This is a genomic window from Pseudomonas sp. GW821-FHT03A09 (assembly GCF_059421065.1).
The window spans coordinates 57444-172786 of sequence record NZ_JBWKUX010000012.1; the positions used below are offsets into that span (position 1 = coordinate 57444).

At 61.4% G+C, this 115343-nt stretch carries 88 protein-coding genes, 1 tRNA gene and 1 riboswitch (2 of these 90 cut by a window edge); of the genes, 49 read left to right on the forward strand and 40 right to left on the reverse strand.

Features of this window, described 5'->3' with window-relative positions:
- The 6 genes from pgsA to AC07V4_RS20805 form a co-directional block, all read left to right on the forward strand.
- Window positions 1-90, forward strand: the 3' end of a protein-coding gene (gene pgsA / locus AC07V4_RS20780) for a CDP-diacylglycerol--glycerol-3-phosphate 3-phosphatidyltransferase (protein WP_431752075.1). Its footprint begins 471 nt before the window's first position; only the last 90 of its 561 coding nucleotides appear in the window; the start codon falls outside the window, past its left edge; the stop codon is at window positions 88-90.
- Window positions 91-150: 60 nt separating this feature from the next.
- Window positions 151-226: transfer RNA gene (locus AC07V4_RS20785), tRNA-Gly, on the forward strand.
- Between the two features lie 293 nt (window positions 227-519).
- On the forward strand, window positions 520-2241 hold the full coding sequence (locus tag AC07V4_RS20790) for a ShlB/FhaC/HecB family hemolysin secretion/activation protein (protein ID WP_492638070.1): 1722 nt from the start codon (window positions 520-522) through the stop codon (window positions 2239-2241).
- A 33-nt stretch (window positions 2242-2274) separates the two neighbouring features.
- Complete coding sequence (locus AC07V4_RS20795; protein WP_492638069.1) at window positions 2275-18810, forward strand: two-partner secretion domain-containing protein; 16536 nt, start codon at window positions 2275-2277, stop codon at window positions 18808-18810.
- Window positions 18810-19334: a hypothetical protein gene (locus AC07V4_RS20800; protein ID WP_492638068.1), complete on the forward strand. Its 525-nt coding sequence runs from the start codon at window positions 18810-18812 to the stop codon at window positions 19332-19334. The genes AC07V4_RS20795 and AC07V4_RS20800 overlap by 1 nt, the downstream gene beginning before the upstream one ends.
- A 180-nt stretch (window positions 19335-19514) precedes the next feature.
- The gene (locus AC07V4_RS20805; protein WP_492638067.1) at window positions 19515-19961 is read left to right on the forward strand and encodes a hypothetical protein; all 447 of its coding nucleotides are present in this window, start codon (window positions 19515-19517) and stop codon (window positions 19959-19961) included.
- A gap of 154 nt (window positions 19962-20115) precedes the next feature.
- Here the strand turns inward: AC07V4_RS20805 and AC07V4_RS20810 are convergent, their stop codons facing one another.
- Window positions 20116-20547: a GNAT family N-acetyltransferase gene (locus tag AC07V4_RS20810; RefSeq protein ID WP_492638066.1), complete on the reverse strand. Its 432-nt coding sequence runs from the start codon at window positions 20545-20547 to the stop codon at window positions 20116-20118.
- Window positions 20548-20746: 199 nt separating this feature from the next.
- Here AC07V4_RS20810 and AC07V4_RS20815 point away from each other — a divergent pair, with 199 nt between their 5' ends.
- On the forward strand, window positions 20747-22111 hold the full coding sequence (locus AC07V4_RS20815) for a hypothetical protein (protein ID WP_492638065.1): 1365 nt from the start codon (window positions 20747-20749) through the stop codon (window positions 22109-22111).
- A 157-nt stretch (window positions 22112-22268) separates the two neighbouring features.
- Window positions 22269-23672, forward strand: coding sequence for a GABA permease (gabP, locus tag AC07V4_RS20820; protein WP_492638064.1), 1404 nt, complete (start codon window positions 22269-22271; stop codon window positions 23670-23672).
- Window positions 23673-23691: 19 nt separating this feature from the next.
- Here the strand turns inward: gabP and AC07V4_RS20825 are convergent, their stop codons facing one another.
- Window positions 23692-25386 carry an AMP-binding protein gene (locus AC07V4_RS20825; protein ID WP_492638063.1) on the reverse strand — a complete coding sequence of 565 codons (1695 nt, stop codon included), beginning with the start codon at window positions 25384-25386 and terminating at the stop codon, window positions 23692-23694.
- 260 nt (window positions 25387-25646) lie between these two features.
- On the opposite strand from AC07V4_RS20825, the gene AC07V4_RS20830 reads away from it, so the two are divergent.
- Window positions 25647-26423 (forward strand): ABC transporter substrate-binding protein, encoded by a 777-nt coding sequence (locus AC07V4_RS20830; RefSeq protein ID WP_492638062.1) that lies wholly within the window; start codon window positions 25647-25649, stop codon window positions 26421-26423.
- A gap of 348 nt (window positions 26424-26771) precedes the next feature.
- Here the strand turns inward: AC07V4_RS20830 and AC07V4_RS20835 are convergent, their stop codons facing one another.
- The 12 genes from AC07V4_RS20835 to AC07V4_RS20890 all read right to left on the reverse strand — a co-directional run bounded on the left by AC07V4_RS20835 (window position 26772) and on the right by AC07V4_RS20890 (window position 38951).
- Complete coding sequence (locus AC07V4_RS20835; RefSeq protein WP_492638061.1) at window positions 26772-27365, reverse strand: helix-turn-helix transcriptional regulator; 594 nt, start codon at window positions 27363-27365, stop codon at window positions 26772-26774.
- Window positions 27365-28498, reverse strand: coding sequence for an NAD(P)/FAD-dependent oxidoreductase (locus AC07V4_RS20840; RefSeq protein WP_492638060.1), 1134 nt, complete (start codon window positions 28496-28498; stop codon window positions 27365-27367). The genes AC07V4_RS20835 and AC07V4_RS20840 overlap by 1 nt, the downstream gene beginning before the upstream one ends.
- A gap of 21 nt (window positions 28499-28519) precedes the next feature.
- Entirely contained in the window at window positions 28520-29467 is a 948-nt protein-coding gene (locus tag AC07V4_RS20845; protein ID WP_492638059.1) for an ornithine cyclodeaminase family protein, read from the reverse strand.
- Window positions 29468-29556: 89 nt separating this feature from the next.
- Entirely contained in the window at window positions 29557-30903 is a 1347-nt protein-coding gene (locus AC07V4_RS20850) for an ATP-binding protein (protein ID WP_431753339.1), read from the reverse strand.
- Entirely contained in the window at window positions 30879-31544 is a 666-nt protein-coding gene (locus AC07V4_RS20855) for a response regulator transcription factor (protein ID WP_431753340.1), read from the reverse strand. The genes AC07V4_RS20850 and AC07V4_RS20855 overlap by 25 nt, the downstream gene beginning before the upstream one ends.
- Window positions 31545-31617: 73 nt before the next feature.
- A complete protein-coding gene (locus AC07V4_RS20860; RefSeq protein WP_492638058.1) occupies window positions 31618-32046 on the reverse strand; it encodes a hypothetical protein in 429 nt (142 codons plus the stop codon).
- A 23-nt stretch (window positions 32047-32069) separates the two neighbouring features.
- On the reverse strand, window positions 32070-32834 hold the full coding sequence (locus AC07V4_RS20865) for a COG4705 family protein (protein ID WP_492638057.1): 765 nt from the start codon (window positions 32832-32834) through the stop codon (window positions 32070-32072).
- A 59-nt stretch (window positions 32835-32893) separates the two neighbouring features.
- Window positions 32894-33961 carry an ABC transporter ATP-binding protein gene (locus AC07V4_RS20870; protein WP_492638056.1) on the reverse strand — a complete coding sequence of 356 codons (1068 nt, stop codon included), beginning with the start codon at window positions 33959-33961 and terminating at the stop codon, window positions 32894-32896.
- The gene (locus tag AC07V4_RS20875) at window positions 33958-35523 is read right to left on the reverse strand and encodes an ABC transporter permease (protein ID WP_492638111.1); all 1566 of its coding nucleotides are present in this window, start codon (window positions 35521-35523) and stop codon (window positions 33958-33960) included. Before AC07V4_RS20875 ends, AC07V4_RS20870 begins: the two co-directional genes overlap by 4 nt.
- A 27-nt stretch (window positions 35524-35550) precedes the next feature.
- Entirely contained in the window at window positions 35551-36567 is a 1017-nt protein-coding gene (locus AC07V4_RS20880) for an iron ABC transporter substrate-binding protein (protein WP_492638055.1), read from the reverse strand.
- Window positions 36568-36919: 352 nt separating this feature from the next.
- Window positions 36920-38281, reverse strand: coding sequence for a sensor histidine kinase (locus tag AC07V4_RS20885; RefSeq protein WP_492638054.1), 1362 nt, complete (start codon window positions 38279-38281; stop codon window positions 36920-36922).
- Window positions 38259-38951, reverse strand: coding sequence for a response regulator transcription factor (locus AC07V4_RS20890; RefSeq protein ID WP_431749068.1), 693 nt, complete (start codon window positions 38949-38951; stop codon window positions 38259-38261). Before AC07V4_RS20890 ends, AC07V4_RS20885 begins: the two co-directional genes overlap by 23 nt.
- A gap of 116 nt (window positions 38952-39067) precedes the next feature.
- Here AC07V4_RS20890 and AC07V4_RS20895 point away from each other — a divergent pair, with 116 nt between their 5' ends.
- The 5 genes from AC07V4_RS20895 to AC07V4_RS20915 all read left to right on the forward strand — a co-directional run bounded on the left by AC07V4_RS20895 (window position 39068) and on the right by AC07V4_RS20915 (window position 46728).
- Window positions 39068-39736, forward strand: coding sequence for a response regulator transcription factor (locus tag AC07V4_RS20895; RefSeq protein WP_492638053.1), 669 nt, complete (start codon window positions 39068-39070; stop codon window positions 39734-39736).
- An 83-nt stretch (window positions 39737-39819) separates the two neighbouring features.
- Complete coding sequence (locus AC07V4_RS20900; RefSeq protein WP_492638052.1) at window positions 39820-41196, forward strand: efflux transporter outer membrane subunit; 1377 nt, start codon at window positions 39820-39822, stop codon at window positions 41194-41196.
- Window positions 41193-42356 (forward strand): efflux RND transporter periplasmic adaptor subunit, encoded by a 1164-nt coding sequence (locus AC07V4_RS20905; RefSeq protein WP_492638051.1) that lies wholly within the window; start codon window positions 41193-41195, stop codon window positions 42354-42356. The genes AC07V4_RS20900 and AC07V4_RS20905 overlap by 4 nt, the downstream gene beginning before the upstream one ends.
- On the forward strand, window positions 42353-45430 hold the full coding sequence (locus AC07V4_RS20910) for an efflux RND transporter permease subunit (RefSeq protein ID WP_492638050.1): 3078 nt from the start codon (window positions 42353-42355) through the stop codon (window positions 45428-45430). The genes AC07V4_RS20905 and AC07V4_RS20910 overlap by 4 nt, the downstream gene beginning before the upstream one ends.
- 26 nt (window positions 45431-45456) lie before the next feature.
- Window positions 45457-46728 (forward strand): sensor histidine kinase, encoded by a 1272-nt coding sequence (locus AC07V4_RS20915; protein WP_492638049.1) that lies wholly within the window; start codon window positions 45457-45459, stop codon window positions 46726-46728.
- 138 nt (window positions 46729-46866) lie between these two features.
- On the opposite strand, the gene AC07V4_RS20920 is transcribed toward AC07V4_RS20915, so the two are convergent.
- From AC07V4_RS20920 to AC07V4_RS20950, 7 genes are all read right to left on the reverse strand, one after another.
- Window positions 46867-48198 (reverse strand): c-type cytochrome, encoded by a 1332-nt coding sequence (locus tag AC07V4_RS20920; RefSeq protein WP_492638048.1) that lies wholly within the window; start codon window positions 48196-48198, stop codon window positions 46867-46869.
- Between the two features lie 16 nt (window positions 48199-48214).
- Window positions 48215-50452, reverse strand: coding sequence for a xanthine dehydrogenase family protein molybdopterin-binding subunit (locus AC07V4_RS20925; protein WP_492638047.1), 2238 nt, complete (start codon window positions 50450-50452; stop codon window positions 48215-48217).
- Window positions 50452-50904, reverse strand: coding sequence for a (2Fe-2S)-binding protein (locus tag AC07V4_RS20930; RefSeq protein ID WP_431753001.1), 453 nt, complete (start codon window positions 50902-50904; stop codon window positions 50452-50454). The genes AC07V4_RS20925 and AC07V4_RS20930 overlap by 1 nt, the downstream gene beginning before the upstream one ends.
- Before the next feature lie 220 nt (window positions 50905-51124).
- Window positions 51125-51457 carry an isochorismate lyase gene (locus AC07V4_RS20935; protein WP_492638046.1) on the reverse strand — a complete coding sequence of 111 codons (333 nt, stop codon included), beginning with the start codon at window positions 51455-51457 and terminating at the stop codon, window positions 51125-51127.
- A 29-nt stretch (window positions 51458-51486) separates the two neighbouring features.
- Window positions 51487-52710 (reverse strand): histidine decarboxylase, encoded by a 1224-nt coding sequence (locus AC07V4_RS20940; RefSeq protein WP_492638045.1) that lies wholly within the window; start codon window positions 52708-52710, stop codon window positions 51487-51489.
- Between the two features lie 39 nt (window positions 52711-52749).
- Complete coding sequence (locus AC07V4_RS20945; RefSeq protein WP_492638044.1) at window positions 52750-54585, reverse strand: (2,3-dihydroxybenzoyl)adenylate synthase; 1836 nt, start codon at window positions 54583-54585, stop codon at window positions 52750-52752.
- A 26-nt stretch (window positions 54586-54611) separates the two neighbouring features.
- Complete coding sequence (locus tag AC07V4_RS20950) at window positions 54612-55787, reverse strand: isochorismate synthase (protein WP_492638043.1); 1176 nt, start codon at window positions 55785-55787, stop codon at window positions 54612-54614.
- A 113-nt stretch (window positions 55788-55900) separates the two neighbouring features.
- Here AC07V4_RS20950 and AC07V4_RS20955 point away from each other — a divergent pair, with 113 nt between their 5' ends.
- Together AC07V4_RS20955 and basC are read left to right on the forward strand one after the other, a co-directional pair.
- Window positions 55901-60241, forward strand: coding sequence for an amino acid adenylation domain-containing protein (locus AC07V4_RS20955; protein ID WP_492638042.1), 4341 nt, complete (start codon window positions 55901-55903; stop codon window positions 60239-60241).
- A 31-nt stretch (window positions 60242-60272) separates the two neighbouring features.
- Window positions 60273-61592, forward strand: a complete 1320-nt coding sequence (gene basC / locus AC07V4_RS20960) for a putative histamine N-monooxygenase (RefSeq protein WP_492638041.1) — start codon at window positions 60273-60275, stop codon at window positions 61590-61592.
- 43 nt (window positions 61593-61635) lie between these two features.
- Here the strand turns inward: basC and AC07V4_RS20965 are convergent, their stop codons facing one another.
- Window positions 61636-63747 (reverse strand): condensation domain-containing protein, encoded by a 2112-nt coding sequence (locus AC07V4_RS20965; RefSeq protein WP_492638040.1) that lies wholly within the window; start codon window positions 63745-63747, stop codon window positions 61636-61638.
- A gap of 229 nt (window positions 63748-63976) precedes the next feature.
- Here AC07V4_RS20965 and AC07V4_RS20970 point away from each other — a divergent pair, with 229 nt between their 5' ends.
- The 8 genes from AC07V4_RS20970 (at window position 63977) to AC07V4_RS21005 (ending at window position 74236) form a co-directional block, all read left to right on the forward strand.
- The gene (locus AC07V4_RS20970; protein ID WP_492638039.1) at window positions 63977-64495 is read left to right on the forward strand and encodes a sigma-70 family RNA polymerase sigma factor; all 519 of its coding nucleotides are present in this window, start codon (window positions 63977-63979) and stop codon (window positions 64493-64495) included.
- Window positions 64496-64631: 136 nt separating this feature from the next.
- On the forward strand, window positions 64632-66410 hold the full coding sequence (locus AC07V4_RS20975; protein ID WP_492638038.1) for an ABC transporter ATP-binding protein: 1779 nt from the start codon (window positions 64632-64634) through the stop codon (window positions 66408-66410).
- The gene (locus AC07V4_RS20980; RefSeq protein WP_492638037.1) at window positions 66404-68161 is read left to right on the forward strand and encodes an ABC transporter ATP-binding protein; all 1758 of its coding nucleotides are present in this window, start codon (window positions 66404-66406) and stop codon (window positions 68159-68161) included. The genes AC07V4_RS20975 and AC07V4_RS20980 overlap by 7 nt, the downstream gene beginning before the upstream one ends.
- Complete coding sequence (locus tag AC07V4_RS20985; protein WP_431752624.1) at window positions 68158-69102, forward strand: ABC transporter permease; 945 nt, start codon at window positions 68158-68160, stop codon at window positions 69100-69102. Before AC07V4_RS20980 ends, AC07V4_RS20985 begins: the two co-directional genes overlap by 4 nt.
- Window positions 69099-70049 (forward strand): iron chelate uptake ABC transporter family permease subunit, encoded by a 951-nt coding sequence (locus tag AC07V4_RS20990; protein ID WP_431752625.1) that lies wholly within the window; start codon window positions 69099-69101, stop codon window positions 70047-70049. The genes AC07V4_RS20985 and AC07V4_RS20990 overlap by 4 nt, the downstream gene beginning before the upstream one ends.
- Window positions 70046-70828, forward strand: a complete 783-nt coding sequence (locus AC07V4_RS20995) for an iron ABC transporter ATP-binding protein (protein ID WP_492638036.1) — start codon at window positions 70046-70048, stop codon at window positions 70826-70828. The genes AC07V4_RS20990 and AC07V4_RS20995 overlap by 4 nt, the downstream gene beginning before the upstream one ends.
- Window positions 70825-71808: a siderophore ABC transporter substrate-binding protein gene (locus AC07V4_RS21000; protein WP_492638035.1), complete on the forward strand. Its 984-nt coding sequence runs from the start codon at window positions 70825-70827 to the stop codon at window positions 71806-71808. The genes AC07V4_RS20995 and AC07V4_RS21000 overlap by 4 nt, the downstream gene beginning before the upstream one ends.
- Window positions 71809-71959: 151 nt before the next feature.
- Window positions 71960-74236 carry a TonB-dependent receptor gene (locus tag AC07V4_RS21005; RefSeq protein ID WP_492638034.1) on the forward strand — a complete coding sequence of 759 codons (2277 nt, stop codon included), beginning with the start codon at window positions 71960-71962 and terminating at the stop codon, window positions 74234-74236.
- A 51-nt stretch (window positions 74237-74287) separates the two neighbouring features.
- Here AC07V4_RS21005 and AC07V4_RS21010 read toward each other — a convergent pair whose 3' ends face one another.
- The gene (locus tag AC07V4_RS21010) at window positions 74288-75214 is read right to left on the reverse strand and encodes a LysR family transcriptional regulator (RefSeq protein WP_492638033.1); all 927 of its coding nucleotides are present in this window, start codon (window positions 75212-75214) and stop codon (window positions 74288-74290) included.
- 110 nt (window positions 75215-75324) lie between these two features.
- Here AC07V4_RS21010 and AC07V4_RS21015 point away from each other — a divergent pair, with 110 nt between their 5' ends.
- Window positions 75325-76824, forward strand: coding sequence for a CoA-acylating methylmalonate-semialdehyde dehydrogenase (locus AC07V4_RS21015; RefSeq protein WP_492638032.1), 1500 nt, complete (start codon window positions 75325-75327; stop codon window positions 76822-76824).
- 84 nt (window positions 76825-76908) lie between these two features.
- Here the strand turns inward: AC07V4_RS21015 and AC07V4_RS21020 are convergent, their stop codons facing one another.
- Both AC07V4_RS21020 and AC07V4_RS21025 read right to left on the reverse strand, forming a co-directional pair.
- Window positions 76909-78174: a carbohydrate porin gene (locus tag AC07V4_RS21020; protein WP_492638031.1), complete on the reverse strand. Its 1266-nt coding sequence runs from the start codon at window positions 78172-78174 to the stop codon at window positions 76909-76911.
- A gap of 54 nt (window positions 78175-78228) precedes the next feature.
- Entirely contained in the window at window positions 78229-80637 is a 2409-nt protein-coding gene (locus AC07V4_RS21025; protein ID WP_492638030.1) for a glucose/quinate/shikimate family membrane-bound PQQ-dependent dehydrogenase, read from the reverse strand.
- A 487-nt stretch (window positions 80638-81124) separates the two neighbouring features.
- Between AC07V4_RS21025 and AC07V4_RS21030 the strand changes: the two genes are divergently transcribed.
- Both AC07V4_RS21030 and AC07V4_RS21035 read left to right on the forward strand, forming a co-directional pair.
- A complete protein-coding gene (locus AC07V4_RS21030) occupies window positions 81125-81976 on the forward strand; it encodes a P-loop NTPase family protein (RefSeq protein WP_431752633.1) in 852 nt (283 codons plus the stop codon).
- Between the two features lie 2 nt (window positions 81977-81978).
- Window positions 81979-83019, forward strand: coding sequence for a GGDEF domain-containing protein (locus AC07V4_RS21035; protein WP_492638029.1), 1041 nt, complete (start codon window positions 81979-81981; stop codon window positions 83017-83019).
- A 2-nt stretch (window positions 83020-83021) separates the two neighbouring features.
- Here the strand turns inward: AC07V4_RS21035 and AC07V4_RS21040 are convergent, their stop codons facing one another.
- The 3 genes from AC07V4_RS21040 to AC07V4_RS21050 are packed head-to-tail and all read right to left on the reverse strand — an operon-like array spanning window position 83022 to window position 85051.
- The gene (locus AC07V4_RS21040) at window positions 83022-83624 is read right to left on the reverse strand and encodes a glutathione S-transferase family protein (RefSeq protein ID WP_492638028.1); all 603 of its coding nucleotides are present in this window, start codon (window positions 83622-83624) and stop codon (window positions 83022-83024) included.
- A 30-nt stretch (window positions 83625-83654) separates the two neighbouring features.
- The gene (gene mug / locus AC07V4_RS21045) at window positions 83655-84188 is read right to left on the reverse strand and encodes a G/U mismatch-specific DNA glycosylase (protein WP_492638027.1); all 534 of its coding nucleotides are present in this window, start codon (window positions 84186-84188) and stop codon (window positions 83655-83657) included.
- On the reverse strand, window positions 84185-85051 hold the full coding sequence (locus AC07V4_RS21050; protein ID WP_492638026.1) for a LysR substrate-binding domain-containing protein: 867 nt from the start codon (window positions 85049-85051) through the stop codon (window positions 84185-84187). Before AC07V4_RS21050 ends, mug begins: the two co-directional genes overlap by 4 nt.
- A gap of 134 nt (window positions 85052-85185) precedes the next feature.
- On the opposite strand from AC07V4_RS21050, the gene AC07V4_RS21055 reads away from it, so the two are divergent.
- From AC07V4_RS21055 to AC07V4_RS21080, 6 genes are all read left to right on the forward strand, one after another.
- The gene (locus AC07V4_RS21055; RefSeq protein ID WP_492638025.1) at window positions 85186-86235 is read left to right on the forward strand and encodes an agmatine deiminase family protein; all 1050 of its coding nucleotides are present in this window, start codon (window positions 85186-85188) and stop codon (window positions 86233-86235) included.
- On the forward strand, window positions 86232-87113 hold the full coding sequence (gene aguB, locus AC07V4_RS21060) for an N-carbamoylputrescine amidase (protein WP_492638024.1): 882 nt from the start codon (window positions 86232-86234) through the stop codon (window positions 87111-87113). The genes AC07V4_RS21055 and aguB overlap by 4 nt, the downstream gene beginning before the upstream one ends.
- Complete coding sequence (locus AC07V4_RS21065) at window positions 87110-88192, forward strand: extracellular solute-binding protein (protein ID WP_492638023.1); 1083 nt, start codon at window positions 87110-87112, stop codon at window positions 88190-88192. The genes aguB and AC07V4_RS21065 overlap by 4 nt, the downstream gene beginning before the upstream one ends.
- Before the next feature lie 66 nt (window positions 88193-88258).
- Window positions 88259-89359, forward strand: coding sequence for an agmatine deiminase family protein (locus AC07V4_RS21070; RefSeq protein ID WP_492638022.1), 1101 nt, complete (start codon window positions 88259-88261; stop codon window positions 89357-89359).
- A gap of 44 nt (window positions 89360-89403) precedes the next feature.
- Entirely contained in the window at window positions 89404-90237 is an 834-nt protein-coding gene (yghU, locus tag AC07V4_RS21075; protein ID WP_431751690.1) for a glutathione-dependent disulfide-bond oxidoreductase, read from the forward strand.
- A 63-nt stretch (window positions 90238-90300) separates the two neighbouring features.
- A complete protein-coding gene (locus tag AC07V4_RS21080) occupies window positions 90301-91263 on the forward strand; it encodes a Dyp-type peroxidase (protein WP_492638021.1) in 963 nt (320 codons plus the stop codon).
- A gap of 56 nt (window positions 91264-91319) precedes the next feature.
- On the opposite strand, the gene AC07V4_RS21085 is transcribed toward AC07V4_RS21080, so the two are convergent.
- Window positions 91320-92192, reverse strand: a complete 873-nt coding sequence (locus AC07V4_RS21085) for an undecaprenyl-diphosphate phosphatase (protein WP_431751687.1) — start codon at window positions 92190-92192, stop codon at window positions 91320-91322.
- A 180-nt stretch (window positions 92193-92372) separates the two neighbouring features.
- On the opposite strand from AC07V4_RS21085, the gene AC07V4_RS21090 reads away from it, so the two are divergent.
- From AC07V4_RS21090 to AC07V4_RS21100, 3 genes are all read left to right on the forward strand, one after another.
- Complete coding sequence (locus tag AC07V4_RS21090; RefSeq protein ID WP_492638020.1) at window positions 92373-92879, forward strand: GNAT family N-acetyltransferase; 507 nt, start codon at window positions 92373-92375, stop codon at window positions 92877-92879.
- A gap of 186 nt (window positions 92880-93065) precedes the next feature.
- Complete coding sequence (locus AC07V4_RS21095) at window positions 93066-93338, forward strand: CopG family ribbon-helix-helix protein (protein WP_492638019.1); 273 nt, start codon at window positions 93066-93068, stop codon at window positions 93336-93338.
- The gene (locus tag AC07V4_RS21100; protein ID WP_492638018.1) at window positions 93326-93619 is read left to right on the forward strand and encodes a type II toxin-antitoxin system RelE/ParE family toxin; all 294 of its coding nucleotides are present in this window, start codon (window positions 93326-93328) and stop codon (window positions 93617-93619) included. The genes AC07V4_RS21095 and AC07V4_RS21100 overlap by 13 nt, the downstream gene beginning before the upstream one ends.
- 4 nt (window positions 93620-93623) lie before the next feature.
- Here the strand turns inward: AC07V4_RS21100 and AC07V4_RS21105 are convergent, their stop codons facing one another.
- Window positions 93624-94622 carry an NAD(P)H-quinone oxidoreductase gene (locus AC07V4_RS21105; RefSeq protein WP_492638017.1) on the reverse strand — a complete coding sequence of 333 codons (999 nt, stop codon included), beginning with the start codon at window positions 94620-94622 and terminating at the stop codon, window positions 93624-93626.
- Window positions 94623-94795: 173 nt separating this feature from the next.
- Between AC07V4_RS21105 and AC07V4_RS21110 the strand changes: the two genes are divergently transcribed.
- Complete coding sequence (locus tag AC07V4_RS21110) at window positions 94796-95863, forward strand: NAD(P)-dependent alcohol dehydrogenase (RefSeq protein WP_492638016.1); 1068 nt, start codon at window positions 94796-94798, stop codon at window positions 95861-95863.
- A 107-nt stretch (window positions 95864-95970) separates the two neighbouring features.
- On the opposite strand, the gene mntP is transcribed toward AC07V4_RS21110, so the two are convergent.
- From mntP to AC07V4_RS21130, 4 genes are all read right to left on the reverse strand, one after another.
- Window positions 95971-96534 (reverse strand): manganese efflux pump MntP, encoded by a 564-nt coding sequence (mntP, locus tag AC07V4_RS21115; protein ID WP_492638015.1) that lies wholly within the window; start codon window positions 96532-96534, stop codon window positions 95971-95973.
- A 10-nt stretch (window positions 96535-96544) separates the two neighbouring features.
- Window positions 96545-96714, reverse strand: a riboswitch (yybP-ykoY riboswitch).
- A 30-nt stretch (window positions 96715-96744) separates the two neighbouring features.
- The gene (scpB, locus tag AC07V4_RS21120) at window positions 96745-97527 is read right to left on the reverse strand and encodes a methylmalonyl-CoA decarboxylase (protein ID WP_492638014.1); all 783 of its coding nucleotides are present in this window, start codon (window positions 97525-97527) and stop codon (window positions 96745-96747) included.
- Window positions 97524-98747: a CaiB/BaiF CoA transferase family protein gene (locus tag AC07V4_RS21125; RefSeq protein WP_492638013.1), complete on the reverse strand. Its 1224-nt coding sequence runs from the start codon at window positions 98745-98747 to the stop codon at window positions 97524-97526. Before AC07V4_RS21125 ends, scpB begins: the two co-directional genes overlap by 4 nt.
- A gap of 17 nt (window positions 98748-98764) precedes the next feature.
- Window positions 98765-100060, reverse strand: a complete 1296-nt coding sequence (locus AC07V4_RS21130) for an MFS transporter (RefSeq protein ID WP_492638012.1) — start codon at window positions 100058-100060, stop codon at window positions 98765-98767.
- 138 nt (window positions 100061-100198) lie between these two features.
- Here AC07V4_RS21130 and AC07V4_RS21135 point away from each other — a divergent pair, with 138 nt between their 5' ends.
- The gene (locus tag AC07V4_RS21135) at window positions 100199-101116 is read left to right on the forward strand and encodes a LysR substrate-binding domain-containing protein (protein WP_492638011.1); all 918 of its coding nucleotides are present in this window, start codon (window positions 100199-100201) and stop codon (window positions 101114-101116) included.
- A gap of 14 nt (window positions 101117-101130) precedes the next feature.
- Here AC07V4_RS21135 and AC07V4_RS21140 read toward each other — a convergent pair whose 3' ends face one another.
- Window positions 101131-102558 carry a phophatidylserine decarboxylase associated domain-containing protein gene (locus AC07V4_RS21140; protein WP_492638010.1) on the reverse strand — a complete coding sequence of 476 codons (1428 nt, stop codon included), beginning with the start codon at window positions 102556-102558 and terminating at the stop codon, window positions 101131-101133.
- Window positions 102559-102650: 92 nt separating this feature from the next.
- The gene (locus AC07V4_RS21145) at window positions 102651-103238 is read right to left on the reverse strand and encodes a LuxR C-terminal-related transcriptional regulator (protein ID WP_492638009.1); all 588 of its coding nucleotides are present in this window, start codon (window positions 103236-103238) and stop codon (window positions 102651-102653) included.
- Between the two features lie 129 nt (window positions 103239-103367).
- Between AC07V4_RS21145 and AC07V4_RS21150 the strand changes: the two genes are divergently transcribed.
- From AC07V4_RS21150 to AC07V4_RS21160, 3 genes are read left to right on the forward strand one after another with little or no spacing between them, the layout of a single operon-like run.
- The gene (locus tag AC07V4_RS21150) at window positions 103368-104546 is read left to right on the forward strand and encodes an acetyl-CoA acetyltransferase (RefSeq protein ID WP_492638008.1); all 1179 of its coding nucleotides are present in this window, start codon (window positions 103368-103370) and stop codon (window positions 104544-104546) included.
- Between the two features lie 3 nt (window positions 104547-104549).
- Complete coding sequence (locus AC07V4_RS21155) at window positions 104550-106082, forward strand: class I adenylate-forming enzyme family protein (RefSeq protein WP_492638007.1); 1533 nt, start codon at window positions 104550-104552, stop codon at window positions 106080-106082.
- Between the two features lie 45 nt (window positions 106083-106127).
- Window positions 106128-107447 (forward strand): MFS transporter, encoded by a 1320-nt coding sequence (locus tag AC07V4_RS21160; RefSeq protein WP_492638006.1) that lies wholly within the window; start codon window positions 106128-106130, stop codon window positions 107445-107447.
- Window positions 107448-107636: 189 nt separating this feature from the next.
- Here AC07V4_RS21160 and AC07V4_RS21165 read toward each other — a convergent pair whose 3' ends face one another.
- Window positions 107637-107948: a hypothetical protein gene (locus AC07V4_RS21165; protein WP_492638005.1), complete on the reverse strand. Its 312-nt coding sequence runs from the start codon at window positions 107946-107948 to the stop codon at window positions 107637-107639.
- A 217-nt stretch (window positions 107949-108165) separates the two neighbouring features.
- Between AC07V4_RS21165 and AC07V4_RS21170 the strand changes: the two genes are divergently transcribed.
- The 3 genes from AC07V4_RS21170 to AC07V4_RS21180 are packed head-to-tail and all read left to right on the forward strand — an operon-like array spanning window position 108166 to window position 110316.
- Window positions 108166-108810 (forward strand): secretin and TonB N-terminal domain-containing protein, encoded by a 645-nt coding sequence (locus tag AC07V4_RS21170; RefSeq protein WP_492638110.1) that lies wholly within the window; start codon window positions 108166-108168, stop codon window positions 108808-108810.
- Window positions 108807-109352 (forward strand): RNA polymerase sigma factor, encoded by a 546-nt coding sequence (locus AC07V4_RS21175; protein WP_492638004.1) that lies wholly within the window; start codon window positions 108807-108809, stop codon window positions 109350-109352. The genes AC07V4_RS21170 and AC07V4_RS21175 overlap by 4 nt, the downstream gene beginning before the upstream one ends.
- A gap of 37 nt (window positions 109353-109389) precedes the next feature.
- Window positions 109390-110316, forward strand: a complete 927-nt coding sequence (locus AC07V4_RS21180) for a FecR family protein (protein ID WP_492638003.1) — start codon at window positions 109390-109392, stop codon at window positions 110314-110316.
- Window positions 110317-110340: 24 nt separating this feature from the next.
- On the opposite strand, the gene AC07V4_RS21185 is transcribed toward AC07V4_RS21180, so the two are convergent.
- Both AC07V4_RS21185 and gspH read right to left on the reverse strand, forming a co-directional pair.
- The gene (locus AC07V4_RS21185; protein ID WP_492638002.1) at window positions 110341-110952 is read right to left on the reverse strand and encodes a type II secretion system protein GspJ; all 612 of its coding nucleotides are present in this window, start codon (window positions 110950-110952) and stop codon (window positions 110341-110343) included.
- 39 nt (window positions 110953-110991) lie between these two features.
- On the reverse strand, window positions 110992-111444 hold the full coding sequence (gspH, locus tag AC07V4_RS21190; protein WP_492638001.1) for a type II secretion system minor pseudopilin GspH: 453 nt from the start codon (window positions 111442-111444) through the stop codon (window positions 110992-110994).
- A 93-nt stretch (window positions 111445-111537) separates the two neighbouring features.
- Between gspH and AC07V4_RS21195 the strand changes: the two genes are divergently transcribed.
- Window positions 111538-111969, forward strand: a complete 432-nt coding sequence (locus AC07V4_RS21195; protein WP_492638000.1) for a type II secretion system protein N — start codon at window positions 111538-111540, stop codon at window positions 111967-111969.
- Here AC07V4_RS21195 and gspI read toward each other — a convergent pair.
- The gene (gene gspI, locus AC07V4_RS21200; RefSeq protein WP_492637999.1) at window positions 111956-112321 is read right to left on the reverse strand and encodes a type II secretion system minor pseudopilin GspI; all 366 of its coding nucleotides are present in this window, start codon (window positions 112319-112321) and stop codon (window positions 111956-111958) included. The genes AC07V4_RS21195 and gspI overlap by 14 nt on opposite strands.
- A 148-nt stretch (window positions 112322-112469) precedes the next feature.
- Here gspI and gspG point away from each other — a divergent pair, with 148 nt between their 5' ends.
- The 4 genes in view from gspG to AC07V4_RS21220 are tightly spaced (at most 8 nt apart) and all read left to right on the forward strand, a layout consistent with a single transcriptional unit that may run on beyond the window.
- Window positions 112470-112919 carry a type II secretion system major pseudopilin GspG gene (gspG, locus tag AC07V4_RS21205; RefSeq protein ID WP_431752937.1) on the forward strand — a complete coding sequence of 150 codons (450 nt, stop codon included), beginning with the start codon at window positions 112470-112472 and terminating at the stop codon, window positions 112917-112919.
- Window positions 112920-112927: 8 nt separating this feature from the next.
- Complete coding sequence (gene gspK / locus AC07V4_RS21210; protein ID WP_492637998.1) at window positions 112928-113806, forward strand: type II secretion system minor pseudopilin GspK; 879 nt, start codon at window positions 112928-112930, stop codon at window positions 113804-113806.
- The gene (gspL, locus tag AC07V4_RS21215) at window positions 113803-114876 is read left to right on the forward strand and encodes a type II secretion system protein GspL (RefSeq protein WP_492637997.1); all 1074 of its coding nucleotides are present in this window, start codon (window positions 113803-113805) and stop codon (window positions 114874-114876) included. The genes gspK and gspL overlap by 4 nt, the downstream gene beginning before the upstream one ends.
- Window positions 114869-115343, forward strand: the 5' portion of a protein-coding gene (locus tag AC07V4_RS21220) for a type II secretion system protein M (protein ID WP_492637996.1). 38 nt of this gene lie beyond the right edge of the window; 475 of the gene's 513 nt are visible here — the first part of the coding sequence; it begins with the start codon at window positions 114869-114871; its stop codon lies off the right edge, out of view. The genes gspL and AC07V4_RS21220 overlap by 8 nt, the downstream gene beginning before the upstream one ends.

Below are 115343 nucleotides of genomic sequence, written 5' to 3' on the forward strand. Positions count from 1 at the left end.
CTGATTGCGGCCGGCCTGACGTTGTGGTCCATGCTCCAGTATTTGCGTGCAGCCTGGCCTCATCTGCGCACCACCGTTGAAAAGAAATAAAACTTTTTTGAATCAAGAGGTTGACGGACTCTGAGATTTCTATAGAATGCGCATCACCAAGCGGGAATAGCTCAGTTGGTAGAGCACGACCTTGCCAAGGTCGGGGTCGCGAGTTCGAGTCTCGTTTCCCGCTCCAAGATTCAGAAAAAAGCCACTCAATGAGTGGCTTTTTTTTGTGCCTGAAATTTATGTTCCGCACTGGAGGCACAGGCTTCAGCACCTTCTATCATTCCGCTAGAAACTATGCACTCGGCTGCTGTAATAGCCTGTCACTTATGATGATCGCCATTGCAGCGGCGGTGGCTGCGCATGCTATTCCTACATGTATCAATGGTGACACAAAGTTGTACATTTAATTGACGCCATCATTTCGCCATCTTATCATCGCCGCCGATTAGTGGCTCGGTGCCATGATAGAGGGATCTTGAAATGTGGCGTTTGGAACGTCGGACCAGGCTAGCCCTGCTGTCCGCTTTTTTTTGCCTGAGCACAGGCGGATTGGCGCAAGCCGCTCCCCCGCAAAATGCCCCCGGCATCACCGATCTGATCCGCGACCGCCAGGACCGCCTGCTTGAAGAGCAGCAACGCCGCCTCGAAGAGCTCAAAGACCTGCCCGGGAAATCTGCAGCGCCCACAGCGCCGACCACGCCTGTTGACACGCGCTGCTTCCCGATCAAAACCATCGAACTTTCCGGCGCCGATGCCCTGTCCGAAGACGAGCGCGCCGAGCTGATCAAGCCCTACCTCGGCCAATGCCTGGGTGTGCCGCAGCTCAATGAAGTGCTCAAGGTCATCACCGACCGCTATCTCGCCAAGGGTCTGGTCACCAGTCGCGCCTACCTGCCGCAGCAGGATCTCTCCAGCGGCAATCTCAAGATCCAGGTAGTGGAAGGCAAGCTCGAAAGTTTAAAAGGCGCCGAGGGCAGTGGCATCACCGACCGTCAACTGGCAATGAGTTTTCCAGGCACACCGGGCGAGTTGCTCAACCTGCGGGAAATCGAGCAGATGGTGGACCAGTTAAACCGCCTGCCGTCGAACCAGGCGCAGATGGAACTGGCGCCGGGCAAAGCCGTGGGTGGCAGCGATGTGCTGGTCAAAAACACCCCGCAAAAACCTTGGCGTGTGGGGTTGTCACGGCATAACGGCGGCCAACGCAGTACAGGTGAGCAGCAGTGGGGCGCGAGCCTTGATTGGGATAACCCGCTGGGCCTGGCCGACCAATTGTCGTTGCGTGGTGGCCACGATGCAGTGAGCGATCACCAGAAAACCTCGCGCAACTCGGCGCTCAATTACAGCCTGCCGTTTGGCTGGTGGAACCTTACTTACAGCTACAGCGAAAGTGAATATCGGTCCCAGGCCGAGGCGAACAATTTCAAATTCAAGCAGACCGGGGATAGCCAGAATCATCAACTGCGCCTGGAGCGCGTGATTCACCGCGACGCCCTGAGCAAAACCTCCCTGAACACTGGTGTGGCTTACCTGCGCACCAACAATTTCATCGAAGACAGCAAGCTGGCCCTGAGCAGCAACCGCCTCAGCGAAGCCCAGTTCGGCATCAACCACGGTCGGCGCATCGGCAGTTCATTTCTCAACATTGACCTGGGCATGCAGGACGGCATCGGCGCCTTCGACGCCCAGTCCAATCGCCGCGCAGGCCCCGGCCAGCCGGATGCGCGCTACCGCAAATACACCGCCACGGTGAGCTACCTGTACCCGTTCAAACTGTGGGGCGAGTCGTTCAGCTTCAACAGTTTGATGACCGGCCAGCACAGTGAAGACGTGCTGTTCAGTCCGCAGCGCATGAGCCTCGGCGGGCAATCGTCGATCCGTGGCTACAAGGATCAAATGCTCGCCGGCGACAGCGGCGGCTACTGGCGCAACGACCTGCGCTGGAGCCGCCCGGTGACCTGGGCCTGGCTGCAACCGGTGCTGTCCGAATACGGCACCAGCCTCGGCTACGACCAGGGCGTGATCAGTCGCGACCGCTACAACGGCGAGCAGCACGGGCGCATGAGCAGCAACGCGGTGGAGCTGTTTGCCCGTGGCAAAAACGTCGCCGCCAGCGTGACCTTTGCCCACTCTTTGGAACGACCGGCCGCCATCACGGAACGTGAAGCGCCGATCTATTTCCGCCTGGATTTTTTCCTTTAAATTTTTTACCGCCTTCGGGCATCGAGACATGACATGGACGTTCGCCAGTACGCCTTTCTCGCGCGCCAGCCTTCTGCTGCCGTAAAAAGCCGTTCCCATTTCCTGGGGCTGCCTAAACGTGGGTTGGCGTTGATCCTGGCCAATGCCATGTTCTGGCAACCGCTGTTGGCCCAGGCCGAAGGCATTGTGGTGAATGCGCCGGGCACCACGCTCGGCCAGGCGGGCAATGGCGTGCCGATCGTCAACATTGCCGCGCCGAATGCCAATGGGCTGTCGCACAACCAGTTTCATGATTACAACGTTGGCGCCAATGGGGTCATCCTCAACAACGCCACCAGCCGCACACAGTCCACGCAGCTTGGCGGCATCATCGTCGGTAACCCGAATTTCAACGGTACCGCCGCCAATATCATTCTCAACGAAGTCAACGGTGGCACCCCCAGCCAATTGCGTGGCTACACCGAGGTGGTGGGGCAGTCGGCTCACGTCATCGTCGCCAACCCGTATGGCATCAGCTGCAATGGCTGCGGTTTTATCAACACGCCTCAAGCCACGCTGACCACCGGTAAAGCGGTGGTCGAGAACGGTCAGATCAGTCGTTATCAAGTTGATAAGGGTAGCGTCGCCATCGAAGGTGCGGGCTTGAATGCCAGCAACGTCGACCAGTTCGAAATCATCACCCGCGCCACCACGATTAATGCGCAGATTCAGGCGAAAAAACTCACCATCGTCGCTGGGCGTAACGACGTGGATGCACGCACCCTGAATGCCACGGCACGGGCGGCAGATGGCAGTGCGGTGCCAGACTTGGCGATTGACTCGTCGGCGTTGGGCGGCATGTATGTGGGCGCGGTGAAGCTGGTCGGCACCGAAGCGGGCGTCGGCGTGAAGCTGTCTGGCGACATGGTAGCCGGTGGTGATATCCAGATCGATGCTGCGGGCAATGTGGTCATGGGCCAGACCTCGGCCGGTACGGCGGTGGCGGTCAAGGCTGCCAGCCTGGAAGCCAAGGGCGCGGTCTACGCCGGTACTGACCTGTCGCTGAAAACCCAAGGCACGCTGACCAATCAGCAAACCCTGGCCGCCAAGGACAGCATCACGCTGGACGCCGCTGGGCGGTTGATCAATAACGGGATTATCGAGGCGGGCGTCAACGCCGATAACAGCCGTAATGCCCAGGGTGATGTGCGCTTAAAGGCACAAGCGATCGACAACACCGGCAAGACCGTCATTGCCAGTCGCGACCTCACCGTCAATGCCGGCGAGCTGGCCAACCAAGGCGGCACCTTGAGCGCGCAACGGGATGCCCAACTCACGGCAACACGCGTAGATAACCAAAATCAAGGCCGCATCCTCAGCGCGGGTAGCCTCGGGGTTACCGCCGACCAATTGCTGAACAGCCAAGGTGGCCTGGTCACCAGCACTGGCAACCTGACGGCGGGTATCGGGCAATTGATCAACCGCCAGGGCGAGTTGTCGAGCCAGACGCAGGTGACGCTGCAACTGGCGGCGCTGGATAACGTGGCGGGGCTGGTATCGGCCGGTCAGGCGTTGAGTCTCAACGCGTCAGGCCTGATCAACAACCAGGGCGGTCGGATCGCAGCGGCCCAGGCCGTTCAGGTCAGTGCGGGCGCCCTCGACAACAGCCAGAAGGGTTCGCTCACCAGCCAAGGCAGCCTGGGCCTGACCGCTGGTGCGGTGGACAACAGTGCCGCGGGCCAGATCACCAGCGCCCAACGCCTGACTGCCAATCTGCGCAGCCTCGATCAACACGACGGCGGCCGTTTTTACAGCAACACCGACTTGAGCCTGAACCTCAACCAGGGGCATCTGGATAACCGCAGCGGACTGATCAACGCGACAGGGCAATTGACCCTCGACAACCTCAACAGCGTGGATAATCGCCAGGGCGAAATTTCCAGTGCGCGGGCGTTTACCGTTGCGGCACGCACTGTCGATAACACGGCCGGCAAGTTGCTCAGTGATCAGGGGCTGACCCTACGGATTGTCGAGACCCTGAATAACAATGTGGGGCTGATTGCGGCCACCGGCTTGCAGATCGATGTTGCCAGCCTGAACAACGCCGGTGGTCGTCTCTCCAGCCGTGCGAACTTGAACCTTAACCTCAATCGCGGGCATCTGGACAACCAGGGCGGCGTGATCAGTGCCCCCGGCCAATTTCTGCTGAGCAACCTCAATACCGTCGATAACCGCAACGGGGAAGTCTCCAGCGCTACCGGTTTCACGCTGCAAGCTGACAGCCTGGATAACCGCAGCGGCAAGGTCGTGAGTGAGCAAGCGCTGACCCTGGCCGTCGACGCCACGCTGGCCAACCACAGCGGTGAAATCCTGGGCCGTGATGTGCGGCTCACGGCGGGTTCGCTGGACAACGCCCAAGGTCGGGTGCAGGGCGACAGTCTGCTGAAGATCAACAGTGGCACCCTGAGCAACCGCAATGGCACCCTGGCAAGCGGGCAGGCTCTGGAACTGAGCAGCGCCGACCTGAACAATCAGGGCGGTCAGCTAAGCGCCGGAGGCACCCTGCAACTGCGCGCCGGGCAAGTGGGTAACAGCGCGGGCGGGCGCATCAATGGCAAGACCCTCAGCGCCAACGTAACCGGCCTGGACCAGCACAACGACGGTCGGCTCTACAGTCAGGGCGACTTGAGCCTGGACCTCAATCGTGGCCATCTGAATAACCAGGGCGGGTTGATCAACGCACCGGGGTCGCTGCTGTTGAGTAACCTCAATAGCGTCGCCAACCAAGGCGGGGAAATCTCCAGCGCCCTGGGCTACAGCCTGCAAGCGGACAGCCTGGATAACACCCATGGCAAGGTCTTGAGCGAGCAAGCGCTGACACTGCGTATCGCCCATGCACTGGAAAACGCCAAGGGTCTGGTTTCGGCCACAAGCCTGGAGGCCCGTGCCGGTCGCTTCAGCAATCAGAGCGGCACGCTGAGTGCGCGCGATGGTTTGAACTTGAGCGTGGACGGCCTGCTGGACAACCGCAGCGGCAAGCTGGTGGCCAACGAACTTTCATTGACCGCTGGTGCACTGGACAACAGCAGCGGTCAGGCTCAAGGCGACCGCTCCCTGACCATTCGCAGCGGCGCCCTGATCAACCAGAACGGCACCCTGGCAGCGGGTAATACGTTTGCGCTCACTGCCGCGAATGTGGACAACACCGACGGCAAGCTCACCAGCAACGGTGCCTTGACCGCCGCAATCGCCGGGAACCTGCTCAATCAGGCCGGTGTGCTGGCTGCTACCGGCAATCTCAGCCTGAGCCTGGGCAGCCTCGACAACCAGCGCCAGGGACGAATCAGTAGCAAAGCCGACCTGACCCTGGCCGGCGGCGCCCTTGATAACCGCAACGGCAACCTCGGGGCGGTAGGCGTGTTGAAACTCAACGCGGCCACCCTGGATAACCGTCAGGGCAGCGTATACACGAACAATCATCTCGACCTGTTGCTGGGCGGTGGCCTGAACAACCAGCAAGGGACCTTGCGCGGTGACGTCAAACTGGACCTCAAGGCCGGCCAGGTAGACAACAGCGACGGTGGGCGTATCAGCAGTGGCCAGTCGCTGAACGCCAGCGTGACCGGGTTGGACCAGCACAATGACGGCCGGCTGTTCGGCCAGGGCGATGTCAGCCTCGACCTCAATCGCGGCCACCTGGACAACCAGGGCGGTGCGATCACCGCGCCGGGCCAATTGCTGCTGAGCAACCTCAACAGCGTCGCCAACCAAGGTGGCGAAATCTCCAGCAGCAAGGCGTTCATCCTGGCCGCCGAGACGCTGGATAACAGCAACGCCAAGGTCCTCAGTGAACAAGCACTGACTCTGCGCATCGTCCGCGCTCTGGATAACACCAAGGGCCTGGTGTCCGCCAAGGCGCTGGAACTGCGTGCCGGCAGCCTGAATAACCTGGGAGGCACACTCAGTGCCTCCGAAGGCGTAGTGTTGCAGGTCGATGATGCGCTGGATAACCGCAACGGTAAGCTGCTTGCGCGCACCGCCTCGGTCACTGTGGGTACCCTGGACAATCGCCAGGGCCTGCTCCAAGGTGATGCCACGCTGAACCTCAACAGCCTGGGCGCCGTGGATAACCGTCAGGGCACGTTGTTTGGTGCCCAAGCGTTCGACATCACCGCTGCGAGCCTGGATAACAGCGGCGGCAAGCTGACCAGTGATGGTCGGTTGACGGCACGTATTGCCGGGCAGTTGCTCAACCAGACCGGCCTGTTCACGGCTGTCGGCAACCTGCAACTGAGCGCCGCCAGCCTCGACAATAGCGCCAAGGGCAACCTCTACAGCCAGGCGGGCGTGAGCCTGGACCTGAACCACGGTCATCTGAACAACCAGGGCGGCTTGATCCATGCCCCGGGCGCGTTACTGCTGAACAACCTTGCCAGCGTGGATAACCAGGGCGGGGAAATCTCCAGCACCCAGGCGCTGACATTCACCGCCGACAGCCTGGATAACCGCGGCGGCAAGTTGCTCAGTGAGCAAGGGCTGGTGGTACGTATCGCCAAGGCCCTGGACAATACCAAGGGGCTGGTTTCTGCCACTGGGCTGGACCTGCGGGCCAATAGCCTGGTGAACGCCGACGGCGCGCTCAAAGTCCGCGATGGCCTGACGGCTCACGTCGACGCGACACTGGACAACCATCAGGGCGAAATCCTTGGCGCCAGCACCACTCTGAGCGGCGCGTCGCTGGATAACAGCCATGGCCTGGTCCAGGGCGACAAGCTGCTCACCCTCAATCATTCACAGGCGGTGTCCAACCGCAATGGCCGCCTGGTCACGGGCCAAGCCCTGAACCTGAGCGCCGCCAGCCTCGACAATACCCAGGGCAAACTCACCAGCGACGGCACGCTGAACGCCCTGATCAGCGGCCAACTGCTCAACCAGGCCGGACTGTTTGCCGCCAGCGCGCAACTGCAATTGACCGCCGCCAGCCTGGATAACCAGGCCAAGGGGCGTATCACCGGCAAGAGCGATCTGAACCTGACCGTCGGCCAATTCGACAACCGTGGCGGTAGCGTCACGGCGGTAGATCAGTTGCAGGCCAACGGCACTACCCTGGATAACCGCGACGGTGGCCTGCTCAACTCGGGCAAGGCCATGACCCTGGCGGTCGACGTGCTGGATAACCGCAGTGGCGAAGTCTCCAGCGTCACCGGCCTGACGCTCACCGGCAGTCAATTCGATAACAGCAACGGCGGGCGCCTGCTGGCCAATGGCGACATGCAACTGACCTTGCAGCGCCTGAACAACCAGCTCAAAGGCATCATTTCCGGGCAGCAATCGATCAACCTCAACACCGCGCAATTGGACAACAGCGGCCAGGGCAGCGTGTTCGCCAAGCGCGAGCTAGCCATGACCTTGAGTGATCAGTTGAACAACCAGCACGGCGCGCTACGCAGCGATGGCGGCCTGAACGTACACGCGGCCAGTCTCAACAATGACGGCGGGCGTATCAGCAGCGCCGCGCCGTGGGTATTGAGCACCGCCGGGGCGATCAGCAACCAGCAAGGCGAGCTGCTCAGTGCCGTTGCCTTGACCTTGAACAGTGCCAGCCTCGACAACCGTGGCGGGAAAATCATCGGTGACGGTGCGGTGCAGGTCATCACTGGCGACCTCAACAACCAGCAAAGCGGACGCCTCACCAGTGCCGATCGCCTTAACCTTGTGGCGGGGCAGGTGGACAACCGTGGAGACGGTCGCATCGCCAGTACCAAGACCCTCACGGCCAGCCTCACCGGCCTCGACCAGCGAGGCGGCGGCCAGTTGTACAGCACCAACGCCCTGACCCTGGACATGAACAAGGGCCATTTGAACAACGCTGGCGGCTTGATCAACGCGCCGGGCCCACTGGTGCTCAAGAACCTGTCGGACGTCGTCAACCAAGGCGGTGAGATTTCCAGCAAGCAAGCCTTCACCCTGGCGGCGCAAAGCCTGGATAACACCGGCGGCAAACTGCTGAGTGACCAGGCGCTGAGCCTCAAAATCGATCAGGCGTTGACCAACCTCAAAGGCCAGATTTCAGCGGCCGGGCTCACGGCCCAAGCGGCGAGCCTGGATAACGGCGATGGGGTGTTCAGCAGTTCGAAAGACCTTACCCTGACCTTGGCCGGTGACCTGCTGAACGCCGACGGTGAAGTCTCCAGTGCCGGCGCCAGCGTGGTCAACGCCATGACCTTGAACAACCGCAATGGCCAGGTCATGGGCGACGTCAGTCTCGACCTGGCGATTCAGGGCGCACTGAATAACCAGGCTGGCACCGTGGGTGCCGGCCAGCGCTTGCAAGTGACGGCCGCGAGCCTGGACAACAGCCAGGCCGGCAGCCTGGTCAGCGATGGCAGCCTGACGGCGAAGGTCGCCGGTTTGCTGGACAACCAGGCCAAAGGCAGTGTGTTGGCCAAGGGGTTGATCGATATCCAGGCCGGGAGCCTGGATAACCGTGGAGGGCGCCTGTCCGGGCAAAACCTGCTGACCGTGCGCGGTGACAGCCTGGACAACCGTTCTGGCGTGATCCGCGCCAATCAGGACTTGAACCTGCACCTCGGCCAGTTGGGCAACCGCGAGGGCGTGCTTAACAGCAAACGGGCCCTGGGCATTACGGGCCAGTCGCTGAACAACCAAGGCGGCTTGGTCAGCGCCGTAGGGCCGGTGCGTTTGACACTGGATACCGTCAATAACGGTAAAGGTCGTATCGCCAGCCAAGCGGATATGGACGCGACTGTCGGTGTCTTGAAGCAACAAGGTGGCGAGCTGGTTGCCCAAGGCAACCTGAACCTCACCGGCACTGCCCTCGATAACCGCGATGGCGGTCTGGTCGCGGCCACAAAAGCGCTGAAACTCAAGGTCGGCAGCGTCGATAACCGCGCCGGTGAAATTTCCAGCCAGGTAGACGCCGAACTCAGTGGCCAGCAACTGGACAACAGCGGCGGCAAGCTGCTGGCCGGGACTGCCCTGCAGTTGGCCGTGGCCCAGGTGATCAACCAAGCCAAAGGGCTGGTGTTCGCCCAGGATGCGCGCCTTGTCGGCACTCGCCTGGACAACGCCCAAGGCACCTTTGCCGGTCAGCACTCGCTGGCGATTCAACTGTCGGCGGGGCTGGACAACAGCCAAGGCAAGCTCAGCAGTGAAGGCACCTTGCAGTTGCTCGGCCAACGTCTCGACAACACCGCTGGCAGCGTTTCCAGCGCCGGCAAACTGGACATCACCAGCGCCAGTGAGCTGCTTAACCAGGGCGGCATCATCGAGACCGGCCAAACGCTCACCCTGACCAGCATCAGCCTCGACAACAGCCAGCAGGGCCTGCTCAAAAGCCAGGGTGCCGCGACCCTGAACACGGGCTTGTTCAACAACATGCTGGGCGGCCGTGTGATCAGTGCCGACAGCCTCGACCTCAAGGCCACCCAGCTCAACAACGGTGGCCGCATCGCCAGTGCGGGCAGCCTGAACGCCAGCCTCACCGGCCTCACCCAGCAGGGCGGCGAGCTGTTCAGTAATACGCAACTGAACGTGGACTTGAACAACGGTGATGTGAACAACGCAGGTTTGATCAACGCGCCGATCCTGGTGCTGAAAAACCTTGGCAACGTCAACAACCAGGGCGGCGAGATTTCCAGCCAGAACGCCTTTACCCTGGCCGCCCGTAACCTCGATAACAGCAACGGCAAACTGATCAGCAACCAGGCATTGACCCTGCGCGTCGACCAGGCCCTGGCCAACCTCAAAGGTCGTATCAGCGGCGCCAGCCTCAACAGCCGCAGTGCAAGCCTGGACAACACCGACGGCTTGATCAGCAGCCGTGGCGGCCTGGAAGTCAGCGCCAGCGACTTGATCGATAACCAGCGCGGCACCTTGATCGGCGATGGCGCCTTGTTGCTGACCACCGCGAACCTGGACAACCGTGGCGGCGAGATCGCCGGCAAGGCCGAACTGACCGTCAACGCAAACCGCCTCGACAACCAGAAAGGCCAGTTGATCGGCACGGAGACCCTGCACGTCAGCGGCGCCAGCCTGGATAACCGTGGCGGTCTGGTAGGCGCCACAAAAGCGCTGAAACTCGACGTGGGGGCCATCGACAACCGCGCCGGTGAACTGACCAGCAACGCTGACGTCAGCATCACCGGCCAGCGCCTGGATAACAGCGACAGTGGTCAGGTATTCGCGGCGCATGGCCTGAACCTGACTGTCGAGCAACTGCTCAACCGCAACGGCGGCCAACTGAGTGGCCAGCGTCTCATGCTGGTGGGCACCGGCCTGGATAACACGGGCGGCAAGATCCTCAGCCAACAACCGTTGCAGCTGGAGTTGGCGGGTGACTTGGACAACAGCCAGGGTCTGCTGAGCAGCGAAGGCACCCTCGGCATCAAGGCACGTAACCTCGATAACACCCAGGGCAGCCTCTCCAGCGCCCAGGGCATGAACCTCGGCGTCGCTGGCCAGTTGAACAACCAGAAAGGTGAACTGGTCACCGACGGCGCCTTGGTGCTGAGCAGCGCCAGTTTGGGCAACCAGCAAGGCAGCATCAGCGGCAAGGGGGCAGTGGCAGTCAACACTGGCGAGCTGAATAACCAGGGCGGGCGCCTCAATAGCGGCGACACCCTGAACCTGAGCGCTGGCCAGGTGAACAACGGCGGCAGTATAGGTAGCGCCAAGGCCCTCACCGCCAGCGTCACTGGCCTTGATCAGCAGGGCGGCAAGCTCTTCAGCAACAGCGATCTGAGCCTCGACCTGAACAGCGGGCAGTTGAACAACCAGGGTGGTTTGATCAACGCCACTGGCCCAATGGTCCTCAAGAACCTCACTGACGTCAGCAACCAGAATGGCGAAATCTCCAGCGTCCAAGCCTTTACCCTGGCCGCGCAAAGCCTGGACAACAGCAACGGCAAACTCCTGAGCAACCAGGGCCTGACCCTGCGTCTCAACCAGGCCCTGGCCAACGTCAAAGGCCTGATCGGTGCCGTCAGCCTCAACGCGCACGTCGGCTCCGTGGACAACCGGGGCGGCACCCTGACCAGTCGCGGCGACCTGCAACTGACCAGCGACGGCTTGCTCAACAACCAGGACCAGGGCTTGATCAGCGCTGCCCAGGCGTTGACGGTGCACAGTGCCAACCTGAATAACCAGAACGGCAGCCTGCTCGGCACAGCAGGCGTCGCCCTCAGCGCCATGGCCCTGGACAACAGCGCCGCCGGCCTGATCAACAGCCAGGGCCGCCTCAGCCTGAATGCCGCGAGCCTCAACACCGGCAACCGCGGTGAAGTCTCCGCCAAGGGCGCGATGGACCTGAGCCTGAGCGCGCTGACGGTGGCAGGCGGTCGCGTGGTGGGCGAAGAAGGCGTCACCCTGGACTTGAACAACAGCGACCTGGACAACCGCAACGGTCTGATCCTGGCCAAAGGCCCGCTGACCCTCAACCGTCTGCGCACCTTCAACAACCAGAACGGCGAGCTTTCCAGCCAGCAAAACCTGTCCCTGAACAGCGGGACCCTGGACAACAGCGGCGGCAAGTTGATCAGCAGCCAAGTGCTGACGCTCAACGCTACCAACCTGATCAACCAGAACGGTCTGGTCTCCGGCTGGCAGGGCCTGAGCGTAGGCGGTGGCCGCCTCGATAACCGTAACAACGGCACCGTGTCCAGCCGCAGTGGTGCGGTCGACGTACGCCTTTCCGGCGAGCTGCTCAATGGCGGTGCCGGTGCGCTGGTCAGCCAAGGCCGGTTGAACGTCAGTGCTGCCAGCCTCAACAACAGCGGCGGCATTCTTTCCAGTGGTGCGGGACAAAGTCTCATCGTCACTGGCGTGCTGAACAACGCCAGCGGTGGCCTGATCGACAGTGGCGCGGACCTCGACGTACAAGCCGCAACCCTGGACAACCAGGCAGGCACCGTCAATGCGCAACAAGCCTTGGCCGTCACCGGCACCGACCTGCACAACCAAGGCGGCACGCTCGCCAGCAATGGTCGCTTGACCCTCAACCTGCTGGGCACCCTCGACAACACCCGCGGCAAATTGGCCAGCGCCGGCCCGCTACTGTTACAGCGCGCGATGCAGGTCAACAACCAGGGCGGCCAGATGGCCAGCCAAAGCCTGCTGACCCTGCTAGCCGGTGGTATCGACAACCGTCAGGGCGGCACCATCGCCGCCAAGGATCGCGTGGCAATCACCAGCACCGGGGTCCTGCAAAACGACGTCGACGGCTTGATCTACAGCCAAGCTGGCGACCTGCAAGTGAAGGCTGTCGGCCTGAGTAACCGGGCGGGTGTGGTACAGGGCCAAAGTGGCCTGAACCTGGACATCAGCGGCGACCTCGATAACGAAGGCGGCAAGCTTCTGGCACAAACCGGTGACGTGACCGCCAAGGCCACCACCTTGAATAACCAAGACGGCACACTGGCCAGTCTCAAAGGCCTGCTGGACGCCAACGTTGGCGACAGGCTGCTCAATGGTTATGGCCAGAGCAACAAAGGTGGCGTGATTCAAGGCCAGCGTTTGAACCTGGTGGCCGGCAGCGTCGATAACCAGCACGGCCGTATCGCTGCACAAACCGGCGATGCGGTGGTCAACGCCAATTATTTCGCAAACGCCTATGGCGGCTTGTATGCCAAGGACCTGTTGCGGGTCGGCGGCGTGTGGCTGGATAACAGTTCCGGGCAAGTGGCGGCGAACCGCATTGACCTGGGCCTCAGCGGCCAACTCAGCAACCGTTCGGGGATTATCGAAAGCGACACCGTCCTGAACGTGCGTGCCAACAGCCTGGATAACCAGGGCGGTCAATTGCGTGCCATGGGCAACAGTGGCAAGACCGACTTCCAAGTGGGCGGCGTGTTTGATAACCGCAATGGCCGCCTGGAGGCGCGCAACAGCGACCTGACGGTGAATGCCGGTGGTTTCCAGAACCAGGGCGGCAGCCTGTTGCACAGCGGCACCGGGACCTTTGATATCGCCACCGCGAACCTCACCAATGCCGGTGGCAACGTGGTGACTCAAGGTGGCCTGACGTTGGCGGCGGACAGCTGGACCAACAGCAGCGTGATCCAGGCCGGGCGTCTGACGGTGAACGTCAATAACCTCAACCAGACCGAAACGGGCCAACTCCTGGCCTCGACGCATCTGGAAGGCAACGGTGGCAACTGGGCGAACAACGGCTCGATCAACAGTGACGGCAGCATGGCGCTGCATTTGGCCGGTGGTTACAGCGGTCGCGGCCGGCTCAGCAGCGTAGGGGACATGAGCCTCACCAGCGCCAGCCTGGACTTGAACGAGGGTGCTCGTATTGCCGGGCGCGCAACCACTCGGATCAGCAGCGCCGTGGTGAACAACCGCGGGCGGGTGAGCGCCATCGGTGACCTGACGATCGACGCCACCACCTTGAACAACTACGGCTCTCTAGGCGGCTCGGAAAAGGTTCGCCTGAACGCCACCCACCTGCTGAATGACAAAGGGCTGCTCTTCAGCGGCAGCGACATGACCTTGCGGGTCAATGATTTCAGCAACCGCTTTGGCGACGTCTACAGCCTCGGTGGCCTGGACATCGCACGGGATGACGCGGGGAACCGTAGCGCCTTGATCGAGAACGTCTCCGGTACCATGGAAAGCGCCGGCAACATGCGCTTGCTCACGGACAACCTGAGCAACCGTCGGGACCAATTCAGCACCGAGAAAAAAGTGGTCTCGGGCAACATCAGTATCTTCTCCAACGACAACTGCAAAGGCAAAGGCTGCGAGCTGTACTTCAACGCGGTCGAGAAGTCCGAGGACGTCATCACCGGCAGCTCCGCCACCGCGTTCATCAATGCCGGTGGAGACCTGACGGTTGGCAGCCAGACGTTCAATAACCTGTACAGCTCGGTCTCCGCTGCGGGCAACATCCTGGTCAACACCGATGTGCTGAATAACACCGGTGCAGCCGGGGGTGAAGAGCGCCACATGACATCGGGCTTCTACACCCGTAATCGTGGCTTCTATAGCACCTTCATCAACCGTATGGGCCAGTTCAACGACACCAATAACCCAGCCTCGGCCAACTATCGCCCGGGTGAAATGACCCTCGACAAGGTCATGGCCGGGATCGGTAACTTCTTCAATACCAGCAGTTATGTCGTACCGACCTCGGGCAGTGTCATTGCCCAGGCAGTCATCCAGGCCGCCGGTTCGGTCACGGTCAATGCGACCCGTAAAATCGACAACAGCGTCATTCGCGCGTATGCCACGGACATTAAGATCCCGGCGCAAAACCACAACACCAACTCCGATGTATTCGCCTCGACCGTCAAGCCGGTGATCACCTCGCAACTGCCACCCGACCTGGCCCAGCGTCAGGTCAACCCGGTGACATTGCCAGGCTTCAGCTTGCCCACCGGGCAAAACGGTTTGTTCCGCTTGAGCGGGCAGGGCGCCAGTGACGGCCAGGCCGCCCAAGGCACTGCCGGCCCTCAGAGCTGGACCCTGGGTGGAACCAGTGTCGGTCTGGCGCAACGCCAACAAAACCTGCCTGGCACCCAAGGGCGCCAGATCCAGTTGGAAGACGTCACGCAACTGTCCGCCAGTGCCCGCCAGGTTTCGGTGGCTGCGCGTGAGGCCAGTGGGATTGGTGCCAGCGCCACGGCGATCAACATTGCCGGCGTCGGCAATGCAGACACTGGCACCTGGCAAGCGGGGCATACCCGCGTGGGTGACATCACCCGTGTCGATGGGATCGGCATCCAGAACCCGGCAGGTGGTACCCAGCCCACGGTCGAAGTATCGCGGCCGAACCTTGACCTGCCCGGACTGACTCCCGCCGAGCGTGACGCACACATCGTGGTCACCGCGCCTACTGGCGCAGGCACTGCTCAGCCGGATCTGAAGGTGCCGAGCCTGACCACCGCGGACCGTGACGTCAAAGTCAACGCCAACCAGCCGCAGACCACTCGTCCCGATTTGACCGTGCCAAACCTGGCCACGGCAGAGCGCGACGTCATCGCCACCGGCAGCCAGGCCGCGACACCTCGTCCTGACATCCAGCCCTTGGTGCTGACGCCAACACCCGGCGCTGTCAACCCGGCCCCTTCGGTTACCCAGCCGATTGCCGCTGTCGAACCGTCGACCCCGGTAGCGAGCCAGACCCTTCACCGCGTGCAAGGCGTGCCGACCAGCAGCGCCGTCTCGCAACCCCACAAATACCTGATCGAAACCAACCCGGTGCTCACCGAGCTCAAGCAGTTCATGAGTTCGGACTACCTGCTGGCGGGCCTTGGTTACAACCCCGACGAAAGCGCCAAGCGCCTGGGCGACGGCCTGTATGAACAGCGCCTGATCCAGCAGGCGGTGGTCGAGCGCACCGGCCAGCGCTTCATCGACGGCCAGAACACCAACGAAAAACTGTTCAAGTACCTGATGGACAATGCCCTGGCCAGCCGGCAACAGCTCAACCTAGCCGTGGGCGTCACCTTGACCTCGCAACAGGTCGCCGCGCTGACCCATGACATCGTCTGGCTGGAAGAGCATGAGGTGAATGGTGAGAAAGTCCTGGTGCCGGTGCTGTACCTGGCCCAGGCCGACAATCGCCTGGCACCGAATGGTGCGTTGATCGCCGGTAACGACCTGAACCTGATCGCCGGGGAAAACCTGCTCAACGCCGGCACCCTACGCGCCACCAACAACCTGTCGGCGAAGGCCGGCTACGACCTGACCAACAGCGGCCTGATCGAAGCCGGCAACCGCCTGGACCTGCTGGCCGGCAACAACATCATCAACAAATCCAGCGGCATCATCCACGGTCGCGACGTCACCCTGACGGCCATCAAGGGCGACGTGATCAACGAACGCACCGTGACCACTATCGATAACAGCACCGGCAAGTCGTTGACCCGTGACTTCGCCGACAGTGCCGCGCGCATCGAAGCGGCCAACGACATGAGCCTCAAGGCCGGACGCGACGTCAGCAACATCGGCGGTGTGCTCAAAAGCGGGCGAGACACCACCATCGCCGCTGGGCGTGACGTACACATCGACTCGGCGGAGCAGCGTACCAACATCGATGTGGGCAAGTTCCTGCGTTCGCAAACCACCACGCAAAACGGCTCCAGCGTCGAAGCCGGGCGTGACCTGAATGTGGCGGCCGGCCGCGACTTCACCGCCATCGCCAGCCTGATCGACGCCAAGCGCGACCTCTCCATCTCGGCTACCGAGAACCTGAGCGTGTCGTCGGCAGCCGATGAAGAGCACTCCACCAGCAAGACCCGCACCGTCAAACGCCAGGAAGACCACGTTAGCCAAGTGTCCTCAGTGCTCAACGCTGGCGGCGACGTCACCCTCAGCGCCGGCAAAGACCTGGCCATGATCGCCAGCCGCATCAGCGCCGGGGACGACGCTTACCTGGTGGCGGGTGATCGCCTTGGCTTGCTGGCGGCGGAAGACAGTGATTACTCGCTGTATGACATGAAGAAGAAGGGGAGCTGGGGCAGCAAGAAGACCCAGCGTGATGAAGTGACCAAGGTTGTCAATGTCGGGAGCGAGATCAAGACGGGGGGGGATCTCACACTTAAGAGTGGCAGTGATCAGCTGTATCAGGCTGCCAAACTCGACAGCGGTGAGGATATCGCGATTGTCAGTGGTGGGGCGGTGACGTTTGAGGGAGTGAAAGACCTCGATCAGGAAAGCCATGCTAAGAGCAAAAGCAGTCTTGCTTGGAACAGCATGAGTGGTAAGGGCAATACCGATGAAACCCTTCGACAGACCCAGATGATTGCCAAGGGTGACATCGCCATCAAGGCTGTTGATGGTCTGCATATTGATGTCAAACAGGTCAATCAGCAGACCGTTAGCCAGGCAATTGATGCGATGGTTAAGGCCGATCCGCAGATGGCATGGTTGAAGGAAGCCGAAAAGCGTGGCGATGTTGATTGGAAGCTGATCAAGGAAACGCACGACTCATATAAGTACAGCAGCTCCAGCCTTGGGCAGGGGGCGATGCTGGCGATCATTATCATTGTCACCGTATTGACCGCAGGTGCTGCAAGCGCCGGGGTTGGCTCGCTCGCAGGTGCAACGGCTGGATCTGGTTCCGCGATGGCGGCGGGAACTGCTGCTACCGCAGCAACAGCAGCGACGGCAACAACGGCGGCTACTGCCGCAACTGCTGCAACTGCTGCGGGTTGGGCCAACGTCGCCATTACTTCAGTTATCACTTCTGCGGCTAGTGGGGCAGCGATAAGCACAATCAACAACAAAGGAAACCTGGGTGCTGTTCTGAAGGATGTGACATCCACCGACAGCTTGAAAGGATATGTGGTCGCAGGTGTCAGTGGTGGCATGGGCGGTTTTGATCTCAATATGGGCTCACGACTCGCTGTGAGTGCAGCGCTTAAAACCGTATCGAGCGGTGGGAATTTCGTTGACAACCTTGGGCAAGCGGCAATTGGTTTGGCATCTGACGCTCTCACCGGCGCCATTTATGACAAGGTTGGTGATCGCCTGCTTGGCACCGGCTTGCCTACTAAGGTTGCTGTTCATGCCATTGTTGGTGGGCTGATTGGCGAAGCAGCAGGAGGTGATTTCGCGACATCAGCGCTGGCTGCGGGTGCGAACAAGGCGTTGATTGAGCAATATGGTGACGTGATTTTCCCTGGCATCGCCCACGATCAAGTTTTGGCAATGACTTCTCAGTTGTTGGGCATGACTGTTGCGGCGGTAGCAGGGGGAAATGAAAAGGATCAAAACGTTGCAGGCTGGGTTGCGCAACAAGCGACAGTATTCAACCACCTTGGACACCAAGAGGTAGAGGCTTTAATCAAGGAGGCAAGAACTTGTACTGAGAATAACAACTGCGATGAAGTGAGGGATAAGTTTGCATCCTTGAGCGATGCCAATGACAAGGCATTAAAAGCATTTTGTGAACGCAGCCCCAAGGATTGCTTTGCGGCATCACAAGAGTACGTAGCGAACTACAGCAAGACCCACGAACTCATCTCTCAAGCCCGCGTCGACACCACCATCCCGGATGATATGAAACGGGTGCTCACCGTGGTTCAGCTGACCAATATGACGGCCCAGCTTCAGATTGTGGAGGCTGGGATTGCGTCTGGGGTGGTGCAGGCAGCGGGTGATTTTGCGGCAGGGTTGGGTTTCAATATTGAGCCTGATAAGGTAAGCGACGTTGCTAAGTGGGCTGCGATTGTATTTGGAGCGGGCAAGGCTGGTGTAAAGGGAACTACTAACGCTCCCAATATGCCCAGATTCATTGCGGACTCTGCCGGTAACACTATTGATTTAGATTATACCAAGGGGCTTAGGGAAACGAATGTGACGGTCACGGGAGCGCGTGGTGGTGTTCAGTATCCGTTGCAAGGGCAAACACCCAATTCTTACGCCAATCTTGGAAATGGGCATGTTGTAGTCTATGGTCCTGAGGGGCGTGCACTATATGATGTGTCTAGTTCTCGGATTAAGGTGGTCGAGTGGAACCAGGCACCTAATGGAGCATACTTCCCCAAGAAGGGAAATGACACAAAAGCCTTTGAGGGAAATGTTCCTCAGTCGGTTCTTGACAGTTTAGGGTTGAAATGATGAAAAGTTATCAAGGTAGTATTTCTAAGGAGTCGTTGAATCTGTTTGTTTCGGATATTGGCTCTGGAGAGTTTTTTTCATATGTAGGGCACTTGGTTTCATTGGAGCAAGCAATTTCTGTTCTAGGTTTGCTTTCTCCCGATTTTATTGAGTTTGATGGCCATGTTTTCTGGCTGCCTAATGCTCAACAATACGAGCCGCAAAAAGATTATTTGAAGGGGCTGGTAGAGACTGAAGCTGGTTTGTTGGAGAAAAGTGCATTACGAAGAGACGTTGAGCGGTACAGAAATATTTTTTCAATAAATCAGTTTTTTTCAAAATGGGAAGATGCACCAAACCGACCCGTATTTAAGGTTGGTCTGTCGGAAGAGGATTATCGACTTTGTCATTTATTTGCCGAACAGATCATTAGATATTGGAAGCTCGCGTTATCAGACTGCTTTCCAAGGAAGGTATTTCAGTTTGAGGTTTCTGATGATCTTCTCGATGAATATGGGGTTTGCCTTACATTCTGGCAGCTTTAGTTGTAATCTTCGAGTTCGGAAAAAGTGGGCAGATTTATTAGGTTTGAGATAAGCGGTAAAAAGTGTTGGGGGTAGTGTTGATGCTGGAAGTGAGATGGATTTATTTTTTATAATCTTGTCAAAATGGATGTATTGATTTTTGCTCGAAATAAATTTGTCCACTTTTTCTAGGTATGCAGCATGAATGATAAACAGATATATGAATTAGCCATTGATGACCTTGCTCGTTTTGGTGTTTGGTACTTTCCTATGGATGAGTCTGCGGAAGATGAGCTAACAGTCCGTCCTCTCCTTGATAAGGAAACTTGTACTGACGCTCAAATAATCGTTCGCGCTAGTTTGTTGGGGGGGGATGGTTCTAGTTACTTAGGCTATCTGTACTGGGATGGTGATGGGGAAGTTGAGTACCTAAAACCTGTCATTCTTCTTGAGGATGGCTCCTTTGTTACATTTTGGAATGGAATGGTTGAGCCTTCTTGGGCCGACTACTCTGCAAGAGCTCAAGAACTAAGGGGCGGACTTCCTTTGTCATATGTTTCAGAGCCTCTTCTCGAGCTGCCTAAAATTTCAGGAAGGCTTGAGGGACTATATTATTTAGAAGGGGATCACATTTCATGTGTAAGTTGATGATTTAAAAAGAGAAAATTGGCAGTTTTATTTAAGTTGATTGTGAAAAAGTCCTGGTCCTGGTGCCGTACCTGGCCCAGGCCGACAATCACCCGACGCACCACCAACAACCTGCCGCTCCCAAGTCGAAGCACCATGAAAGTCCCTTCTTCAATCAGCGAATGAATTTGACATACACAAGCTCGGAATCATCTTCATCCAGGTTTTCGATCCTCCCACTTGGCACAAACCCCGCCTTGGCAAGCATCGCCTGCGAAGCCATGTTGGACACATTGGTCGAAGCAAACAGCTTGGCTGTTCTACACGCCGCTTCGGCCGCTGCCAGCAGACGCAGCGCGATGCCCTGACGCTGGTGTTTCGCTGATACCACTACCAACGCGACAAAGCCTTGATTGAAAAAGTCATGGGTGAGGACCAGGTAACCCGCGCACTGTCCCGCTTCTGTGGCTACCAGGCACTGCTGGCGAATCACGGCGTCATTGATGAAGACGCGACGACTGGGGTGGGCCGTTGCGTAGCTGTCGAGTTCGATCAGTGCATGCACATCGTCGGGTGTGGCCTGGCGGATGAGTCCGTTCGTGTTCATTGGGTGGCTTTGTCTTTGGTCATCTGAGGCATTCCCAGCACTCGATTCAATTTGGCACCAGTCTAAGGCATAGCGCTTTCTACGAAACCCGGGGCGATTCACATCGAGCTACGGTTTTTAACAACTCTTCACTTTTAGCGTGTGGATGTTCCAAAAAACAAAGTGCTAATTTGCGCATTTTTCGGGGCGATGGAACGGTGTGAACATGTTGAAGGAAGTGGCCGTAAAACGGCCGTGCTCATTTATTTTCATCATGGCTTTTATTGCGTTGGCGGTACTGCAATACAAACCTGCGGTACTCAATTACACCACGCGCTTTGTCGACTTTGCCCAGAACATGCTCCAGCATGGGGTGACGCTGTTTCCCATCGCTGATGACCTGCAGCCTTATCCCGATTATACGGTGATGAATACAATCATCGTTTATCTGGTGTCCCTGCCATTTGGCCGTATTTCCATCCTCTCGATGGGTTTCCCTTTTTGCGTCGCCGCCGCCTTGATGCTGGTGTTCATTTATAAGCTAGGTGCGTTGCATGACAAAAAATGGGGCGCGTATGGCGTCGTATTCGCGTTGTTCACCTGGTCATTCCTGGACGGCGTAAATTCCCTGGCGCTGGATGTCTACCCTGCGCTGTTTACGGTAATGTGCTTTTATCTGGCCTATGCGGGAGAAGTGCACAAACAACGTTTCCGCTTGGTGCTTGTATTGGCGGGGCTCGCCCTCGGTTTTGCATTTCGTGGACCGATTGGCCTGATTGGCCCCGCCAGTGTCGTTGCCTCTTACTATCTGTTGAGTCGGCAGTGGCGCATGTTGGTGGTGTTCAGCTTGCTGGCGGGGCTGGTCCTGGCTACCGGTGTTGCCGTGCTGGCATGGGCTGCCTACTTGCAGGGTGGCGAGGCTTTTCTACACGAGGTATTGGTGATGCAAGGGCTGGGGCGGTTTGGCAGTGACCATGCACCCCGGTATTACTTTTACTTCTCGGCAGGTTTGCTGACCTATGGTGTAACGGCTTTCATTGCGGTGAGCGTTATCCTCAGGAAGGGCAAGCACTTCTTTGAGAGTACGCCTCATCCGGCCACGAGCATGCTCCTGTATCTCACTGGATGGCTCGTTGTCGTGATCGTACTGTTCACGATCCCGAGTTCGAAGAAGGCGCGTTACATACTTTCAATCACGCCGGCTATTTCGTTGTTGGCGGCCTACATTTTCGTAGATCGCAGCCAACTCTTCGCCAGAACCAGAGAAAGGTTGCTGAAGTTTTGCTTGAACCTGCCCGTTGTAGGCTTGGGGATGCTGCTGTTTGCCTTTGTTCATGGTCTTTATGCCGAGACGCCACTTCAGCCGAATTATCTAGGTGTGTTCACCGGCTTGATGGCTTTGGTTGCGATACGGCCTTGGATGGAGTCACGTCTCTGCACGCACCGACATCGTGAGTTCACGATCTGTGTTTTCGGGGCTATCGCCTTCCTGACCCTGGATATGTTTTTCTTCAACCCGATTACTTACCACCTGGAGCTGGCCGCCGAGCCCACACCCAAGTTCCTGCCTTATTGGTTCTGGTGAGGCGTTACTCCATGTCGATATCAGGCATCGAGGCGCCGTTATGAGGCTATTTTCGCGGCTTCCATGCCGCGTACTGTGACCTGTCATTAGGAAATGATGATCGCCTGACCCATGAGTCAGTACGTCTCAATGCCGATCACAGAGAACAAGAAAAACAATGAATAGCCTGAGTTCAAAGGATTCGAACAGCCAGTTGGCGCAGGGCTTCAAGCCTCGTCATGTGACCATGCTCTCCATCGCCGGCATTATCGGCGCGGGGTTGTTTGTCGGTTCGGGGCATGCGATTGCAGCGGCGGGGCCTGCGGTGATGCTGGCCTACCTGTTTTCCGGGCTGCTGGTGGTGCTGGTCATGCGCATGCTGGGGGAGATGGCGGTGGCCAACCCGGACACCGGGTCGTTTTCAACCTACGCCGACCAGGCCATCGGGCGCTGGGCCGGGTTCACCATCGGTTGGTTGTACTGGTGGTTCTGGGTATTGGTGATTCCCATCGAGGCCCTGGCCGCCGGGCATATCCTGAACCAGTGGTTCCCACAGATCGACGCTTGGCTGTATGCCTTGCTGTCGATCTTTTTGTTGGTGGTCACCAATTTGTTCAGTGTCTCCAAGTACGGAGAATTCGAGTTCTGGTTCGCCATGGCCAAGGTCGTCGCGATCATCGGTTTTATCGGCGTGGGGTTCGCCGTGTTGATGGGGTGGGTTCCCGAGCGTGAGGCCAGCGGGTTGAGCACGCTGATGGCGCAGCACGGCGGTTTTGCGCCGAATGGTTTGTCGGCGGTGGTCGGCGCTTTCATCACCATCATGTTCAGTTTTATCGGCACGGAAGCGGTCACCATCGCGGCGGCCGAATCCAGCAACCCGGCACAGAATATCGCCCGGGCCACGCGTTCGGTGATGTGGCGTATCGGTGTGTTCTACCTGTTGTCGATCTTCGTGGTCATTTCCGTGGTGCCGTGGAATGACCCGTTGCTGGCGTCGGTCGGCTCCTATCAGCGAGCCCTGGAGTTGATGAACATCCCCCATGCCAAGCTGATGGTGGATATGGTGGTGTTGATCGCCGTGGCCAGTTGCATGAATTCGTCGATCTACATTGCGTCGCGCATGCTGTTTTCCCTGGGCAAGCGCGGAGATGCGCCTGCCCTGATGAAAAAGACTTCGACGGCCAGTGTGCCCAGGGCGGCGGTGATCGCCAGTACGATCCTGGGGGCAGGGGTGACCTTGTTCAGCTACTTCATGCCGGCCGGGCTGTTCCAGTTTCTGCTCGCCAGTTCAGGCGCGATTGCGTTGCTGGTGTACCTGGTTATCGCCGTCTCACAGCTGCGCATGCGCAAGGTGCTGCGCCGCCGTAATGTCACGCTGACGTTTGAGATGTGGCTGTTCCCTTGGCTGACCTGGCTGGTCATCGCGTTTATCTGCGCCGCGCTGGCGACGATGATAGCGACCCCCGAACATCGTTTCGAAGTGTCGTCGACCATTGGCTTGGCCCTGATGGTTGCCTTGGTCGGGCTGATCACGGCCAAGCACCCCGAGCCGACGCGAGTGCCTGCTCCCTCACGGCCCTGAATGCCCGACCGGCATTGTGTCAGCCCTGGGGCTGCACAAAATCTTCCTCGAAGTGTTCGTGCTCGCCGCGTGTTTCACCCTGGCGGCGTAGCACTTCCATTTGGCGCAGTTCCACGCGGCGGATTTTGCCGGAAATGGTCTTGGGCAGTTCGCTGACGAACTCGATCCGCCGCACCCGTTTATAGGGCGCCAATTGCTCACGGGCGAAGGCCAGGATGTGCTGGGCCAGTTCGGCGTCGCCGGCGGCATCATGGGCCAGGATCAGGAACGCCTTGGGGACGGCCAGGCGCAAAGGGTCGGGGCTCGGTACCACGGCGACTTCCATTACCGCTGGGTGTTCGATCAATGCGCTTTCCAACTCGAACGGGCTGATGCGGTAGTCGGAGGCTTTGAACACATCGTCGGCGCGCCCCACAAAGGTGATGTAACCGTCGGCGTCGATCTGTGCGGTGTCGCCGGTGCGGTAGTAGCCGTCGCGCATCACTTCTGCGGTTTTCTCCGGGCTGTCTTCGTAGCACAGCATCAAGCCGAGCGGGCGGACCGTCAGGGGCAGGGCGACTTCTCCCTCGGTGCCGGGCTGGCCGTCAGGATCAAGCAACGCCACCTGGTAACCCGGCAACGGGCGCCCCATGGACCCTGGCTTGAGTACCTGGCCCGGCGTATTGCCCACCAGGGCGGTGGTTTCCGATTGGCCGAAACCATCACGCAGCGGCAAGCCCCACGCCTGTTGGATCTGTTCGATGATCTCCGGGTTCAGCGGCTCACCGGCGCCCACCAGTTCGCGCAGGTTCAGGCGCGGTTGGTAGCTGGCCAGGTCTTCCTGGATCAGCATGCGCCATACCGTGGGCGGCGCGCATAAGCTGGTGACGCCGTAGCGTTCCAGCGCGCGGAGCAGGGCCGGCGCGCTGAACCGTGCGACGTTATGGATAAAGATGCACGCCCCGGCATTCCACGGTGCGAAGAGGCAGCTCCAGGCATGTTTGGCCCAGCCAGGTGACGAGATATTCAGGTGCAGGTCGCCCGGTTGCAGGCCGATCCAGTACATGGTGGACAGATGGCCCACCGGATAACTCTGGTGACTGTGCAGCACCATTTTCGGTTTTGAGGTGGTGCCTGAGGTGAAGTACAGCAGCATCGGGTCAGTGGCTCGGGTTTGGCCTTCGGCCTCGAACGCCTCGGGGTATTCGAAAGCCGCACTGTGCGCGACCCAACCTGAAGGCGGCGAGCCCACGCAGATACGGCTGCAGCCGTCAGCCAGCCCCGCGAACTTGCCGATGTGGGCTTCGCCGACCACCAGGTGGCGAACCTGCCCACGCTCGATACGGTCACGCAAGTCATCGGGGTTCAGCAGCGCAGTGGCGGGGATGACCACGGCGCCGAGCTTGAAGGCGGCGAGCATGGTTTCCCACAGCGCCACATCGTTGCCGAGCATCAATAGGATGCGCTCACCACGACGCACCCCAAGGGCGCGCAAGTGGTTGGCGACTTGATTGGACCGTACCGCCAGTTGCGCAAAGCTGTAGCGCTGCTCGCTGCCGTCTTCTTCGACGATCCACAACGCATTGGCCGAATTGCCCTCGGCCATGGCATCGAAGTAATCCAAGGCCCAGTTGAATACGTCCAGCTGTGGCCAGCGGAAATCCCGGGCAGCGGTAGCGTAGTCAGTGCGGTGAGCGAGTAGAAAGTCCCGAGCGGCCAGGAAGGGCTGGGTCATGGTGGCTGTCCTTAATTATTGTTGTGGGGACTGGCCTCGGCTGAACCGAGAGGCTGGACCGAGTATAGGCACGCATAAATCAGAGCAGAACGCTCAAAAACACCACTGCGTTGTGCAAAAAAGTCATGGGTGGCGACAGCACCGAGGTGTGATTGACGATTAATACATAAAAGTCCAATATGGAATTATAAGTACAAAAAAGTTGCTTCACTTCGTTCTTCACTCTTGCCAAACCAACAACAACTTGCGAGAACACGACCATGAAGAAACGCTCCCTCGTCGCAGCCCTGGCCTTGGGCCTGATCGCTTCCAGCCACCTGCTGGCCGCCGAGAAAACCCTGCGCATCGGCATTGAAGCGGCTTATCCGCCGTTCGCCTCCAAAACCGAGGAGGGCAAGATCGTCGGGTTCGACTACGACATCGGCAACGCGTTGTGCGCGCAGATGAAAGCCAAATGCGTGTGGGTGGACGGTGAGTTTGACGGTCTGATTCCTTCCCTCAAGGTGAAGAAAATCGACATGGCCTTGTCGTCCATGACCATCAATGATGACCGCAAGAAGTCGGTGGACTTCACCCACAAGTATTACTTCACCTCGTCGCGCCTAGTGATGAAAGACGGCGCAGTGGTGGACGACCAGTACGCCAGCCTCAAGGGCAAGACCGTCGGCGTACAACGCGCCACCACCACCGACCGCTACGCCACCGAGGTGTTCGAGCCCAAGGGTATCAACGTCAAGCGCTACAGCAATAACGAAGAGATCTACATGGACTTGGCCGCAGGGCGCCTGGATGCGATCTTCGCCGACACCATCCCCCTCAACGACTTCCTGTCGATGCCGCGCGGCAAGGGCTACGCATTTGTCGGCCCGGAACTCAAAGACCCGAAATACGTGGGCGAGGGTGCCGGGATCGCGGTGCGCAAGGGCAACACGGCGTTGGTCAGCGAGCTGAACGCCGCCATTGACGGCATCCGCGCGAATGGCGAGTACCAGAAGATCTCGCAGCAGTACTTCAAGTCCGACATCTACGGCGACTGAATACAGGCCTGAAAACGGCATAGATCGATGTGGGAGCTGTCGAGCCCTAGCGAGGCTGCGATACAGGCGCTGCGGTGTAGCAGGTGGACCGAGGTGATCCTATCGCAGCCTCGCTAAGGCTCGACAGCTCCCACAGTTATTCGTGGGGGCCGTCAGCTCTTCAATTCTTTCAGGCGCCATGGCCCGGACATTTAAGTACAGGCCTGATAACGGCATAGATCGATGTGGGAGCTGTCGAGCCCTGGCGAGGCTGCGATGCAGGCGCTGCGGTGTAGCAGGTGGACCGAGGTGATCCTATCGCAGCCTCGCTAGGGCTCGACAGCTTCCACAGTTATTCGGGGTGTCTCGTCAGCCCTTCAATTCTTTGAGGTGCTTGTAGACCGTCGCCCGCCCCATGCCCAGCACATTGGCCACATAGTTCGAGGCGCTCTTGCCTTTGAACGCGCCTTCGGCGTGCAGGGCCAGTACCAGTTCGCGTTTGTGGTCGCGGGTCAGCAGGTTCAGGCTCAGTTGGCGCTCGCGCATCCAGGCGTGCAGGAACGTGTTGATGCGTTCCTGCCAGTCATCGCGAAACAGCGAGTCTGGCTGGGGAATCAGTTTGCTCGGCGACAGGAACAGGTCCAGCGCTGCCTTGGCGTTTTCGAACAGTGAAATATTCAGGTTGATGCACAGTACCGCGAGGCGACGGCCTTTATGGTCGTGCAACACGGTGCTCAGGCTGCGAATCTTCTGGCCGTCCCAATTGAGCTTTTCGTAGGGGCCGATATTCACGTCGCTGACGTCGCCGATGTCGCGCTTCGACAGGTTGTTGGCGATGTAGTCGACGGTCTGCGTGCGCAAGTCATGCAGCACCACTTCCGCGTGGGGAAAGAACAGCGTGGCGATTGCGTCGGCAATCGCACGGAAGTTCTGCATGACCTTGTCGTGTTCAGCGGTGTTCATCAATGGGGCTCCAGGCGGACGGGGGAGAGCATACCAGCGTCCAGGCCGAATCGCGTCAGCGGCTCGGGCAGTGGCGCGCCGCGTACCAGGGCGGCGCTGGCCTGGCCCATGGCGGGTGAGGTCTGGATACCATAGCCGCCTTGCGCCGCCACCCAGAACAGCCCGGGCACCTGGGCATCAAAGCCCGACAGCAAATCACCATCATGCACAAAGCTGCGCAGGCCGGCCCAGGTTCGGGTCGGGCGGCGGATGCTCAGGGTGGTGGCTTCTTCGATCTGGTAGATACCCATGGCGATGTCCAGTTCTTCGGGTTGCACATCCTGGGGTTCCACCGGGTCGGCGTTGGCCGGTGAACCAAGGAACATGCCGGCATCGGGCTTGATGTAGAACGCTTCGTCCAGGGCCACCAGCATCGGCCAGGCATGGCTGTCGACGCCCTCGGGCCCGGCGAAGATAAACGCCGATCGGCGCTTGGGTTGCAGACCGATGGACGCAGCGCCCGCCAGCCCGCCGATATGATCGGCCCAGGCCCCGGCAGCGTTGATGATAATCGGCGCGGTGAAGGTCGCGTCCTCGGTGCGCACCTGCCACAGGCCGTCGGCATCGCGGTTCAGGCCCAGGACGTGGCTGTCGGTACGGACTTCGCCCTGGTTGCGACGGATGCCACGCAAATAGCCTTGGTGCAGGGCGTCGGTGTCGATGTCGCTGGCGGTCGGGTCGTAGATAGCACCGTGGACTTTGTCACGACGCAGGATGGGCAAGCGTGCGCAGGCCTCGTCGGCATTCAGTTGTTCGACTTGCGGCACCGTGGCTTTGGCGCTGAGGTATTGGGCGTTCAGTTCGGCGGGGTCGTTGTTGAAGTCGACGGTCAGCTCGCCCCGTGGCGTGAGCAACGGGTGCTCGCAGAAACCCGCTGGCGGGTTGTCGAAGAACTCACGGCTGGCCAGGGTCAGCGCACGCACCTGCGACGTGCCATAGGCTGCGGTATAGAGCGCCGCCGAACGCCCGGTGGAGTGATAGCCCGGGTGGCTTTCCCGTTCCAGCACCAGCACTTTGCCGTGCTGCGACAGCCAGAAACCCGTGGACGCACCGGCAATGCCGCCGCCGATGATGATGAAGTCTGCATGGCTCATGAACATCTCCTTGAAAGGGATTCAGCGCTGGATCTGGTAAAGCGCGTTGGCCAGTGCCACGTCTTCCAGTCCCAGCCCGATGGAGCGGAAAAATACGTGGCGGTCGTAGTCCGGGCGCTGTGCCATGTCACTGAGCAACTCGGGCAGGTCGCCGACCACGGCGCGTTTATCCCAACCGTGCTGCTCGGCGGCCATCAGCATTTCGCCGGCCGCGCCCGGCGTGGTCTGACGATAGTCGCAGAACACATGCATGGCGTTGAGGCAATGGGGCGGTACTTCGTGGGCACGGGGGGCGTTGGTGCTGATGGAGGTAATCAGCGCCGGTTTGTCCAGGCGTGACGGGTCGATCACCGGGCCGGCCGACGAGGTGCACAGCAGGATGACGTCAGCATCTTGCAGGGCCGCCTCGCAGGATTGGGCGATAACCAGACGCGGGTCCAGCGCCTTGAGTTGGGCGTGGGTTTCAACGCTGGCATTGCCAAGGCTTGGCGAATACAGTCGGATGGTCTGCCAGTCCCGCAGGTTCTGTACGTAGCGCAGGTGCGCCTGGGCGACCTTGCCGCTGCCGATGATCGCCAGGCGCCGGGCGGCGGCAGGTGCCAGGGCATCCACCGCCAATGCCGTCGTGGCGGCGGTGCGGGCGGTGGTCAGTTCAGCCGCATCGCACAACAACAGCGGCTGGCCGGTGTGCATCGACATCAGCAGGGTCCAGGCCGTCACCAAGGGCCCTTGTTCGCGCACGATGTATGGCGAAGTCTTGACGCCGTACACCTCGTCAGCGGCCAGTACGCCCAGGTAGTTGATGAAGTCACCCGCTCCGTGCGGGAACTCCACCAACTGTTGCGCAGGCTGCACCGCTTGCCCGGCAGCCAGGTCGCGGAACAGCTTGTGCAGGATGTGAGGCACATCGATGTGCGCGAGCAATTCACGGGCCTGGGTCTGATTGATCACTTGAGGCGTGCTGGACATGGCTATCTCCGCATATAAACTAATTTGTCCATTATGGACTTTTAGTTCTGCCGAGCAATATCCGCACGAAAAAAAGCTACGGGCGTGTGTTACCTCACCAGCCACACCGTGACACACAACCCACGCTGCTCCACCTCATCGGTAAACCCCAACTGCACCCGCGCCCCGGTGCGTTCGGCAATCGCCTTGACGATCGACAACCCCAGCCCGGAGCCCGCCTCGTCGGTGCCCAGGCTGCGATAGAACGGGTCGAACACCCGCGCCTGTTCCTCCAGGCTGATACCCGGCCCCGAATCCTTGATTTGCAACTGGACCGCGTCAGGCATCGCCACCACCGACAGGTCGATTCGACCGCCCGGCGGGGTATAGCGGATGGCGTTATCCACCAGGTTCTTCACCAGGGTGAACAGGTCCATCGAGTTGAACAGCACTGGCACATCCACGGCACTGTCGACGCCGATGTCGATCTGCTTGGCGTCGGCCAATGGCAGCAGGTCTTCCAGCACTTGCCGATACACGGCATGCACCGACAGTTGGGTGGGTGCCCGATCCGCCGCCGATTGCGCCGCCGCCAAACTCAGCAGTTGGTCGATCAGCTTGCGACCACGCTCGATGCCCCGGGACAGCGGCAGGAAACGTTCGCGGGTCATCGGCGACATGTCGGTGGCGGCCAGTCGGTCGGCTTGCAGCGACAGGGCCGTCATGGGCGAGCGCAGTTCATGGGCGGCATCGGCCACAAAGCGCCGTTGGCTGTCCATGGACTGTGCGACGCGGGCCAGCAAACGGTTGATCGCCACCACAAACGGGCGCACTTCGGTGGGTAGATGCTGTTCATCAATCGGGTGCAGTTCCTGCTCGGCCCGCTGGTCGATCTCCGCTGCCAACGTACCAATCGGGCGGAACAGCTTGCGCACCAGGTCGCCCACCACCAGCAACAGCACCGGGAACAGAATCAGGAACGGCAGCAAACTGCGCCACGCGCTCTCGCGGGCGTCCTTGTCGCGGGCATCCTGTTCCTGGGCCACGGCAATGCGCTGGCCCTTGGACGTGGTGTGCACCAGCACCCGGAAGGCTTCGCCGGCCACTTCCACCGTGGACAAACCATCGGCGAGCGTGGTGGGAAAGGGCAGGGGCAACACCTCATCGGTGGTGCCGGTTGCATGCTGGCTGTCGCCCAGGTACTGGATGATCACCCGGGACTCCTCGTCATCACCCTCGATGGCCGGGCCTTGCGGGTAGTTCAAACTCATCTGCTGACGGTCGAACAACATGGCGACCTGGCGCAGGGTGTCGTCCTGTTGTTCATGGGTTTCTTCAAAGGCGGAGACGAAGGCAAACACACTGGCCACCAGCGCCACCAACAGAATTGCCAGGGACAAGGTCACCGACAGCCGCAGTTGTACTGATTCACTCAAACGCTTTTTGAAACCATCCATCCCATGCCCCTGACGTTCTTGATCACATGAGTGCCCAACTTGCGCCGCAAGGCGTGAATCAAGAACTCGATGGCGTTGCTTTCCACCTCATTGCCCCAGCCATACAGGCGGTCTTCCAATTCGCTGCGCGACAGGATCGCCCCCGGGCGGATCAACAAGGCTTGCAGCAACGCGAACTCGCGGCTGGAGAGTGCCACGCCAGGCTGTTCTTCGGTGCTGGCTTCTTTGGAGAGCAGGTCCAGCGAGACCACGCCGTTGCTCAGCGAGGAAGAGGCGCTGCCCCCTTTACGGCGCAGTACGGCGCGCATGCGGGCCAGCAGTTCGGGCATGTCGAAAGGCTTGAGCAGATAGTCGTCGGCGCCGCCGTCGAGCCCGCGCAGGCGGTCATCGAGGCTGTCGCGGGCGGTGATGATCAGCAGCGGCACCGGGTTGTTGCGCCCGCGAATGGTTTCCAGCACTTGCAGACCGTCCTTGCCGGGCAGGCCGAGGTCCAGCAGCACCAGGTCGTAGGGATGGGTGTCGAGGGCGGCCAGCGCCGTGAGGCCATTCTTGACCCAGTCGGCGGCGTAGCTCGCATCGCTGAGCGCGCGCTGGATGGCATCGCCAATCATGGGGTCGTCCTCGACCAGCAGTATCCGCATGTCTCTCTCCACACAAAAAAAACGCGGCGAAAGGATCGCCGCGTGTGTATTGAAGCACCTGTGCCGGCCAGCGTCAGCCTTTCATCAAATCGAAGGTCTTGAGCAGGTCATCCATCGAGGACGTGCAATCGGCCTGGTTCGGGTTGCCGTCACGCAAGGACGAGAGGGCACGGTCGATGGCTTTGTCCAACACATGCCAGTCGTTCGCGGCCCGTGGCTTGATACCGGCTTCGGCGGCGTCCCAGCTGGTTTCCAGGTCCTTGATACGGGCCTTGGCGCCGGCCAGGTCGTTCTTGGCGACCAGCGCGGAAACGTCCACCGCGATGCTGCGGAATTCGGACAGGTCACCCAGCTTCGACGCATGGGCCTGGCTGCTGGTCGGGCTGGCGTTGGTGGCGTCCTTGGGCTTGTCGGCCGGTTTCGAACAGCCGGTGGCAATGGTCAGCATGAAGATGGCCGAGGCGATGGCGGCACGGCGAATCAGGTTTTGAGCGATGCGCATGGGGATTTCCTTGGTGTCAGTGATTATTGAGTGATGGCTTTGCGGTTGCCGACGCTGATTTGCGCGACGGCCACCAGCAGCACGATGACGCAGAGGAACAGCGCGCTGGTCCAGCTGGCACCCATGCCCAGGCCGCCGTAGGTCTTGGCTTGGGTGAGCAGGTCGCCTAGCGAGGCGCCGAACGGTCGGGTGAGGATGTAGGCGATCCAGAAGGTCAGCACGCTGTTGACGCCCAGGCGCCAGGCCACCAAGGCCATTGCGATCAAACCGGCAAAGATCACCGCACCGAGGGTGAAGCCCAGGCCCAGCGCTTCGGTGGCCAGGTCACCGGCGGCGGTACCCAGGGCAAAGGTGCACAGCACCGTGGTCCAGTAGAACCACTCGCGCCGTGGGGTCACGATGTCGCGGATCGACAGGCTGCGTTCCGTGCGGAACCAAACCATGAAATTGAGTGCAAGCAGCACAGAGAAAATCGCCGTGCTGGCGTACAGACTCACGTCGAGTTTGTCGGTGAGGATATCGGTGATCTGGGTGCCGACGATGCTTACCAGCACCACGGTCAGCCAGTAGATCCACGGGGTGTAGGCCTTGGTGCGCATTTGGTAGAACAACGCCACCGCCAGCAGCGCGGCCATGCCGATGCTGGTCCAGCCGGCGCCGAAACCGGCATTGACGGCGAGGTAGTCCGCGCCGGTTTCGCCCACGGTGGTGGACAAGATCTTGATCACCCAGAATGACAGCGTCACCTCGGGTACTTTGTTCAGCCAGCGGGCTGCTGTGGCATTCATGGGGTGGTTCTCCTTGACTGCGCGGTGGTTGGCGCAGGGGAGAAGGTAAGCCCCGAAACTTAGCTGAGACTGAGCGCGACGTCTTTTTTCAGAATATGCGCCAGGCCAACCGTGGTGAGGTGCACCACGCTGCCGGTGGGCGGCGCCTGCAAGCCCGAACTGCGCACCAGGATCGCCTGGCCCGGTTCGCCCTCATGGGCTTGCAGCACCACTGTCAGCGTGCAGGTATTGCCGCCGAATTCGCGCTCGGTCACCACTCCACGGCAACCATCACCCTCGGTGACGCTCAGTTGCAGTTGCTCCGGGCGCAGCATGATTCGCGTGGCGTCGTGGTGGCGCTGGCTGTCGACGGGTACGCGCCCCAAGCCGCAGTGGGCCCAACCGGCCTCGACCCGGGCGGGCAGCACCACGGCTTCACCGAGAAACAACGCGGTTTGCTCATCGATCGGGTATTGATACAGGTCCATCGGGTGGCCCGACTGCACCAGCCGACCCTGGCGCATCACCGCCAACTGATCGGCGAACGACAGCGCCTCACTCTGATCGTGGGTCACCAGAATGGTGGTGATGCCCGCGTCGCTGAGCAGCCGCGCGACCATCTTGCGCATGGCCGAGCGCAAGCCGGTATCCAGTGCGGAGAACGGTTCATCCAGCAGCATCAGGCGTGGCTGTTGCGCCAATGCGCGGGCCAGCGCCACCCGTTGTTGCTGGCCGCCAGACAACTCATGGGGCCAGCGCCGGGCCATGTTGGCGTCCAGGGCCACGCTGTCCATCAGCTCGGCTATACGGTTGTCGCGGGCCTCACCTTTGGTTGCGAGGCCGAAGCCGATGTTGTCGGCCACGGTCATGTGCGGGAACAGCGCGCCATCTTGCGGCACATAACCGATCTGGCGTTGGTGCGCGGGCACGGCGCGGCTGGCGTCCACCAGCACCTGGCCGTTGAGTGTCAGGCTGCCGGTGTCGGGGAATTCAAAGCCGGCGATCATCCGTAGCAAGGTGGTCTTGCCTGAGCCGGACGGTCCGACGATCACCGTGCGGCTGCCCGTGGGCACCGACAGGCTGACGTCGGCCAGGGCGCGCTGGGTGCCGAAGGTCTTGCAGAGGGCGTGGAGTTCGAGGGCGTTCATCGGCCTGCCGTGCGTTTGGATTGGTGATAGAGAAGGCCGGTCAACGGCAGTGAAAGCAGGATCATGATCAAGGCATAGGGCGCTGCAGCGGCGTAGTCGATCTCGCTGGTCATCGCCCAGAAACCAGTGGCCAGGGTGCGCGTGCCGTTGGGCGCCAACAGCAAGGTGGCCGTCAGTTCATTGGTGATCGCCAGGAACACCAGGGCCGCTCCCGCCGCGGCGGCAGGGGCGGCCAGACGCATAGTGATCAGCCACAACGCGCGGCCCGGTGAACGGCCGAGGCTGCGTGCCATGTTTTCCAGCTCTACCGGTGCCTGGGCGATACCGGCGCGCAGGCTCACCAGCGCCCGGGGCAGGAACATCAGCAAGTACGCGAGCAGCACGGTGAGGGTGGTTTGGTAGATGGGCCGGGCGAAATGGATGGTCACCGTGACCAAGGCCAACGCGACGACGATGCCCGGTAGCGAACTGGTGATGTAGTTGCAGCTTTCCAGCACGCGCTGCAAACGCCCCGGCGCGCGGATCGACAGCCACGCAATCGGCACCGCCGCGCAGGTGGTCAACACTGCCCCGGCAATCCCCAGCAGCACGGTTTGTTCCAGTGCCGGCAACAGTTCGCCGAGCTGCCAGACCTCGCTGCCACCGGCGATCAGCCATTTGCCCAAGGTAACCAGGGGGACGCCCAGGGCCAGTGCGCAGGTTGCGATTTGCAAGCTCAGGGCGAGCAGGGTAGTGCCCTTGCCCAGCGTGACGGTGCGCTGTTCCCGGGCGCTGCCGGAACCCACTCGCGCATAACGCGCATGGCCACGTGCCGAGGCTTCGGCCGTGAGCATCGCCAGGCAGCACAGCGCCAACACGGCCGCGAGCATATTGGCGGCGGGGCCGTTAAAGGTGGATTTGAATTGATCGAAGATCGCCGTGGTGAAAGTGTCGAAGCGGATCATCGCGTACAGACCATATTCGGCCAGCAAGTGCAGGCCCACCAGCAGCGCACCGCCGCAGATCGCCAGGCGCAGTTGCGGCAGCACCACTCGCCAGAACACCGCCCAGGGCTTGAGGCCCAGGGACTCGGCCACGTCTTCGATGGCAGGATCAAGCCGGCGCAATGTCGCCGCCACCGGCAGGTACAGAAAGGGGAAATAGGCAATCACCGACACCAGCACACCGGCCGGCAAGCCGTGAATCGACGGCACCAGGCTGACCCAGGCGTAACTGTGCACAAACGCCGGCACCGCCAGCGGCGCTACCGCCAACAACGACCAGGCGCGACGCCCAGGCAGGTTACTGCGTTCGGTCAGCCACGCCAGCGCAGTGCCCAGCGCGATGCATAACGGCAAGGTAAACACCACCAGCAGCACAGTGTTGAGCAACAGCTCGCCGACGCGCGGGCGCCACACCAGCGCCTCGATCTGGGCCCAGCCGATTTGCCAGGACACGCCGATCACAAACGCGATTGGCAACAGCGCCAGCAGTGAAACCAGTACCGACAAACTGGTGACCCACGTGCCCCCACGGCTCTTGAATAAACCGTGGGGGCGTTTGCGGGGCGACGCGTGGGCGATGCCGGGTAGGGAGGGTTCAGGCAGCAATCAGAGCAGTCCGGCCTGGGTCATCAACTCAACGGCTTTTTTGCTGTTGAGCTTGGACGCGTCGACCTTTGGTGCATCCAGTTGCGCCAGCGGGGTCAGCTTGGGGTTGGACTGGGCGTTCTGGCCCACCGCGTATTCGAACGAGTTGCCGTCCTTGAGGATGGCCTGACCGTCTTTGCCGGTGATCCACTTCAAGAAGGCCTGGGCCTGTTCCTTATGTTTGCTGGAGGCCAACACACCGCCACCGGAAATGCTCACAAACGCGCCCGGGTCCTGGTGCTTGAAGTAGTGCAGTTGGGTGTTCTTGCTGTTCTCGCCGGTCTTGGACTGATCGACGAAGCTGTAATAGTGATAGATCACGCCACTGTCGACCTGGCCCGCGTTGACCGCTTTGAGCACCGCGCTGTTGCCACGGTAGATGCTCGCGTTGGCTTTCATTGCCTTGAGCCAGTCAAGGGTGGCGGCTTCGCCCTTCAGCTCCAGCACGGCGGCGACAATGGCCTGGAAGTCGGCACCGGCCGGCGAGGCAGCCCAGCGGCCTTTCCAGCTTGGCGAGGCGAGGTCCATCAGCGACTTGGGCAGGTCGCCTTCTTTCAATTTGCTTGGGTTGTACACAAACACCGTGGAGCGTGCGGCAATGCCGATCCACTTGCCATGGGCTGGGCGGTAGGCGCCATCAACCTGTTCCAGCGTGGTGGGCGCGACCGGTGCGAACAACCCCGCGTTGTCTACCAGCACCATGGCCGGGGAGTTTTCGGTGAGGAACACGTCAGCCGGGGAAGCGGCACCTTCCTGCACGAGCTGGTTGCCCATCTCGGTGTCGTCGCCATTGCGGATGGTCACCGGGATGCCGGTTTCCTGGGTGAACCCTTCAACCCACGCCTTGGTGAGGCTTTCGTGCTGGGCGTTGTACACCACGATACCGACCGGCTCGCTGGCGGCATACACATGGCCGGCGCTGACCAGGGCAGTGGCGAGCAGGGCTTTTTTGACAAACGAAGGAAGACGGGTGGTCATGCGGTGAGCGCTCCGGGTTTTTATGGCTGCACGGGAAATCCGCGAGAGGTCGATTGAGACTAGACCAATAGGAATCATTTGCATGTTGAAGCGCGGCGAATGTAGAGCTGGGAATGAGAAAAAAACGTCAAAAAAACGTGATAAATACCGTCGGTCGACGATCTTGAAAACAACGCACATTAACGGAGGAAGGGAGCAAGCCCCCACCTACCGCTTGAACATTGAAATGCGGTCGAAGTGGGAGGGGGCTTGCCCCCGATGACGGAGTGTCAGCCGACATCTACTTAGCTGGCCTACCGCTATCGGGGGCAAGCCCCCTCCCACATTGGATCCCCTGTGTCCTTGGAGATGATTACGCCTTGTTGGCCACCAATTCCACCCGGCATCCAGGCCCAGCATCGCTGACCGTCAGTTGCAGGTCATGCAACCGTGCCACTGCCGCCACCATGCTCAAACCCAACCCATTGCCTGGCGTATGCCGGCTTGCTTCGGCGCGGTACAAGCGACGTAGCACCGCCTGGCGTTCGGCTTCGGGAATGCCGGGACCGTTGTCCGTGACGTGAATGCCGACACCGGACGCATCGGCAATCACGCTCAGCCGCACCTGGCTATGGTCCGGTGAGAACTTGATGGCGTTGTCCAGCAGGTTGCACAGCGCATCGAACAGCAACTGCGCGTCACCCGCGATGATCGCTGGGGCTTGGCTGTTGTCGACGGTGAGCGTCGTGCCACGCTCTTCCGCCAGCGGTTCGTAAAGTTCGGCGGCATCGGCGGCGATCAGGTTGAGGTCTATTGGGGCAAAGTGGCTGCGGCGCGCGCTGTTTTCGATTTCGGAGATGCGCAGCAACGCCTTGAACGTCAACAGCAAACCCTTGGCTTCGCTCAGCGCGGCATCGACGCTGGCGGCGTAGTCGGTGGAGGCCATGTCGCGGCGTTGGGCGCGCTCAAGGCCGGCGATCAGGCGGGTAAGCGGGGTGCGCAGGTCGTGGGCGATGTCGTCGCACACGCCTTTGACTTCACTCATCAAGCGCTCCAGTTCATCGAGCATGCCGTTGACCACCAGGGCCAGGCGGTCGATGTCGTCGTTGTTGCCGCGCACCGGCAGGCGGCCGCTCAGGTCGCCTTCGATGATGCCCTTGATCGAACGGTTGACCTTGTCCAGGCGCCGGTGCGCCAGAAAACCCAGCCCCACCGCGCCCACCAGGCCGACCAGCAGCAACAGCAGACCGCCGGAGATCAGCGCGTTGATCAGCAGTTCGTCGAATTCGCGGATGTCGTGCACATCCTGGGCCACCAGCAGCAGCTTGCCGTCGTCCAGCCGGTGCACGATAAACCGTATCGGCCGGTGATGACCGTTGGCCCGCAGCCAGCGAAATTCCTGGGGTTTGTCCAAGGCCGTGTATGCCGGCAACTCACGAATCGCACCGGCAATGTACTGTCCTTGGGCATCGAACAGGCTGTGAGGCAGGCGGGCTTCGGTGTCTTGGGCGACGTGTTTGCGGATTTCATGCAGGCGCAGTTCGGGGTCTTGCGCGCTGCGGTTTTCCACCTGGCGATACAACGCGGTATCGGCCTCGGTCTTGAGATAGAACGCGGTCTGCCAATAGATGTAGCCGAACAGCGCCAGGAACGAGCAACCGAACAGGCCCAGGAACAGCAGCCCGGTACGGAAGCTGATGGTGCGCGGGATTTCACTCAGGCGTGCGAAGGACATAGCCGGCTCCCCGCACGGTGTGGATCATCTGGCCTTCGCCGTCGCCATCGATTTTGCGGCGCAGGCGGCCGATGTGCACTTCGATGACGTTGGTGCGCTCGTCGTAGCTGTAGTTCCATACCGCCTCGAACAGCATGGTACGGGTGATGACTTGGCCTGCGTTGCGCATCAGGTGTTCAAGCAGGGCGTATTCGCGGGGCACCAGGTCGATGGCGCGGTCACCACGGCGCACGGTGCGACGCAGCAGGTCGACCTCCAGGTTGGCCACGCGCAGATGGGTTTCCTGGGCCGGGGTCGACGGTTCGGCGCGGCGGCGGTTGAGTGCGTCCAGGCGCGCGGTCAACTCGATGAACTCGAAAGGTTTGGTCAGGTAGTCATCGCCACCGGCCCGTAGCCCACGCACGCGCTCATCCAGGGCGCTCAAGGCGCTGAGGATCAGCACCGGCGTGGTGGTGCCCGCCGCGCGTAATGCGGTGAGCACGCCCAGGCCATCGACGCCGCCAGGCAACATGCGGTCGAGCACGATCAGGTCGAAGGGCTCGCTCAAGGCTTTGAGCAGGCCGTCGCGGCCGTTCAGCACAGTGGTGACGGTGAAGCCGTAGTCGCTGAGGGCCAGTTCGATTTCGCGGGCGGTGGTTAAGTCGTCTTCAACGACCAGAACATGAGTCATGGCAAGAGAACCGGTCACGTCTTCAGGGCAGAGGTGGCATAGTGTGGCAAAGCCTGGGGCGGCGCCACGTTCCCGCCAGATAAATTAAAGTTTAGATTCGAGCCGGAGACGCAACCGTGCGCATTCTTGTGGTTGAAGACGATGAACAGACCGCCACCTATCTGCTGCGGGGTCTGAGCGAAAGCGGGCACGTGGTGGATGTGGCCGCGGACGGCACCAGCGGCCTGGGCCTGGCGCTGGAAGGCATCCACGATGTGCTTATCGTGGACCGCCGCCTGCCGGGCCTGGATGGTATTGCCTTGGTCAAGGCGCTGCGCGCGCGCCAGTCGCGGGTGCCGGTGTTGATGCTCAGCGCCCAGTCATCGACCCAGGACAAGGTCGAGGGCCTGCAGGCCGGTTGCGACGATTACCTGGCCAAGCCCTATGCATTTGCCGAAGTGCTGGCGCGGCTCGACGCATTGCTGCGTGGCCACGAACAATCGGGGCGCACCTTGAACGTGGGCGAGCTGCAACTCGATTGTGCCACCCGCACGGCCGTGCGCCAGGGCCGCAGCATTACCTTGCAGCACCGCGAAGCTCTGTTGCTGGAAAAACTCATGCGCCACAGCGGCCAGGTGGTGACCCGCGACATGCTGCTCGACAGCGCCTGGGACTATGATTTCGACCCCAACGACAACGTGATCGACAAACACATCCACCGCTTGCGGCGCAAATTGGATGAAGGCTTCGAGTACTCGCTGATCAAGACCATTCCGGGCGCCGGCTACAGCTTCCAGGCTTCCTAAACAAAAGTTTATCTACCGACGAACGCCCTGGCAGGCACCTCTCGCTATCTTCGCCGCATTCTTTAGCGGGGGATCGCGTGCCCATGTCAGTTGCAAGAAATTCTTTTTGGCTCGTCGGCCTGCTATTGCTCGGCGGCTGTTCGATGGTGCCCGCGTATCAAACGCCCAGCTTGCCCCTGGCGTCTCAATGGGACGCGGGCAAGTCGGCAGCGGCGCAGGGCGGCAACTGGTGGCGGGAGTTCCACAGTGCTGAACTGGAGCAACTGATTACCCGTGGCCTGTCCGGCAATTACACGCTCCAGGCCGCTGCCAGCCGCATCGATCAGGCGCGCGCCTCGGCTCAGGTAGCGGGTGCTGCGCAGTACCCGGCGTTCAACCTGGGCGGTAATTACCAGCGCCAGAATAACTACGGCACCACAGCCAAGCGCAGTGTGTTTGCCCAAGCTTCCTATGAGGTGGACTTCTGGGGCAAACAGCGCGCAGCGGCGGATTCGGCCGACGCACTGGCCAAGGCCACGGTGTTCGACGCCGCCACCTTGCGCATGACCCTGAGTGCGAGCATCGCCGACAGTTACTTCCAAGTGCTGTCCCTGCAAGAGCGTCTGCGCCTGGCCCAGTCCATCGCCGACGACGCGCGCCAAGTGCTCGACCTGGTGGAGGTACAGGCCAGCCAGGGCGCCGTGTCCAACCTGGAGGTGGCCCAACAGCGCAACGCCATGCAAACCTTCGAGGCCGCCATGCCGCCGCTGCGCCAGCAACGCGATCAGGCGCTGTATCAGCTGGCGGTACTGGTGGGGGCACCGCCTGAGGGTTTCCATCTGCAAGGTGAGGGGCTCAAGGGCCTGCAAGTGCCGCAGCCGGCCACGGGCCTGCCGATTGGCCTATTGCGTCAGCGCCCGGACATTCAGGCCGCCGAAGCGCGTCTGGTGTCGGCCAACTTCGACGTGGGCGTGGCGCGCGCAGCGTTTCTGCCCAACCTGTCCCTGGACCTGCTGGGCGGCATCGACACCCTGGCCGGTGGGCAAATCTGGAGCGCCATCGGCACCCTCAGCCAGCCGTTGTTCCAGGGCGGCCAGCTCAAGGGCCAACTGCATTTCGATCAGGCCCATGTGCAGGAGCTGACCGCCAGCTACCGCGAGTCGATCATCGAGGCCTTACAAGACGTCGAGACCCAACTGAGCGCCGCTCGCGAGCTGGACAAGAGCTACACGCTCAACCAGGCCGCTGTCGATTCGGCCCGCGAAGCCGCGCGCCTGGCCCAGGTGCGTTATCGCCTGGGCTCCACTGACTTCCAGACGCTGTTGATCGTTGAACGCACCCAATACCAGGCCGAAGACAGCCTGCTCCAGGTGCGCCTGCAACATCTGCAGGCCGCCGTCGGCTTGTTTCGCGCCTTGGGCGGGGATTTTGCCGCCGCCCGCACAGTTTCCCAATCTCTTGTACAGGTGACTCAGCCATGAGTGTCTTGAATTCCCGTCATCGTCTGGTGCTGGGCGCCCTGATTGTGCTGTCGCTGGCCGCCGTGGCCGGTGGCGTCCAATGGATTCGCCGCGCCCAGGCCGCACCGTTGCCGGTGGAGGTGAGCGCCGTGCCGGTGCGTCTGTCACCGGTCAGCCGCCAGGACCTGCCGATCTGGATCAGCGCCATCGGCAACGTGCAGGCGCTCAACAGCGTGAATGTGCGGGTGCGGGTCGACGGTGAAGTGCAAAAGATTCTGTTCAACGAGGGCCAGATGGTTACGGCGGGCAGCTTGCTCGCGGTGATCGACCCGCGTGTGTATCAGGCGCAAGCCGCCCAGGCCCAGGCGCTGGTGGCCAAGGATCAGGCGCAACTGGCCAACTTGCGGGTCAACCTCGACCGTGCAAGCAAACTGGCCGCCGCCAAGGCCGGGCCGACCCAGGACGTGGACACCTTCCGTGCCCAACTCGCCGCGCAACAGGCGACGGTGCAGGCCGACCAGGCGGCGTTGGACAGCGCACGCCTGCAATTGGAGTTCACCCAAGTCAAGGCACCGTTCACTGGACGTACCGGCCAGCGCCTGCTGGACGTCGGCGCCATTGCCCACGGCGCCGAGGCCACGGGGTTGGTGACGATCACCCAGATGAACCCGATTTCGGTGGCGTTTGCCGTGTCCCAGGATGACTTGGCACAGATACTTGAAGAGAACGCCAAAGGCGCGTTGCAAGTGGTGGCGATGACCCGCGACGGTCGCCAGGCCATTGCCGAAGGGCGTTTGAGTTTTATCGACAGTCAGGTCGCGGCTGCCAGCGGCCAGGTGCAGCTCAAGGCACAATTCGACAACGCCGCCGGCAAGCTGTGGCCGGGTGAACTGGTCAGCGCACGCTTGCTGGTGCAAACCCGCCAGGACGTCACCGTGGTGCCCGCCGAGGCCGTGCAGTTCGGTCGCCAAGGCAATTTTGTGTACGTGGTGGGCGACGATCAGCGTGTGCAGCCCCGCCCAGTCGACGCCGGCACCGTGGTCGACGGCAAACAGTGGATTCGCCAAGGTCTGAGCGCTGGTGAAACCGTGGTGGTACAGGGCCAATCCCGCATCGCGCCGGGCGTCAAGGTGATGCCGGCCAACACCGACAATGCTGCGCTGGCGGAGGCCAAACCATGAAAGGCCTCGCCGGTTTGATTCAACGCCGCGTCGGCCTCAGCCTGTTGGCGGTGGGCGTGATGCTGCTGGGCGCGTTTGCCTACTTCCAACTGCCGGTGGCGCCGTTGCCGACCGTGGATTTTCCGACGATTCAGGTCACTGCCAAACTCTCCGGTGCCAGTGCCGAGACCATGGCCTCCTCGGTGGCAACGCCATTGGAGCGGGCGTTTGCCGCGGTGCCGCAAGTCACTTCGATGACGTCCTCCAGTGCGGCCGGCAAGACCCAGATCGTCCTGCAATTCGACCTTAACCGCGACATCGACGGCGCCGCCCAGGACGTACAGACCGCGATCAACACGGCCACGCCGAACCTGCCGAAAACCATGTCCAGCGCGCCGACCTTCAACAAGGTCAACCCGGCCGAAGGCACCGTGTTGTCCCTGGCGGTGACATCGCCCACGCGCACTTTGCCGGAGTTGGATCGCTACGCCGACAACTACATTGCCCAGCGTCTGTCGCAAATGCCGGGCGTGGGCCTGGTGGACTTCCACGGCGAGCAGAAGCCTGCCGTGCGCGTACAGATCGACCCCGACGCCCTGGCCGCCCGTGGCCTGACGCTGGAAGATGTGCGCAGCGTGATCGGCGTCAGCACCCTCGACCAGCCCAAAGGCAGCCTCGATGGGCCGAGCCGCTCTGTCACCCTCGGTGCCACCGACCAGATGCTCGACCCGCAGCATTACCGTGATCAGGTCATCGCCTACAAAAACGGCATGCCGATCAAGCTGGGCGACCTCGGCCGGGTGATCGCCGGGGCAGAAGACACCCAGCAAGCCGCGCAACTGGGGCGTGAACCCACGGTGATCGTGGATATTCACAAGCAGCCGGGTTTCAACCTGCTGTCGACCATCGCCACGCTCAAGGCCAAGCTGCCGGAGCTCACCGCTTCGTTGCCACGTGATGTGCAGGTACAGGTGGTCGGTGACCGTACGCAAACCATCGAAGCCTCGGTCAACGACATGCAATTCACTTTGCTGCTGTCCATCGCGCTGGTGGTGGTGGTGATCTTTATCTTCCTGCGCAAGGCCACGGCCACCCTGATTCCCAGCTTGACCATCCCGCTGTCCCTGGTGGCGACGTTTGGCGTGATGTACCTGTTGGGCTACAGCCTCGATAACCTGTCGATCATGGGCCTGGCGATCGCCGTGGGCTTTGTGGTGGACGACGCCATCGTGGTCATGGAAAACATCGTGCGCCACCTGGAGATGGGCAAGTCACGCTTGCAGTCGGCAGTGGATGGCTTGCGCGAAGTGGCGTTCACCATTGTGTCGATGACGGTGTCGTTGATCGCGGTGTTCCTGCCGATCCTGCTGATGTCGGGGATCGTCGGGCGTTTGATGCGCGAGTTTGCGGTGACGGTCAGCGTGGCGATCATCATGTCGTGCATCGTCTCGCTGACCATCACACCGATGCTCTGCGCCTGGCTGCTCAAACCCCATGCCGAGCAAGCAGAAGGGCGCTTCGCCCAGGCCTGCGAGCGGGCGTTCACACGCTTGCACGATGGCTATCGGCGCAGCCTGGATTGGGTGCTCGACCACCAGCGCATCACGTTGGCGGTAGCGATTGCCACTCTGGCGGCCACGGCGGTGCTGTATGTGGGCATTCCCAAGGGCTTCTTCCCGCAGCAGGACAACGGCTTGATCCAGGGGGTGGCGGAAGCTGCGCCGGACATCTCGCCGCTGGCCATGCGTGCCCAGGTCAACCGCGCTGCCGAAGTCATCGGCCAGGACCCGGCGGTGGCACGGGTGTACTTCTGGATCGGCCCCAACCCGACCGTGAGCCAGGGCAAGGTGATGATCAACCTCAAGCCTTTCAGCGAGCGCACCGCCAGTGCCGCTGAAGTGATCCGGCGCCTGCAACCGGCGCTGGATCGCCTGGATGGGGTGAAGGTATTCATGCAGGCCAACCAGGACATTCAGATCGGTGGCCGCGCCAGCAAGACCCAATACCAATACACCCTGCAAGACCCGGACAGCGTCGAGCTGGACCATTGGAGTGGCGTGCTGCTGGCCAAGCTCAAGACCTTGCCGCAGTTGCAGCACGTGACCTCGGACCAACAGCAGGCCATCGCGCAATCGACCCTGGTCATTGACCGCCCGACCGCAGCGCGCCTGGGCGTGACGGTGCAGGCGATTGACGATGTGTTGTACGACGCGTTCGGCCAGCGTCAAGTCGCGACGATGTTTACCCAGCTGGACCAGAACCATGTGATTCTCGAACTCGACCCGAGTTGGCAAACCTCCACCGCCACCCTGGAACACCTGTTTGTGCGCGCCAGTTCTGGCGCACTGGTGCCGCTCAACTTGCTGGCGAACGTGCAGACCGAGCAGGTGCCGATCATCATCAACCACCAGGGCGTGTTCCCGGCGATCACCTTGTCTTTCGACTTGGCGCCCGGCCAGGCCTTGAGCAACGCGGTGGATGCGATCAACCAGGCGAGCCTGGCGGTGGCGATGCCCGACACGGTGGTCGGCAGTTTCCAAGGCACCGCCCAGGCCTTCCAGGATTCGCTGAAGTCGCAGCCGTGGCTGATTCTGGCGGCGATCCTCACGGTGTACATCGTGCTCGGTGTGCTTTACGAGAATGCGATCCACCCGCTGACGATCATCTCGACCTTACCGTCCGCCGGGTTCGGCGCGTTGCTGGCGCTGATGCTGTGCGGCCAGGACTTGTCGGTGCTGGGTATGATCGGCATCATCCTGTTGATCGGCATCGTGAAGAAAAACGCGATCATGATCGTCGACTTCACCTTGCAGGCCCAGCAGCAGGGGTTGTCGCCCCGCGAGGCGGTGCGTGAAGGCTGTCTACTGCGCTTGCGGCCGATCCTGATGACCTCGTTGGCGGCGTTGTTGGGGGCGGTGCCGCTGGCGTTCGGGCATGGGGCCGGCTCTGAATTGCGTCAGCCACTGGGTATCGCGATTGTCGGCGGGTTGGCGGTTTCGCAGATTCTTACGCTTTACACTACGCCTGTAGTCTATCTTTGGTTCGAACGTCGGCGTCGCAAGGCACTACCCGACACCTCTGGTATTGCAGTTTGAACGCGGCAGTGGAACCTCGTATGGGCATGGATTTCAGGCAAAGCCTGACGAAGCGGATCGTGATTGTGTTCGCGCTGATGAGCGCGTTTGTGGCGGGCGTCTTTGCCGCTGGCATTGTGGCGACCGTGCATGTGGTTGAGTACAAGCTCACCAGTGCCGACTTGGGCGGCGGCTTGAACCGTCTGTTGCGCCAGGACGATGCGGACACGTGGAGCCATCGCCCCGAAAAAGACGAATTGTTTTTTGCCCAGGGCGAGTCGGGCGATATGGCCCTCGACCCGGCGCTGGCCACCCTGGCACCGGGGTTCCAGGAAATCGAGTATCAGGGGCAGTCTTACTACGCGGTTGCCCAGGTGGTGGATGGTCGCCAATACGTGCTGCTGCGTAACCAGGAAAGCTTCGAGCAACGCGAGCGTGTGCTGTTCGCCGCGGTGGCGGTGGGGTTTGTGCTGAGCATTCTGCTGGCGGTCCTGCTGGGCCGCTTGTTGGCGCGCCGGGTCATGGCGCCGGTGATCCGCCTGGCGCGGCAGGTGCGCCATCGTGACCAATTGCTGGACATGGCACCGCCCCTGCACCCGGATTACGCGGTGGATGAAGTGGGGGAACTGGCCTTGTCCTTCGATAAGACGCTGGGTCGACTGCGCGATGCGTTGAGCCGGGAAAAACTCTTCACCAGCGACGTCAGCCACGAATTGCGTACGCCGCTGATGGTATTGGCCAGTTCCTGTGAGTTATTGCTCAGCGACCCGTCCCTGGATCAGCGCTCGGCGGCGCAGGTCGGCCGTATTGCCCGGGCCAGCGATGAAATGCGCCAGTTGGTGGATACCTTCCTCATGCTGGCGCGGGCTGCGGATGCCCGAGGGAATGGCGTACAGGCCAGCTTGAAAGAAGTGGCGGATGGTTTGGTGGAGATCTGGGGGCGGCTGATTCGCGAAAAAGGCCTGGAGTTTGTCTATGACAGCGAGCATGCCTCTTCGCAGCCGTACAACCTGACGTTCCTGCAATCGGTCATGGGTAACCTGCTGCGCAATGCCTGGCACTACACCGATCACGGGTTTATTCGCCTGACCTTGAGTGAGCACGGCTTCAGCGTGGAAGACAGTGGCATCGGCATACCCGACGACAAGCGCGAGGCGATGTTCCAGCCGTTCGTGCGGGGCGAACAAAGCCGTGGCGAAGGGCTTGGACTGGGCTTGTCGCTGGTGCAGCGGATTTGCGGCATTCAGCAATGGCGGGTCGAACTGACGGCGAGGGAGCCGAATGGGTGTTGTTTTTCGGTGGACCTGGCGACTCACTGATAGTTAACGGATGCAGCTCGACCCAAATGTGGGAGCGGGCTTGCCCGCGAATACGGTGGATCAGCCAGTAAATCTGTTGGCTGACACACTGCATTCGCGGGCAAGCCCGCTCCCACATTTAACCGAGTACGACCTCGGTTAGCGCATGTGCAGGATGATTGGGCTACTGCTCGCCGGATCGGTATGCCCGCGTAGCTTGCCCACTGCTGCGGCGTCGACCGCACCGCCATGATTGCCCCACGTGCTGCGCACGTAAGTCAGCACCTCGGCGATATCCTGATCCGACAACTGCTCACGAAACGCCGGCATGCGGTAAGCGTCTGGTACACCAGCCGCCACCACCCGTTGCGAGCCGTTGAGGGTGATGTTGATCGCCGACGCACTTTCCGACGCCAATGCCGACGTGGCACCGGCCAGGGGCGGCATCCACTCGGGCTGGCCTTTGCCGTCCGGGCCGTGGCAAGACGCGCAACGGGTGGCGTAGGTATGGGCACCGGGACGGGTATCGACGGCAGCGTTCTGGTATTGCCATGGCGTGCCGTCACGCTGCGGGTCGCCGGGCAGGGACTTGAGGTAATGGGCGATGGCGGCCAGGTCGTCGTCGTTCATGAACTGGGTGGAGTTGTTGAACGCCTCGGTCATCGAGCCATACACCACCGCATGCTGGTTGCGTCCGGTCTTGAGGAATTGCACGATTTCAGGCTCGCTCCAGCGGCCCAGGCCGGTGTTGGGGTCCTGGCGCAGGCTGGGCGCGTACCAGCCGTCGAGCAGGGCGCCGGCGAGGAATGGCGTACCGGACTCGTCCAGGGCTTTCTCGTTAAAGGCCAGGCCGCGTGGTGTGTGGCAACTGCCGCAGTGGCCGGGCCCTTGGACGATATAGGCGCCGCGATTCCATAACGCATCCTGGCCTTGTTTGGTCGCGTAGGGTGCGCTGGGGGCAAACACCCCGTTCCACAAGGCGATGGGCCAACGCATGTTCAGCGGCCAGGGAATATCACTGGGGATGTTGGGCTGGTTGGAGGGCTCTACACCTTTCATGAAGAACGCGTACAGCGCACGCATGTCGTCATCGCTGAGTTTTACGTAAGACGGGTAGGGCATGGCCGGGTAAAGCCGTCGCCCTCCCGGCGCAACGCCGTGGCGCACCGCGCGGTCAAAGTCGGCCAGGGTATAGGCGCCTATACCGACGGTCTTGTCCGGCGTGATGTTGGTGGCATGGATCGCGCCCAACGGCGTGGCCATCTCCAGGCCGCCGGCGAACGGTGTCTTGCCAGGCAGACTGTGGCAGGCCACGCAGTCGCTGACACGGGCGACATACTCGCCACGGCTGACCAGTGCCGGATCGAAGGTCTGTTCTTGCTCGAAAGGCGTGGCGGGTTGACGGGTGACATACCAGGCCAGCGCACCGGCTGCGACCAGGCCGGCCAGCACCAGCCAGCCTGCGGTTCTTGCGAATCGTGGGTTGTTCATGGGCGGTTCCTGTCGGTTAGGCGAACGTGTATCGGCTCAAAGGCAGACTGCGGATGCGCTGACCGGTCAGGTGCGCCACCGCGTTGGCCACGGCCGGCGCCACTGCAGGCAGCGGCGGTTCACCGATGCCCCCCATTTTTTCGCCACTCTCGACGATCCGTACGTGCACTTGCGCCATGCGTGAAGGCGGCAGGATCGGGTACAGGTCGTAATTGCGCGCCCGGGGTTTACCGTCCACCCATACCGACTCTTCCACCAAGGTTTGCGACAAGCCCAACGCTACCGCGCCACTGACCTGGGCTTGAACAATCGCCGGATTGACGACGTTGCCCGGGTCGATCGCTTCCCAGATGTGATGCACCTTGACCTGGCCGTTTTCAATCGACACTTCGGCCACCACTGCCGCCTGGGAGCCGAACGGGGAGGCCATGGCCACGCCACGGGCGCGTCGGCTGCCGTCTTCTGCGGTATAGGGCCCGCGCTTCCAGCCTCCGGACAGTTCTGCCACCGCTTGCAACAAGGTGGTCAGTCGCTTGTTATCGCGCAATAGGTGCAGGCGCAGCTCGTAGGGGTCATGGCCGCCTTTGTCGGCCAACTCGTCCAGGAACCCTTCGTAGAAGAAGTCGTTGAGCGAATTGCCCACCGAACGCCAGTAGCCGAGCATGGGTGAACCTTTGACGTAGATCTGCGCGATGCGTTTGTTGGGGATTGCGTAGGATTTGCCCGACAAGCCTTCGAGGGCCGTGGGGTCGATTTTATCGCCCTGTTTGCCGCTGAGGGCTTCGGTCGGGCCTTCGGTGGCGCTGACCGCCTCGATGGCCACCGGCAAGCCCTTGTCGTCCAGCGCGGCGCGGAACTTGACCACGGCGACCGGGCGCAGCACATCGCGCAGGAACTCTTCCTCACGGCTCCAGATCAGCTTGACCGGGCGACCGACCGCCTTGGCCAGGGCGATAGCCTGCGGGTACGGGTTGGCCGAGTCATACAGGAAATGCCTCCCGAAAAAACCGCCCAGCAGCGGCGAGTGCAGCGTGATCTTCGCCGGATCGAGCCCGGTACGCTTGGCGATATCGGCGCGGAACATGTCCGGCGCCTGGTTGGGCAGCCACACCTCCAGCGTGCCGTCGGGGTTGAAACGTGCCAGGGCCGACGGCGGCTCCAGTTGGGCATGGTTCAGGTATTGGTTGTGGTAGGTGGCTTCGACCTTGGTCTTGGCGTTCGCCAGCGCGCCGGCCACATCGCCTTCGTTTTCGTCGTCACGGGCCGGGCCTTGCTGGGCGGCGAGGAAGTCACGGTGTTTGTCGCTGGAAAAATCCGCGGGCATTACCCGCAACGGAGAGTCGGCCGCCGCTTCCAGCCATTCCACCTGGATGGCCTCGACGGCACGCTTGGCATGCCACCAGCGTTCAGCCACCACCGCCACCGCGCCAGGCAGTTGATGGACCGAGTGCACACCCTTCATGGCTTCGACTTGCGCCTGGTTGCGCAGGCTGCCCACGGTCATGCCCAGGCGTGGCGCATGCTGTACGGCGGCGTGGAGCATGTTGTCGACTTTGATGTCGATGCAGTACTGCGCCTTGCCGGTGGATTTGTCGTAGGCATCCAGGCGTTTCACCGGCTTGCCGATCCAGCGGAACTGGCTCGGGTCACGCAGGGTGATCGTGGCCGGGTCGGGCACCGGCATGTCCAGGGCGCGCCCGGCCAGCTCGCCGTAACCCACCGAGCGGCCAGAGGCGGTGTGAACCACGCGGCCGGGCTGTGTGGTCAGTTGGGTCACGGGTACGCCAAGCTGCTCGGCACCGGCCTGCAATAGCATGGCGCGAGCCAGGGCGCCGAGACGGCGCATGGTCGGGTAGCTCATGCGTATCGACATGCTGCCGCCGGTGATGCGCAAACCGTTTTCCATCACCACATAGGCTTCCCCGGGCGGTGCGGCCTCCACCACGAAGGTGGCAGGATCGGCATCCAGCTCTTCACCGACAATCTGCGCCATGGCGGTGTGGGTGCCTTGCCCGCCCTCCATGAACGGACTGCGCAGGTGGATGCTGCCGTCCGGGCGGATTTCCAGGAACGCCGGCACCTGGGTGCCACGTTCGGCGGCGTTGGCGGTGGCGGCCAATGCCCTGGACGTGCCCAACGGCAGGCCAAAACCAATGACCAGTGCGCCCACGGCGGTGCTGGCGAGAAAGCGGCGGCGGGACAGGTTGACCGGATCGCCCAGGGGCAGGTCGAGGCTTTCGTCAGAGATGTTCATCACACGACCTCCTTCGCCAAATCATTCATGGCAGTATGGATCGCGTTATACGTACCGCAGCGACACAGGTTGACCATCGCCGCATCGATCTGCGCTTGAGTGGGGGCCGGAGTGTGCTTGAGCAGCGCGGTGGCCGCCATCACCTGCCCGGATTGGCAGTAACCGCATTGCGCCACTTGATGTTCGACCCAGGCCGCGACCACGCGCTTGCCCACATCATCGTTCTCAACGGCCTCGATGGTGGTGATCTCGCGACCGACCACGCCTGCCACCGGTGTGACGCACGAGCGCACCACGATACCGTCCACCAGCACGGAGCACGCGCCGCACTGCGCCAGGCCACAACCGTATTTGGTGCCGGTCAGCCCCAGGTCATCGCGGATGACCCACAAAAGGGGCGTGTCGGCGTCGGCCTCGACTTGATAGGCCTTTTGGTTTATGCGTAATTCCATGGCTCACCTGCTGATCTACGGTAGGTGCGGCCTTTTTTTAATAAGATTTGCGCTGGCCGCTCATTGTCGAACTCTAGACCACGGCGCAAGGGCTAACTATCCGCTAGTCGGTAAATTCAGAGGATCAGGCAAGTATTCGACAGGATTGGGTGAGGGGGGGAAAGGTGGGTTTCAAGTCCAGCCTGGCGGATGGACTTGAATGGACGGGGCTTTCGGCGCTTTAGCGGGCTTTTTCGGTGCTTCGCTCTGGATAAAGCGCCTGCCAATGTGAAATCTGCTGTTGGATGTTCCAGTAAATGATGTGCTCGTAGAGTTTTTCCACAAAATCCACATCGAATCCAGCGTCGACGGCCCACTCGCGGCGGTCCTGCAGCATCGCCGCAACCCGTTCCGGCGCGGGGATCGCTTGTTCGTTGGCCTTGAAGCGCACGGCGGCCTTCACGTAACCCAAGCGTTGTTGCAGTGACTCCAGGATCTGGCGGTCGAAAAAGTCGATGCCGGCGCGGATGTCGGTGAGGCTTTCGCACGCCTCGGGTGTTTTCAGTGACGACATGGTGTTTGTCTCTAATAAAAGGTTCGGTTTCAGATGACGTCGAATCGTGGGCATGCCAGCCGGGCAGCGGTGGGGGGCCGTTCGTGAGTGCCTTGATGGGCTCGGGTGGCACCAATGCCCCAGGCGTCGGTGTCGCGCTCGGCGATGACCTCGTCGATCAAGGCATCGATCATGCAGTTGTCGTGATGATGGGGCGTGGTGATCAAGTGCGCGGTGTCGCCGGAGGTGGCCAGGCAATACTTTTTCGCGATGCGTTCTGACGGGCAGGGAAACACCACGGTGATGGAGTTCTCGTTGCGCCATGCATCGATGCCGGCTGCCTGGAAGCGATCCACGGCATATTGCGCCTGGTCCAGGCAGTGGCGGATACGCTGGCGCCAGTCGGCGAACGAGTGGCTGCGCAGTGCCGCCCACATCATCAGCGGCGTGTGGCCATTGCGTGAGCCGCTGATGGTTTTGTCATGGGCCAGGATGTAGTCGACTTCCACGGAGATGCGCGCCACGTTCTTGCGCTTGGCCACCACGATGCCGCACGGGATCGGCGAACCAATCATCTTGTGCCCGGACACGCAGATCGAGTCGATGCCATCGGCGAATGTGAAGGGTTGCGGGTGGTCGACGAAGGGCAGGATCATCCCGCTCAGCGCCGCGTCGGCATGCAGGTAGTAGTCGCGCCGGGCAATACCTGCCAGTTGCAGCCGTTGTTGGATGGTCGCGATGTTGTCCACCGCGCCACGCATCGTCGTGCCGATATTGGCGAAAATGATCGGGTGACGCTCCTGGTCGGCGGCGATCTTGAGCATCAGGTCGTCGTAGTCGATCTCGCCGTTGGGCAGGGATTCGACGGCACGGCATTTGATGCGCAGCAGCTTGACGATCTTGGCCACCGAGTAGTGGGTGTCCTTGGAGTAATACAGGGTGCCGTCGGGGAACAATTCGCGGGCCAGGTAGCAGCCGAACATATTGCCTTCGGTGCCGCCATTGGTGACGTAGCCCCAGCTGTCTTCGAGTGCAATGTCGAACAACTCGGAGAAGTACGTCATTACGTCCTTTTCGAAGTCGAACGAGTTCAGCACATAGTTGCTGTACTCGTTCCAGTCCCCGCAGTTGTTTATCGAAAACTGCAGGAAGCGGTGCAACTGGGAGTAATCGAAATCGGCGGATTCGGGGTAGCCGATGTTGAAGTACTGATGAGTCAGGCAGTGCTGCCAGAAGTGTTCAAGCCTGCTTTGGTCGGCCGTGGATAAAGTCATCTCTAACTCCTTTTAAATCGACTGGGCGAAGCGGCCCGGTCAGGCCGCTTTTTGCCGCGTGTCCACCAACGACCACCAGCTGGCGAGCGTGGGCGAGTCGGCCAGTTCTTCAAAGGTGACGGCGATTCCACGTTCCTTGAGTTCGGCGGCGAGCTTCATCACTTGCAGGGAGTCGAGGCCGTAGAAAATCAGGTTTTCCTCGGGGTCCAGTTCTTCACCGTCTTCGATCAATTGCAACACGCGGGTTTTCAGCCAGGCGCGGGTGGTTTCCGCCGTCAGCAGTTGGCGCAGCTGTTTTTTGTCGATCTTGCCCACGGCGGTGAGCGGCATGGTGTCGATCAGCCGGATACGGTCGGGCAGTTTGTATTCGGCGATGCCCAGTTCCATCAGGTGGCGGCGCAGGGCGGGCGGCTTGAGGTTGGGGTTGCGCGAGACGACGAAGGCGCAGCTCTTTTCCCCCAGTGCGGCGTCGGGCATGGCGACCAGTCCGGCGTGGGTGACGTCGGGGTGCAACACGATGAGGTTTTCGATCTCTTCGGAAGCGACTTTTTCGCCACCCCGGTTGATCTGGTCCTTGACCCGGCCGACGACGCGCAGGTCACCGCTGGGCGTCATTTGCACCAGGTCACCGGAGTAGTAGTAACCCTCGTTATCGAAGGCTTGGGCGTTCTGTTCGGGGCTCTTGTAGTAGCCGCAGAAGGTGTAGGGGCCGCGGGTAGCCAACATGCCGGGCTCGCCGTTTGCTACGGGCACACCTTGTTCATCGACAATTTTGATTTCGTCCCCCGGGCTGATCGGGCGGCCTTGGGTGGTGAAGATTTGCTCGTCGGTGTCATCCAGGCGGGTGTAGTTGATCAGGCCCTCGGCCATGCCGAACACCTGCTGCAGTTTGCAGCCGAGCACCCCGGGCACCTGGCGGGCCAGCGAGTCAGCGAACACGGCGCCGCCGACCTGGAGGTATTCAAGCGATTGCAGTTGCTCGGTGTGCTCCGGCGCGGCCTGCAGCCACAACGCGACAGCACTGGGCACCAGGGCGACGGTGTTGACTTCGTGGCGCTGGATCATGGCGAAGCAGGTCTGCGGTTCTGGGCTCGGCGCCATGATGATGGTGCCGCCCGCGTACAACACGCCTAGAGCGCCCGGCGAGCTGAGCAGGAAGTTATGCGCTGCCGGCAGGGCGCACAGGAAGCGTGTTTGTGCGGTCAGGCCGCAGACTTCGGCACTGGTGCGGGCGTTGTAGTGGTAGTCGTTGTGGGTGCGAGGGATGAGCTTGGGTGTACCGGTGCTGCCGCCGGACAACTGGAAGAGGGCAACTTCATCCGGTGCGCTGGGGGAGAAATCCACGCGGCTGTCGCTTGGGCTTTCGATCCAGGCGGCCAGGTTGTTGGGAGCGTGCTGTTCGCCGAGGAACAGCGTGACCTGAGGGCTGGCGCCGACTTCGTTGAGGTCGGCGAGGTAGCCGTCATCACGGAACACTTCATGCTCACGGGAGGCGATCAACAGCCTCGGCGTGATTTGTTTGGCGTAGCTCTTGAGTTCCAGTTTGCGATGGCTGTAGAGCGCGTTGAGCGGCACGATGCCGGCCTTGAGCAGCGCGAACAGCACGATGTAGAACTCGGCGATGTTGGGCAGTTGCACCAGCGCGGTGTCGCCGTGGCCAAGCCCGTTGGCGGCCAGGCGCGAGGCCAGGTTGGAGGACAGTTGGTCCAGCTCGCCGTAACTGAAGCGACGCTCGCCGCAAATGATCGCGCAAGCCTGGGGCTGTGCTTGGCTGCGGACCTGGAGCAGGTGGGTGAGGGGTTGATCGATCCAGTAGCCGTTTTCCCGATAGCGTTGTGCTCTGTCGAGGGGCCAGTGCGTGAATTCTAGAGTCATGGGGGTCACTGATAAAAATGGGGAAGTTAGTGGGCCAGGCCGCATGCACGGAGCATGGTGCCGAGCTTGGTCTGGACTTCTGTCCATTCGGAGTCGGGGCTTGAGGCTTCGACGATGCCGGCGCCGGCGAACAGGCGGACCTTATTGCGCTTGATGGTGCCGCAGCGGATGGTCACGACCCATTCGCCGTTACCTTGGGCGTCGCACCAGCCGACCATGCCGGTGAACAGGCCTCGCTCGACGTGCTCGACGAAGCGGATCAGGTGCCGGGCGCGTTCGGTCGGGAAACCACAGACCGCAGGGGTAGGGTGCAAGCGGCAAGCCAGCTGCAGGGCCGAGATGTTGGAGTCGGCCAGGGTGCCTTCGATACGGGTGGAGAGGTGCCATAGCGCAGGCGTGCTGATCAGGCTGGGGCGCTGCGGCACGTTCAGTTGTGTGCACAATTCGCCGAGCTGGGAGGCGATGTCTTCGGTCACCAGGCGGTGTTCGTAGTGGTCTTTTTCCGAGGCGGCCAGCCAGTCGGCGTTGCGCCGGTCGGCTTCAGGGTCAGCCATGCGCTTGGCCGAACCGGCCAGGGGATTGGACACGAAGTCCAGGCCGTCCTTGTGCACCAGCAATTCGGGGCTGACGCCGATCAGCGTGGCGCCGTCCGGCATAGGCACGCGGAAGTGGTAGCCGCTGGGGTTCTGGGCACGCAGATTGTTCTGCATGGCGCTCACGTCCACATCTTGGGCAAACAGCAATTCGCGCTGCACCGAGAGCACAGCCTTGCGCACGTCGCTGTGGCGGAAGTTGACGATGGCGTGTTCGACCGTGCGCTTGAAGCCTTGCTCGTCCGGTATGTTTTTTTGCTCAAGCAGTTCCGGCATCGAGGCCGCACCGGTTTGCACGGCACCGCTGCGAGCGCGCCACTCGGCGTGTTCGGGGATGTAGAGGCAGGACGCTTCAGCGGGATCGAAGGGGATGGCGCCGACGATGATCGGGTTGGCCTGGCCCGCTTTGCGCGCTTGTTCGAAGGCGTGCGAAACGGCTTTTTGAAACAGGCTGCTGGCGTTTTCGCCGGCGATGGCCGGAGTTTCGATGCGTTGCAACATGCCGCTGACAGCTAGCTCGCGATCACCGGAGGTGAATGAAAAGCTCCGCGTTGCATCCAGCTGTTGCACCTCATCCATGTCGCTCGTCCTAAGGGTGCCCGTTCTCATTTGCAGAAAGCCTCCGTGGCTTGTGGTCAAAAATTTTTGTCTTGAAATATAATCATTATCGTTTTTAATAGGTGACGCTAATCATTTAGATTTGTCAATCACATGAGTGGACCATGAGAGAGTTAACTTCGATGCAAGCCGCCTGTTGGATCGGGCGTACTGCTCATGCCTTTTTAGGGAGAGTTTCGGCTCATCTTTATGCCGAGTTCGATGGCCATTCCATTGAACTGGACCGGTTACGCGAAGCGCTTGGGCGGGCCAGCCTGCTGCATCCGATGCTGCGAATGCGGGTGGATGCGCAAGGGCTGCAATCCATTGCTTCCATGGACCAATCGCCTCAGTTGGAAGTCGAAGACCTGCACGCCATGACCGAGCCGGAGGCCGCCCGTCACCTGCTAGCCAAACGGGAGGCGTGGACACATCAGCAACTGGACCTCGGCCATGAGCCGGGTGCCCGGTTTGCAGTGAGCCTGTTGGCGGATGATAGGTTTCGTCTGCATGTCGATACCGACATGATCGCCATCGATCCATCCAGTTTCCGCACGCTGATGGAAGACTTGGCCCGGCTTTACGAGCAGCCCGATGACACGCTGCCGAACACGCCATCTTTCTTCGATTGGTACGACAAGGCCCGTGTCGACCCGGCACTCAAGGCCGCCCGTGATCGCGACCGTGCCTGGTGGCGTGAGCGCCTGGCGCACGTTGCCCCGGCACCCACCTTGCCATTGCTTGAGCACCCGCCGGAGCAAGCGCAAAGCCACCGACTTCATACCTGGCTGGGTCCCGCCGAGCGCCAGGCCTTGGAACAAGTGGCACGGGAACGCAGGATTACCCTGTCGACCTTGATGATGGGGCTGTTTGCGGCGGCGCTCGGGGAGCAGACCGGCGACCGTAGTTTCCGTCTCAATGTACCGACGTTCTGGCGTCAGCCATTGGTGGATCATGTCGAGCGCGTGGTGGGTGACTTCGCCAATGTGTTGATTCTGGATGTGGACATCGAGTCCGCCGCCACGCCGGCCGCGCTGTGTGCGCAACTGGCGAAAAAGATGGTCGGCCTGCTTGAGCATTGCGCCTATCCGGGCGTGAATGTGATGCGTGATCTGTCCCGCCATCAGGGCACGCCACAGCTGGCGCCGGTGGTCTTTACTGCCGCGCTGGACATGCCCGGCGGCGACTTGCTTTCGCCGCGCGTGCGGCGTGTATTCGGCCCGATGAATTGGGTCATCTCCCAAGGGCCGCAGGTGGCGCTTGATGCACAGATTGCCTGCGCCGATGGCGGTATCCTGATCAATTGGGATATCCGTCTTGATGCGTTGCCACTGCCGTGGGTAACGACGTTCTTTGACCGCTTTGTGGCGATCACGCAGGAAGTGGCGGCCGATTCTCGTGCGTTCGATCAAACGCTCAACGTCGGTGTTTCGCGCACCCTCGAAAAACCGCTGTCATCCCTACAGCAGGCGTACTTATTGGGTCGTGGCACCCAAGTGCCTCTTGGCGGTGTGGCCATGCAGGAGTTTCGTGAGTATCACGGGGCCATGGACCCGACGTTGCTGCGCAGTCGCCTGGCGGCCATGGTGCAGCGCCATGACAGCCTGCGCACACGGGTGGATGCGCTCAAGTTGGTGAGTCATGTCAGCGATGAAGCTCGTATCAATCTTGAGGAGGTTGACCTCACATCGATGTCGTCGCAAGCAGCGCTGGCTCACATCGATGGACGTCGTGAGGCATACGCCCACGCCATCTTCGAGCTGGACCGTGCGCCTTGGAATGTCACAATCTTCCACCTGCCCGACGACCAGTTGACGGTGTTCGTGCGCCTGGATGCGTTGATCCTCGACGGTCGCTCCATTGCTGCGTTGTTGGTCGAGCTGTTCGACGGCCTGGCCGGCGATGAGCCCGCTGCCGAGGCTGCGCCTGCCTCGGTGGATCAGACCAGCCAACGCAAGGCCGACGCGGTTTACTGGAAGACCAAGCTCACCGACGTGACGGGCGCACCACGCCTGCCATGGCGCGTGCCGCTCGATCAAGTACGGGCATCGCGCTACGAGCGCCAAAGCCGACAAGTGCCCAAGGCGGTATTCAACGCATTCTGCAAATTGGGCGCCCGGCAGCGGCTATTCAAGAACTCCGCCCTGATGGCGCTGGTGATGGAAGTGCTGTCCCACTGGCTCGATGAAGGTGACTTGTGCGTGGCGGTACCGGTTGCGCCGCAAACGGGCGGTGCATTTGCCAACCGTTCCAGCTTTATCGCGATCAACCGAAACGAGGCTCCCAGCACCTTTGCGGAGCGTGCGGCGAAGCTGCAAGTGGACGTGCTGGAAGGGCTGCAACACCTGGCCTATTCGGGCGTGGACCTCGCCCGGTTGCTGTTCGAATCCCACGGCCCTGGGCCGGTGTTGCCGGTGGTGATTACCAATGGTTTTTCCTGGCCGGTGTCGACGGCGGACAGTCTCATGCAGTTGCAAGGCGGCCTGACCCAGACGCCTCAGGTGGCCATGGATATTCGCTTCTGGGCTAACGCTGAGGGCGCACTGGTGCTGGATATCGACTATGCACGGGAGGTTCTGGACCCAGCGGTGGTTCACGACATCCTGGATGCGCTGGAAAAGGCCATCAGCCAGATCAGCGCCAGCGGTGAGTTCGCCATGGATACCGTCGCGATCATCGACACGTCTCACTATCGCCTCAATAGCCCGACGAGCGAGGCCAATGCCGAAGGGTTCCTGGCGCAAATCGCCAAGCACCTGTTCGACCCCAGCAACCAGCGGATCGCCCTGATCAGCGGTGAACGGCAGATCAGCTACACCGAGCTGGGCGAGGGTGTGTCGCGTGTCATTGCGGCGTTCAAGGCCCGTGGCATCGGGCCGGGCCAAGTGGTCGCCATCTGCCTGCCTCGCAGTCCGGAGCACACCACGCTGACCTTGGCCTGTGCTTTGACGGGCGTGATCTGGGTGCCAATCGATGCCTCGGCGCCGGACGAGCGTCGGCAGTATTTGCTGGAAAACTGCCGACCAGATCTGGTAGTCATCAGCCCAGGCGAGAGGGTCGAGCAGGTCCATGCCACACCGGACGAGTTGCTGACCGGGCCGCAAACCAGCGCGCCCATGCTGGATGATCGCTCACTGAGCGAAGCGCCGGCGTATTACCTCTACACCTCGGGCACCACCGGCAAGCCCAAGTGTGTGGTGCTGTGCAATCGCGCCACGGCCAATGTCATCGGCAGCACCTTGTCACACTGGCGCGTGAGCCAGAACGACGTGTTCATGTCGGTAACCCCGCTGCACCACGACATGTCGGTATTCGATGTGCTCGGCTGCCTGACGGCCGGCGCCACCCTGGTACTGCCTGGCGTCGGCGAGGAAAAGGACGCGGTGCGTTGGAATCAGTTGATCGCCAGGCACCGTGTGACGCTGTGGTGTTCCGTGCCGGCTATTCTGGAAATGCTGCTGTCGTGTCGTGGTGAACATGACTTGGCCAGCCTGCGCCTGATCGCCCAGGGCGGCGACTACATCAAGCCGGGCGTGATCGCCGAGTTGCGTGGGCTGCTGCCATCGTCCCGTCTGATTTCCCTGGGTGGGCCGACGGAAACCACGATCTGGAGCATCTGGCACGACATCACTGCCGATGACCAACTGCAAATTCCCTACGGGCGACCGTTGCCGGGCAACCGCTATCTGGTTCTCGACGCCGAGGGAGCGCATTGCCCAGCAGGCGTTGTCGGCCGCATCCATACGGCAGGCGTCAATCTGGCCCTGGGCTACCTGGAAAACGGCGCGCTGGCGCAAACCGAATTCATCAGTGTCACCGACGAGCATGACCAGGTCGTACGTGCATTTCGTACCGGTGACTGCGGGCGCTATCGCCGCGACGGCACGTTGATGTTCGACAGCCGCGTGAATGGCTACGTGAAGGTGCGCGGTGTGCGCGTATCGCTGCCCGACATCGAGATCGAGTTGATCAAGCATCCTGCGGTCAGGCACGTGCTGGTGGTGGACTACGGCGAACAGCGCCAGGGCGAGGTTAACATCGGTGCGCTGTACGTGAGTGCCGAAGACGCCGCCCCCTTGACCGCCGCCGCGTTGCGCCAGTTCGCCCGCGAGCACTTGCCGCAATCCCATGTGCCCACGCGATTCCTGGCGGTGGAGGCGCTGCCGTTGTCGCAAAACGGCAAGCCTGATCGCCCGCGTGCTCGCTGCTTGTTGCTGGAGCCTGCCGAAGAGGTCGTTGAAACGCAGGGCAACAAGGTCTTGGCGATCTACCTGAGTGTGTTGGGCAGGCCGCCGCAGGACTGCGCCAATGCCTCGGTCGACTTCATCAGTCTGGGCCTGCGGCCCCAGCATTTGAAAGCCATCGCTGCGCGGTTCCAAGAGGAACTTGCGGTGACGCTTTCCCCCGGACAATTACTGCGTTGCCGTAACGCACAAGATGTCGAGCGATTGCTCGCCACCGCATAACCACATAGCAATACCCAGGGAGACAGATTGGATGACGGATTTACCCACTGTAGATATCGCCGGTGTTGGCATCGGGCCCTTTAACCTCGGGCTGGCCGCTTTATTGTCCAAACATTCCGGCGTGACCAGTCTTTTCCTGGATCGCAAAGCCGAGTTTCGTTGGCATGAAGGGTTGCTCCTGCCGGGCACCACGTTGCAAGTGCCGTTTCTGGCGGACCTGGTGACGATGGCCGACCCGACCCACGAACTGAGCTATCTGAACTACCTACACCAGCACGATCGCCTGTACCAGTTCTATTACTACGAGAACTTCCAGGTGCCGCGCCGCGAGTATGACCACTATTGTCGTTGGGCTTCGCAGCAGTTGCCGACGTGCCACTTCGGCGAGGATATTTGTGATGTGACTTACGACGCGGGAGCCGGGAAGTTCCTGATTGAAAGCCAGTCTGTGTCCGGCTTCAAACGCTACTATTCCAGCCGAAACCTGGCGGTAGGCATCGGCACTACGCCGATATTGCCGCAATGGGCTCAGGTGAAAAGCACGGCACCCATCATGCATTCGGCCGAGTTTGGCAAGCGCCAGGCGCAGTTGTCGGAATGTCGGCGTGTCACCGTGATTGGCTCTGGCCAGAGTGCCGCCGAGTGCGTGCTCGCGTTGTTCAATGAGCTGACCCCCGAGCGGATTGCCGCAGGCGCCTCGATCCGCTGGATCACCCGCTCGGCGGGTTTCCATCCGATGGAGTACTCCAAGCTGGGGCAGGAGTGCTTTACGCCGTCCTACATGGAGTACTTCCACAGCCTCCCGCGTGAACGCCGTCGTGAGGTCGTGGCCAAGCAGGGCTTGTTGTACAAGGGCATCAGTTTTTCCACTATCGCCGCTATCTACGACTTGATCTATGAGCGCTCCATCGGCGGCAGTGATCCGGGCCTGACGTTGCTGTCGAACTGTGAAGTCGAGACGGTCGAGGACGTCGCCGGTACGCTGCGTATTGCCTATCGGCATCGTGAACTGGGCCAGACCAGCAGCCTGGAGGCGGACGCGATTGTGGCCGCGACGGGCTACGGGCATGCCTGGCCGCAGTGGTTTGAGCGGCTCAAGGGCACGGTGCTGGAAACCGATGAGCACGGTGACTGCCTTGTGGAGGACGACTTCACCGCACGCCGCTGTGATGGCGGGGCAGGGCGTATCTTTGTGCAGAACGCAGAGATCTTCCAGCATGGCGTGGGCTCGCCGGACCTGGGCGTTGCTGCGATTCGTAATGCGAGCATTGCCAATCAACTGCTCGGTTGCCCGCACTACCGCCTGCCCAAACGCTCGTCGTTCCAGCGTTATGGCATGCATGAGGTTTAGTGCGTGAAAGGCAGGGCCTTGGTGTTACCAAGGCCCTGTTGGGTCAGACGCGGATGTGGTCCAGGGTGATGACATCGGCGCCAGGTGTCGCAAACAGCGCGAACATCTGTTCAATCGTGGCGCTCATGCGGGCCATTTGCTCTGCGCTGTAGCGATCCGAACGGTAGGTGATCACCAGGCGCAATGCGCGTTTGCCGTCGAGCGTGTTTTCCATGATCTCGAACTGAATACCGAACATCGACTGGTTCTTGTCCGGGTCGATCTGGCGGTAGCGGATCGCGCCGTTATCCGGTGTGCTCAGGGCGCCGTTCAAGGCGTTGTTGGCGTGAATCTGGATGTACACGTCGAACAGCAGTCCATCCGCTGGCGTCATGCCTAGTGCCTGTTGAATCTGCTCCATCGGCACATCGGCGTAGGCCATCGAGTCGTTGATCAAACGGCTGACGTTTTCGATCATGGCGCCGACGGCTTGTCGGGCATCGAATTGCACGCGGTGCGCGACCATGGTGGTGAAGTAGCCGACCGTGTCGTAATACGCGGGGTCTGTGCGACCGGAAGCCGACGTGCCCACTACCAGGTCTTTCAAATCCCCGAGCTTGTGCAGGGAGAGCACGATTGCCGAATAGACCACGCCGAACAATGAAGCGTTGTTCTGCCGGGCGAAGGCGTACAGGTGGTCGGTTGTGCCTTGGGTGGGCTTGATCTCGAACCACTGGGCCTTGGTCGATACTTGTGCGGGCTGTGCCTCGGAGGAGGGCAGCGTCAGGCCACGGGTGGCATCGCGCAGCATGCTGGTCCAGTAGTCGAGGTGCTTCTGGTTGATCCCGGCGGCTTGCTGGCGCACGGCGAACTCATGGAAGGACGGTGCCGGGCTTTTCCAGACTGGCGCTTTGTCAGCCGCACGGGCCAGGTAAGCCTGGGCCAGTTCCTCCATCATCACGTTGAGCGACCATTCATCAATGGCCATGTGATGGACGAGCAGCGACAAGGTTTGGCGTTGATGTTGCGTGTCCTGAATGAAGCGCACCCGCAGCGGCAATTCGCGGGTCAGATCGAACTGGTAGGTGGCTTCGCCTTGCAGGGTGACACCCTGGCTTTCGCGGCTCGGCCAGAACCACTTGAACTGCGATAGCTGCGTGGTTGGCACGATTTGCTGGTATGCCTCGCCACCCTCGAAGTGGAAGGTGCTGCGCAGGCTGGCATGACGCTCAAGCAGGTCATGGAATGCCTGCTCGAACAGCGCTTCGTCTACCGTGTCGAGAAACTCCATGGCAAACGGCAGGTTGAAGATCGTGCCGAATTCGAAGGCGGCGTAAGCGCGTCCGAGGGACGCCTGGGCCAGTGCAAACGGTGCTTTTTGTACGTCTTGTGGGGAGCCGGTGGTGGTCGTTGGCGTAGCGTTTCTCACGATGACCTGGGCGCGTGCCGCCAAAGCGGTTGCCGAGGGTGCGCTGAAGAAATCGTTGAACTGGACTTCGATGCCGTGGCTGCTCAACAGCTTGCCGATGATGCGGGTGGCCAGCAGCGAGTGGCCGCCAAAGTCGAAGAAGTCATCCGTCGCCAGCATGCCCGGTTCCGCCAGGGCTTCGCGGAACTCGGCGAGGATAATGGCTGCAACTTCAGGTGTTTCGGTTTGGGCGGCGTTCTCGCCGATGTCCGCCTGGCGGTGCAGCCAAGGCAGTGGTGTATCAGTGGTGTGCATGATTTTGCGGTACAGGTCGTTCGCCTGACAGGTCTGGTCAAGAATCGGGTGAAGGACCAGCGCCAGGATGGGCGCATCCGGCGTTTGCATGATCAGCGCCTTGAACGGCGGTTGGTGCTCCGCGTCCCACGGCGCGGTTTGTTCGGGGAGCAGGTAGTGGCTGGCGTCGCCAGTCACCTGAATGCGCTCGATGCACGCTTGCCAGTCGCGCGCCTGGACCTTGTCGACTTCGCCGTCATCGTTGAACTGGTAGCGGGCATTCAGCTCGGGGATTGATTCGATCACCGCCTGGAGTGCTGACTCCAGCCTTGCGGGATCGGTATCCGCGTCGAGTTGCCAGGCACTCAAGTGCTTGAGAATGCGATCGGGATATTGCTGCTGCAAGAGCCAGATATGCGCTTCGTAATCGGTGGCAGACCGTTTCGAAAACGTATCTGGAGTGAGTTCCATCATGGAAGTTTCCCGCCTTATCAAACTGAACAGTAAGAAGTAGAGATGGCACCAAGTGCCGACAGACCCATCCTCGGTCTGGTGTAACGCCTGGGAACCCGGGCGTCAGAGGACGTGCAATCCGGTTGCGTTGCAGGGGCTTTATGAACACCGTATGATCACAAATAATAATCATACATATTCGCATTAGTCAAAATCTGATCGCGGGTGGATTCGTCTCAGGAGAGGTGTTGTGAACAACGGAGCGTTTGCGTCCAAGCAGCAATTCGAAAAGCTGTATGTCGACCATCACCGCTGGTTGTGCAGCCTGCTGCGGCGCAAGCTGGGCAATTCGGTGGATGCTGCGGATCTGGCCCACGATATCTATCTCAACCTCATCAAGAAGGGCCGCGTGCCTTCGATTGAAGACTCGCGCTGCCACCTGACCCAGATCGCCAAAGGCATGGTGATTGACCTGTATCGTCGCCGTCACCGCGAAGCCTGCCACCTGGAGTCCCTGATGCAGCAGGCCGAACCGCTGGTGCCGTCGGAAGAGGTACGGGCGCTGGCCACCGAGGCGCTGGTGCAAATCGATGACGCGTTGCATGCCAAACCGCCCAAGGCCCGCGAAGCATTGTTGCTGTGCAAGCTGCACGGCATGGGCCATCGGGATATCGCCGCCGAATTGAAAGTGTCGGTGTCCTCTGTCGAAAAATACATCGCGGCGGGCTTGCGGGCCTGCCATCCGTTCGCATCGGCGGCCGGGCTGTGAACAATTAAATCCGCAGCGCCATTGAGGGTTTTGTCGCGTCGTTCGGAATACACGGTATGCACTGTGCAAAACGCTCGAACGCAAAGGACGCCAGGCACGCCACACGGTGGCCGGCAGTGGTTATTCAGGAGAGCTCATGAGCGTTAAAGACACACCCGTCGGTTCGGTATCCCAGGTATTACGCCCGATTCGCGGTCGATTGATACTTGCCGCCGTACTGGCCGCCTTTGGGACCATGTTGACTATGGTGCCCCTGGCCGGGATCGCCCACATTGCCCAACTGGCCATGGGTGAGGCAGCCAGTTGGGCCCAGCTGCAAGGCCCGGTCTGGCAGGTGGTCGGTGTCAGTCTGGCCTGCCTGTTCCTCGGCATGACCTTGATTTCGCTGGGGGAGATGGTCGCGCACCTGGCCGACAACCACATCACCGGCCACCTGCGCCAGGCCATCACCCGTCGGTTGGCCAGGGTGCCGCTGGGTTGGTTCACCAGTCGTGCTTCGGGTGAGGTCAAGCAGGCGATGCAGGATGACATCGGCACCTTGCACAGCCTGACGGCACACTTCTTCACCACCCTCGGTCGTACGCTTGGGGCCGTGATCATCGCCATCCTTTACCTGTTTGCCATGGACTGGCGCATGGCGATTGTCTCGCTGCTGCCATTCCCGCTGTTTTTCCTGTTTTTCACCCGCGCCACCAAGTCCAGTGGAGCGAACATGCAAGCGTTTGGCGCTGGCATGATGCGCATCAACAATGCCGTGATCGAGTTCGTCAACGGCATTCCCGTGGTCAAGGCGTTTGGCGCCGAGGGCAAGGCCCATGGCAGCTACCGGGGGGCGGTGGATGCCTTTGCTGCTGCGTTCACCGACTTCACCCGGCCACTGGTCAGTGCGATGGCCAACGCCCACGCCATGATCACGCCCGTGGCGGTACTCGGCGTGGTGCTGGCCTTCGGTACGCTGGGGGTAAGCCAGGGCTGGCTGGCTCCGGTGGATATCTTGCCGTTTGCCCTGGTCGCCCCGGGCATCTGCGCGCCGCTGTTGCTGCTGAGCTATATCACCCACGACCTGAACAACGCGACCGCCGCCGCCCAGCGCGTGCAGACCCTGCTGGAAACCCCTGTGCTGGAAACCCTGCCAAGCACGTCAGCACAATTGCCTGCAAACGCTGAAATTCGCGTCGAACACCTGAGCTACCGCTACAACGACGAGACCCCGGTGCTCCAGGACCTGAGCTTCACTCTCAAGCCAGGCACCGTAACCGCCATTGTCGGTGCGTCAGGTTCCGGCAAGTCGACCCTGGCCCGCCTGCTGCTGCGTTTTTTCGACCCTGTCGAAGGGCGTATCACCTTGGGTGGTGTCGACCTGCGCCACATCGAGAGTACCCAGTTGTACCGACGTATCGGCTTTGTGTTGCAGGAAGTACGCCTGATCCACGCCAGCCTGCGCGACAACATCGCCCTGGGCCGTCCCTCGGCCAGCCAGCAGGAAATCGAGGCCGCCGCGCGGATTGCGAACATCCACGAACGCATCCTGGACCTGCCACGGGGCTATGACTCGGTGATCGGTGAAGATGTACAGCTCTCCGGCGGTGAGTTGCAGCGCGTCAGCATCGCCCGCGCCGTGTTGCTCGACCCACCCGTGTTGGTACTGGATGAAGCCACGGCGGCAGCCGATGCCGAGAATGAGGTGAAGCTGCAACAAGCCCTGTCGCGATTCGCCCAGGGTCGCACCCTGATGGTGATTGCTCACCGGCTCGATACGGTGATGCACGCCGACCAGATCATCCTGATCGACAACGGCACCCTCTGCGAGCAAGGCACCCACGCCGAGTTGCTCGCACGTAAAGGCCGCTACGCCAGGCTGTGGGCGTTGGGCGGTTATGAACAAGCCAAGGAACAGGCGGTGTCGTCATGCTGAAAACCTTTATTCAACTGCTCGGCGAAGACGCGCCGGTACTGCGCCGCTATCTGGTGATGGCCCTGGTCTATGGCCTGCTCTGCGGGGTGACGATTGTCACGCTGGTGCCGATCCTCACCCACCTGCTGAGGGGGGGCACCCACGCCGCCGCGCAATGGCTGATCGTGTTGGTCATCGGTGTGGTGGTGTGCTGGGCGCTGCGACGCAGTGTGGAAAAAGCCGGCATCCGCGTCGGCATCGCCGTGCTCCAGCGCGGTCGCCACCGCCTTGGCGATCATGTGGCGCGGTTGCCGGTAGGCTGGTTCAGTGCGCAAAACACGGCGCGACTCAGCCATCTGGCGACCTCGGGCATGATGGAGATGGCGCAGTTGCCCGCCCACGTGTTCACGCCACTGTTGACCGGTGTGGTCACGCCGGTGGTGATCCTCATCGCGCTATTCACCCTGCACTGGCCAATGGGCCTGGTTGCCCTGGCGACCCTGCCGGTGCTGCTGGGCGTGTTCGTGTTGACTGCACGGTTGGGGCAGCGAGCCGACCAGGACTTCCAGCATAACGCCGCCCTGACCAGCCAGCGCATGGTCGAGTTCGCCCAGGCGCAGTCGGTACTGCGGGCATTCAATGGCGAGGATGGCGGTACACAGTTCCTCGAACAGGCCATCGGTCGCCAGCAGCAGGCTGCCAAGCACCTGATCCACGTATCGGCGATGTCAGTGGTGTTCAACGCGTGGGCGGTGCAGGCCGGTTTTGCTGCGCTGCTGGTGGCTGCCACCCTGTGGCTGGGCGATCTGCTGGGCGCCGGCCTGGAAGTGGGCTCGGTCATCGCCGTGATGATTACGCTATTGCTGGTCAGCCGCTTCATCGACCCGCTGCTGGAAGTGGCCGGCTACAGCGAAGTGCTGCGCGGCGCCCGTGGTCAGTTGGGCGCCGTGCGCGAGATTTTTGCAGTCAAGCCACTGCCGCAACCGCAGGCGCCCGAGGCGCCTGTCGATAGCTCCGTCGAGCTGCGCAACGTCAGTTTCGCTTATGACGAGGGCCAGCCCGACGTGTTGCGCGATGTCAGCCTGCGCATCGAACCGGGCAGCATGACCGCACTGGTGGGCGCTTCCGGCTCGGGCAAGACCACATTGGTGCGCTTGATTGCACGCTTCTTCGATGTGACCCAAGGCAGCGTGATCGTCGGCGGCGTGGATGTACGCCAGATGTCCGGTGAGCAACTGGCCGGCCAGATCAGCCAGATCTTCCAGGACGCCTACCTGTTCCAGGGCAGCATTGCCGACAACATCCGTATCGGCAAACCAGCGGCCAGCGACGAGGAAGTGATGGAAGCGGCGCGACAAGCCGGCGTGCTGGAAATCATCGAGCGACTGCCCCAGGGCCTGGACACGCCGGTGGGCGAGGGCGGGGCACGGTTGTCCGGTGGCGAACGCCAACGGATCTCCATCGCCCGTGCGCTGATCAAGGATGCACCGATCCTGCTGGTCGACGAAGCCACCGCCGCCCTCGATGCCGAGAACCAGGCCGCCATCGCCGAAGCACTGGCACGGCTGCGCGGCAAACGCACGCTGATCGTGATCGCGCACCAGCTCTCGACCGTGGTCATGGCCGACCAAATCCTGGTGCTCGATCAAGGCCAGCTCAGCGAGCAGGGTTCCCATGCCGAATTGAGCGCCAAGCCTGGGTTGTATGCCCACTTTCTCGCCCAGCGCAGGGCGGCAAAAGGTTGGCGGATCGCGGGTGAGGACGCTTCTTGAGTCGTGCAGCGTTAGTCGTCCTGTTTGTAGTGCTGTGCGGCCTGTCGCTGATGGTGGGGGTCAAGCAGGTGTCGTGGGTCGAGCTGTTGAGCTTTTCCGACGACGCCTGGCTGACCCTCACCGCCAGCCGGCTGCCACGCCTGGCCGCGTTGATCCTCACCGGGGTCGGGTTGGCCGTGTGCGGGGTGATCCTGCAGCAGATCGTGCGTAACCGCTTCGTCGAGCCCGGTACTTCCGGTGGATTGGATGCCGCCAAGCTAGGCATCCTGATTTCCCTGACGGTGGCCCCAGGCGCCGGGGCCGCCGGCAGAATGCTGTTCGCCTTGGCCTTTTGCTTTGCCGCCAGCCTGATCTATGTCGCGATCATCCGGCGCATCCAGTTCAAGAACACCGTGATGGTGCCGGTGATCGGCCTGATGTACGGCAGCGTGCTGAGCGCCGTCGCCGAGTTCTACGCCTACCGCCACAACATCCTGCAGAGCATGCAGGGTTGGATGCTCGGCGATTTCTCGAAGATCGTGCAGGGCAATTACGAGATCATCTACCTGATCCTGCCTATCGTTGTGCTGACCTACCTGTATGCCCATCGTTTCACGGTGTTGGGCATGGGCGAGGGCATGGCCAGCAGCCTGGGCCTGAACTACGCCGCCAACGCGGCGCTGGGCCTGATGCTGGTGGCGGTCACTGTCTCCGCCACGGTGATTACCGTGGGCGCGATTCCCTTCGTCGGGCTGGTGATCCCCAACCTGGTAGCCCTGCACTACGGTGAAAACCTGGAACGCACGCTGCCCATCGTCGCCTTGTGCGGTGCCTCGTTGCTGTTGGCCTGCGACATCCTCGGCCGCCTGCTGATCTACCCCTTCGAAGTGCCGATCGGCCTGACTGCCGGTTGCATCGGCGGCGTGGTGTTCCTGGTGCTGCTGATCCGGAAGTACACATGAGACACATGGCTACCCGTTATGGCCTCTGGCTGCTGGTCCTGTTGCTGGCCCTTGGGTTCCTGTTGCTGGGCTCGGGCCTGGATTTCGATTACGTCATTCCCAAGCGGCTTACCCGCCTGGCCGCGATGGGCATTGCCGGCGTGTGCATTGCGTATTCGTCGGTGATTTTCCAGACCATCGCCGGCAACCGCATCCTCACGCCGGCCATCATGGGCTATGAGGCGATCTACCTGTTGTTCCAGGCTTTGCTGATTCTGGTGCTGGGCACCCAGAGCCTGGTGCTGCTGGGGCGTGACGGCAACGTGCTGTTATCGGTGCTGTTGATGCTCGGCTATTCGTGGCTCATCCACCGTTGGCTGTTCCGCGACGGCAGTCACAACGTGTACCTGCTGTTGCTGCTGGGGTTGGTGTTGAGCATGGTGATGGGCACCTTCACCCAATTCATCCAGTTGAAGATCAGCCCCGGGGAGTTTTCGATTTTCCAGGGATTCAACTACGCCTCCTTCAACAAGGCGCAACCGGGGCAGGTGATCTATTCGGGCGTATTGGTGGCGGTGGTGTGTTTCATCGCCCAGCGCACGTTGCCGGTGCTCGATGTCTTGGCCCTGGGACGTGACCAGGCGATTTCCCTGGGGGTCGACTACCCACGCAGCGTGCGCCTGCAACTGGCACTGATCGCCATTCTGGTGGCGGTGTCCACCAGCCTGGTGGGGCCGACCGCGTTCATGGGCGTGTTCGTCGCCAACATCGCCTATGCCCTGGCCCGCACCACGCGGCACCGGGTCACCTTGCCCCTGGGCTGTGCGATTGCCATCGGCATTTTCATCATCGCTCAGTATCTGGTGGAGCAATGGTTCAACTACAACACCTCCGTGAGCATTCTCATCAACCTGGTGTGCGGTGTGTATTTCCTCGCGCTGATGATCCGAACCCGAGGCACGGCATGATCTCTCTCCAACACGTCTACAAAGCCTATGGCGCCAAGCATGTGCTGAGTGACGTCAGCGTGCAGTTCCCTCCGGGGCAAGTGACCTCATTGATCGGCCCCAATGGGGCGGGCAAATCCACCTTATTGATGTTGATTGCCCGTCTGTTGACGCCTACCCGTGGCGATGTGCTGATGGGCGGGCGCAGCATCGCCGACGTGCCGGTGCGCGACTATGCCAAGCGCGTGGCCACCTTGCGTCAGTCGCCGGATTTCAACCTGCGCCTGACCGTCGAAGAGCTGGTAGCCTTCGGGCGTTTCCCCTACAGCCGAGGCGCGCTCACCGCCCAGGACCGGGTGGTGATCGACGAGGCCATCGAGTTCCTGTCACTGCAACCGCTGCGCCTTTGCTACATCGACGAGCTCAGCGGCGGGCAGCGGCAGATGGCGTTCCTGGCAATGACCATCGCCCAGCAAACCGATTACCTGCTGCTGGATGAGCCGCTCAATAACCTCGACATGAAGCACGGTGTGCAAATCATGCGGGCCTTGCGTCGCTTGTGTGATGAGCAAGGTCGCACGGTGATCCTGGTGGTGCATGACATCAACTTCGCGGCCAATTATTCCGACCATATCGTGGCGATGAAAGGCGGCGCCATCCACCGTCACGGCCCAGTCGACCAGGTAGTGACTGAGGCCAACCTGCGCGAGCTGTTCGACTTGGATTTCGAGATTCTGCACAGCCAACAAGGCTTCGTTTGCAACTACTTCAACCCATCACCTTCAAGGGAACTGACATGAGCACTGATCACACGAACAGAATGCGCGCGCTGCTGCTGACGATGGCCGTGGCGGCCGGGTTGCAGGGGTGTGACAAACCGGCGCCGGAGGCCAAGGCCCCGGTGGCGGCGCAGGCGGCCTACGCGCCGATCACCATCGAGCATCCGCTGGGTACCACCGTGGTCACTCAGTTGCCCCAGCGCGTGGTGGCCTTCGACATGAGCGAGCTCGACACCCTGGATCAACTCGGTGCCCCGGTGGTCGGCATCGCCAAGGACTACGTCACCAGCTTCCTTACTCGCTACCGTGACGACACGAATGTCGCGGATGTGGGCTCGACCATCCAGCCCAACCTGGAACGCCTGCATGCGCTCAAGCCCGACCTGATCCTGATCTCTCCGCTCCAGGCACAGAGCTACAAGGAGCTCAGCCAGATCGCTCCAACCGTGTACGACGACGTGGACCTGACCAACAAAAAAGGCAATCTCATCGAGACCGCCAAGGCCCATTTGACCCTGCTGGGGCGCATCCTCGACAAGCCGGAACTCGCCCGCCAGAAAGTGGCGGAAATGGACGCCAAGGTCGAGCAGACCCGCCAAGTCACTGCCGGCCGCCCCGAGAAGGCCTTGATCGTGCTGCATAACAACGGTGCCTTCACCTCCTACGGCGTGAAATCGCGCTACGGTTTTGTGTTCGACACCCTGGGCGTTAAACCGGCCAGCACCGACATCGAGGCCGGCTTACATGGCCAGCCGATTTCCAATGAATTCATTCAGCAGGCCGATCCGGACATTCTGTACGTCATCGACCGCACGGCCGTGATGGAGCATCGCCCAGCCCTCGACCTCAAGAGCCTGGACAACCCACTGTTGCGCAAGACCAAGGCATGGAACAACGGCCGGGTGATCTTCGTCGACGCCCAGACCTGGTACCTGTGCACGGCCAGTGTGACCTGTCTTAACCGCATGGCGGACGAGGTGGTCGAAGGCTACAAAGGCTGATCCAGACACACGTTCGTGGTACCCAAAGCCGCTGCCATTCAGGTCGCGGCTTTTTTCTTGGGAATATTTATCATTTAGATTGAGGGTTTGTGGTTCTGGTACGGAAACCTAGTGAATGCACTTCAATACTTCGCATCGAAAGGAATCCAGCATGTCGGAACACGGCCGCCCAACTCGCGCCCACCCTGATTTATCCCAGGCCACACCGCGTACTTTCCCGTTTACCTTGAACCGCACGTTCTCCGCCGTGCAGATGGCCTTGCTGCTCGGTTTGAGCGGTGGCTCGCTGGCAGTGTCGGCCGCGCCTGAACCGGAGCCGGCCACCCAGGCCCGGGCCGAAGCGGAAAAGAACAGTCTGGTGCTGTCGGAAACCACCATCGAGGGCGAGCGGCTCGCCACCGACGACCTGCCACCTGCGTACGCGGGGGGGCAGGTCGCCACGGGCGGTCGTATCGGGCTGCTGGGCAACAAGGACTTCATGGAAACACCGTTCAACGCCATCAGCTACACCGATGAGTTCGTGCGCAATCACCAGGCCAAGGACATCGGCTCGGTGATCGGCGCCACCGACCCGTCGGTCAACGTGCCGTCCAAACGGGCCATCCTCGAAACCTTCTTCATCCGCGGCTTCAACACCAGCGCCAACGACATCACCTTCAACGGCCTGGCCGGCATGGCGCCGAACCTGCGCGGTTCGACCGAACTGGCCGAGCGCATCGAAGTGCTCAAGGGCCCGTCTGCGCTGCTCAACGGCATGCCGCCTGATGGCAGCGTCGCCGGTAGCATCAACATGGTGCCCAAGCGCGCCGCCGACGAACCGCTGACGCGGATCACCACCAGTTACGAATCCAACGGGCTGTACGGTGCCCATGCTGACGTGGGTCGACGTTTTGGCGAGCAGAACCAGTTCGGTATCCGCTACAATGGCGTGTACCGCGATGGCGACACCAACGTGGACGACCAGCAGCAAAAGATGCAACTCAACGCCTTGGGCCTGGACTGGCGCACCGAGCGCGTACGCCTGTCCCTGGACGCTTACAAGCAGCGTGAACGTCTGGATGGCGCCAACTATTTCGGCATTTTCGGCATCTCGCCGACGGTCAATAAAGTGCCCAGCCCGAAGAGGGGCAACAACTCCCTGGCGCCGGACTGGGCCTACACCATCAACGACACCGAAACCGTGTTGATCCGTGGCGAGGCCGACCTGAATGACTCGCTCACCGCGTTTGCCGCCTATGGCCAGCGCGACGGTGGCCGTAATGCCCTGATGACCCGTGACACGCTGATCAACAACGCCGGAGACATCAACGTGCTGGCTTATCGCTCGGACGGGCAGGGTACGCAGAAGTCCGGTGAAGCCGGCCTCAAGGGCACTTTCGATACGGGTCCGGTAGGCCACGCCTGGTCGTTGGCCGCCACCCAGTACAAGTCGGAGATGAGCTACAAGGACTTGATGATCCCCAACTATGTGGTCACCAACTACAACAACCTCGACTTCGGCCCAACACCGCCCCTGGGCAAATACGGCGCCGTCACCTCCCGCAGCGAAGCCAAGCTGAGAAGCTTTGCGTTCCTCGACACCCTGTCGTTCCTCGATGGCCGTGTGCAATGGACCGTGGGCTGGCGCAACCAGACCGTGGAAAGCGCCAGCTTGACGCCGGCCCGGGTCAAGACGTCCCGCTACAGCGACAGCAAGGTGTCGCCGGCGACGGCGTTGCTGGTCAAGGTCACCGACGATGTTTCGCTCTATGCCAACTATATCGAAGGTCTGTCCCAAGGCGGCACGGCACCCACCAGCGCTGCCAATTCGGGTGAAATCCTCAGCCCTTACCAGACCAAGCAGTATGAGGTCGGCGCCAAGTTCGACCTGGGCACCTTCGCCACCACGCTGGCCGTGTTCCAGATTGAAAAACCGAGCGCCTACACCGACCCCGTCACCAATATTTACGCCACCAACGGCGAGCAGCGTAACCGTGGCGTGGAATGGAGTTTCTTCGGTGAAGCCCGACCCGGCCTGCGTCTGATGGGCGGTGCGTCCTATACCCAGGCGGAGCTGACCAAGGCGTTGGTCAAATCCAACGAAGGCAACCAAGTGACCGGCGTACCGAAGATCATCGCCAAACTGGGCGCCGAATACGACCTGGAGATGGTGCCGGGGCTGACCCTGACCGCCAACACCAACTACGTTGGCAGCCGCTACGTCACCGACGACCACCGCATGGAGTTGCCGTCCTACACCGTGTTTGATGTGGGCGGCCGCTACACCACCAAGGTCATGTCCAAGCCAGTGACCTTGCGCGCCAATGTCGAGAACGTGGCTAACCGCGCCTACTGGATCGGTTCGTACAACGGTGGCGACGGGAGTGGATTGTCCGGTGGCCTGGGTACGCCACGTACCCTGCAACTGTCGGCTTCGGTGGACTTCTAACACTTAACCCAAGCGTGGATGCGTCCAGGGACGCCCCCACGCTTGGCGGTTTCAACGCTGCGAAAATCCCCCCGACAATTGCGTCTTCAGATAGCCGACCAACGCGCTCACCGACTTCGGTACATGGGGCGAGTACGGCCTGATCAAATAAATCTCATCGGCAAACACGCCTTTGAGCGTCCAGTCCTTGAGCACCTGCACCAACGTGCCGTTGGCCAACGCGGCGTGCGCACTGAAATCCGGGAGCAGGGCGATGCCCAGGTGGTTGAGCGCCGAGTCGCGCAGGGCTTCGCTGTTGTTGGTGGCAAAGCTGCCGGCGATGGGCACGGTGAGGCGTTCGGCGTTGCGCTCGAAGGTCCAGGCCGGTTGGTCGGCACCCCGTGGGTAGAACAGGCAGTTATGTGCAGTGAGGTCGCCGGGTTCGCGCGGTTCGCCGTGGCGTTGCAGGTAATCTCGGGTAGCCACCAGCACCGAAGCGGTGTCGCACAGTTTCCACGCCACATGGGTCTCCGGCACCTGGAAGCCATGGCGCACCGCCAGGTCGTAGCCTTCGGCCGCCAGCGAACTCAAAGCGTCGGACACATCCAACTGAATGCGCACCTGCGGATAAAGTTGCAGAAACTCCGATAGATGCGGCACCAACTGCTGCCGGGCAAATGCCACCGGTGCGGTGAGGCGTACCAGGCCGCGAATCTCTCCGGCCGAGTCGCGCACCGAGGAGAAGCTGCGAGCGATCTGTGCGTAGGCGCTGCGCACTTCCCGGGTCAACGACAGCCCTGCATCGGTCAGCCGTACACTGCGCGTGGTACGGGTGACCAGCCGGGTGCCAGTGGCTTTTTCCAGGTCTGAGATCCGTTGGCTGACCGCGGACTTACTCACGCCCAAGCGCGCCGCAGCGGCGGTGTAGGTGCCTTGTTCTTCCAGCACCGACAGCCAATGAATATGGGTCCAGAGCCCCTCGATCTCGGCTTTTTCCATGATTGTATTGTTCGCCAATGTGGACAATAAGTTCTGGATTTTGCTCTGGTTCGGAACAAATCGAAAGCCTATCGTGACTTCCATCGCAACCGACCTGGGATTCCACTGCCATGACGAGCACCATCGAGCACTACATCAACGACCAGCGCGTGAGCCGCGATGACCGTTATCAGGATGTCTTCAACCCGGCCACCGGCGAAAAGACCGGGCGTGTCGCCTTGGCCAGCCGCCAGACCGTGTCCGAAGCCGTCGCCGCTGCCCAGGCCGCCTTTGCCGGTTGGGCCGACACCCCGCCAATCCGCCGTGCCCGTGTGCTGTTCGAGTACCTGCACCTGCTGCGTCAGCGCAAGGATGACTTGGCACGCATCATCGTCGCCGAGCATGGCAAGGTCTTTACCGATGCCCAGGGCGAAGTCGACCGTGGTATCGACATACTCGAATTCGCCTGCGGCATTCCCAACCTGCTCAAGGGCGAACACTCCGACCAGGTGTCCCGTGGCATGGACAACTGGACGATGCGCCAGCCCCTGGGCGTGGTGGCTGGCGTGACGCCGTTCAACTTCCCGGTGATGGTACCGATGTGGATGTACCCGATTGCCATCGCCGCGGGCAACACCTTCATCCTCAAGCCGAGCCCGACCGACCCGAGCGCTTCGCTGTTCATGGCCGAGCTGCTGCGCGAAGCCGGCTTGCCCAAAGGTGTGTTCAACGTGGTGCAGGGCGACAAGGAGTCCGTGGACGCGCTGATCGAACACCCGGACGTCAAGGCTGTGAGTTTTGTCGGCTCCACGCCGATTGCCCAATACATCTACGAAACCGGTGCCCGTCACGGCAAGCGCGTACAAGGCTTGGGCGGCGCGAAAAACCACATGGTGGTGATGCCCGACGCGGATATCGAAAAAACCGTCGACGCCCTGATGGGGGCCGCCTACGGCAGTGCCGGCGAACGTTGCATGGCGATCTCGGTGGCAGTGCTGGTGGGTGATGTGGGTGATAAAGTCATCGCCGCCTTGACCGAGCGGGCCAAGCAACTGCGCATCACCGATGGCCGCGATTTGAAGGCCGAGATGGGCCCGATTGTGTCCCGCGCCGCACTGGAGCGCATCAGCGGCTACATCGAACAAGGTGTACAAGCCGGTGCACAATTGCTGCTCGACGGGCGTGACTATGTGCCCTCTGAAGCCGGCCTGGAAAACGGCTTCTGGCTGGGTGCCACGCTGTTCGACCACGTGACCCAAGAGATGAGCATCTACCGCGAAGAAATCTTCGGCCCGGTACTGGCCTGCGTGCGGGTGAATGACTTCGGCGCAGCGATCAAGCTGGTCAACGACCATGAGTTCGGCAACGGCGTCAGCTGTTTTACCAGAGACGGCAACATCGCCCGTGAGTTTGCGCGCAGGATTGAAGTCGGCATGGTCGGCATCAACGTACCGATCCCGGTACCGATGGCGTGGCACGGATTTGGTGGCTGGAAGAAGAGCCTGTTCGGCGACATGCACGCCTACGGCACTGAGGGTGTTCGCTTCTACACCAAGCAGAAGTCGATCATGCAACGCTGGTCGGAGAGCATCGAGCAGGGCGCGGAGTTTGCGATGCCGGTGTCCAAGTAATCCAAGGCTAGTAGTTCAACTGTGGGAGGGGGCCAGATCTTCTATCAAGCCGCCTCCCTGTCTTATTTGATCGTGCTCAGACCCTCAGAACACCGCCTTGACCTGCAAACCCAGCACCAGCGCATTGTCGATGTTCTCGCCTGAAAACGCTCCCGGCTCGATGATGTATTGCACATCCGGGCGCAAGGTCAGCCACGGCGTGGCCTGGTAGCCGTAGCTAAGCTCGATCAATTGCTCGGCATTGTTCAGGTTGGGATAGTCCGTCCCCGCATTGAACGCTGCCAGTTCCTGCACATCGCGGCTGCGCGGGTTGGGCACGGCGCGTCCATACCCCAGGGCCAGAGTGTCTCGCGGCCTGCCTTCGAACGGTTTGTACAGCACCACCCCGGCGCCATACCACTTGCTGAACGGCGACGCCGCTTCGCTGGCTGCCGAGTATTGGCCGAAGGCATGCAGCACGCGGCCGGCCGAGGACTCGGAAGCCCACACCGCCTGGTCGATCAGCAGGTAATGACCGCCGCGCCCGTTGACCTCCTGGTTGCTGCCGATGCGCTTCACGTTGGAGCTGTCGTAGTAATAACCCAGCTTGTACTCACCCGGCAGGCGGCCTGCGTGCTTGTACACCAGCTCGATCGGCACCACGGTCCCGGTGGTGTGCTTCGGGTCCAGGCGCCAGGCGCGGCTGGAGTTGCCGTTGCTTTCCGGGTCCACATTGAACGCCGCGACGCGCAGTTGCCAGTTGGGTGAGAGGTCGTATTTCACCCGCGCACCCAGGCGCGCATTCGGGTAGTTGGTCCAGCCGCTGCCACCGGACATGTTCAGCGGGTGGCCGCAGAAACCGGCGTTCATGAAATTGCACAGGATGCCGCTGTCCAGGCCACCGAGGTCATTGCCCATGGCCATGTAGCCGAGCTTGACGTTGAGGGCCGGGGTGAACAGCGTACGCTCGTAGCTCAGTTCGGTTAGGCGGGTGTAGAGGCCGCCGTAGTTTTCCTGGATCGGCAGGCGGTTGCCCACCAAATCCTCGGAGGCGCTGTTGCCGCGACGATCGTTGATGGTCAGCTGGATGCGGTCGCCGTTGGTGAAGCCGTAGAGTTTGCCCAGGTCGAATTGCACGCCGAGTTTGATGTTCTGCGAGTAGCGCGCCGAGCGGTGTTGGCCGCCGTCGGCGTTGTAGGCGGTCTCGCCGCTGTAGTCGCCGGTAAAGCGGATGCCTTGCTCGTCGAGTTCACGGCGCAGGCCGCCCCAGTCACCGGTCAGGGTGGTGTCGTCGGCTTGAACGGGCAGGGCGGCGCCAAGGGCCAGGCCCAGCAACAGGCGCCCAAAGGAAATGTGAGAAGCGGGGATCATGCAGGTTCTTCCGTGCAAAATGGCGCGGTGCAGGGGCACCGCGCCAAGAAAGGGTTAAGGCAGGGCGTAGGCGATCACGTAGTCGCCACGGTCGGTGGACTGGCGCGCACCGCCGGCGGTGATGACCACGTACTGCTTGCCGGTTTTCGGCGACACGTAGGTCATCGGGCCGCCTTGGCTGCCGACGGGCAGGCGGGCTTTCCAGATCTCGTCACCATTGCCGCTGTTGAAGGCACGCAGGTAGAAGTCCTGGGTGCCGGCAATGAAGATCAGGCCGCCTTGGGTCGACAGCGTACCGCCGAGGGTCGGCAGGCCGATCTTGATTGGCAGGTGCATGCGGATACCCAGTGGGCCGGTGTCTTCTACGGTACCCACCGGCACTTGCCACGCGACTTTCTGGGTCTTCATGTCGATCGCGGTCAGAGTGCCGAACGGCGGCGCCTGGCACGGAATACCGGCCACCGACAGGAAGCGGTTTTTGTTCACAGCGTACGGAGTGCCCTTGAGCGGTACGGCGCCCATGCCCGTGTTGAGTGCTTCGCCACCGGACGAGGCCTGGGCCTTGTTCTGCGACGGTATCATCTGGATCCACAGGCCCAGGCGCATGTCGTTGACGAAGATAAAGCCATGCACCGGGTCGGTGGAAATACTGCCCCAGTTCATGCCGCCCAGGGAGCCCGGAAAGCTCAGGGATTTATCGGTGCCCGGCGCGGTGTACAGACCGTCGTAGCGCATGCCCTTGAAGTCGATGCGGCACAGCAGTTGGTCGTACGGCGTGGCGCCCCACATGTCCGACTCGGTCAGGGTCTGCGCGCCGATCTGCGGCATGCCCACCGATTTAGGCTGGGTCAGCGAGTAGGGTTCGTTGGGGATGTTGGCGGCCTTGACCGGTACTTCCTTGACGTCGGTCAACGGTTTGCCGGTGGCACGGTCGAGCACATAGATCTGTCCGGCCTTGGTGCCGATTACCACGGCAGGTACAGCCTTGTCGCCACCCGGTGGGGTGAAGTCGATCAGGCTGGGTTGCATCGGCAGGTCGAAGTCCCACAGGTCGTTGTGGACCGTCTGGTACACCCATTTTTCCGCGCCGGTGGAGGCATCCAGCGCCAGCACCGAGGCGCCGTACTTATGGTTGAGCTGGGTACGTTCCACGCCGTAGATATCGGTGGACGAGCTGCCCATCGGCAAGAAGACGGTGTTCATCAGCGGGTCATAGGACATCGGCGCCCAGCTGTTCGGCGTGCTGCGCACGTAGGTGCTGCCGTCTGCCGGGGCTTTCTTGTCCTCAGGGTTGCCCGGATCGAAAGCCCAGCGCATTTGGCCGGTGATGACGTCGAAACCACGGATCACACCGCCTGGCATGTCGGTCTGCACGTTATCCGCCACGCGGCCGCCGACCACCACGGTGGTGCCGGCCATCAACGGCGCGGAAGACAATTGGTAGTAGCTGTCCGGCACATCACCCAGGCCGGCTTTAAGATCCACCTGTCCGTGGGTGCCGAAGTCTTCACAGAATTTGCCGGTGTCGGCATCCACGGCGATCAGGCGCGCATCGATGGTGTTGGTCAGCAGGCGGCGCTGGCATTGCGCACCGGCCGGCACGCTGGCCGCGAGGATCGGCGAACTGTTCGGCTGGCTCGGTTGGGCAATCGGCGCGGTGGCGTCGAAATAGGCCATGCCACGGCAGCGCTGCCATACCGCCGATTTGGCGTTGACCTCGTTCTTCCACAGCTCTTTGCCGGTGTCGGCATCCAACGCGATCAGGTTGTTGTGTGGCGTGCAGATGAACACCTTGTTGCCGATCTGCAGGGGTGTCAGTTGGTCCTCGGCACCGTTGCCGTCGCTGATGGCCACGTCACCCGTGTGGTAGGTCCAGGCCACCTTGAGCTTGTTGACGGTATCGCGGTTGATCTGGTCCAGCGCGGCAAAGCGGCTGCCGCCTTCGGTATTGCCGTAGTGTGCCCAGTCTTTTTGTGCGTCGGCGGCGGCGACCGGCGTGATGCCAGGGCCTTTACCGGTTGGCGCCACGCTTGGGTGGGCGACAAACATGTTGCCTGCCGCCACCGCCACGCTCACGGCCAGCACGGCAGCGATGCCATAGGCCCCACGTGCAGGCCGGCTCACCAGCAGTGGATACACCAACGCCACAGCCACGCCGATCACGGCGAACATGAACACCCGCGAGAACAGCGGCCAGAACACCAGGCCCACATCCGCAATCGCCCACAGGGCAGTGCCCACCAGGAACGTGGCGAACAACCAGGCGCCGGCGGGTTTGCGCCGGGCGATCAGCAGCCCGGCAACGGCCATCGCCACGCCGCCGATCAGGAAGTACCAGGAACCGCCCAGGCTGACCAGTTTGGCGCCGCCCACGGCCAGTGCCACGCCGAGCAGGGCGATGATGACGCCCAGGCCCAGCAGGAGAAATCTAGAGGCGCCAGCGGCGCGCGATGCTCGTTTCATATCGATCAATGCTCGAAGGTGAGAGGCAAAGACGCGATTTTAGCAACATAAGTAACCAGTTAGTACATTGTGCGCGGTAATAGTCTTTTACCGTCTCGGCGATGATGCCCGGCTTCAGGCCCAGAGCATCATGCTGCATGGGTTGCAGATTTCTCTCGAGGGTATCGCAGAGGGCATGGTCGACAGTGCCTTGATTCGTACGTGCGCCGTCGATGAAACGTTAGCTAATTCAGCGCTTAGAGCCGCTTATTCAATAAGTGCAAGGCTTGAATGAGGAAAAATGTCACAAGAAGTATCTGGCTTGTAGGCGATCAGGACTTTGGAACAACTTTGGTAGTGATGACGTCTGGTCGGCCAATCGCTGTACATTGCGCCATCAGGCAAAGCGCCATTACCTGAAGTTCTACGACGTGATTTGTTTTGGGACCGGGTCACGGAACTTCGTGGCCGAGATCAGTGGAAGATTGTTGGTGATCAGGGCTCATTCATGCACGTCAGTTCGTTGAAGTTGGCCATCTGTCACACGGCGCAGGAGCTCGAACGCCATGTGGATTTTGAAAGTTTCATCCGGGCGCATTACACGGTGCAGTTGGGCCCCTATTCAAAACGGCCGTTTTTCTACAAGAGCGCACTCAAATACAGCCGTTTGATGGTGTCTTTTGCCTTGTTGAGTGAATACTTCTGCAAGCCGTTGCCATTATTGTCGGAGGTCAAAGCCTTTTGTGTGACGCGTGGCTATTGCTCGCGAAACAGCCTGGAGTCGATCTTTTTGTTGTTCCGCGCCCTGGGCTTCATGGACGTTGCGCCGCATCCGGAAGACAGCCGCTTCCGGGTGTATTCACCGTCGGAGGAAGCCTGCCGCGAAGTGCGTTTGATGTTGACGTCGATTACTCACTCATTGGCAGCGATGTTTCCTGATCGGGCCATCTTCCGACAACTGCACGCGTTGGATGATCAACAATTCCTGGCCACCTACTTCAAAGGTTTCGCCGTTATCCTGGCTGCCGACCTCACCGTCGATGTATTGCTGCCAGAGTGTTACTGGCTGGTCAAAAGAGATGCCGGGCATATGTTGATGCTCGCTATTTATAACGATGCCTTTGCGCCGGACAATCAACGGGCACGGTTTCGTTCATCTTCCTACCTGGCCTTGGCCAAGCAACTTTCAGTGTCGAAAACCCACGTTATCCGAGTGGTTCAGGAGGGCGTTGAAAAGGGCTACTTCAAAGTGCACTCCAAGACTCGGTTGGAAGTACTGCCGCGGTTTGCCAGCCTGGTGCGGCGGTTTATGGCTTTTTCATTTGCGGTAGGTGTGCATGCCGTTGAGATGGGAGCATAACGATGCCTGCTCACTTGAAGTTGCGGCCCCGGATGCGCCGGTTGCTTTCGCCGGCGGTCACCCAGGCTGAAGGGATAGGCATTGTGGCCTGGGCGGGTTTGCTGATGATTCATCCGGCCGTTGAGTTCGACATGGTCATGTTGATCCTCAGTGTCTGCCTACTGGTGGTTTGCCGCCTTCATCACGTCACCGAGCACTTCCACCTGTGGCGAGTGCTGGGGGTGGTTTACGTGGTGGTATTGGCGGCCGGGTTTGCCTATGTCATCGGCTTTCATGACGAGTTGCGCATTTTTGTCTTGCCGTTGGCGGTCACACTGGTCATCAGCAGCGCCATCTTGTTTATCAGTGTCCAGGACTATCTGATCTGCGCCACGTTGGTATGGCTGATCCTGTGGCCGCCGATGCAGACGGATATCTATGCCGATGCGCACACCTACCTATGGATGTTTTGCGTATCATCGGTGTCCATCGGTTTTATCCTGAGCTTTTCCTACTTGAAGAACCTGCGCTCGGTGCTGCTGGTGGAAAGCGAGTTCCGCGTGATGGCGGAGACCGATTACCTGACCTCCATCCTCAACCGGCGCGCGTTCATGCAGCGCTTCGACCACCTGCTCGCCGATGGTCAAAGCGGCTACTTCTTGATGTTGGATATCGACAGTTTCAAGACCAAGAATGACCTGTACGGCCACGATGTCGGCGACAAAATCCTGTGTGCCATGGCGGCCTGTCTGAAAAACGCCAAAGGCAGCCACAGTTTTGGCCGGATCGGCGGTGAAGAATTCGGCGTGTTGTGGTTGGGCGATGACGCGGCGCTCGCCTGCGACTTCGCCCTGGGCTTGTTGCAGGCGATCCGGCGTAGCGTCGCAGCCCCCCACAATTACACCTGCAGTGCAGGTATGGCACGCTTTTCAGCGGGGTCGGATATTTCGACGGTGCTCAAGAGTGCCGACAAGAACCTGTATGGCGCCAAGCGCAATGGCAAGGATTGTGTGTACCTAGAGGACGAGCCGGTCGCCGCACCTTCCAGTGCGACGGTGCCGTGAACCTACTCAATCGGATAGCGTTTGAACGCCGGATGCTGTTCCAGCTGCTCGGCGTGGCGTTGCAGGTTGGCAAACGCATCGGCCTGCACCACTGAGGACACAGTGAATTGGCTGAAGGACCAGGCCACTGCCGCTGTCAGCGAAGCCTGGGTGAGTGTGTCACCGCTGGTCTGGCCCAAGTGTGTGTCGAGCAGTTCAAAGGCGGCCAGCAGTTGCCCGCTGACGCGGTCGAGCCAGGGCGCGTGTTGTTTCTCGGCCGGGCGCAGGTTGTGCTCATACACGATCTGCACGCTTTTCTCACAGGCGGCCAGGGCCAGCCCGAGCAGTTGCAGGTCGCGGGCGCGGGCGGCGGGCGATGGGGGCAGCAACTTTTTGTCGTCCGGGGCCAGGGCTTCCAGGTAATCGAGGATCAGGCTCGAATCCATCAGCACCGTGCCATCGTCCAGCACCAGGGTAGGCGCCTTGACCACCGGGTTGATCTTGGAAAATTCGCTGTAGGAGCGGAACACCGAGAGCGGTTCATGGACGAAGTCCATCCCATAAAGGTCCAGGGAAATGGCCACGCGGCGTACGTAGGGCGAGTCCAGCATGCCGATCAGTTTCATGAAGCCTCCATTGCTCTCAGGGTGTTGGGCTCAAGAGAGTAAGGGCTCCGGATCGGCGTGTGCAATGACCTCACGCAACTCCCGGTAGGCGTGTACCAACTGATCCAGGCTGAACGCCAGGTTGCGCCCACTGGGGTTGGGCAGTACCCACACCGAGGCGTTACCCAGTAGCTGCGGTTGCAGCCCCCAAGCTATCTGCTTATGGCCGGACAGCGCGCTGTAACCGGCCTTGCTGAGAAATGCCACATAGCGCGGTCGACAGGCGCGGATTTTGTGTTCGAACGCCGCCGCCGCATCCATGAACTCATGCCGCGCCAGCTCACCTGCACTCGCTGTCGGCCGTTCCACCAGCGTGGTCAGGCCGCAGCGGTACTGCAACAACGTGGGGCCGTCTTCGGGGCGAATCTCATGGGGCGTGAAACCTGCCAGGTGCAGCGTGCGCCAGAAGCGGTTGCTGCGGTTGGCAAAGTGCTGGCCGAGGGCGGCGGAGCCTTTGCCGGGGTTGATGCCGCAGAACACCACGGCCAGTTGCTCGGCGAGGATGTCCTCAAGGTGATCGCTCATGCCGGACCCACCTGCAAATGGGCCAGCAACCACGCGGTGAAACGGCGCGCCATAGGGTCGTTCTCACTGTCACGATGGGTCAACAACGCCCAACTGGGCCCGCGAATAGTGGCCTCGACCAGCGGCGATAGCAATCCGTCCGCCTGGGCCTGGTGACTGAGCAATTGGCTGACCAGACCAATGCCCAACCCGGCGCACACCGCATCCAGCAACAGGCCAGGGTCGGAAAAATTCAGCCCCTGACCCTGCTGGCCCACATCGATCCCGGCTTCGACCGCCCAATGGCTCCAGTCCATTTCCCGTTCGCCATGCAAGGTAGTGCGCTGGTCGATGGGTTGCTGCAACACCTTGGGATGACAGGCCGGAAACAGTCGGTCGGCATGCAACACCTTGAAGCTGCATTCGGCCTGGGAGCTGATGTCGTCGCGCACCGCCAGGTCGATGGTCTGGCTGGCCATATCGGGCACTTCATCGGTGCTGAAGATCCACAGGTCGACCTCCGGATGCTGTTGGCGGAAATCCGCAAGCCGGGGCAGCAGCCAATGGCGGGCAAAGGTTGGCGTGGTGTTGAGCACCAGTTGATTGGGCTTGCGGTACTGCCCCAGCCGACGCACGCCCACCGCCAATTGCTGCAACAGCGCCTGGGTGGTGCTGAGGAAGTCATGACCGGCGTCGGTGAGGCTCACGCTGCGCCCGCTGCGGAAGAACAGCGGCTGCTCCAGGTACGCCTCCAGGCTGCGGATCTGTTGGCTGATCGCCGATTGGGTCAGGTGCAGTTCTTCGGCGGCCTTGTGGAAACTGCCCAGCCGGGCGGCGGCTTCAAAGCCGCGCAGGGTACCGAGGGGCGGCCAGTGATTAAGCATGCTGATAAGCTCCTCTAATCAATTTTCTACAAAATCCATCGTTTGTTTGGTGTTTTAAACCACCGTAGCATGCATGCCAAGACTCCGTGGGCAGTTTTCACTGAACACAATGACTTAACTCAAAGGTACTTGTCATGCAGCGTAATGAACATTCAAGCAATGGTTGGTGGATGCCCGCGGAGTGGACTCGACATGCGGCGACCTGGATGGTCTGGCCCCACAACCAGGCATTGTGGGAGACCACTTGGGGCGTGACCTTGCCCCAGGTGCAGCAGGATTTCGCCCGGGTGGCCAACGCCATCGCACGCTTCGAACCGGTGAAGATGATCGTCGATCCGTCGGCCCTGGCCAGTGCGCGGGCGCTGTGTGGGCCACGGGTCGAGCTGATCGAGCAGGCTGTCAACGACAGCTGGTGCCGCGACTCCGGCCCGACTTTCATCTGCCACCCGCAACAGGGGCTGGCCGGGGTGAGCTGGCGTTTCAACGCCTGGGGCGGCAAGTCCGCCCATGACCTGGATGAAAGCCTGGCGCGGCGGGTGCTCAATCACCTCGAGCTGGAGTGTTTCGGCACACCGTTGAGCAATGAAGGTGGCGCGATTCACGTGGACGGCGAGGGCACCTTGATCACCACCGAATCGGTGTTGCTCAACCCCAACCGTAACCCCGGCATGACCAAGGCTGACATCGAGGACATCTTCACGCGCCTGTTGGGTATCAAGAAAACCATCTGGCTGCCCGGCGACCCGGATTACGTCACCGGTGACATGACCGACGGCCATGTCGATGGTGTGTGTGCCTTCGCGCGCCCCGGCGTGCTGTTGGTGGATGCGACCCGCGACCAAGGCTCGGTGTATGCCGAAGTCGTGCGCGAGAACCGTCGCGCCCTCGAGTTGGCCACCGACGCCAAGGGGCGTCGCTTTGAAATGCTTGAATTGTATGAGGCCAGCGACGCGGTCGACACCGAGGCCGAGGTGTTCTGCGCCTCCTACACCAACTTCTATATCGCCAACGGCGCAATCATCATGCCGGCCTATGGCATCGCCGCCGACCAGGTCGCTGCCGAGGTATTGGCCCAGGCGTTTCCTGGACGGGAAATCGTACCGGTGCAGATCAACCATCTGGCCCACGGCGGCGGCGGGGTGCATTGCATCACCCAGCAACAACCAGAAGGAGTCGCGCTATGAGCCTGCTGACGATTGCCACCACGCAGATGCCATGCACCTGGGACTTGCCCGGCAACCTCGATCGCGCCGAGCAACTTGTGCGTGAAGCGGCGGCGCAGGGCGCCCAAGTCATCCTCCTGCAAGAGTTGTTCGCCACTCCGTATTTCTGCATCGAGCAGCAGCACAAGCACCTGGCACTGGCCGAGGAATATCGACACAGCGCTGTGCTCAAACGCTTCGCCGCCCTGGCCAAGGAGTTGGGTGTGGTGTTGCCATTGAGCTGGTTCGAAAAAGCCGGCAATGCCTTCTTCAACTCCCTGAGCGTGGCCGATGCCGACGGACAGTTGTTGGGTGTGTACCGCAAAACTCATATACCCAATGCTATTGGCTACCAGGAGAAAGAGTATTTCAGCCCCGGCGACACCGGTTTTCGCGTGTGGGACACGGCGTTCGGACGCCTGGGTATCGGCATCTGCTGGGACCAGTGGTTCCCCGAGACCGCCCGCTGCCTGGCTTTGCAGGGCGCCGAAGTGCTGCTGTTTCCCACCGCCATCGGTTCGGAGCCGGGCTGTGCCACCCTCGACTCCCGTGACCACTGGCAGATGACCATGCGCGGCCATGCCGCAGCGAACATCCTGCCGGTGGTGGCGGCCAATCGGGTCGGGCGCGAAGTGGCGACCAGCGATGCCGAGCTGCAAATGGACTTTTACGGTTCGTCGTTTATCTGCGACCACAAAGGCAAGCTGTTGGCCGAGGCTGACCGCGACTCCACTGGCGTATGGGTGCACAGCCTGGACCTGTCGGCGATGCGCGAAGAGCGCCTGACGTGGGGCATCTTCCGTGATCGTCGTCCGGACATGTACGGCGCGCTGCTGACGCTGGACGGTCGCCCATCATGAAACGACTCCTGATCTGCACCCTGGTGCTCAGTGCCACCTGCGCCTCGGCCGATGATAAAACCCTCAAGCTGTACAACTGGGCGGATTATTTCGCGGCTGACACCCTGTCCAGATTCACCGCCGAAACCGGCATCCAAGTGATCTATGACGTAATGGACGGCAGCGAAACCCTGGAAGCCAAGTTGATGGCTGGCGGCAGTGGCTACGACCTGATCTTTCCCGGCGACACCGTGGCCGAGCGCCTGATGCGCGCCGGTAGCCTGCAGCCGTTGGACCCCGCCAAGCTCACCGCGCTAAACGATATCGAACCGGGCCTGCAGCAACTGCGCAGCCACTACGTCAACTCGAACAAAGCCACGGTGCCCTACACTTGGGGCACCATCGGCTTGACCTACAACACCCAGAAGATCGAGCAGCGGTTGCCGAATGCGCCGGTCAACAGCCTGGATTTGCTGTTCAAACCGGAGAATGCCGCCAAGTTTGCCGACTGCGGTATCTCGCTGATCGACTCACCGGACGAAGTGCTGGCCGTGGTGCTCAACTACCTGGGGCGCGACCCGCGCAGCGCCAAGCGCGAAGACCTGGCCGCCGCCAGCGAGCTGTTGCTCAAGCTGCGGCCATACATCCGCAAGTTCCAGTCGCAGCCGGTGACCGACCTGGTCAACGGCGACCTGTGCCTGTCCCTCGGCTACAGCGGCGATATGACCCAGGCCCAGCGCGCCGCCGATGCGGCGGGCAAGCGGGTGACCTTCGGGTATCACATCCCGCGCGAGGGCACGACGGTGTGGATGGACACCATGGCCATTCCCGTCGACGCGCAGCACCCGGAATATGCCTACGCGTTCATCAATTTCGTGATGCGCCCCGAGAACATGGCCGCCATCAGCAACTTCACCGGTTACCCCACGGCCAACGCCAAGGCCCGCCCGTCGGTGGAAGCGCACATGCGCGACAACCCCGATATATACCCGGAGGCGACGACCTTTGAGCGACTGATTGCCGGCAAGGACATTCCCCAGGCCGAAATGCGCGCACGGATGCGTGTATGGACTAAATTCAAAACTGCAACCGTCAAATAAACCGAACGTAATGCACCCTGTGGCTACAGGGGTAGTTTCGGCTCAACACCGTACCGAGAGACAGATATGCCAACCCGTCGAACCTTCCTCAAACAAGCCAGTGTGGTCTGCGCCATGACAATGCTCACCACCCACGTACGCGCCGCCGTCAAAGGCCGTTTCTACATGCCCGACGAGGGCGAAAGACATCGCCAGGCGTTTATCGCCTTTGGCGCCCAGGACGCCATCTGGGAAGACTTTACCGCCGACGTTCAAGCCGCCCTGGGCCGGATCGCCCGGGCGATTGCCGAGTATGAACCGGTCACGGTGTTCTGCCGCGAAGACGAGCGCGCCCTGGCCGAACAGCACTGTGGCACGCGCAATATCACGTTTGTGGAAACCGAGCTGGACGATATCTGGATGCGCGACACCGGCGCCAATTTCGTCATCGACGGCACGGGCGGCCAGGGTGCGGTGGACTTCAACTTCAACGGCTGGGGCAATAAACAGCAGCACGCCGAAGATGCCTTGCTGGCCGAGCAGATTGCCGAAGAAACCGGTGCCCGCCATATCCGCAGCGAGCTGGTGGGCGAGGGCGGTGGCATCGAGGTCGACGGCCTGGGCACCGGCATCATGACCGAAAGCAGTTGGATCAACCGTAACCGCAACCCCGATTGGAGCAAGGCCGACGTCGAAGCCGAGCTCAAGGAGCGCCTGGGCCTGCGCAAGATCATTTGGCTGCCGGGCATCAAGGGCAAAGACATCACCGACGCCCATGTCGACTTCTATGCGCGCTTTGTGTCCCCTGGCGTGGTGCTCGCCAACCTCGACACCGACCCTGAGTCCTACGACCACAAGGTCACACTGGCGCATCTTGAAATCCTCAAGAACGCCACCGACGCCGACGGTCGCCCGCTGCAGGTGCACACGGTGTCGCCGCCGCTGAACCCGCGCAAAAGCAAATTCAGCCGAGGCAACGAGGACTTCGCCGCCGGCTACATCAATTATTTCGTGATCAACGGCGCAGTGATCGCGCCTGAATTCGGTGATCCGGTGGCGGATCGCAAGGCCTTGGACCTGCTGTCGCGGCTCTATCCGAACCGCAAGGTGGTGCAGCTCAATATCGACGCGATCGCGGCGGGCGGCGGTGGCATTCACTGTGTGACGAACCATCAACCTTTGGTTTAGTCTGGAGCGCTTCGTTGATCGCAAGCGCCTCTGGAGCACTCAGCATGACCGATTACGTACCTGCGAAAGTCTGGACCTGGGACACCGAAAATGGCGGCACTTTTGCCAGCATCAACCGGCCCATCGCCGGTGCCACCCACGATAAGGAACTGCCGGTAGGCAAGCACCCGTTGCAGCTGTATTCCCTGGCCACGCCCAATGGGCAGAAGGTCACGATCCTGCTGGAAGAACTGTTGGCCTTGGGGCATGCCGGCGCTGAATACGACGCGTGGCTGATCAAGATCGGCGACGGCGACCAGTTCGGCAGTGGCTTCGTGGCGGTCAACCCGAACTCCAAGATCCCGGCCTTGATGGATCGCAGTGGTGCTACGCCGATCCGGGTGTTTGAGTCGGGGGCGATCCTGCAGTACCTGGCGGAGAAGTTCGGCGCGTTTTTCCCCACTGAGCCTGCGGCTCGGGCGGAATGCTTGTCGTGGTTGTTTTGGCAGATGGGCAGCGCGCCTTATCTGGGCGGGGGCTTCGGGCACTTCTATGCGTATGCGCCGAGCAAGATGGAATATGCGATTAACCGGTTCGCCATGGAAACCAAGCGTCAGCTGGATGTATTGGATCAGCGTCTGGCGGTGAGCGAGTACATTGCCGGCGATGAGTACACCATCGCCGACATTGCGATCTGGCCTTGGTACGGTGGTTTGGTCAAAGGTCGGTTATATGGCGCGGCAGAATTTTTGTCGGTGCATGAGTACAAGCATGTACAGCGTTGGGCTGACGCCATTGAGGCGAGGCCTGCGGTGCAGCGCGGGCGGCGGGTGAATCGGGTTTCGGGCGAGCCTGCCGAGCAGTTGCCTGAGCGGCATGATGCGAGTGATCTGGACTGAAAGTCAGACATGATCTGCTAATCTGCGCGGGTTCACTCCATTCTTAGCCTGTGGATCACCATCATGAAGACCTGCCCTGTACAGCCGCCCCTAGAGCCGCAGTCCGTTTGCCACCCGATCACCAGCAGCGCGATTTTCATGGTCGCCACCCTGGCACCCGGTAATGTCGACACGGTGCGTGCCTGGTGCGCGGACATCGCCGGCCTGGTGCGCTCGGTGGGCAAGCGTGTGCCGTCGGGTAATCTCTCGTGTGTGTGCGGGTTTGGCTCGCAGGCGTGGGACCGGCTCTTCGGCGCGCCTCGCCCGGCGGCCCTGCATCCGTTTCGCGAGTTCGGTGTGGAAGGGCGCAAGGCGGTGTCCACGCCGGGCGATATCCTGCTGCATATCCGCGCCGACCAGATGGACCTGTGCTTCGAACTCGCCACCCAACTGATCGCGGCCCTAGGCGACAGCGTGAAAGTGGTGGATGAGGTCCAGGGTTTCCGCTACTTCGATATGCGCAGCATCATCGGGTTTGTCGACGGCACCGAAAACCCGGTGGGGCGCAAGGCCGAGGCGTTCACGATTGTTGGCGACGAAGACCCGGATTTCAGCGGCGGCAGCTACGTGCTGGTGCAGAAATACCTGCACAACATGGCGGCCTGGAATGGCTTGACGGTGGAAGCTCAGGAGAAGGTGATCGGGCGTACCAAGCTGTCGGACATCGAGCTGGATGACGAGACCAAGCCCACCAACTCCCATAGTGCGTTGACCGTGATCACTGACGAGAACGGCGAAGAAGTGAAGATCCTGCGCGATAACATGCCCTTCGGCCGCCCGGGCGCCGGGGAGTTCGGCACCTACTTTATCGGCTATGCACGCTCGCCGCAGCCACTGGAACTGATGCTGGAAAACATGTTCGTCGGTCGTCCCGTGGGTAATTACGACCGTTTGCTGGACTTTAGCACCGCCGTCACCGGTGGCCTGTTTTTCGTGCCCTCAGCCGACCTGCTCGAAGAGCTGGCCGACCGAAGCGGTGGGCTATAAGACAACACAGTCAAATGTGGGAGAGGGGCAAGCTTCCTCCCACATTTGATTGTGTGTCAGCTCAAGAGCCCAGTACTGACCGCCACAATCAGGAACACACCCAACAGCGCGCGGTAGATCACGAACGGCCAGGTGGAGAACCGCTCCAGGAACTTCATCAGGCCCCAGATCGCAAAGAACGCCGACACACTGGCAACCACCAGGCCGAAGATCAGGTGTGACCAGGCATGGGCCGGCATCTCGGCATGCAGCAGCACCCACAGTTCTTTCAAACCGGCGAGGGCGATGGCCGGCAGACCCAACAGGAAGGAAAAGCGTGCGGCTTCTTCACGCTTGAAGTTGAGGAACAGTGCGGCGGTCAGGGTGGAGCCCGAACGCGAGACGCCCGGAATCAATGCGCCAATCTGCGCAACACCGACGATCAACGCATCACGCAGGCGCATTTCGCTGACTTCCCGGGTATGGCGGGCGCGTACTTCGGCCAGCGCCAACAACACAGCCATCACCACGCAGGAAATACCGATCACCATCAGGCCGCGCAACGGCGAGTTGCAGGCGTTCAGGGTGGAAGACAGCGCCAGGCCAGCGATGCCAATCGGGATGGTCGCCAGCACGATCGCTACCGCCAGCTTGAACCAACGGTCACTGTAGTCACCCCGGCGTACCGCACTGATGCTGCCGGTGGTCACCTGGCGGACATCGCGCCAGAAGTAACTGACCACCGCAGCCAGCGCCGCCAACTGCATCGCCGCAGAGAACGCCGAGCCGGGGTCTTGCCAGCCCAGCAAGGCAGGTACTACACGCATGTGAGCGGTAGATGACACTGGCAAGAGTTCGGTGATGCCCTGGATCACACCCAGGATGAAGATCTGCAGGTAATCCAGGGAGGCGAAACCCACATCCAGGCCGGCGGTACAGACGTTTGTCAAGATAGATATCCTTGAGGGAAAGGAGGGGAGCAGACAAAGTTTATTCTAAATGTTTCAGGATTTTGGCCAGGGCAGGATAAATACGCAACCGGTTCAGCAAACAGAAAGGTTGGGCAATGTATTGGCCTGTCCCAGGGTTTTGTGAACAATGGCGCCCTGCGTTTTTTCACTGAGAACCTCATGCCTGAAACCACCGTCGAATTGATCCAGACCGGCCCTGAAGACGCCGAGTTGATCCGCAATCTCTACCAGTACTACGCCTACGAGTCCTCCGACTGGGAACAGGAAGATGTCGAAGTGGATGGCCGTTTCTACATCCACGACGAACACTTGGCCCGTTACTGGCAAGACCCGCAGTGGAGCGCCAACCTGCTGCTGGTGGAGGGTTACATCGCCGGTTTCCTGTTGATCGAAGGCAGTGAGCTGCCGGGCATCGACGCCCTGGAACTGGCCGACCTGTTCATCCTCAAGCGCTACCGCCGCAAAGGCATCGGCCGCGCCATCGCCTCCCAGGTGCTGTGCAGCGGCGAGAGCAATTGGCTGGTGCGTTTCTATGACCAGGATGAAGCGTCCCAGGCGTTCTGGCGTACGGTGCTGGATAACCTGCCGCGCCCAGTGCAGACGGTTGAGCTGGACGATGATCCGCACTTGGTGAACTACCTGATCACGCGGGTGGCGCTGCATTGAACGCCTGTTGACGTTTTCTGCCGACGCACTGAACTGAAAGTATTGATTGGCTGATCTGAGGGTTATATGCATTCAGCCCTGAGGCGCATGCACGTCGTCAGGTCCTGATAACGGAAATAGACAGGCCAAGTCGCGCTTGCTAACGTATCAAAAGGTAATACCTATGAATAACGGAGGGTATGCACCATGGCCACGTCCATCAAAATTGACGATGACTTGAAACATCGTATTCAGTTGCTCGCTGGTGCTCGGCAACGTACAGCCCACTGGATCATGCGTGAAGCGCTCTCTCAATACGTCGAGCGAGAAGAAGCGCGTGAGAGTTTCAAGCAGGAGGCGTTGTCTTCCTGGAAAAGCTATCAGGAAACCGGTCTGCACTTGACCGGTTCCGAGACTCGGGCCTGGCTTGATACTTGGGGAACTGATCAAGAATCGGAGCCACCCAAGTGCCACGATTGATCATCACGGCGTCGGCACTGGCAGGGCTGGAACGTTGTCGGCGCTTTTTGACAGAGAAAGATCAACACGTGGCGCGTAGGGCTGCTCAAATAATCAATAGCCAATTGCTGCGCTTGGAGGCTGATCCCAACATTGGCCGGCCCTATGACGAACTACCTGAATTACGAGAGTTGGTCATCGCTTTTGGTGACGCCGGCTATGTGGCGTTATACCGCTTTATCCCCGCAGAGTCGGTGGTGTATGTATTGGCCTTCCGACATCAACGAGAAGCGGGATACTGACGCGTCATACCACCCGCAATACAATCTTGCCAATATGATCCCCACCCTCCATCCGCGCATGGGCCTTGTCAGCCTCGGTGTAATCAAACACCTGGTCGATCATCGGCGTGCAACGCCCGGCTGACAGCACCGGCCACACGTGTTCGCGCAACTGGTTGGCGATGGCGGCTTTCTCGTCCTTGGTGCGCGAACGCAACAGTGAGCCGGTGATGTTGGCGCGCTTGGACATGATGGTCAGCAGGTCAACGTCATGGGCCTTGCCGCCGCCGAGGAAGCCGAGCATCACCAAGTGGCCTTCCATCGCCAGGGCCTTGAGGTTGTTGTTGAGGTAGGAGGCCCCCATGATGTCGAGCACCACATTCACCCCTTGGCCGCCGGTTTTTTCGGCGATGACCTGGGCGAAATCCTGCTCGCGATAATTGATCGCCTCGGCTCCGAGCCCGGCGATGGCCGCGCATTTGTCGGCACTGCCGGCGGTGGCGAAGGCTTGGATGCCGAATTCGCGGCACAGCATCAACGCGGTCGTCCCGATGCCGCTGGTGCCGCCGTGGATCAATGCGCGCTGGCCTTTTTGGGCACCGCCCAGGCCAAACAGGTTGGCCCAGACCGTGAAGAAGGTCTCGGGGATAGCGGCCGCATGAATCCAGTCCATACCCTCAGGAACCGGCAGCGCCTGGCTGGCAGGCACCGCGCAATACTGCGCGTAGCCACCACCGTTGGTCAGGGCACAGACCTTGTCGCCGAGGGCGTATTCATTCACGCCATCGCCCAATGCAACCACTTCACCCGCCACTTCCAGCCCGGGAATCGGGCTCATGCCGGGTTTCATCGGGTACCTGCCGGCACGTTGCAAGGCGTCGGGGCGGTTGACCCCGGCGGCATGCACGCGGATCAGGATCTCGCCGGGACCCGCCACGGGTACGTCGGCTTGACGCGGTTGCAGGACTTCAGGGCCACCGGGTGTGGTGATTTCGATCAGGGTCATTGTTTGAGGCAGTGTCATGTGAGCATTCCTGTAGCGATGAGCCTATGGGTTGGGACTGTGCCGTGCGCTCGTCGGTTCAGGGGCATTCTAGGCTAAACCGGACGAAGGGTCTGTGCGGATGAACGCGTTTGAACGGTGGCGCGTCTATGCTGGTCCACTGACTTCAACCGTCAGATCAACAGGTGAACCAAATGGCCAAGACTTACAGCTACGCCGCGCGGGATTCCAAGGATTCACTCAAGCCTTTCACCTTCGAACGTCGTGCGCCAGGGGCGGATGACGTGCAGATCGATATTCTCTACTGCGGCGTGTGCCACTCCGATCTGCACACCGCGCGCAACGAGTGGCACAACACACTTTACCCGTCGGTGCCCGGCCATGAAATTGTCGGCCGTGTGACAGCGGTAGGCGCCAATGTACAGAAGTTCAAAGTCGGCGATCTGGCCGGTGTCGGTTGTATGGTCGACAGCTGCCAGCACTGTGCATCCTGCGCCGAGGGCGAGGAGCAGTATTGCGAAAACGGTTTTACCGGCACCTACAACGGCCCGGTATTTGGTGGCGAGAATACCTTCGGTGGCTACTCGGACAACATTGTGGTCAAGGAAAAGTTCGTGCTGCGAATCTCCCACGGCGATGCCAACCTGGCGGCTGTGGCACCGCTGTTGTGCGCGGGCATCACCACCTACTCACCGTTGCATCATTGGAAGGTCGGCCCCGGCAAGAAAGTCGGCGTGGTTGGCCTGGGCGGTCTTGGTCATATGGCGGTGAAGATCGCCCATGCCATGGGCGCGCATGTCACACTGTTTACCACCTCGCCCAACAAGCGCGAAGACGGCCTGCGCCTGGGGGCCGACCATGTGGTGGTGTCGAAGAACCCGGACGAGATGGCCAAGGTCGCCAACAGCCTGGACTTCATCCTCAACACCGTCGCCGCGCCACATGACCTGGATGCCTTCATCAGCCTGCTCAAACGCGACGGCACCATGACCCTGGTGGGCGCGCCCGACAGCCCGCACCCATCGCCTGCGGTGTTCAACCTGATCTTCAAGCGCCGCAGCCTGGCCGGCTCGTTGATCGGCGGTATCCAGGAAACCCAGGACATGCTGGACTTCTGCGCCAGGCACAAGATTGTCTCGGACATCGAGATGATCGATATCCAGGGCATCAATGAAGCCTATGAGCGCATGCTCAAGGGCGATGTGAAGTATCGGTTCGTGATCGATATGGATAGCTTGAAGAAGCAAAACCACGCCGCCTGAAAACACTGTAAACCCAATGTGGGAGGGGGCTTGCTCCCGATGACGCTGGATCAGTCAACAACTACTTGGCTGACACACTGCTATCGGGGGCAAGCCCCCTCTCACATTCAGGCCGACAGGTGCTCGTAGAGAATCGTCGCACCCACCAGCATCAACACCACACCGCCCACCATCTCCGCACGTTTGCCCACCACCGTGCCCAGCACCCGGCCAAGCATCATGCCGATGGTCACCATGGTCATGGTCGCCAGACCAATGGCGGCGGCGGCCACCAGGATATTCACGTCGACAAACGCCAGGCCCACGCCCACCGCCAGCGCATCGATGCTGGTGGCAAATGCCGTGACCGCCAGGATCATGAAGGAATGCTGGGTCGGTTTTTCCACCTCGTCATCATCGGCCTTGAGCCCGTTGTAGATCATGTGCAGGCCCAGTGCGACCAGCAGGGTAAAGGCGATCCAGTGGTCCCAGGCTTCCACCCAGCGGGTGGCGGCGTGGCCGATGGCCCAGCCGATCATTGGCGTGATGGCTTCGATCACGCCGAAGATCAAGCCGGCGCGCAGGGCTTCGGTAAAGCGTGGTTTGTGCAGGCTGGAGCCTTTGCCGATAGCTGCGGCGAAGGCATCCGTAGACATGGCGAAGGCCAGAAGAATCAGGGAAATGGGGTTCACGGTCAGGCTTCCAGTCGGGCTGCATGAGTCAACGACACGCCCACACGCCCGACTACAGGCATGGATGTGTCGCTGGTCTCACCAACCACAACGGTGTTCGTACCACGGCAGGTTGCCGAATATGTTGATACGAACGCTTCTGAGCGGGTCAGAAGCCGGTTACTCCCCAACGAAGGGTCGCAGCATAGAGCGCCAAAGATGAAAATTCCGTCAACGGCCTTCAAAGACCGGCGGGCGCCGCTCGGCAAAGGCCGCCAACCCTTCACCAAAATCCGCACTCGCGCAGGCCTGGCGGCGTAGCTCGGCGATCTGTTCCATGGCTTGCACCGGCATTGGCTGCAGGTCTTCGAGGATACGCAGTTGCTCCTTGACCGCCTGGATCGCCAGCGGCGCCTTGGCGGCGATGCCTCGGGCGATGTCCACGGCGGTGGCCTCCAGGGCATCGGTGGGCACCAGACGGTTGATCACGCCAAAGCGTTCGGCGCGTTCGGCATCGAGTTTCTGTGCGCAGAAAAACATCTCCTTGAGCACATGAATCGGCAGGTTGTTGAAGAAGCGCAGCAGACCACTGGTGGTGTAGGGCAGGCCGATATTGGCCGGGGTCATGGCGAAGCTGGCGCTGGGGTCGGCCACCACCATGTCGCAGCTCATGGCCAGGTCCACGGCGCCGCCCCAGGCCGAGCCGGAAATCGCCGCGATCACCACGCCCGGGTAGGCGCGGATACGCCGCAGCACTTGTTCCAGCGGCTTACCGTAGGCCACAGGATCGCGGTCGCGGGCCACTTCGCCGATATCGTGGCCGGCGCTCCAGACGCTCTGGCCGACCTCGGCGCCGAGGATCACTACGCCGACGCGCTGGGCGGCGAGGGCGACCAGGCTTTCGTCCAGGCTGTCGAGCAGTTGCGCGCAGAGGGCATTGCGCTGGCTGGGGTTACTGAAAGTCAGGCGCGCAATACGGGTGTCGATGTGTGTGATGGATACGTTGACCGTCATGATGCGGTTCCTGTGTGGCGTTCGAGTTCGGGGGCCTGGGTGACGACGTTGGCGTTGAGCAATGCCTGGATCGCGGCTTCGGCAAAGCCGGCCTGGCGCAACACTTCGATGCTGTGCTCGCCGAGCAACGGCGGCGGCCGTTGTGCACTGGCCGACTGCGCTTCGCTGAAGACCGGCGTTACCACCTGGCGCAATCCGCCAAGGGTGGGATGCTCCACGGTTTGGGTCAACCGGCTGTGCAGCACCTGCGGGTCGGCGAACACTTCGTCCAAGGTATTGATGGGGCCGGCGGGCAGGCCGGCGGCGATAAAGCGTTCGGTCCAGTCGCGCTTGCTGCGGGTTTTCAGGCGGCTTTCCAGGATGGCTTTCAATTCCTCGCGGCGCTCCACCCGGGCTTCGTTGCTGGCAAAGCGCGGGTCATCCGGCAGCTCGGGCAAGTCCAGCAACACGCACAGGCGGCCCCACATGGCCGAGGTGATCGGTGCCAGGTTCAGCGGGCCATCCAGGGTCTGGAACACACCATAAGGCGCAATCACTGAATGGGCATTGCCGGTGCGCCGGGGCACGTCGCCCAGGCTCAAGTAGCGTTGGCCGTGCACGCTGAGCAAGCCGACGAGGCTGGCCAGCAGCGAAGTGTTGACGTGTTGCCCGCGCCCGCTGCGCTCACGCTCCAGCAGGGCGGCGAGTACCGCCGTCACCAGCCACATGCCCGAGGTCAAGTCACCGATGGCGGTGCCGGTGCGGGTAGGGTCGCCGTCGCTGAAACCGGTGAGGCTCATCAGCCCGGAATAGCCCTGGGCGATCTGGTCGAAGCCCGGCCAACTGCTCATCGGGCCGTCGCTGCCGAAGGCATTGATACTGCCCAGGATCAGCCGCGGGTTGCGCGCGCTCAACACCTCATAACCCAAGCCCATGCTCTCCAGGGTGCCGGGCTTGAAGTTCTCGATGACCACGTCGGCGTCGTCGATCAGTTGCTGGATCGTGTCCAGGCCCCTGGGGTTGCGAAAGTCCACGCACAACCCGCGCTTGTTACGGTTGCACGACAAATAATAGGTGCTCACGCCCCGGTCGAAAGGCCCCCAGGTGCGGCTCATATCACCGGTTGGGCCGGGTTCCACCTTGATCACATCGGCGCCGAGGTCGGCCAGCACCATGGTGCAGAACGGGCCGGACAGGGCACGGCTGAGGTCGATGATCTTGATACCTTGCAGCGCTTGCATGGGCGTCTCCAACGAAGTTATTGCGGCAATGTCTGGTCGCGGGTTTCAACGGCAAACGGCAGGATCAACACGCCCAGCACAAAGGCGGCCGCTGTCCAGGCAATCGGTGTGCCGATGGAGCCATACCCATGAATGGCCGCCGCCAGCAGGAAGTTGACCCCAGCACCGATAAACCGCCCCACTGAGGCATTGAACGCAAAGGCAGTGGCGCGGATGCGCGTAGGGTATTGCTCGGGCAACCACAGGGAAAAGATCGCGAAGTTGCCGCCGAAGAACCCCAGGAACACCAGCGACACCATGAACAAATGCAGTCCGTCATCCAGGTAAAACACCCAGCCGAAGGCAAATACGATGGCCGCCGCCATGCCACTGAAGTAGATGCCCAGTGCCTTGCGTCGACCCACCCGTTCCGCCAGCCACGGCGCCACCAGGCAGCCGAGGATAGTACTCAGGGACAGCACCGCCGCGCCGATGGAGGCCAAGTGCACCGCGCCGACGTGGTCGATACCGGCGCGGGTCGCCAGAGTGACCACGGCGGTGGCTTCGTACACCGACCCGGCCCACAGGCCGACGATCGCTACGCCAACCAGGGCTGAACTGGTCAAGGTCCGGCGGCGAAAGGCCGGCGCGAAGATCTCCCACCATGGCGTACGCGGACCTGTCTTTGCCATTTGGCGCTGTGGCTCTTTGACCTTCAGCGCGGTGTACACCGCGACTACCGCTGGAAACAGCCCACACAGGAACATCACCCGCCAACCATAGGCGGCGCCCACGGTGTAGTTGAGCAGCGCGGCGATGAAAAAGCCCAGGTAATAGCCGGTTTGCAGGTAACCGGCGCCCATCTTGCGGCGGTCTTCGGGCCAGCTTTCGGCGACGTAGGTGCCAGCCAGCGCCCATTCACCGCCCACGCCGATGCCGGCGATCAAGCGAAAAATCGCCAATTGCCAGATGTTGTCGGAAAACGCCGCCGCGCCAGTGAACAACGAGTACACCAGGATGCTCGCCGCCAGTACCTTGACCCGCCCAAAGCGATCCGCCAGCGGCCCCCAGATAAACGACAGGCCCCAGCCGACCAGGAACAGGCCGAACATGATCGAACCATACATGGCGATATTCGCGGCGGTGGGTTCCAGGCCGGAGTGGGGCAGCAGTTCGGTGAGGGCCGGGATCAGCACCAGGGCGAAAATGACGGAATCCACACCGTCCAGCACCCAGCCCAGGTAGACCGCCCAGAACCCGCGAATCTGCTCACGGGACAGCGGTGTTTTGTAGGGTTTTGCACGCAGTGCCGACGCGGTTAACGCTTTGGACATGACGACCTCCCATGGCCCTGATCGGGCCTTCTTGTTGTGAGGTCAATCTAGGATGCGACGGCATAAGCAACAAATATGAAATTCCTTTGGTGGCATCGGATTTTTATATAGAGTCGAAGACTTTCGAGGAGGACAGTCATGGACCTGCGCCAGTTGCGGTACTTCGTCAAAGTGGTCGAATGCGCCAACATCACCCGTGCCAGCGAGGCCCTGCACATCGCCCAGCCGGCCATCAGCCAGCAGATGCGCAACCTGGAACAGGACATGGGGATGCAACTGCTCGAACGCAGCGCCCAAGGCGTAGTGCCCACCGCCGCCGGCCAGACCTTGTACCGGCACGCTGTCGACCTGTTGCGCCAGGCCGACGCCACCCACGAGTTGCTGCGCCAGGACGCCGAATACCCCCAGGGCAAGGTCTCGGTAGGCATGCCGTCGAGCACGGCGCGGATGCTCGCGATACCCCTGGCGCGTACCATTCGCAGCCGTTATCCGGGTATCAAGCTGGAGCTAATCGACGCGCCGAGTGCGCAGTTGGCTGGTTTGATCACCCAGGGCCGTGTGGCGCTGGCCGTGCAGGTTGACGGGGTGCCGACGCGGGGTGTGATCGCCCGGCGTCTATTCAGCGAGACCCTGTATCTGGTGGCGTGGCCGGAATTCGAATTGCCACCGACGCCGTTGAGCATCCAGAGCCTGGCGCGGATGCCGCTGGTGCTGCCCTGTGCGCCGAACACCATTCGCAGTCGTGTCGAGTCCGCCATGCAGGAGGCCGGGTTGCCGTTTGCCGTGGAGTTCGAAGCCAATTCCACCGACCTGTTGTTTTCGGCGGTGCTGGCGCGGCTCGGCGTGACCGTGTTGCCGTGGGCGGCGGCCCATGTGGAGCTGGAGCAGAACCGACTGAAGCTGGCACGTATCGACCATCGCTTGTTCAGCCGTGAACTGTCTTTGTGCTGGCCGGACACGGCGGTGCAGAGCAACGCCGTGCAGAAGGTCAAGGCGACCATTCTTGAGTTGTTCGAAGGCTTTGAGCAGCAGGCGGGGTGGGCGACCCCCGCCTAACTGCCCGGCGCCGTTTACTTGGGTTTGTGCGTGTCCAAAGCGGTGGCAATCACACTGCCCATGGGCGTCGGTTTTGGCGCCTGGCGGTGTTTCACTGCATTGATTGCCCATTCTTCCAACCGCACGCGGTCACGCTGGAACAGCATCACGTGGGTGGAACCACCGAACTCGAAATGACCAATTTCGGTGCCACGCTTGATGACGACCGGTTTACTGCCTTCACCAACGATAAACGCCGGCTCGATGATACAGGTCGAGACTTCCACCATGCCGATGCAGATCAGCGCCACGTACCCGCAGGTGGGGTGCTCGAAAATAAAGATCGCCCGGGCCGCCACATGGCCGAGGTAGGGTTGCGACTCGGTGCCTTCCCAGGTGCCCGGGCCTTCCTTCTGAGCCGGGCGTTGGGCGAAGTAAGTGCCGGGCTGTACCCATGAACGCACCAGGGTGCCGTCCAACGGTGCGTTCCAGCGATGGTAGTGGGTGGCGGACAGGAACCCCTGGTAAAGCTGACCACCTTCAAACAACTTGGCCCACCGGCTCTCGCCGGCGAACAGGTCCAGCAGCGAGTAATTGACGTCCTTGATCCAGAAGTCGCTCTCGAAGGCGATATTGTTCTGGTACTCCCAGGGCGTGGTCTCGCAGCCGATGTCGACCTGAGTCTTGGCATCGCCCTGGAATGGCCGCGCGCCGGTCACGAACTTGCGGATGAAAAAGTCGTTCCACGAAGCGAAGCCATAACCAGGCTTTTTCGGATCGTGCTCCATCTGGTGCCAGACCCCGGCTTTCCACGCGGCCTTGGAGATCCACGAGCCTGGTTTTTCGGGGTTGTTGATGTCGAGCTTGTCCAGGGATTGCGGGCTCTTGAGGTAGGCGTTCCAGGTGTCGAGCACCTTCTTGAACTGCTGGTTGAAGGTCGCGTCATGGAACAGCGCTACACCGGCTTCGGTGGCCATGGAAATCGCCAGGAAGCCATTCATGGGCGTGCCCACCTGGGCGGTGTCGTTGAAGGAGGACGAGGTGGTAACGATCTCGTTGAGAATCTCGAAGAAACTGTCGTAGCCATCGATCCATACCGCGTCGCCATCCTCGGTTTTGATCTGGTCACGGGTTTGGGGCGGCAGGGTCATCACGAAGGCGTTGGACTGCTGGATCATCGACATCACCCACATGCGGTACACACTGTTGTGGGTGACCCACTGCTTGAACGCCACCAGTTGCGGTTGCATGGGCGCGAGGGTGCCGGCTTTTTTCATCGCGGCGATGTAGTTGCGCAGCGGCACCAGGTAATTGGCGGTCGCCCACACGCGGTTGGGTACCCAGAAACCCATCTGCACGGGGCCGGCGTTGTCCAGGGTGAGCAAGTTGGAACCGCTGCCCTCGACGGGCGGTGGGGTTTTACGGGGTTGAGTGGCAGGTGAGGAACGATCAGTGTGCGCCATGGTATTAGTCCTTTAAACATCGCTACGTGGGTAAGCTCTTCTTGAGCAATGTTCAGCGTAGCCAGCACGGGACCGGGGTTTGTAATGGTTGGCTATAACCAGCTGCGCCCACCGACAAAAATCATCTTCGACACCAACTCCACAATGTTCTTCACCTCCAGCTTCTTCATCAACCGTGCCCGGTGTACTTCCACCGTGCGGTGGGAAATCCCCAGGCGCAGGGCGATTTCCTTGGACTTGAGGCCGTTGACGATCAGCATGGCGATTTCCCGTTCCCGTGGCGTGAGGTCTCCTGTGCCGGCATGGGTACGGTCCAGGCGCTCGAAGTGCCAGATCATCAGCTTGAACGGGTCTTTGGGAGTGAGGGTGTAGCCGTGGGATTTGGCCCAGAACACTTCGCCGTTTTTGTGCTGCATGAAGCGTTCATCGGAGTAGAAGCCGTTTTCACTGTCGAGCAGCCAGTCATGGCTGCGCTTGCCGATGGCGTGATAATCGGCCTGGGACGGGTAGATCAGCAGGGTCAACTGGTTGACCAGGGCTTCGCGGGGGTAGCCGAACAGCTTCAGGAAGGCTTCGTTGCAGTCGACGATCACGCGGTGGCGGGTGACGATTTGTGGCGCGGGAGACAGCCGGAACGCCAGGCGCTCGATATCTTGGAGTGGTTGTGCAAACACGGTCATTGGGCGTCCTGCCTCGTGGTGTATCGCTTCGGCTACTACTTATCCATGTAAGTAGTTACACGAATTGGCGAGCGACCAAGGGTGGCTCATTGTAGGCAATGTTTAGACCCACACCAGAAGAAATTGAATATGCCTGCTGATTGCGTCTCCATAGTTGCCGCTGGTCATTCGCGTTTTGGTCGCCTGGAAGGCACCACCCTTGAAGACCTGATCGTACAGGTCACCCGCGAAGCCCTAAAGGATGCGGCCATTGATGCATCAGAGATTGACGCGCTGTTTCTCGGCCACTTCAATTCCGGGCTGGTGCCCGACGGTTTTGCCGCCTCGCTGCTGTTGCAAGCTGACCCGGGGCTGCGCTTCAAGCCGGCCACCCGTTGTGAAAATGCCTGTGCGTCCGGCTCAGCGGCGATCCAGGCCGGGGTCAATGCGATCCTGTCCGGCAGCGCCGAGCTGGTATTGGTGGTGGGCGCCGAGAAGATGACCCACACCTCCACGGCTGCTGTCACCCAGGCCCTGGCCGGTGCCGGCTATCAGAACGACCCAGCGGAAGCCGGCCTGAGCTTCCCGCAATTGTTTGGCCGCGCCGCCCGGCAATACGCCGAGCGCTACCAATGCCCGCTGGCCTCGATGGCGGCCATCGCCACCAAGAACCACTCCAATGCCATGGCCAACCCGCTGGCGCAGATGCATCGGGTGATGGATTTTGAACACTGCAACAACGTGTCCAAGAGCAATCCGCTCGTGGCCGAGTCCCTGCGCTTGACTGATTGTTCGCTGATCAGCGACGGTGCCGCCGCGATCATCCTGGCGTCGCCCAAGCGGGCGCGGGCGTTTCGCCGCGATGTGCAGATCCGCGCGATGACCCAGGTCAACGACACGCTGCCCATTGCCCAACGCGACATCCTCGCCTTCGAAGGCCCGCAACGGGCGATCCACACGGCGCTGCGAGGGGCCAATATCACCCTGGCCGACCTGAGTTTCGCCGAGGTACACGACTGCTTCACCATCGCCGAACTGTTGATCTACGAAGCCATGGGCCTGGCGCCCAAAGGCGAGGGCCATCGCGTGCTCGACAGCGGCGTGGTGCGCGCAGGCGGCAGACTGCCGGTGAACCTCTCCGGTGGGCTCAAGGCCAAGGGGCATCCGGTGGGCGCGACCGGTGTGTCGATGCATGCCTTGGCGTTTCGACAATTGACCGGCGAACCGATTGGCCTGGCGGTGCCCAACCCTGAGTTCGGCCTGGTGTTCAACATGGGCGGGATGGCGGTGGCCAACTACGCCTCGGTCCTGCACGCACGCCGGTACTGAACCATGAACATCGCCAACTGGCTGCACGACACTCAACGCCGTCATCCACAGCGTCCGGCGTTGTTCGACGGTGCCCGGCAAGTCGCCGACTACGCCACCTTTGCTGCCCATGTGCGCCAGCGCGCCGCTTGCCTGGTGGACCAGCATGGCCTGGCACCGGGCGATGCCGTCGCGGTGCTGATGAAGAACAGCTGCGATTACCTGGAATTGCTCTACGCAATCTGGTGGATGGGCGCGGTGGCCGTGCCCATCAATGCCAAACTGCATCCAGCGGAGGCTGCGTGGATTGCCGACAACGCCGAGGCGCGCTTGATCTTCACCGACGGCGGCCAGGTGTTTTCGTCGCGGGACCTTCCCCTGCGCTGCAAGGAACTGGACGGTCACCTGCTACCGCCGACCCGTGGCTGGCCGACCTTGGCGCAACCGGTACCGCGCCAGGACCAGGACCTCGCCTGGCTGTTCTACACCTCCGGCACCACCGGGCGTTCCAAGGGCGTGATGCTGTCCCATGGCAACCTGATTGCCATGTCGTTGTGTTACTCCACGGATGTCGACGCGGTGCATGCCGATGATGCGGCGCTGTATGTGGCGCCGATGTCCCATGGTGCCGGGCTTTACAACTTCATTCATGTGCGTTGCGGTGCACGCCATGTGGTGCCGGCTTCCCAGGGCTTCGACGCGGTCGAGCTGTTCGCACTGGCTGCCGAGCTGGGCAATGTTTCGCTGTTCGCCGCGCCGACCATGGTCAAGCGCATGGTCGAGCAGGCGCGGCGCCAGGATTACCACGGCGAAGGCATCAAGACCCTCGTCTACGGCGGTGGGCCGATGTACCTGGCTGACCTGCGTGAAGCCATCGACTGCTTCGGCCCGCGCCTGGTGCAGATCTACGGCCAGGGCGAAAGCCCGATGACCATCAGCGTGCTGCCCCGGGCAGTGATCGCCGACCGCCAACGTGTCGATTGGGCTACCCTGGCCGCGTCCGTCGGCCACGCGCAATCCTGCGTTGAAATCCAGATTCTCAACGGCCAGCACCAGCCGGTGCCGACTGGCGAGCGTGGCGAAATTGCCGTGCGTGGCGCCACGGTGATGCAAGGCTATTGGCGCAACCCCGAGGCTACCGGGCAAACCCTGGTCGACGGTTGGCTGCTGACCGGCGACATCGGCTTTCTCGACGCGGCCGGTTACCTCACGCTCACGGATCGCTCCAAGGACATGATCATCAGTGGCGGCAGCAACGTGTATCCGCGTGAAGTCGAGGAAGTGCTGGCCCAGCATCCCGAGGTGTTTGAAGTGTGCGTGGTGGGCGAGGCGGACGCGCAGTGGGGCGAGTCGGTGGTGGCGTTTGTGGTGACCCACAGCGGCGAGCCTCTGGACGACGCCGAACTGACGACGTGGTTTGTGGAACGCATGGCGTCTTTCAAGAAACCCAAGAAGTACCTGTTCCGTGACGAGTTGCCCAAGAACAGCTACGGCAAAATCCTCAAGACCGACTTGCGGCAGTGGTTGAAAGACGCGAGTATCGCCGCGACTCACTAGCCCGCGTTTTTTCATGGACAGAACAACAGACAAGGAGTCCCCACGATGGGCATTCACCCGCAAGACACGTTGCGCAAGCGGCGCCGTGCGTTTCTCGGCGCCACCTCCGGCCACTTGATCGAGTGGTACGACTACGGCGTCTACGGCTTTCTTGCCGTGTACATCGGCCAGGCGTTTTTCGTCTCCGATGATCCCACCACCAGCCTGCTGGCCAGTTTTGCCGCGTTTGCCCTGAGCTTTTTTATCCGACCCCTGGGCGGGCTGTTCTTCGGCCCATTGGCGGACAAGATCGGTCGCCGCAAAACCTTGATCATGGCGCTGGTGATGATGACCGGCTCCACTGTGTTGCTGGGTTTGCTGCCCACCTACGCGACCCTGGGCATCGCGGCGCCGATCCTGCTGATCCTGGTGCGCTGCGTGCAGGGCTTCTCGGCGGGGGGCGAGATCGGCACCGTCACCAGTTTTATCTCCGAATACGCCGGCCCCGGCCGTCGTGGTTTCGCCACCTGCTGGTTGATGGTCACTGCGGTACTCGGCCTGTTGCTGGGCGGTGCGGTGGCCAATGGCATGACCTGGGTGCTGGGCGCCGACCTGATGCAGGAATGGGCCTGGCGCGTGCCGTTCCTGATCGCTGCGCCTCTGGGCTTTATCTCCATGTACATCCGCTTGAAGCTCGAAGACAGCCCCGAGTTCCTCGCCCTGCAACGCGCCGGGCAAACTTCCCGCGCACCGCTGCGCGAAGTCTGGCAGTGGAAGCGGGCGATTGCCCTGGTGTTCTTTATCATCACCTTGCACAGCTCGATCTTTTACCTGGTGCTGACTTTCGCCTCGACCTATATGGCCAAGATCCTCAAGTTCGACAGTGGCACCACCTTGCTCTATGTGTTTGTCGCGAGCTTCTCGGCGGCGTTCGTGATGCCATTTGGTGGGGCGTTCACTGATAAGTACGGGCGCAAGCCGTTCCTGATGGTGATCGGCACGCTGGCGACCTTGGCGATGTTCTGGCTGTTCAAGTCGGCACCGACCGCCACACCGACGACGTTCTTTGCGCCGTTGATGGCGGTGGCGATTTTGTTTGGGTTGTATGCGTCGTCGACCTATGCGCTGATGAGTGAACTGTTGCCGACGCGTATCCGCTCCACTGGGATTGCAGTGGCATATAACGTGCCGGTGGCGGTGTTTGGGGGCAGTGCGCCGTTGATCTCGACCTGGTTGATCAAGGTGACCGGCGATATCACTTCACCGTGGTATTTCTACGTCGCGACGGGGGTAGTGTCGCTGATTGCGTTGGTGGTGCTGCGTAAGGAAGATTTTGTAGCCAGTGGCAGTCCTGCGGCGGTGCCTGCCAATGCGGCGCTTGCGTAACTGTGGGAGGGGGCTTGTCCTAAAGCACGGACTAACTCTTGTAGTGAGCGGGCTTGTCCCGCGCTGGGTGGCGAAGCCGCCCCAAATCCAGGCACCTCGGTCTTTCTGAAACACCGCGGCGCCCCTGTTGGGGTGGCTCCGCCACCCAGCGCGGGACAAGCCCGCTCACTACATGCACATCGGTGTCTCTCAAGGCCGTTGCGGCTTCACCGACGTCCCAAACGTATTGCCCATGCGAACACTGGTCGCCGCTGGCGTGGATAAGCCCACCTGGTTCGGTGGCCGTTTCTGTACCGGTACGTTCTGCGCCTCACGGTTTTTTTGCGCCGCTTTGGACGCGTCCGGGTCGTTGCCCATCTGTTGGCTCAGGCAGCCATAGTCGGGCGCTTTATACCCATCCACCGTGACTTCGGTGCAGCCCTTGGCAGCGGTTTCGGCGTGGGCGATCAGTGGCAGGGTGGCGCACAGCAGCAGGCTGGCGAGGGTGGGGGAACGCTTCATCGGGGCCTCCTGGCGGGCCCGCGAAGAGGGGCCGTCAACCCGGCAAAGTGTAGTGCAGCGGGGTCGGCGTCACCGTGATGTTTTTTTTGCTATCACCGTAACATCAGGTTCATAAACGAGCCTCAGGATGACGGTTTTCAAGGACACGTCGGCCGTGCAGCGATGCAGAGCGGGGGGTGAACAGAAGGGCTGGAGGCGGGCTGTCGGCGCCCTGGTCTTGCTGTTGCTGCTCAGCGGGTTCGAGCCTGCCCAGGCCCAACCCCCTGAGCTGATGCTGGACCTGCCGGCGCAAGATCTGGAACACGCACTGCACGCCTACAGCCGCGCCACCGGCATGGCCGTGCTGGTCGACCGTGAACTGGCACGGGGCCGGCGTTCCATTGCTGTGCGCGGGCGTTTTACTGCGCAAGAGGCGCTGGCGGTGCTACTGACGGGGAGTGGGCTGATGGCGCGTTATGCCCGTGAGGATGCGTTTACCTTGCAGGTGCCCCAGGCCGAGCAGGTGCCTTCGGCCCGTGGGGCGTCGGCGCGCAATGCCGCGCGAGTCAACAACAGTTACGCCACGGCGTTGCAGCAGGCGATAGAGGCCAGCTTGTGCCGCTCGCCGCTGACCCGTCCCGGTAGTTTTCGTGCGCTGGTACAGGTATGGGTCAGCCCCGACGGCTTGATCGAACACAGCCGGCTGGTCAGCTCCACCGGCGATGAACAACGCGATGAGGCGCTGGTGCGCAGCCTTGGCGCGGCACGGGTCGAACGTCCCGCGCCGAGTTCGCTGCGCCAGCCGGTGACCTTACTTTTGATGCCCGACACCACAGGAACGCGCATGGAATGCACAGCAGGGAAAGGAGCCTCGGGCGCATGAAGAATACCGGGCACAGCACGATGGTCAGCTTGTTCCTGGCGTCCTACGAGGACTTCAAGGTGCGCCTGCGCAAGCGCTTGGGGTCGGAAGATCTGGCCAACGACGTGCTGCATGAAACCTTCCTGCGAGTCGACCGCATGGAAGTGCCACCGAACCTGCAGCAACCCAATGCTTACCTGTACCGCATGGCACTGAACATTGCCGCTGACCGGCGCCAGGCCGATGCCCGCCTGCTCACTGGCAGCGAGGTCGAAGAACTGCTGCAAACCGCCGACGAAGCCCAGGACCCATCGCGGGTGGTGGGTGGCCAGCGGGAAATCCAGTCCTTGGTCAAGGCGCTCTACGAACTGCCGGCACGCCGCCGCAAGATCCTCATCGCCGCTCGCCTGGAAGAAGCGCCGCACCTGGAAATCTCCCAGCGTTTCGGCATTTCCACGCGCATGGTCGAGAAGGAAATCAAGGCCGCCCTGGGGCACTGCGCCAAGCGCCTCGAAAGAAAAGTGATTCAGCGGTTCGGTCCCGGGGCCGGCAAACCGTCTTAGTAGCGAGTCCCTGATAAAACCGTGAGTATCTGCGCGCTTGAACATCTTTAACCTCTCCGCCGCCCGGGACAAACCCGCCAACCCCATGCACGACGAAGCGCGCGACTGGCTGGTGTTGCTGACCTCGGGCCGCGCCACCGTGGCCGACGCTAAAGCCTTGCGCACTTGGTGCGCCCAGAGCCCCGAGCATGCCCAGGCGTTCGAGCAGGCCAAGGTGCTCTGGCAACAATTGGGCGCAGCCGCCGAGCAACTGGAACGCCCACGTCACTTTGGCCGTCGCGCCTTCCTGGGGGGCGCGCTGGCGGCCTCGGCAGCGGTGGTGATGGTGCGTGTCGGCGTGCCGGGCGGCTTTGCCGGGCTGACCGCCGACTACCGCACCGCCGTCGGCGAGCAGCGCCAAGTGCAACTGAGTGACGGCGTGAGCCTGGAACTCAATACCCAGACCCGCATCAGTCGCGTGGGGCAAGGCATTGAACTGCTTGAGGGCGAAGTCGAAGTGCTCGCCCGTCTCGCACAACCGCTCAAGGTTCAGGCGGGGCAAGGCTGGGTCAGCGCGGCCCAGGCCCGCTTCAATGTGCGCTACACCGACCATGACGTATGCGTGACCTGCATCGACGGTTCCCTGTCGGTGGATGCTGCCGGCAACAGCGTCAGCCTTGGCAGCGGCAAACAACTGACTTACGGCCCCAACGGTATCGGCGAACCGGTGGCAGTGGATACCCAAGCCGTCGTGGCCTGGCGTGAAAAAGTGCTGGTGTTCAACAATGCCACCCTGGCCACCGTGGTAGACGAGATCAACCGCTACCGGTCGGGGATGTTGGTATTGCTCAACAAGGAGCTGGGGCAACGGCGCGTGCAGGCGCGGTTCAGTCTGCAACAGTTGACCGGGGTGGCGTTGCTGATTCGCGATGCCTATGGGGCCAAGTGCACGGAGTTGCCGGGTGGGGTGGTGTTGTTGAGTTAACGCGTGGCGGTTGCTCGTTTCTCCTCACCACAACGGCCCCACCACCTGCCGGTACCGCTCCACTCCCTGCGGCGTCTGCCTGACCAGGCTGAATTCCAACCCTTGCGGATCTTCCCGCCGATTGCCACTCAGTTGGCGCCAGCCCTTGTCCATCTCCCACACCCGCACCTGCAGATCACTGACCCCCGTCAACACCGCTACGCCGTCCTTCGCCGCCGGCAGCGGGAAGTGGTCGCGTGCGGGGGCGGCGGCTCGATAAAGTGCATCACCCTTGAGCCACCAACGCACCCGTAGCAGGCCATCCCCGGCAGCCGGCGCGCTGCGGATGATGTCCAGGCGAAAGCCTTTGCTGTCGGAGCTGCGCACGCTCACTGCCGCCAACCCGGCGGGTTTGGCGGTGTCGTCTTCCGTGTTGCCCGGTGCGCTCAGTTCGACGCTGGCACGCAGGCTGAGGTCGCGTTGCAGTTGGTTCACGGCGCGCAGCAGGGCCTCGGTCTGCTCGGTGCTGGCTTGCAAGTGCTGGTCGGCGCGGGTGACGCTGTCGAGGCCGCGCCAGGCGATGAGACTGACCACGGCCATCAGCATGATCGCCACCATCACCTCGATCAGCGTAAAGCCTTGCTGGGATTGATTCATTTCATCTTCTCTCTGTGCACATCGCCTGTGGTGAGCGGTTCATGGCTGGGTGACTACGCGCAGCAGGCCGGCGGCGTCGCGTTGCAGGCTGAGGCTGTGTTGGCCGTCGGACAGCACCACGCGCAGAGGCGGGTTGACCCATTCAGCATTGAGGACCAATGCCTGTTTGGGCTCGATCGAGATTTGCATCGGTGTGCTTTCCCACAGACGCGGGCGCAGTTGGGCGTCGCCTTTGAACGCTTCGATGGTCAGGCCATCGTCGCTGCGACGGTTGAAGCGAAATCCCTTGGCGTCGGTGCGCAGGGTGATCGGGCGGCCGTCGGCATGGGCTTCGGCCTGGGCCACTTGAAGCAGTTGGCTGAGGCGTTCGGCGTCTTTGCGCAACAGGTGCAGCGGGTCGGGTTTGATCGTCAGGCTGATGGCAGCGCTGGCGATACCGATGATCACCAGCACCACCATCAACTCGATCAGGGTGAAGCCTTGCTGTTTCATCGGTCGGCACCTGGAAAGCTGGCGAGTTCGAGAAATAAAACCGTATGAATTGCCCTGTAGGCTGCAAGCTCGGACAAACAGGAGGTCCTGCCCATGGCATTCGCCCATCGTTTTTCACCGGCCCACGGCGTGCAGGCCCTAGCCTTGTTGGCGGGCTTGGCCGGCGTCGCGTACTGGACATCGTTGCTGCTCTCCACCGCTGAATCCCATACACCACAAGCGGCGCCCCAGGTGTTGGCGGCGCGCAGCGATAACCCGGCATTGCAGTGGTTTGCCAATGCGCCAGTGGCGCTGCAGGTCAAGGTCTCGGGCGTATTGGCCGGGGCCCGTGGTGCGGTGGCGATCCTCAGCCTCAACGACGGCCCACCGCGCAGCTTTTTGCTGGGTGAGCGCTTGAGCCCGGGCGTACGGTTGACGGCCATTGAAGGTGATGGGGTAGAGATCGAGCGCGGAAATGAAAAGCTGCGCTTCAACCTCGACAAGTTGCCGGAAGGGCCTGCATTGCCGCTGCTCACTCGGCCATGACCTGGGTGTCGAGACGCGCCAGCGGCGGTACGTCACGGCTGGCGTCCAGCACCTGCACATTGACCTGAAACAGGCGGCCCGTTGCGTTGATGGTCTGTTCGCAGCGCAGTTTCAGGCGGCCCTGGTTGCAATCGAAAGTCTTTTTACCGCTGCTCAAATGCCCGCCCAGGCGCAATTCGGCCAGGCGGCTTTGGGCTGCCAGTAATGCGATGGATTTGTCCCGCAGCAGGCCATTGCTCTGGGTCATCAACCCGGCCACGCGCACGGCGGCGGCCATGGCCACGGCGATGATTGCCAGCGCCACCAGCACTTCAATCAGGGTGAAACCTTGCTCGTTGCGACGGCCGTTCATGGCGCTCTCAAAGCCTTGGACCAGGCCCGCAGACTAGCTGGGGCAGTTGACCGATTGGCGACTAAACCTCCCGAGGATTTTCAATACGACTGACATGTGTTCTTGCAACACTGCGCCACGAATTGAACCCAAGCCAAGGAATGTCGAGATGGATATCGCGCCCCTGAACGCCCCATTGCCAGGCCCTCGCCGCCAACGCGGCTTTACCCTGATCGAGATTATGGTGGTGGTGGTCATCCTCGGGATCCTGGCGGCGATGGTGGTACCCAAAGTGCTCGATCGCCCGGACCAGGCACGAGCCACGGCGGCGAAGCAGGACATCGCCGGCTTGATGCAGGCGCTCAAGCTGTATCGCCTCGACCATGGCAACTACCCCAGCATGAACCAGGGATTGAAAGTGCTCGTGGAACGCCCGGCCGATGCGAAAAACAGCAACTGGCGCGCCTACCTTGAACGCTTGCCCAACGACCCGTGGGGCAACCCTTATCACTACCTCAACCCAGGTGCCAATGGTGAGGTGGATGTGTTCTCCCTGGGCGCCGACGGCCAACCGGATGGTGATGGCGTGAATGCCGACATCGGCTCCTGGCAGTTGTAGGGCGCCCCATGAAACGGTATTCGCCCGTAGCGGCGAAGCAGCGCGGCATGGCGATTATCAGCGCGTTGCTGATCGCGGCAGTGGTGGCCGTGATTGCCGGCGCCATGCTCACGCGCCAGACCGTGTTCACCCGCAGCCTGGAGGCGGAGCAAGCGCGTATCCAGGGCCAATGGTTGTTGCAGGGTAGCCTGGAACGCAGCCGGCAGTTGCTCTGGGAAGTCCGGCAAAAGGACGTGCTGACGCGCCTCGACCAGCCTTGGGCACGCGCACAAAATGGTGTGTTCGACGGGCGGATTGAAGACGAGCAAGGCAAATTCAACCTGCGCAACCTGGTCAATCGCCAGCGCTTGGATACTGAGCAATTGCAGAGTTTCGAGCGCCTGTGCCGCTTGATTCGGGTCGACCCAGCGGTGAGCCGACGTATCAGCCAGCGGGTGATTGCGTCCTATGACCAGCCTGATTTGCCCGCCAAATACCCGATGCTGCGTAGCCTGGATGACTTGAGCGCTATCGAAGGTCTCGACCCGCAAGTGTTGCAGCGCATGCAGGCGTATATCAGCGTGTTGCCCGGCAACACCTGGGTCAACGGCAACACGGCCCGTGCCGAAGTGCTCAGTGCGGTGGTGCCGCAACTCAGCCTGGCCCAGGCCCAGGCACTGGTGGCCGAACGTGACGGCGGGCACTGGTTTATCAATCGTGGGGATTTCGTCAACCGCCTGCGCATGCCCCAGGTGGCGGTGGAGTCGGTGCAGGTGGGCATCACCAGTGAGTGGTTTCGCTTGCAGGGCCAGGCTCGGCGCGAGCAACGCCGGGTAACGATCGAGGCATTGTTGCATCGCCCCGAAGACCGCATGCCTCGGGTGATCTGGTCGCGGGTGGGCGCATGAAACGCTTGCGTATTGGCTTGCCGCCACTCGATCAACTCACCGTGGACAGCCGGGTGACGTTTGCCTGGCTGGAGCGCGGCGTAGTGGTGGCCGAAGGTCAGGAGAGCCTCAGGCAGTTGGGTAAACAGCGTCAGGCGGTCGACTGCTTTTTGCACCCACGCGACAGCTTGCTGACCAGCCTGGAGCTACCGCCACTGCCGGCCGCGAAGACCGCCGCGGCCGTGGCCTGTGCGGCCCAGGCGTTGATCCTTGGCCCGGTGGAGCAGATGGTGGTCGCCCACGGCCCACGCGGCAGCGATGGGGCTGTGCAGGTCGCCTGGGTGCCGAGGGCAGGGCTGGAACACCTTGGCCAGGTCCTGGCGCAAGTACCACTCACACTGCGCGGTCTGTACCCGGCGCCCTTTGCCTTGCCGGTGGCGACGGCGGTGCTGGAGGAAGGCTACTGGTTAAGCCGCGACAGCCTGCAACAAGGCACGGTGCATCCGTTGGGCCAGCCGGCGCTTGACGTGCCGTGGGTGGATGCGGCTCAGCGTTGGAACGGGGCCACGCCCGCCTGGGGTTTGCACGGCCGTCTCAGCCAAGCGGCCACCGGTGGTTGGGGCAGGGCGCTGACGGGTGTGGCTTTGGCCACCGCCATCTGGACCCTGGGCCTGAACCTCTACGCCGCCCGCCAGGTGGATGAAGGCCAACGGCTGAAGGCATTGATGAGCCAACAGGTGCGCCAGGTATTCCCCGAGTTGCCGGTGGTGCTCAACCCATTGCAGCAGGCCCGTCAACAATTGGCGGCGCGGCAGACCGGTGCGGCCGCCGATCCTGGTCAGCGCTTTACCAGCCTGTTGCAACTGGCCGGCAGCAACCTGCCGTTCATGGTCGCCAGCGTCGACCAGTTGAATTTTGAACAAGGCCGCCTGCACCTCGGGTTGCTCGCCGACAGCCGTAGCCCGGAGGGCCAAGGCGACTGGCAGGCCGCCTTGGCCCAGGCCGGTTTTACCGCGACCCGTGATGACCACGGTTGGACCCTCGGCCCCACCGAGGCGTCAGCCGCTGCGGAACTCGAAGAAGATGAATAAATGGCACCGTATGCGCAGCCAATCCCGAGCGTTCTGGAATGGCCTGGCCCTGCGCGAAAAACGCATGCTCAGTGGTGCCGCGTTGGTGCTGGCGGGTCTGTTGACCTGGCTGATCCTTGTGCAGCCCGCGCTGAAAAAGATCGATTACTGGCAGGCCGAAACGCCCAAGCTGCGGTCCCAGGCTGAGGCCCTGCAGGTGTTGTTGCAGAGCGTCGCCGCACCTCGATCAGCTGACGAAGCCGCATTGCGCCAGGCACTGGATGGTGCCGGTCTGCAAGGCCGTTACCAATTGCAGGCGCTGGACGCCGGCAGTTGGCGCCTGAGTTTCGATAACGCCCCGGCGGATGCCGTGGTGGATTGGCTGCTGGGCAACCCCCGTTCATTTTCCCTGGAGGTGTCCGAAGCGCACTTGCAACGCGCTGGCGACACCGTCGACAACTCGGCCGGCACTGTGTCCGGGACCGTTC

Excerpts from the sequence above, each read along its gene's own strand:
- AC07V4_RS20790 (WP_492638070.1), top strand. The coding sequence starts at position 520 with ATGTGGCGTTTGGAACGTCGGACCAGGCTAGCCCTGCTGTCCGCTTTT.
- AC07V4_RS20795 (WP_492638069.1), top strand. The coding sequence starts at position 2,275 with ATGGACGTTCGCCAGTACGCCTTTCTCGCGCGCCAGCCTTCTGCTGCC.
- AC07V4_RS20800 (WP_492638068.1), top strand. The coding sequence starts at position 18,810 with ATGAAAAGTTATCAAGGTAGTATTTCTAAGGAGTCGTTGAATCTGTTT.
- AC07V4_RS20805 (WP_492638067.1), top strand. The coding sequence starts at position 19,515 with ATGAATGATAAACAGATATATGAATTAGCCATTGATGACCTTGCTCGT.
- AC07V4_RS20810 (WP_492638066.1), bottom strand. The coding sequence starts at position 20,547 with ATGAACACGAACGGACTCATCCGCCAGGCCACACCCGACGATGTGCAT.
- gabP (WP_492638064.1), top strand. The coding sequence starts at position 22,269 with ATGAATAGCCTGAGTTCAAAGGATTCGAACAGCCAGTTGGCGCAGGGC.
- AC07V4_RS20825 (WP_492638063.1), bottom strand. The coding sequence starts at position 25,386 with ATGACCCAGCCCTTCCTGGCCGCTCGGGACTTTCTACTCGCTCACCGC.
- AC07V4_RS20830 (WP_492638062.1), top strand. The coding sequence starts at position 25,647 with ATGAAGAAACGCTCCCTCGTCGCAGCCCTGGCCTTGGGCCTGATCGCT.
- AC07V4_RS20835 (WP_492638061.1), bottom strand. The coding sequence starts at position 27,365 with ATGAACACCGCTGAACACGACAAGGTCATGCAGAACTTCCGTGCGATT.
- AC07V4_RS20840 (WP_492638060.1), bottom strand. The coding sequence starts at position 28,498 with ATGAGCCATGCAGACTTCATCATCATCGGCGGCGGCATTGCCGGTGCG.
- AC07V4_RS20845 (WP_492638059.1), bottom strand. The coding sequence starts at position 29,467 with ATGTCCAGCACGCCTCAAGTGATCAATCAGACCCAGGCCCGTGAATTG.
- AC07V4_RS20850 (WP_431753339.1), bottom strand. The coding sequence starts at position 30,903 with ATGGATGGTTTCAAAAAGCGTTTGAGTGAATCAGTACAACTGCGGCTG.
- AC07V4_RS20855 (WP_431753340.1), bottom strand. The coding sequence starts at position 31,544 with ATGCGGATACTGCTGGTCGAGGACGACCCCATGATTGGCGATGCCATC.
- AC07V4_RS20860 (WP_492638058.1), bottom strand. The coding sequence starts at position 32,046 with ATGCGCATCGCTCAAAACCTGATTCGCCGTGCCGCCATCGCCTCGGCC.
- AC07V4_RS20865 (WP_492638057.1), bottom strand. The coding sequence starts at position 32,834 with ATGAATGCCACAGCAGCCCGCTGGCTGAACAAAGTACCCGAGGTGACG.
- AC07V4_RS20870 (WP_492638056.1), bottom strand. The coding sequence starts at position 33,961 with ATGAACGCCCTCGAACTCCACGCCCTCTGCAAGACCTTCGGCACCCAG.
- AC07V4_RS20880 (WP_492638055.1), bottom strand. The coding sequence starts at position 36,567 with ATGACCACCCGTCTTCCTTCGTTTGTCAAAAAAGCCCTGCTCGCCACT.
- AC07V4_RS20885 (WP_492638054.1), bottom strand. The coding sequence starts at position 38,281 with ATGTCCTTCGCACGCCTGAGTGAAATCCCGCGCACCATCAGCTTCCGT.
- AC07V4_RS20890 (WP_431749068.1), bottom strand. The coding sequence starts at position 38,951 with ATGACTCATGTTCTGGTCGTTGAAGACGACTTAACCACCGCCCGCGAA.
- AC07V4_RS20900 (WP_492638052.1), top strand. The coding sequence starts at position 39,820 with ATGTCAGTTGCAAGAAATTCTTTTTGGCTCGTCGGCCTGCTATTGCTC.
- AC07V4_RS20905 (WP_492638051.1), top strand. The coding sequence starts at position 41,193 with ATGAGTGTCTTGAATTCCCGTCATCGTCTGGTGCTGGGCGCCCTGATT.
- AC07V4_RS20910 (WP_492638050.1), top strand. The coding sequence starts at position 42,353 with ATGAAAGGCCTCGCCGGTTTGATTCAACGCCGCGTCGGCCTCAGCCTG.
- AC07V4_RS20915 (WP_492638049.1), top strand. The coding sequence starts at position 45,457 with ATGGATTTCAGGCAAAGCCTGACGAAGCGGATCGTGATTGTGTTCGCG.
- AC07V4_RS20920 (WP_492638048.1), bottom strand. The coding sequence starts at position 48,198 with ATGAACAACCCACGATTCGCAAGAACCGCAGGCTGGCTGGTGCTGGCC.
- AC07V4_RS20925 (WP_492638047.1), bottom strand. The coding sequence starts at position 50,452 with ATGAACATCTCTGACGAAAGCCTCGACCTGCCCCTGGGCGATCCGGTC.
- AC07V4_RS20930 (WP_431753001.1), bottom strand. The coding sequence starts at position 50,904 with ATGGAATTACGCATAAACCAAAAGGCCTATCAAGTCGAGGCCGACGCC.
- AC07V4_RS20935 (WP_492638046.1), bottom strand. The coding sequence starts at position 51,457 with ATGTCGTCACTGAAAACACCCGAGGCGTGCGAAAGCCTCACCGACATC.
- AC07V4_RS20940 (WP_492638045.1), bottom strand. The coding sequence starts at position 52,710 with ATGACTTTATCCACGGCCGACCAAAGCAGGCTTGAACACTTCTGGCAG.
- AC07V4_RS20945 (WP_492638044.1), bottom strand. The coding sequence starts at position 54,585 with ATGACTCTAGAATTCACGCACTGGCCCCTCGACAGAGCACAACGCTAT.
- AC07V4_RS20950 (WP_492638043.1), bottom strand. The coding sequence starts at position 55,787 with ATGAGAACGGGCACCCTTAGGACGAGCGACATGGATGAGGTGCAACAG.
- AC07V4_RS20955 (WP_492638042.1), top strand. The coding sequence starts at position 55,901 with ATGAGAGAGTTAACTTCGATGCAAGCCGCCTGTTGGATCGGGCGTACT.
- basC (WP_492638041.1), top strand. The coding sequence starts at position 60,273 with ATGACGGATTTACCCACTGTAGATATCGCCGGTGTTGGCATCGGGCCC.
- AC07V4_RS20965 (WP_492638040.1), bottom strand. The coding sequence starts at position 63,747 with ATGATGGAACTCACTCCAGATACGTTTTCGAAACGGTCTGCCACCGAT.
- AC07V4_RS20975 (WP_492638038.1), top strand. The coding sequence starts at position 64,632 with ATGAGCGTTAAAGACACACCCGTCGGTTCGGTATCCCAGGTATTACGC.
- AC07V4_RS20980 (WP_492638037.1), top strand. The coding sequence starts at position 66,404 with ATGCTGAAAACCTTTATTCAACTGCTCGGCGAAGACGCGCCGGTACTG.
- AC07V4_RS20990 (WP_431752625.1), top strand. The coding sequence starts at position 69,099 with ATGAGACACATGGCTACCCGTTATGGCCTCTGGCTGCTGGTCCTGTTG.
- AC07V4_RS20995 (WP_492638036.1), top strand. The coding sequence starts at position 70,046 with ATGATCTCTCTCCAACACGTCTACAAAGCCTATGGCGCCAAGCATGTG.
- AC07V4_RS21000 (WP_492638035.1), top strand. The coding sequence starts at position 70,825 with ATGAGCACTGATCACACGAACAGAATGCGCGCGCTGCTGCTGACGATG.
- AC07V4_RS21005 (WP_492638034.1), top strand. The coding sequence starts at position 71,960 with ATGTCGGAACACGGCCGCCCAACTCGCGCCCACCCTGATTTATCCCAG.
- AC07V4_RS21010 (WP_492638033.1), bottom strand. The coding sequence starts at position 75,214 with ATGGAAAAAGCCGAGATCGAGGGGCTCTGGACCCATATTCATTGGCTG.
- AC07V4_RS21015 (WP_492638032.1), top strand. The coding sequence starts at position 75,325 with ATGACGAGCACCATCGAGCACTACATCAACGACCAGCGCGTGAGCCGC.
- AC07V4_RS21020 (WP_492638031.1), bottom strand. The coding sequence starts at position 78,174 with ATGATCCCCGCTTCTCACATTTCCTTTGGGCGCCTGTTGCTGGGCCTG.
- AC07V4_RS21025 (WP_492638030.1), bottom strand. The coding sequence starts at position 80,637 with ATGAAACGAGCATCGCGCGCCGCTGGCGCCTCTAGATTTCTCCTGCTG.
- AC07V4_RS21030 (WP_431752633.1), top strand. The coding sequence starts at position 81,125 with ATGCACGTCAGTTCGTTGAAGTTGGCCATCTGTCACACGGCGCAGGAG.
- AC07V4_RS21035 (WP_492638029.1), top strand. The coding sequence starts at position 81,979 with ATGCCTGCTCACTTGAAGTTGCGGCCCCGGATGCGCCGGTTGCTTTCG.
- AC07V4_RS21040 (WP_492638028.1), bottom strand. The coding sequence starts at position 83,624 with ATGAAACTGATCGGCATGCTGGACTCGCCCTACGTACGCCGCGTGGCC.
- mug (WP_492638027.1), bottom strand. The coding sequence starts at position 84,188 with ATGAGCGATCACCTTGAGGACATCCTCGCCGAGCAACTGGCCGTGGTG.
- AC07V4_RS21050 (WP_492638026.1), bottom strand. The coding sequence starts at position 85,051 with ATGCTTAATCACTGGCCGCCCCTCGGTACCCTGCGCGGCTTTGAAGCC.
- AC07V4_RS21055 (WP_492638025.1), top strand. The coding sequence starts at position 85,186 with ATGCAGCGTAATGAACATTCAAGCAATGGTTGGTGGATGCCCGCGGAG.
- aguB (WP_492638024.1), top strand. The coding sequence starts at position 86,232 with ATGAGCCTGCTGACGATTGCCACCACGCAGATGCCATGCACCTGGGAC.
- AC07V4_RS21065 (WP_492638023.1), top strand. The coding sequence starts at position 87,110 with ATGAAACGACTCCTGATCTGCACCCTGGTGCTCAGTGCCACCTGCGCC.
- AC07V4_RS21070 (WP_492638022.1), top strand. The coding sequence starts at position 88,259 with ATGCCAACCCGTCGAACCTTCCTCAAACAAGCCAGTGTGGTCTGCGCC.
- yghU (WP_431751690.1), top strand. The coding sequence starts at position 89,404 with ATGACCGATTACGTACCTGCGAAAGTCTGGACCTGGGACACCGAAAAT.
- AC07V4_RS21080 (WP_492638021.1), top strand. The coding sequence starts at position 90,301 with ATGAAGACCTGCCCTGTACAGCCGCCCCTAGAGCCGCAGTCCGTTTGC.
- AC07V4_RS21090 (WP_492638020.1), top strand. The coding sequence starts at position 92,373 with ATGCCTGAAACCACCGTCGAATTGATCCAGACCGGCCCTGAAGACGCC.
- AC07V4_RS21095 (WP_492638019.1), top strand. The coding sequence starts at position 93,066 with ATGGCCACGTCCATCAAAATTGACGATGACTTGAAACATCGTATTCAG.
- AC07V4_RS21105 (WP_492638017.1), bottom strand. The coding sequence starts at position 94,622 with ATGACACTGCCTCAAACAATGACCCTGATCGAAATCACCACACCCGGT.
- AC07V4_RS21110 (WP_492638016.1), top strand. The coding sequence starts at position 94,796 with ATGGCCAAGACTTACAGCTACGCCGCGCGGGATTCCAAGGATTCACTC.
- scpB (WP_492638014.1), bottom strand. The coding sequence starts at position 97,527 with ATGACGGTCAACGTATCCATCACACACATCGACACCCGTATTGCGCGC.
- AC07V4_RS21125 (WP_492638013.1), bottom strand. The coding sequence starts at position 98,747 with ATGCAAGCGCTGCAAGGTATCAAGATCATCGACCTCAGCCGTGCCCTG.
- AC07V4_RS21130 (WP_492638012.1), bottom strand. The coding sequence starts at position 100,060 with ATGTCCAAAGCGTTAACCGCGTCGGCACTGCGTGCAAAACCCTACAAA.
- AC07V4_RS21135 (WP_492638011.1), top strand. The coding sequence starts at position 100,199 with ATGGACCTGCGCCAGTTGCGGTACTTCGTCAAAGTGGTCGAATGCGCC.
- AC07V4_RS21140 (WP_492638010.1), bottom strand. The coding sequence starts at position 102,558 with ATGGCGCACACTGATCGTTCCTCACCTGCCACTCAACCCCGTAAAACC.
- AC07V4_RS21145 (WP_492638009.1), bottom strand. The coding sequence starts at position 103,238 with ATGACCGTGTTTGCACAACCACTCCAAGATATCGAGCGCCTGGCGTTC.
- AC07V4_RS21150 (WP_492638008.1), top strand. The coding sequence starts at position 103,368 with ATGCCTGCTGATTGCGTCTCCATAGTTGCCGCTGGTCATTCGCGTTTT.
- AC07V4_RS21155 (WP_492638007.1), top strand. The coding sequence starts at position 104,550 with ATGAACATCGCCAACTGGCTGCACGACACTCAACGCCGTCATCCACAG.
- AC07V4_RS21160 (WP_492638006.1), top strand. The coding sequence starts at position 106,128 with ATGGGCATTCACCCGCAAGACACGTTGCGCAAGCGGCGCCGTGCGTTT.
- AC07V4_RS21165 (WP_492638005.1), bottom strand. The coding sequence starts at position 107,948 with ATGAAGCGTTCCCCCACCCTCGCCAGCCTGCTGCTGTGCGCCACCCTG.
- AC07V4_RS21175 (WP_492638004.1), top strand. The coding sequence starts at position 108,807 with ATGAAGAATACCGGGCACAGCACGATGGTCAGCTTGTTCCTGGCGTCC.
- AC07V4_RS21185 (WP_492638002.1), bottom strand. The coding sequence starts at position 110,952 with ATGAATCAATCCCAGCAAGGCTTTACGCTGATCGAGGTGATGGTGGCG.
- gspH (WP_492638001.1), bottom strand. The coding sequence starts at position 111,444 with ATGAAACAGCAAGGCTTCACCCTGATCGAGTTGATGGTGGTGCTGGTG.
- AC07V4_RS21195 (WP_492638000.1), top strand. The coding sequence starts at position 111,538 with ATGGCATTCGCCCATCGTTTTTCACCGGCCCACGGCGTGCAGGCCCTA.
- gspI (WP_492637999.1), bottom strand. The coding sequence starts at position 112,321 with ATGAACGGCCGTCGCAACGAGCAAGGTTTCACCCTGATTGAAGTGCTG.
- gspG (WP_431752937.1), top strand. The coding sequence starts at position 112,470 with ATGGATATCGCGCCCCTGAACGCCCCATTGCCAGGCCCTCGCCGCCAA.
- gspK (WP_492637998.1), top strand. The coding sequence starts at position 112,928 with ATGAAACGGTATTCGCCCGTAGCGGCGAAGCAGCGCGGCATGGCGATT.
- gspL (WP_492637997.1), top strand. The coding sequence starts at position 113,803 with ATGAAACGCTTGCGTATTGGCTTGCCGCCACTCGATCAACTCACCGTG.